102 protein-coding genes, 4 tRNA genes and 3 rRNA genes (2 of these 109 cut by a window edge) are annotated in these 115343 nt (G+C 54.5%); 40 read left to right on the forward strand and 69 right to left on the reverse strand.

Annotated elements, in window-relative coordinates; all coding sequences use genetic code 11:
- Nucleotides 1–461: the 3' portion of a bifunctional proline dehydrogenase/L-glutamate gamma-semialdehyde dehydrogenase PutA gene (gene putA, locus ACFIOZ_RS13320; RefSeq protein ID WP_386078502.1), read on the forward strand. It extends 3196 nt beyond the left edge of the window; only the last 461 of its 3657 coding nucleotides appear in the window; its start codon lies off the left edge, out of view; the stop codon is at nt 459–461.
- Between the two features lie 904 nt (nt 462–1365).
- Here the strand turns inward: putA and ACFIOZ_RS13325 are convergent.
- Entirely contained in the window at nt 1366–2910 is a 1545-nt protein-coding gene (locus ACFIOZ_RS13325; RefSeq protein WP_386078505.1) for a GmrSD restriction endonuclease domain-containing protein, read from the reverse strand.
- 593 nt (nt 2911–3503) lie between these two features.
- On the opposite strand from ACFIOZ_RS13325, the gene ACFIOZ_RS13330 reads away from it, so the two are divergent.
- Nucleotides 3504–4130 carry an OmpW/AlkL family protein gene (locus tag ACFIOZ_RS13330; RefSeq protein ID WP_386078507.1) on the forward strand — a complete coding sequence of 209 codons (627 nt, stop codon included), beginning with the start codon at nt 3504–3506 and terminating at the stop codon, nt 4128–4130.
- A gap of 80 nt (nt 4131–4210) precedes the next feature.
- On the opposite strand, the gene ACFIOZ_RS13335 is transcribed toward ACFIOZ_RS13330, so the two are convergent.
- Complete coding sequence (locus tag ACFIOZ_RS13335) at nt 4211–4546, reverse strand: YqcC family protein (protein ID WP_022522982.1); 336 nt, start codon at nt 4544–4546, stop codon at nt 4211–4213.
- Between the two features lie 327 nt (nt 4547–4873).
- Here ACFIOZ_RS13335 and ACFIOZ_RS13340 point away from each other — a divergent pair, with 327 nt between their 5' ends.
- From ACFIOZ_RS13340 to ACFIOZ_RS13355, 4 genes are all read left to right on the forward strand, one after another.
- Complete coding sequence (locus ACFIOZ_RS13340) at nt 4874–5911, forward strand: DUF3549 family protein (protein ID WP_386078510.1); 1038 nt, start codon at nt 4874–4876, stop codon at nt 5909–5911.
- Nucleotides 5912–5944: 33 nt separating this feature from the next.
- The gene (locus ACFIOZ_RS13345) at nt 5945–6385 is read left to right on the forward strand and encodes an ATP-dependent zinc protease (protein WP_088700492.1); all 441 of its coding nucleotides are present in this window, start codon (nt 5945–5947) and stop codon (nt 6383–6385) included.
- 42 nt (nt 6386–6427) lie between these two features.
- On the forward strand, nt 6428–7336 hold the full coding sequence (rimK, locus tag ACFIOZ_RS13350; RefSeq protein ID WP_386078513.1) for a 30S ribosomal protein S6--L-glutamate ligase: 909 nt from the start codon (nt 6428–6430) through the stop codon (nt 7334–7336).
- Between the two features lie 87 nt (nt 7337–7423).
- Nucleotides 7424–7870, forward strand: coding sequence for a hypothetical protein (locus tag ACFIOZ_RS13355; RefSeq protein ID WP_064233230.1), 447 nt, complete (start codon nt 7424–7426; stop codon nt 7868–7870).
- Here the strand turns inward: ACFIOZ_RS13355 and ACFIOZ_RS13360 are convergent.
- The 7 genes from ACFIOZ_RS13360 to ACFIOZ_RS13390 form a co-directional block, all read right to left on the reverse strand.
- A complete protein-coding gene (locus tag ACFIOZ_RS13360) occupies nt 7867–8589 on the reverse strand; it encodes a SanA/YdcF family protein (protein WP_386078516.1) in 723 nt (240 codons plus the stop codon). The genes ACFIOZ_RS13355 and ACFIOZ_RS13360 overlap by 4 nt on opposite strands.
- A gap of 18 nt (nt 8590–8607) precedes the next feature.
- Entirely contained in the window at nt 8608–9177 is a 570-nt protein-coding gene (gene sufT / locus ACFIOZ_RS13365) for a putative Fe-S cluster assembly protein SufT (protein ID WP_386078519.1), read from the reverse strand.
- 36 nt (nt 9178–9213) lie between these two features.
- Nucleotides 9214–10494, reverse strand: a complete 1281-nt coding sequence (locus ACFIOZ_RS13370) for a cysteine desulfurase (protein ID WP_386078522.1) — start codon at nt 10492–10494, stop codon at nt 9214–9216.
- 25 nt (nt 10495–10519) lie between these two features.
- Nucleotides 10520–11860: a Fe-S cluster assembly protein SufD gene (gene sufD, locus ACFIOZ_RS13375; RefSeq protein WP_386078525.1), complete on the reverse strand. Its 1341-nt coding sequence runs from the start codon at nt 11858–11860 to the stop codon at nt 10520–10522.
- A complete protein-coding gene (sufC, locus tag ACFIOZ_RS13380) occupies nt 11857–12606 on the reverse strand; it encodes a Fe-S cluster assembly ATPase SufC (RefSeq protein ID WP_386078528.1) in 750 nt (249 codons plus the stop codon). Before sufC ends, sufD begins: the two co-directional genes overlap by 4 nt.
- A gap of 73 nt (nt 12607–12679) precedes the next feature.
- Nucleotides 12680–14122 (reverse strand): Fe-S cluster assembly protein SufB, encoded by a 1443-nt coding sequence (sufB, locus tag ACFIOZ_RS13385; RefSeq protein ID WP_022522975.1) that lies wholly within the window; start codon nt 14120–14122, stop codon nt 12680–12682.
- 78 nt (nt 14123–14200) lie between these two features.
- Entirely contained in the window at nt 14201–14665 is a 465-nt protein-coding gene (locus tag ACFIOZ_RS13390; protein WP_133732677.1) for an SUF system Fe-S cluster assembly regulator, read from the reverse strand.
- Between the two features lie 296 nt (nt 14666–14961).
- Between ACFIOZ_RS13390 and ACFIOZ_RS13395 the strand changes: the two genes are divergently transcribed.
- Nucleotides 14962–15162, forward strand: a complete 201-nt coding sequence (locus ACFIOZ_RS13395) for a putative motility protein (protein ID WP_386078531.1) — start codon at nt 14962–14964, stop codon at nt 15160–15162.
- Between the two features lie 73 nt (nt 15163–15235).
- On the opposite strand, the gene ACFIOZ_RS13400 is transcribed toward ACFIOZ_RS13395, so the two are convergent.
- From ACFIOZ_RS13400 to ACFIOZ_RS13410, 3 genes are all read right to left on the reverse strand, one after another.
- Entirely contained in the window at nt 15236–15577 is a 342-nt protein-coding gene (locus tag ACFIOZ_RS13400; RefSeq protein ID WP_386078534.1) for a zinc ribbon domain-containing protein YjdM, read from the reverse strand.
- A gap of 77 nt (nt 15578–15654) precedes the next feature.
- The gene (locus ACFIOZ_RS13405) at nt 15655–16131 is read right to left on the reverse strand and encodes a YbhB/YbcL family Raf kinase inhibitor-like protein (protein ID WP_386078536.1); all 477 of its coding nucleotides are present in this window, start codon (nt 16129–16131) and stop codon (nt 15655–15657) included.
- Between the two features lie 76 nt (nt 16132–16207).
- Nucleotides 16208–16582, reverse strand: coding sequence for a thiol-disulfide oxidoreductase DCC family protein (locus tag ACFIOZ_RS13410; protein WP_386078538.1), 375 nt, complete (start codon nt 16580–16582; stop codon nt 16208–16210).
- A 92-nt stretch (nt 16583–16674) separates the two neighbouring features.
- Between ACFIOZ_RS13410 and ACFIOZ_RS13415 the strand changes: the two genes are divergently transcribed.
- Complete coding sequence (locus tag ACFIOZ_RS13415) at nt 16675–17151, forward strand: flavodoxin family protein (protein WP_386078540.1); 477 nt, start codon at nt 16675–16677, stop codon at nt 17149–17151.
- A 151-nt stretch (nt 17152–17302) separates the two neighbouring features.
- A complete protein-coding gene (locus ACFIOZ_RS13420; RefSeq protein ID WP_386078543.1) occupies nt 17303–18391 on the forward strand; it encodes a histone deacetylase in 1089 nt (362 codons plus the stop codon).
- A gap of 96 nt (nt 18392–18487) precedes the next feature.
- Here the strand turns inward: ACFIOZ_RS13420 and fadA are convergent, their stop codons facing one another.
- Together fadA and fadB are read right to left on the reverse strand one after the other, a co-directional pair.
- Complete coding sequence (gene fadA, locus ACFIOZ_RS13425; RefSeq protein ID WP_386078546.1) at nt 18488–19666, reverse strand: acetyl-CoA C-acyltransferase FadA; 1179 nt, start codon at nt 19664–19666, stop codon at nt 18488–18490.
- Between the two features lie 23 nt (nt 19667–19689).
- Entirely contained in the window at nt 19690–21876 is a 2187-nt protein-coding gene (gene fadB / locus ACFIOZ_RS13430) for a fatty acid oxidation complex subunit alpha FadB (RefSeq protein ID WP_386078549.1), read from the reverse strand.
- A 377-nt stretch (nt 21877–22253) separates the two neighbouring features.
- Here fadB and ACFIOZ_RS13435 point away from each other — a divergent pair, with 377 nt between their 5' ends.
- Together ACFIOZ_RS13435 and slyA are read left to right on the forward strand one after the other, a co-directional pair.
- Nucleotides 22254–23408, forward strand: coding sequence for a DUF5924 family protein (locus ACFIOZ_RS13435; RefSeq protein WP_386078552.1), 1155 nt, complete (start codon nt 22254–22256; stop codon nt 23406–23408).
- 76 nt (nt 23409–23484) lie between these two features.
- On the forward strand, nt 23485–23937 hold the full coding sequence (gene slyA, locus ACFIOZ_RS13440) for a transcriptional regulator SlyA (RefSeq protein ID WP_071693614.1): 453 nt from the start codon (nt 23485–23487) through the stop codon (nt 23935–23937).
- Here the strand turns inward: slyA and ACFIOZ_RS13445 are convergent.
- Nucleotides 23916–24482, reverse strand: a complete 567-nt coding sequence (locus ACFIOZ_RS13445) for a preprotein translocase subunit YajC (RefSeq protein WP_386078554.1) — start codon at nt 24480–24482, stop codon at nt 23916–23918. The genes slyA and ACFIOZ_RS13445 overlap by 22 nt on opposite strands.
- A gap of 183 nt (nt 24483–24665) precedes the next feature.
- Between ACFIOZ_RS13445 and ACFIOZ_RS13450 the strand changes: the two genes are divergently transcribed.
- Nucleotides 24666–25118: a universal stress protein gene (locus tag ACFIOZ_RS13450; RefSeq protein WP_386078557.1), complete on the forward strand. Its 453-nt coding sequence runs from the start codon at nt 24666–24668 to the stop codon at nt 25116–25118.
- Between the two features lie 64 nt (nt 25119–25182).
- Here ACFIOZ_RS13450 and ACFIOZ_RS13455 read toward each other — a convergent pair whose 3' ends face one another.
- Nucleotides 25183–27099 (reverse strand): ATP-binding cassette domain-containing protein, encoded by a 1917-nt coding sequence (locus tag ACFIOZ_RS13455; protein ID WP_386078560.1) that lies wholly within the window; start codon nt 27097–27099, stop codon nt 25183–25185.
- A 167-nt stretch (nt 27100–27266) separates the two neighbouring features.
- On the opposite strand from ACFIOZ_RS13455, the gene ACFIOZ_RS13460 reads away from it, so the two are divergent.
- Nucleotides 27267–28280 carry an AraC family transcriptional regulator gene (locus tag ACFIOZ_RS13460; protein ID WP_386078562.1) on the forward strand — a complete coding sequence of 338 codons (1014 nt, stop codon included), beginning with the start codon at nt 27267–27269 and terminating at the stop codon, nt 28278–28280.
- Between the two features lie 17 nt (nt 28281–28297).
- On the opposite strand, the gene ACFIOZ_RS13465 is transcribed toward ACFIOZ_RS13460, so the two are convergent.
- Genes ACFIOZ_RS13465 through ACFIOZ_RS13485 form a run of 5 tightly spaced genes read right to left on the reverse strand, consistent with a single transcriptional unit; the run spans nt 28298 to nt 35228 of the window.
- On the reverse strand, nt 28298–29950 hold the full coding sequence (locus ACFIOZ_RS13465) for a fatty acid--CoA ligase (RefSeq protein ID WP_386078565.1): 1653 nt from the start codon (nt 29948–29950) through the stop codon (nt 28298–28300).
- Between the two features lie 55 nt (nt 29951–30005).
- Complete coding sequence (gene bktB / locus ACFIOZ_RS13470; protein ID WP_386078568.1) at nt 30006–31193, reverse strand: beta-ketothiolase BktB; 1188 nt, start codon at nt 31191–31193, stop codon at nt 30006–30008.
- Nucleotides 31194–31221: 28 nt separating this feature from the next.
- A complete protein-coding gene (locus ACFIOZ_RS13475; protein WP_386078570.1) occupies nt 31222–32364 on the reverse strand; it encodes an acyl-CoA dehydrogenase family protein in 1143 nt (380 codons plus the stop codon).
- Between the two features lie 2 nt (nt 32365–32366).
- Nucleotides 32367–33935, reverse strand: a complete 1569-nt coding sequence (locus ACFIOZ_RS13480; RefSeq protein WP_386078572.1) for a fatty acyl-CoA synthetase — start codon at nt 33933–33935, stop codon at nt 32367–32369.
- A gap of 39 nt (nt 33936–33974) precedes the next feature.
- A complete protein-coding gene (locus ACFIOZ_RS13485) occupies nt 33975–35228 on the reverse strand; it encodes an ABC transporter substrate-binding protein (RefSeq protein ID WP_386078574.1) in 1254 nt (417 codons plus the stop codon).
- Nucleotides 35229–35465: 237 nt separating this feature from the next.
- On the opposite strand from ACFIOZ_RS13485, the gene ACFIOZ_RS13490 reads away from it, so the two are divergent.
- Nucleotides 35466–36317 (forward strand): TatD family hydrolase, encoded by an 852-nt coding sequence (locus tag ACFIOZ_RS13490; RefSeq protein ID WP_386078577.1) that lies wholly within the window; start codon nt 35466–35468, stop codon nt 36315–36317.
- Nucleotides 36318–36330: 13 nt separating this feature from the next.
- A complete protein-coding gene (locus ACFIOZ_RS13495) occupies nt 36331–36810 on the forward strand; it encodes a hypothetical protein (RefSeq protein ID WP_308323675.1) in 480 nt (159 codons plus the stop codon).
- Here ACFIOZ_RS13495 and ACFIOZ_RS13500 read toward each other — a convergent pair.
- The gene (locus tag ACFIOZ_RS13500; protein WP_386078579.1) at nt 36807–37391 is read right to left on the reverse strand and encodes an elongation factor P hydroxylase; all 585 of its coding nucleotides are present in this window, start codon (nt 37389–37391) and stop codon (nt 36807–36809) included. The genes ACFIOZ_RS13495 and ACFIOZ_RS13500 overlap by 4 nt on opposite strands.
- 137 nt (nt 37392–37528) lie before the next feature.
- Between ACFIOZ_RS13500 and ACFIOZ_RS13505 the strand changes: the two genes are divergently transcribed.
- The 3 genes from ACFIOZ_RS13505 (at nt 37529) to ACFIOZ_RS13515 (ending at nt 40763) form a co-directional block, all read left to right on the forward strand.
- Nucleotides 37529–38947 carry an MATE family efflux transporter gene (locus ACFIOZ_RS13505; RefSeq protein WP_386078582.1) on the forward strand — a complete coding sequence of 473 codons (1419 nt, stop codon included), beginning with the start codon at nt 37529–37531 and terminating at the stop codon, nt 38945–38947.
- Between the two features lie 2 nt (nt 38948–38949).
- Nucleotides 38950–39939 (forward strand): DUF3080 family protein, encoded by a 990-nt coding sequence (locus ACFIOZ_RS13510; protein ID WP_386078585.1) that lies wholly within the window; start codon nt 38950–38952, stop codon nt 39937–39939.
- Nucleotides 39940–40067: 128 nt separating this feature from the next.
- Nucleotides 40068–40763: a hypothetical protein gene (locus ACFIOZ_RS13515; protein ID WP_386078588.1), complete on the forward strand. Its 696-nt coding sequence runs from the start codon at nt 40068–40070 to the stop codon at nt 40761–40763.
- Nucleotides 40764–40851: 88 nt separating this feature from the next.
- Here the strand turns inward: ACFIOZ_RS13515 and tusA are convergent, their stop codons facing one another.
- Nucleotides 40852–41106, reverse strand: coding sequence for a sulfurtransferase TusA (tusA, locus tag ACFIOZ_RS13520; protein ID WP_386078590.1), 255 nt, complete (start codon nt 41104–41106; stop codon nt 40852–40854).
- A gap of 29 nt (nt 41107–41135) precedes the next feature.
- On the opposite strand from tusA, the gene ACFIOZ_RS13525 reads away from it, so the two are divergent.
- Entirely contained in the window at nt 41136–41423 is a 288-nt protein-coding gene (locus tag ACFIOZ_RS13525; RefSeq protein ID WP_226250935.1) for an antibiotic biosynthesis monooxygenase family protein, read from the forward strand.
- A gap of 19 nt (nt 41424–41442) precedes the next feature.
- On the opposite strand, the gene rlmM is transcribed toward ACFIOZ_RS13525, so the two are convergent.
- The 8 genes from rlmM to ACFIOZ_RS13565 all read right to left on the reverse strand — a co-directional run bounded on the left by rlmM (nt 41443) and on the right by ACFIOZ_RS13565 (nt 53493).
- Entirely contained in the window at nt 41443–42510 is a 1068-nt protein-coding gene (rlmM, locus tag ACFIOZ_RS13530) for a 23S rRNA (cytidine(2498)-2'-O)-methyltransferase RlmM (RefSeq protein ID WP_386078595.1), read from the reverse strand.
- Nucleotides 42511–42655: 145 nt separating this feature from the next.
- Nucleotides 42656–42771, reverse strand: a 5S ribosomal RNA gene (gene rrf, locus ACFIOZ_RS13535).
- A 148-nt stretch (nt 42772–42919) separates the two neighbouring features.
- Nucleotides 42920–45811: ribosomal RNA gene (locus ACFIOZ_RS13540) — 23S ribosomal RNA — on the reverse strand.
- A gap of 259 nt (nt 45812–46070) precedes the next feature.
- Nucleotides 46071–47603, reverse strand: a 16S ribosomal RNA gene (locus ACFIOZ_RS13545).
- Together the 16S, 23S and 5S rRNA genes form the textbook arrangement of a ribosomal RNA operon.
- Nucleotides 47604–48178: 575 nt before the next feature.
- A complete protein-coding gene (locus ACFIOZ_RS13550; protein ID WP_386078598.1) occupies nt 48179–49984 on the reverse strand; it encodes an acyl-CoA dehydrogenase C-terminal domain-containing protein in 1806 nt (601 codons plus the stop codon).
- A 242-nt stretch (nt 49985–50226) separates the two neighbouring features.
- Nucleotides 50227–50994 (reverse strand): SDR family NAD(P)-dependent oxidoreductase, encoded by a 768-nt coding sequence (locus tag ACFIOZ_RS13555; RefSeq protein WP_386078600.1) that lies wholly within the window; start codon nt 50992–50994, stop codon nt 50227–50229.
- A gap of 39 nt (nt 50995–51033) precedes the next feature.
- Nucleotides 51034–52704, reverse strand: coding sequence for an AMP-binding protein (locus ACFIOZ_RS13560; RefSeq protein WP_386078602.1), 1671 nt, complete (start codon nt 52702–52704; stop codon nt 51034–51036).
- Nucleotides 52705–52923: 219 nt separating this feature from the next.
- Nucleotides 52924–53493 (reverse strand): TetR/AcrR family transcriptional regulator, encoded by a 570-nt coding sequence (locus tag ACFIOZ_RS13565; protein WP_386078605.1) that lies wholly within the window; start codon nt 53491–53493, stop codon nt 52924–52926.
- Between the two features lie 126 nt (nt 53494–53619).
- Between ACFIOZ_RS13565 and ACFIOZ_RS13570 the strand changes: the two genes are divergently transcribed.
- Nucleotides 53620–54807 (forward strand): acetyl-CoA C-acyltransferase, encoded by a 1188-nt coding sequence (locus tag ACFIOZ_RS13570; RefSeq protein ID WP_386078608.1) that lies wholly within the window; start codon nt 53620–53622, stop codon nt 54805–54807.
- A gap of 47 nt (nt 54808–54854) precedes the next feature.
- Here ACFIOZ_RS13570 and ACFIOZ_RS13575 read toward each other — a convergent pair whose 3' ends face one another.
- The 3 genes from ACFIOZ_RS13575 to ACFIOZ_RS13585 all read right to left on the reverse strand — a co-directional run bounded on the left by ACFIOZ_RS13575 (nt 54855) and on the right by ACFIOZ_RS13585 (nt 58209).
- Entirely contained in the window at nt 54855–55928 is a 1074-nt protein-coding gene (locus ACFIOZ_RS13575) for an SLC13 family permease (RefSeq protein ID WP_386078610.1), read from the reverse strand.
- A gap of 142 nt (nt 55929–56070) precedes the next feature.
- Entirely contained in the window at nt 56071–57771 is a 1701-nt protein-coding gene (locus ACFIOZ_RS13580; protein ID WP_386078613.1) for a methyl-accepting chemotaxis protein, read from the reverse strand.
- Nucleotides 57772–57795: 24 nt separating this feature from the next.
- Nucleotides 57796–58209 (reverse strand): arsenate reductase ArsC, encoded by a 414-nt coding sequence (locus ACFIOZ_RS13585; RefSeq protein ID WP_386078616.1) that lies wholly within the window; start codon nt 58207–58209, stop codon nt 57796–57798.
- A 151-nt stretch (nt 58210–58360) separates the two neighbouring features.
- On the opposite strand from ACFIOZ_RS13585, the gene arsH reads away from it, so the two are divergent.
- The 5 genes from arsH to ACFIOZ_RS13610 are packed head-to-tail and all read left to right on the forward strand — an operon-like array spanning nt 58361 to nt 61633.
- Nucleotides 58361–59098: an arsenical resistance protein ArsH gene (gene arsH, locus ACFIOZ_RS13590; protein WP_386078618.1), complete on the forward strand. Its 738-nt coding sequence runs from the start codon at nt 58361–58363 to the stop codon at nt 59096–59098.
- Nucleotides 59099–59111: 13 nt separating this feature from the next.
- On the forward strand, nt 59112–60188 hold the full coding sequence (gene arsB / locus ACFIOZ_RS13595) for an ACR3 family arsenite efflux transporter (protein ID WP_386078620.1): 1077 nt from the start codon (nt 59112–59114) through the stop codon (nt 60186–60188).
- A gap of 15 nt (nt 60189–60203) precedes the next feature.
- Nucleotides 60204–60872: an NADPH-dependent FMN reductase gene (locus tag ACFIOZ_RS13600; protein ID WP_386078623.1), complete on the forward strand. Its 669-nt coding sequence runs from the start codon at nt 60204–60206 to the stop codon at nt 60870–60872.
- Nucleotides 60873–60889: 17 nt separating this feature from the next.
- Nucleotides 60890–61297, forward strand: a complete 408-nt coding sequence (gene arsC / locus ACFIOZ_RS13605) for an arsenate reductase (glutaredoxin) (protein WP_386078625.1) — start codon at nt 60890–60892, stop codon at nt 61295–61297.
- A 27-nt stretch (nt 61298–61324) separates the two neighbouring features.
- The gene (locus ACFIOZ_RS13610) at nt 61325–61633 is read left to right on the forward strand and encodes a CC/Se motif family (seleno)protein (protein ID WP_386078627.1); all 309 of its coding nucleotides are present in this window, start codon (nt 61325–61327) and stop codon (nt 61631–61633) included.
- Here ACFIOZ_RS13610 and ACFIOZ_RS13615 read toward each other — a convergent pair.
- The 17 genes from ACFIOZ_RS13615 to ACFIOZ_RS13695 form a co-directional block, all read right to left on the reverse strand.
- Nucleotides 61598–62761 (reverse strand): MFS transporter, encoded by a 1164-nt coding sequence (locus tag ACFIOZ_RS13615; RefSeq protein ID WP_386078630.1) that lies wholly within the window; start codon nt 62759–62761, stop codon nt 61598–61600. The genes ACFIOZ_RS13610 and ACFIOZ_RS13615 overlap by 36 nt on opposite strands.
- Nucleotides 62758–63969 (reverse strand): organoarsenical effux MFS transporter ArsJ, encoded by a 1212-nt coding sequence (gene arsJ / locus ACFIOZ_RS13620; protein WP_386084081.1) that lies wholly within the window; start codon nt 63967–63969, stop codon nt 62758–62760. The genes ACFIOZ_RS13615 and arsJ overlap by 4 nt, the downstream gene beginning before the upstream one ends.
- A 4-nt stretch (nt 63970–63973) precedes the next feature.
- A complete protein-coding gene (locus ACFIOZ_RS13625; RefSeq protein WP_386078633.1) occupies nt 63974–65005 on the reverse strand; it encodes an ArsJ-associated glyceraldehyde-3-phosphate dehydrogenase in 1032 nt (343 codons plus the stop codon).
- Nucleotides 65006–65149: 144 nt separating this feature from the next.
- A complete protein-coding gene (gene pstB, locus ACFIOZ_RS13630; RefSeq protein WP_386078636.1) occupies nt 65150–65989 on the reverse strand; it encodes a phosphate ABC transporter ATP-binding protein PstB in 840 nt (279 codons plus the stop codon).
- Between the two features lie 26 nt (nt 65990–66015).
- Complete coding sequence (gene pstA / locus ACFIOZ_RS13635; RefSeq protein WP_386078639.1) at nt 66016–67182, reverse strand: phosphate ABC transporter permease PstA; 1167 nt, start codon at nt 67180–67182, stop codon at nt 66016–66018.
- Between the two features lie 18 nt (nt 67183–67200).
- Nucleotides 67201–68451, reverse strand: a complete 1251-nt coding sequence (gene pstC, locus ACFIOZ_RS13640) for a phosphate ABC transporter permease subunit PstC (protein WP_386078642.1) — start codon at nt 68449–68451, stop codon at nt 67201–67203.
- A gap of 99 nt (nt 68452–68550) precedes the next feature.
- Nucleotides 68551–69564 (reverse strand): substrate-binding domain-containing protein, encoded by a 1014-nt coding sequence (locus ACFIOZ_RS13645; RefSeq protein WP_386078644.1) that lies wholly within the window; start codon nt 69562–69564, stop codon nt 68551–68553.
- A 130-nt stretch (nt 69565–69694) separates the two neighbouring features.
- The gene (locus ACFIOZ_RS13650) at nt 69695–70426 is read right to left on the reverse strand and encodes a sulfite exporter TauE/SafE family protein (protein ID WP_386078647.1); all 732 of its coding nucleotides are present in this window, start codon (nt 70424–70426) and stop codon (nt 69695–69697) included.
- A gap of 31 nt (nt 70427–70457) precedes the next feature.
- Nucleotides 70458–71645: a Bcr/CflA family multidrug efflux MFS transporter gene (locus ACFIOZ_RS13655; RefSeq protein ID WP_386078649.1), complete on the reverse strand. Its 1188-nt coding sequence runs from the start codon at nt 71643–71645 to the stop codon at nt 70458–70460.
- A gap of 153 nt (nt 71646–71798) precedes the next feature.
- Nucleotides 71799–72317, reverse strand: coding sequence for an STAS domain-containing protein (locus tag ACFIOZ_RS13660; RefSeq protein ID WP_211596103.1), 519 nt, complete (start codon nt 72315–72317; stop codon nt 71799–71801).
- Nucleotides 72307–73500, reverse strand: a complete 1194-nt coding sequence (locus ACFIOZ_RS13665) for a PP2C family protein-serine/threonine phosphatase (RefSeq protein WP_386078652.1) — start codon at nt 73498–73500, stop codon at nt 72307–72309. Before ACFIOZ_RS13665 ends, ACFIOZ_RS13660 begins: the two co-directional genes overlap by 11 nt.
- Nucleotides 73501–73598: 98 nt before the next feature.
- The gene (locus ACFIOZ_RS13670; RefSeq protein WP_386078655.1) at nt 73599–74393 is read right to left on the reverse strand and encodes a VacJ family lipoprotein; all 795 of its coding nucleotides are present in this window, start codon (nt 74391–74393) and stop codon (nt 73599–73601) included.
- An 82-nt stretch (nt 74394–74475) separates the two neighbouring features.
- Nucleotides 74476–75597: a beta-ketoacyl-ACP synthase III gene (locus tag ACFIOZ_RS13675; protein ID WP_386078658.1), complete on the reverse strand. Its 1122-nt coding sequence runs from the start codon at nt 75595–75597 to the stop codon at nt 74476–74478.
- A gap of 127 nt (nt 75598–75724) precedes the next feature.
- Complete coding sequence (gene hrpA / locus ACFIOZ_RS13680) at nt 75725–79771, reverse strand: ATP-dependent RNA helicase HrpA (protein WP_386078660.1); 4047 nt, start codon at nt 79769–79771, stop codon at nt 75725–75727.
- A gap of 125 nt (nt 79772–79896) precedes the next feature.
- Complete coding sequence (locus tag ACFIOZ_RS13685; RefSeq protein WP_386078663.1) at nt 79897–81582, reverse strand: AMP-binding protein; 1686 nt, start codon at nt 81580–81582, stop codon at nt 79897–79899.
- 219 nt (nt 81583–81801) lie between these two features.
- On the reverse strand, nt 81802–82581 hold the full coding sequence (locus ACFIOZ_RS13690; RefSeq protein ID WP_386078666.1) for a class II glutamine amidotransferase: 780 nt from the start codon (nt 82579–82581) through the stop codon (nt 81802–81804).
- A gap of 63 nt (nt 82582–82644) precedes the next feature.
- The gene (locus ACFIOZ_RS13695; RefSeq protein ID WP_386078669.1) at nt 82645–83070 is read right to left on the reverse strand and encodes a hypothetical protein; all 426 of its coding nucleotides are present in this window, start codon (nt 83068–83070) and stop codon (nt 82645–82647) included.
- Between the two features lie 62 nt (nt 83071–83132).
- Between ACFIOZ_RS13695 and ACFIOZ_RS13700 the strand changes: the two genes are divergently transcribed.
- The gene (locus ACFIOZ_RS13700; protein WP_386078671.1) at nt 83133–85232 is read left to right on the forward strand and encodes a S9 family peptidase; all 2100 of its coding nucleotides are present in this window, start codon (nt 83133–83135) and stop codon (nt 85230–85232) included.
- Between the two features lie 217 nt (nt 85233–85449).
- Nucleotides 85450–88941 (forward strand): EAL domain-containing protein, encoded by a 3492-nt coding sequence (locus ACFIOZ_RS13705; RefSeq protein WP_386078674.1) that lies wholly within the window; start codon nt 85450–85452, stop codon nt 88939–88941.
- Here the strand turns inward: ACFIOZ_RS13705 and ACFIOZ_RS13710 are convergent.
- The 8 genes from ACFIOZ_RS13710 to grxD all read right to left on the reverse strand — a co-directional run bounded on the left by ACFIOZ_RS13710 (nt 88919) and on the right by grxD (nt 95067).
- The gene (locus ACFIOZ_RS13710; protein ID WP_211596093.1) at nt 88919–89362 is read right to left on the reverse strand and encodes a YcgN family cysteine cluster protein; all 444 of its coding nucleotides are present in this window, start codon (nt 89360–89362) and stop codon (nt 88919–88921) included. The genes ACFIOZ_RS13705 and ACFIOZ_RS13710 overlap by 23 nt on opposite strands.
- A 39-nt stretch (nt 89363–89401) precedes the next feature.
- The gene (locus tag ACFIOZ_RS13715) at nt 89402–89977 is read right to left on the reverse strand and encodes an ACP phosphodiesterase (protein WP_226250804.1); all 576 of its coding nucleotides are present in this window, start codon (nt 89975–89977) and stop codon (nt 89402–89404) included.
- Between the two features lie 6 nt (nt 89978–89983).
- Entirely contained in the window at nt 89984–90292 is a 309-nt protein-coding gene (locus ACFIOZ_RS13720; protein ID WP_386078678.1) for a YcgL domain-containing protein, read from the reverse strand.
- A complete protein-coding gene (rnd, locus tag ACFIOZ_RS13725) occupies nt 90289–91425 on the reverse strand; it encodes a ribonuclease D (RefSeq protein WP_386078681.1) in 1137 nt (378 codons plus the stop codon). The genes ACFIOZ_RS13720 and rnd overlap by 4 nt, the downstream gene beginning before the upstream one ends.
- A 47-nt stretch (nt 91426–91472) precedes the next feature.
- The gene (recR, locus tag ACFIOZ_RS13730; protein WP_211596089.1) at nt 91473–92078 is read right to left on the reverse strand and encodes a recombination mediator RecR; all 606 of its coding nucleotides are present in this window, start codon (nt 92076–92078) and stop codon (nt 91473–91475) included.
- Between the two features lie 3 nt (nt 92079–92081).
- Nucleotides 92082–92408, reverse strand: coding sequence for a YbaB/EbfC family nucleoid-associated protein (locus ACFIOZ_RS13735; protein ID WP_071693664.1), 327 nt, complete (start codon nt 92406–92408; stop codon nt 92082–92084).
- A gap of 87 nt (nt 92409–92495) precedes the next feature.
- Complete coding sequence (gene dnaX / locus ACFIOZ_RS13740; protein WP_386078684.1) at nt 92496–94556, reverse strand: DNA polymerase III subunit gamma/tau; 2061 nt, start codon at nt 94554–94556, stop codon at nt 92496–92498.
- Nucleotides 94557–94716: 160 nt separating this feature from the next.
- Nucleotides 94717–95067: a Grx4 family monothiol glutaredoxin gene (gene grxD, locus ACFIOZ_RS13745; RefSeq protein ID WP_133732744.1), complete on the reverse strand. Its 351-nt coding sequence runs from the start codon at nt 95065–95067 to the stop codon at nt 94717–94719.
- A 272-nt stretch (nt 95068–95339) separates the two neighbouring features.
- Between grxD and argF the strand changes: the two genes are divergently transcribed.
- Nucleotides 95340–96260: an ornithine carbamoyltransferase gene (gene argF, locus ACFIOZ_RS13750; RefSeq protein WP_386078688.1), complete on the forward strand. Its 921-nt coding sequence runs from the start codon at nt 95340–95342 to the stop codon at nt 96258–96260.
- A 77-nt stretch (nt 96261–96337) separates the two neighbouring features.
- On the opposite strand, the gene ACFIOZ_RS13755 is transcribed toward argF, so the two are convergent.
- A tRNA-Ala gene (locus ACFIOZ_RS13755) sits at nt 96338–96413 on the reverse strand.
- Between the two features lie 173 nt (nt 96414–96586).
- Here ACFIOZ_RS13755 and uvrY point away from each other — a divergent pair.
- The 7 genes from uvrY (at nt 96587) to nadB (ending at nt 102033) form a co-directional block, all read left to right on the forward strand.
- Nucleotides 96587–97237, forward strand: a complete 651-nt coding sequence (gene uvrY, locus ACFIOZ_RS13760; protein ID WP_308336558.1) for a UvrY/SirA/GacA family response regulator transcription factor — start codon at nt 96587–96589, stop codon at nt 97235–97237.
- Nucleotides 97238–97278: 41 nt separating this feature from the next.
- Nucleotides 97279–99093, forward strand: coding sequence for an excinuclease ABC subunit UvrC (uvrC, locus tag ACFIOZ_RS13765; protein ID WP_386078690.1), 1815 nt, complete (start codon nt 97279–97281; stop codon nt 99091–99093).
- Between the two features lie 96 nt (nt 99094–99189).
- Entirely contained in the window at nt 99190–99738 is a 549-nt protein-coding gene (pgsA, locus tag ACFIOZ_RS13770) for a CDP-diacylglycerol--glycerol-3-phosphate 3-phosphatidyltransferase (RefSeq protein ID WP_386078693.1), read from the forward strand.
- A gap of 84 nt (nt 99739–99822) precedes the next feature.
- Nucleotides 99823–99897, forward strand: a tRNA-Gly gene (locus ACFIOZ_RS13775).
- Nucleotides 99898–99909: 12 nt separating this feature from the next.
- Nucleotides 99910–99983 (forward strand) — tRNA-Cys (locus ACFIOZ_RS13780).
- A gap of 65 nt (nt 99984–100048) precedes the next feature.
- Nucleotides 100049–100135 (forward strand) — tRNA-Leu (locus ACFIOZ_RS13785).
- Between the two features lie 296 nt (nt 100136–100431).
- On the forward strand, nt 100432–102033 hold the full coding sequence (nadB, locus tag ACFIOZ_RS13790) for an L-aspartate oxidase (RefSeq protein ID WP_386078696.1): 1602 nt from the start codon (nt 100432–100434) through the stop codon (nt 102031–102033).
- Here the strand turns inward: nadB and ACFIOZ_RS13795 are convergent.
- On the reverse strand, nt 102030–102461 hold the full coding sequence (locus ACFIOZ_RS13795; RefSeq protein ID WP_386078699.1) for a hypothetical protein: 432 nt from the start codon (nt 102459–102461) through the stop codon (nt 102030–102032). The two genes, nadB and ACFIOZ_RS13795, sit on opposite strands and share 4 nt — an antisense overlap.
- Nucleotides 102421–102714: a succinate dehydrogenase assembly factor 2 gene (locus ACFIOZ_RS13800; RefSeq protein ID WP_386078702.1), complete on the reverse strand. Its 294-nt coding sequence runs from the start codon at nt 102712–102714 to the stop codon at nt 102421–102423. Before ACFIOZ_RS13800 ends, ACFIOZ_RS13795 begins: the two co-directional genes overlap by 41 nt.
- Nucleotides 102715–102920: 206 nt before the next feature.
- Here ACFIOZ_RS13800 and ACFIOZ_RS13805 point away from each other — a divergent pair, with 206 nt between their 5' ends.
- The 3 genes from ACFIOZ_RS13805 (at nt 102921) to lapB (ending at nt 104801) form a co-directional block, all read left to right on the forward strand.
- The gene (locus ACFIOZ_RS13805) at nt 102921–103217 is read left to right on the forward strand and encodes an integration host factor subunit beta (protein WP_211596081.1); all 297 of its coding nucleotides are present in this window, start codon (nt 102921–102923) and stop codon (nt 103215–103217) included.
- A 72-nt stretch (nt 103218–103289) separates the two neighbouring features.
- The gene (locus tag ACFIOZ_RS13810) at nt 103290–103595 is read left to right on the forward strand and encodes a LapA family protein (protein ID WP_211596080.1); all 306 of its coding nucleotides are present in this window, start codon (nt 103290–103292) and stop codon (nt 103593–103595) included.
- Nucleotides 103596–104801, forward strand: coding sequence for a lipopolysaccharide assembly protein LapB (gene lapB / locus ACFIOZ_RS13815; protein WP_386078706.1), 1206 nt, complete (start codon nt 103596–103598; stop codon nt 104799–104801).
- A 46-nt stretch (nt 104802–104847) separates the two neighbouring features.
- Here the strand turns inward: lapB and pyrF are convergent, their stop codons facing one another.
- Nucleotides 104848–105549, reverse strand: coding sequence for an orotidine-5'-phosphate decarboxylase (pyrF, locus tag ACFIOZ_RS13820; RefSeq protein WP_386078709.1), 702 nt, complete (start codon nt 105547–105549; stop codon nt 104848–104850).
- Between the two features lie 260 nt (nt 105550–105809).
- Between pyrF and ACFIOZ_RS13825 the strand changes: the two genes are divergently transcribed.
- Nucleotides 105810–106091, forward strand: a complete 282-nt coding sequence (locus ACFIOZ_RS13825) for a ComEA family DNA-binding protein (RefSeq protein ID WP_386078712.1) — start codon at nt 105810–105812, stop codon at nt 106089–106091.
- Nucleotides 106092–106166: 75 nt separating this feature from the next.
- On the opposite strand, the gene prpD is transcribed toward ACFIOZ_RS13825, so the two are convergent.
- The 6 genes from prpD to ACFIOZ_RS13855 all read right to left on the reverse strand — a co-directional run bounded on the left by prpD (nt 106167) and on the right by ACFIOZ_RS13855 (nt 114588).
- On the reverse strand, nt 106167–107651 hold the full coding sequence (gene prpD / locus ACFIOZ_RS13830) for a 2-methylcitrate dehydratase (protein WP_386078715.1): 1485 nt from the start codon (nt 107649–107651) through the stop codon (nt 106167–106169).
- A 52-nt stretch (nt 107652–107703) separates the two neighbouring features.
- On the reverse strand, nt 107704–108873 hold the full coding sequence (gene prpF / locus ACFIOZ_RS13835) for a 2-methylaconitate cis-trans isomerase PrpF (RefSeq protein ID WP_386078718.1): 1170 nt from the start codon (nt 108871–108873) through the stop codon (nt 107704–107706).
- A gap of 14 nt (nt 108874–108887) precedes the next feature.
- Complete coding sequence (acnD, locus tag ACFIOZ_RS13840; protein ID WP_386078722.1) at nt 108888–111497, reverse strand: Fe/S-dependent 2-methylisocitrate dehydratase AcnD; 2610 nt, start codon at nt 111495–111497, stop codon at nt 108888–108890.
- 65 nt (nt 111498–111562) lie between these two features.
- The gene (prpC, locus tag ACFIOZ_RS13845) at nt 111563–112690 is read right to left on the reverse strand and encodes a bifunctional 2-methylcitrate synthase/citrate synthase (RefSeq protein ID WP_386078725.1); all 1128 of its coding nucleotides are present in this window, start codon (nt 112688–112690) and stop codon (nt 111563–111565) included.
- 191 nt (nt 112691–112881) lie between these two features.
- Nucleotides 112882–113772, reverse strand: coding sequence for a methylisocitrate lyase (prpB, locus tag ACFIOZ_RS13850; protein WP_386078728.1), 891 nt, complete (start codon nt 113770–113772; stop codon nt 112882–112884).
- A 57-nt stretch (nt 113773–113829) separates the two neighbouring features.
- Entirely contained in the window at nt 113830–114588 is a 759-nt protein-coding gene (locus ACFIOZ_RS13855; RefSeq protein ID WP_226250786.1) for a GntR family transcriptional regulator, read from the reverse strand.
- Between the two features lie 260 nt (nt 114589–114848).
- Here ACFIOZ_RS13855 and pabB point away from each other — a divergent pair, with 260 nt between their 5' ends.
- Nucleotides 114849–115343, forward strand: the start of a protein-coding gene (gene pabB, locus ACFIOZ_RS13860) for an aminodeoxychorismate synthase component I (RefSeq protein WP_386078732.1). It continues 861 nt past the right edge of the window; only the first 495 of its 1356 coding nucleotides appear in the window; it begins with the start codon at nt 114849–114851; its stop codon lies off the right edge, out of view.

Below are 115343 nucleotides of genomic sequence, written 5' to 3' on the forward strand. Positions count from 1 at the left end.
CGCTGGATATGACGGCGCAGACGCTGCCGGGGCCGACAGGTGAAAGCAACCGTCTGGCAATGTACCCCAAGGGCGTGGTGCTGTGCCTTGGGCCAACCCTGGATATCGCCATTGCTCAAGCAGCGCAGGCCCTAGGCGCTGGCTGTGCCGCTGTCATAGTCGCGCCGGGTGCCGAGCAGGCGGTGAAACCGCTGACCGATGCAGGCGCACCGGTAGCCGGGCTTGATGGCAACGTTTCAGCCGAGACGTTGAGCGAGGTCAAAGGGATTGCAGCGGTGGCCGCCGCTGGCAACAGCGACTGGACGCGTGAACTGCGCATTGCGCTGGCCAAACGCGACGGCGCCATCATACCGCTCGAAACCCAGACCATCTCGCCGGATCGCTACGTGGTGGAGCGCCATCTATGTATCGACACCACCGCCGCGGGCGGCAACGCCAGCCTATTGGCAACGGCTGAATAGGTCGGCGTTGAATGGTGGGAGCTTAGGAGGTGAGCGGATCATTGAGGCCGCTCGCCCTCCTCCCAGACCGTCTCAGTAATCAATAGTTAGCCACTACTCGTTAGTGGCTTTTTTTCATCTGGCAGCCGGTTTTCAGGCTGCCTTTGACTTTCTTAATCGCGTCACTCGTCCTCCATCCACCCTTCAGGCATGCACGATTACACTGGCGATGAACCAGAAAATAACTGCGGATGGCAAAGTAACCTGCTGTTTGAATAGGACGAATGCAGGTTAAGGTTAACTGATGAATTTATAGTGCCCCAAAACAACCTGTAAGGAATCACCCGGTCTAGCCGTGGCGAACTACCACAACAAGTTAGCCTCACAGTAAGACATCCACATCAACCATGTCAGATGAAGATCACTGATATTAGCCGCTCACGCTGCCAATAAAAAAACCTGCGGCCTACTACAGTGAGCAGGCTCATATGTGCTAGCTGCTATCATCACAAAGCTCAGCATGGAGGTCATAAGGTATCGTTTCTCCCTCGTCAGTCCAAACCCCGGTCACTAAGATTTCATTGGAATTTACGTGCAGCATAAGCTCTATTCTGGCCCTGTTCTCATTTGATTCGCCTGCGTATCGATACCGGGCATCACCCTCGAATGAATTTTCATTTCGACTTAACTGACAGCTACCCGAATACCTAGCCCCTTCATCAGAACCCGAAAAATCGAAAACCAACTCACTCTCCCTTAATATAAAACGAGTTACATTAACCTTGAACTGAGGCTTTCCCTCGTAGTCGAGGTACATCGCTCCTTTCTTCATCTCCGAACCCCTATAGGCTGCTAACGTCAAGCACAACGACGGCTCACGCCCCCCGTTGAAGCGTACTACTAGCACTTAAATTGGCAGCAGACGCTAATTCTTATAGGTGGTATTACAATATGGATGTGTGATTTGTGCATTATCTTGTATTCCTGCACCGCCTTCCCTTTTTCGTTCAACATGATCCACTGTAATTGAATTCCTGTGGATTAGCCCGCCACAAATTTTACATTTTATTGGATTTGCCAATGCATCCTTTATAAAAGTGGCCGACTTTACATTAGTCGAGAATTTCTCCTGAGTTGATTCGACAAAGTGCTCTTCAAATTGAATAAATGAATATCTTTCATTTGCCTTTGCCATTTCTTTAATCTCCTCCTCAGACTTACCATCTATAAGCGATTCGAAAAGAGTTTGATAAAAGTCAGCGAGCCTCTTTGCGCCCCCCTTAGAACCACTACCAAGTTTGTTGGCCATTTGATTAGGTATAGACTTGTATCTTAAAAGGAAGGACTCAAATTGCTCTCTGACATCAGTGAAATGAGAAAACCTACCCTTTCTATCAACCCATTTTAAGAAGGATACAACTGCCAAAAAAGCTGTAGGCTGATAACGACCTGCTGCACTGTAGAAATAAACTACAGGGTGAAGACCAAGAGAAGAGGGATGTATGCCGGTAATCCTATTCAGGAGACGCCTTACCTCTTTGAGAAAGAGGGCTGTCTTTTCCCCATCAGGGTCATCTTCTAATTTGGACTCTGCAGACACATCATTCACAAGATTTACAAAATCTAATAGAAGTGGCAATGATGCGGCTGAATAACCTTTACCAGCCACGGGCAGATCCAAAGTTTTGATAGGCGTTTGAAGCTTGGGCATAAACAAAAGGTCATTAACTTCGTTAGATATTTTCTCAATATCAGCTTGTATATTAAATGAAAATTTAGACCAATATTTATGTCCAGTTCCAGCTCTAATTATAGCACGCGAAGCAATGGCATTTGGCTTCTTTCGAGACTTAAGAACACGAAGCTCAGTTTTATCTATGGGCGCCGCATGTTGATTGATCTTAAAAAAGGATTCCTCAGCTTTCTCTGCGTCCCCTTTTACCCACTGAAGCTGTAAAGCTATAAATCCAAGTTTTTTAGCTCTTTCCGCATGATCTTCTTCTGAACGATCAGGATACTGTGCCGCATGCTGGATGTCTTTATAAGAGCCAACACGCCTTGCAATCAACTTCCGAGTATTTTCGGCAATATCTTTCTGATCGTCGGAAATTTTCTGCTCGAAAAAAACTCTAGAAATATCACCATCGCCGTAGTCATCGTGAACCCATGCAATCAACGCACTAAGTCGGTGACCTCCGTCGATCACGAAAATGTTGGAACCTGCTTGCCACAGAATTATTGCAGGGATCAAGTCTCCACCAATATAACTCTCTATAAAGCTAGCAATTCGTTCAGGAGCCCAATCTGCTGTTTCCCTCTGGAAATCTGGCTTTCGGAGAACTGGGTAAAAAAAAGACCCTTTTTCTAGATCCCGAATTTGCAGGGTCTGCCCAAACTGCGATGTTGAATTACCTTCATTTACCGCAAAGTCTTCTCGTGGGATTAGGGCATCCAAATTTACTTTAGCCATGCATTATCCTTTTTGAGGAGTTAAAGTAGGTATTTTCCAGCCTCGTGCTAACAGTTTATTCCTCCAGATGGGATTTTCTTTAAATACAACAATATCAAATACTTAAAATACATCATTAGCAAATTACAAGCCTCAACTCACATATCAGTGCTGACTTGAAAATGCTCACTCATATCATCATCTGTGACTATTTTTTAGTATTGTCAATAAAAATTAAAACATGTATATCAAGTTGTTTTTTAATGATTTTTTTATAAAAAACTCATTAACATTCAAACATGCCTATTACCGAGCATACCAGAAAAACACGCATCGCAAACTAAAAATACTTCATATCGCTGCGCATACATCCATACAAATGGGCCAGTCAAATGGGCCAGTCAAATGGCCAGCAGCCCGCTCCTGAATTCGACCTCCCTGGCCCCCCCCTATCCCACGATAACGTTTGTCTAACAACCCTTGCCCTGGGTCAATAATCCACTCCCTGGGTCTCGTTACACTGGCTTCATCGTTAAGCGGCTATCGAATGGCCGCCCAGCTTTGCAACTAGTTAGTCGTTTAAAACTGACTGTTTTAACACCAGGAGTGAACCCATGCGTAAAGCCGCCCTGCCTACCCTACTTGTAACCTCTGTTGCCGCTGCGGCAATGATGACCAGCAGCCAGGTATTTGCCTACGGCGCTGGTGACTTCTTCACCCGCGTGGGTGTTGCCAAAGTCGCCCCTAAAAGTGACAACGGCTCGCTAGCCAACGGTGCGCTGTCCGTGGATGTACAGGATAAAACCGATTTCGCGTTTACTTTGGGCTATCGTTTTCACGATAAAGTCGGCGTTGAACTCCTGGCCGCACTACCGTTTGAACACGACATTCATTTGAACGGCGATAATATCGCCTCGACCAAGCACCTGCCGCCGACCTTAACGCTACAGTACTACCCGCTGGGCGGCACCCAGTCGCGCGTACAGCCCTATGTCGGCGCCGGTATTAATTACACCTACTTCTCCGATGAAGAGCTGGCGATTGGTGATTTAGACCTGGATGACTCCTGGGGTGCAGCGGGCCAGGTAGGCGTTGATCTACTGATTGATGATCACTGGGCGCTGAACGCCGCAGCTTGGTACATCGACATCGATACCGATGCCAGCGTTAACGGTGCGGCGGCAGGTACTGTTGAGATCGACCCTCTCGTGGTCATGGCAGGCCTCAGCTACCGCTTCTAAGCCGCCTGCAAAACCGCTAGCGGATATTATCCACAAAGCCTGCCTCACGGTGGGCTTTGTGCGTTTAGTGATATGCCGCTTTAAGTGCTTTCAGTGACGATCTGGTCGACCTTCTCTACCGCACGCACAATCAGCAGTTGATGGTGAGCGGGTGTTTTTTCCTGCTGCAAGTAGGCCGCCACGGCGGGAGCCACCTCGCACTTTGCGGGCATAGCGGCACGCGCATCCATCAGGGCGTTCAAGCGGGCAATAAACACAAAGCGTATCCATTGCGGCAGCGACATGGTGTCGATGCAAAACGGCTGCTGGCTGGCAAATGCCTCTGCATCGGGTGTTGGCATACGCCATAGATCGGCGGCTTTCATCGACGCTTCAAGCTCTAAGAGCGCTGTCTGCAACGGTTGATAAGTACTCATAAAGTCGCTTGTCACTACCTTGTAAAATGAATAAGTATATCGTCTGCCTATTATCCCCACTCAGCGGGCGCCTTGCCACCTATCAACACTCGCGGGAAGTTATCCATAGACTCACAGAAAACCTGCACGAGCCTGTGGATAAACTATGGAAAGGTGTCGCAACGCTTGCTCTCATGGGGCTTTAGCAAAGTTGATTAATTTTTAACCGCATTGTCATTAATGCTAATGCCTTAAGGCTCTGCCATTTACACCATGTTTATCAGTCACTGCGGCTGACAGTGCCACATCAGCAAGGTAGAGTGCACGCTTGCAAAGCGGAAGGATGTCATGCAACCAATTAAAACCCTTGATGAGTTTTTTACCCGCAGCGGTGGTGAGGTTACCCTTTTCCATATGGGACGCCATGTCGCCCCCTGCCCACGGGAGTCACTCGCTGCCTTCGAGAGTGGCGAATTGGCCTGGCCTGAGCCCTGGCAGAGCCAGGCACGCCTAGCCATCGTGTTTCGGCTTGGCGATATGCCTGAGCCTGCCATTTGGTTCTTAGCCTTGCCGTTGGATGAGCAGGGTATGATAGCCCCCGCCCAGCGCGATGCGTTTTTAAACCGGCTGCTGGAGACGTTAGGCCGTGCCGTTGCGCAAGTAGGCCGTAAAGAAACAGCGGACGTGGATCACCTAATGAAGGATAATCCCCTCGCCTTCACACCTAGCGTCACCTTCCAAGCGATGCTCAATGCCCGCGCCACACACGAGCGTGGGCTGGCGGCCAGCCAACATTTTGAGCCGGTTGAGGCCTACTTGAGCGGCCAGCAAACGATTGATTGGCAGGCGCTGGGGTTACAAGGGATTGCCGATTACGTCGTGCGTATGGACACACCTGACGCCGAATCGCTAGCACTGCGGCTGCCTGAACTGCCCACCACCGTTATTCACTCATTGTGCTACTGTTTAGAGCACCAGCCGTTGCCGGAGCCGTTAGTTGTTGCACTGCGACGATGTGGAGAAGACGCCGCACAAGTGGGCGACATTGAAACCCTGTGTGCCTGTCTGCGTGCAGTGGGTAATACGGACGCATCAGCGGTGGGCGATTGGTATACGGCCTTACTCAATGACACTGCGGCCTGCGGGCCTGATGTTCTGGCGGCGATAGCCGGTCGTGGCTGGGGCTATTTGGAAGATGCAGAGCGTCTGCCGCTTTTTCTGCAACGTTTAGCAGAAGATGAGCGTAGCGATTTTGCCGCCGTGGTACGTGATATTGCGTTAATTCCTAGGCTACGCTTACCGGTCATGATGGCGCTGCGAGATGCCCCTACTGGCACCCCTATTCAACGCCGCCTGGCACTGATGATGTCCCAAAGGAACGCTTGATTCGATGTCATTTTTAATTGCAAGGAGTGAGCCGTGAAGGAATTACCCTATCAGGCCAAGGCGGTCATTGGCCGCCGTGAGATGGTGACGCTACCTGAGCTTGGGCTTCACCTATGCTGTAAAGCTGACACTGGCGCACGAACATCTGCTCTGCATGCAGAAGAGATAGAGACACACGAAGATGAACATGGTCAACTATGGGTCAGTTTTATTACCCACAGTGGCGGCCCGGAAACACCGGCCCACCGCTACAGCTTACACTTGCATGATCGGCGCCGAGTGACCAGCTCCAACGGTCATAGCGAGTGGCGTTATGTCATACGTACCCCTATGCAGATGGGCGATTTGAATTTTCCTGTTGAACTGACCCTTACTGACCGCAGCAATATGCGCCACCCCATGCTACTAGGACGCCGCGCCATGCGCCGTCTCATGGTGGCACCCGGTGCGGCATTTTTGCACGGTGAGCCTTAATCCCTTATTTAGTCGCCTTAACCTAGGCTCGGAGTCTCTTAAATGCATATCGCTCTGCTGTCACGCAATCGCAACTTGTACTCTACCCGCCGCTTGGTAGAAGCCGCAGAGCAGCGCGGCCATACCGCCCGCGTGGTGGATACCCTGCGCTGCTATATGAGCATCACCTCGCACCACCCTTCGATTCACTATAAAGGCGAAGAGATTGAGCCTTTCGATGCGGTGATCCCGCGCATTGGTTCGTCGGTGACTTTTTATGGCTGTGCGGTACTACGTCAATTTGAAATGATGGGCACCTACGTTATCAACGATAACGTCTCGATTACCCGCTCACGGGATAAGCTGCGCTCACTGCAGTTGCTGTCACGCAAAGGGCTGGGGCTGCCGATTACCGGCTTTGCCCACTCCCCTGATGATATTCCCGACCTGATCACCATGGTCAAAGGTGCACCGCTGGTCATCAAGCTCCTCGAAGGCACCCAGGGGATTGGCGTGGTATTGGCGGAAACCAACCAGGCCGCTGAATCCGTCATTCAAGCGTTCATGGGCATGAAAGCTAACATCATGGTGCAGGAGTACATCAAAGAGGCACGCGGTGCCGATATTCGCTGCTTCGTGATCGGCGATAAAGTGGTGGCTTCAATGAAGCGTCAGGCGGCTGACGGTGAGTTTCGCTCGAACCTACATCGCGGTGGTACCGCCAGCGTGATCCGCATCACCCCTGAAGAGCGCTCAACGGCGATCCGTGCAGCCAAGGCCATGGGCCTGCGTGTCGCTGGCGTCGACTTGCTGCGCTCTAATCACGGCCCGGTGATTATGGAGGTCAATTCTTCGCCTGGTTTGTTCGGCATTGAGAACGCCACCGGCAAGGATATTGCGGGAATGATCATTGAACACATAGAAAGAAACGCCATGCCAGCCCGTAAAGCGCCGCCCAAGCCTAAAGGCTAAGGCAAAATATTAAAATAATCCGCTTCGGGGGTGGCAAATAGTCGCTGTCACCCCCACAATCTGCGTCACCGAAGGAGGTAGACGCTCATGTTTCTCGATAATCGCCAAGTGGCGATGGACAGCGTATTGGAAGCGCTGGCCGATAGCATTGATTATTTCCAAGACAATATTGAACGCCTGCGCCCCTCGCTGCGTGACGCTTTAAAGCCGCATTACGCTGCGCGGCTCAAGCAGATGCGCCAGCTGCAGGAGCTTGCCCGTGCGCATTTGAAAATGCTGCCCCGGGATGCAGACGTTGAGCGCGATGACTTTTTATGGCTGTGGAGCCGCCTAAAAAGCTTTGTAGGCAACGATAGCCAAGTACTCATCAATGAGCTACTGGAGCAAGAGCGTGTCTTAATGCAGGCGCTCTCCTCGCTGTATACCCACCCGCTACCCGATCCGATCGAACCGGTGGTAGAAGAGTGCATGCAGGGGTGCCGTAAGCTTATCCGCGAGCTATATGCGCTACAAAAGCGCAAAACGCACCGTTAAGGGGCTGCAAAACGCTCGTTAAGCGAGGGCAGAATAAGATCGATGGGCGCCCGCCTAGGCAACTCAATGGGCTCGGGCGTACCGAGAAAATAGGGCGCCCTCCCCCATACATAGAGATCGCCCAGGGTGGCCACCCGCGCTGCCCACTCGCGCAGCTTTAAACGCCACCCCACTGTTACCGTAGGGTCATCCGCCACGCAGCCAGTAACATCGATACCTAGCGCACGGCCAATATACACCGCGCGGGGAAGATGCCAGCTCTGGGTAATCAACAGGGCTTTCTCCAACTGAAAGACATCCCGGGCACGCGCCAGTGTGTCATAGGTACTAAAGCCCGCAAAATCCATGGTCAACTGCTCAGACGCGACCCCACGTCGATACAGCTCGCGCCACATTGCCCGTGGCTCGTTATACGCCTGGGTACGATTATCCCCTGAAAGCAACAGATGCTCGACCTGGGACTGTTCAATTAAGGTAGCAGCGGTTCGCATACGCGCATGGAAGTGCGGATTTCGTCCTCCTCTACGCGTCCAGTGAGAGGTACCAAAGACAATTCCCACCTCTGCCGGGCGACACTGCTGTGGCTGACGCTCAATATAAGCGGCAGTCGTCGCGAGTACCCAAAAGTTACCACCTATAAACAGCAATGTCGCCAGCAGCAATAGTGCTCCTAGCGACATTAATAAACGCTTTAGCCATATTAACAAAACGTTATGCATCCAGCTCCCCAGCCGGGATTAGAACATGCCGAGTTCAAGTTTGGCCTCGTCACTCATCATGTCACGGCTCCAGGGTGGGCTGAAGACTATTTCGGTGTGCACTTTGCTGATCTGTGGCGCACCAAGAATCTTATTGCGCGCATCCGCCGCGATCACATCACCCATCCCACAGCCGGGCGCCGTTAACGTCATGCGGATGGTAACAAGCCGCTCGCCGCTGATAAGGCGCTCAATGCGGCAGCCGTAAACCAAGCCCAGGTCAACGATATTGACCGGGATCTCTGGGTCAAAGCAGGTGCGCAGTTGATCCCACACGAACTGCTCTATTTCTTCCTCGGTAGCCGTTTCGGGCAGCGTAGGACGTGGTAGCGACTCAAGTCCCAAGGCATCCAGGTTGCGCCCCTCTATCAAGTAGAGGCGCCCTTCAAAACCGACGCTTACCGTACTGCCTTTCGCCTGCATAACGCTAACAACGCTATCCTCGGCCAATGTTTCCGTGCTACCAAACGGAATGGCAATGGCCTCCACATCGCGCTGGAGCGGTAACTGTTGGCCACGTTCGAGGCTGGCAACTTGCTCAAGATCCATAACTGTCCTTAAATGACGATTCTTAAAGAACCGACCTTAACGCACCATACCAATGACTCGCTGGAGTGCTTCCACAAAGCGATCCACTTCATCGAGGGTATTATACGCCGCAAATGAAGCACGGCACGTCGCGTCAACCCCGAAATGATGCAACAGGGGCTGGGCACAGTGGTGACCGGTACGAATAGCGACGCCAAGCTGATCAATCAGCAGACCGATATCCTGGGAGTGAGCGCCCTCCACGATAAAAGAGAGCACCGCCGCTTTATTAGGCGCCGTGCCTAAAATACGCAGTCCATCGATTTGGCCAACGGCCTGGGTCGCGTGCTCAAGCAACTCTCCTTCCCAGCTACCAATGGCGGCGATACCGATGCTCTCCATCCACTCGATGGCCCGCCCTAGGGCGATCACTTCCGCAATAGCGGGCGTGCCCGCTTCAAACTTATGCGGAATAGCGGCAAAGGTGGTGCCCGCATCAAAAGAGACGGTGCTGATCATCTCACCACCGCCCTGCCAGGGTGGCATAGCTTCAAGCAGTGCCTGCTTGCCGTAAAGCACACCTACGCCGGTCGGCCCATACACTTTATGGCCTGAGAAAGCATAGAAGTCGGCATTGATGGCCTGCACATCAACCACTTGGTGCGGTGCTGCCTGCGCGCCATCAATTAAAATCAACGCACCTTGCTGATGGGCCAGGGCTGCCATCTCTTGCACCGGGTTAACGGTGCCCAACGCATTGGAGACATGGTTAACCGCCACTAGCTTGGTGCGCTCACTCAGCAGTTCGCGGTAAGCGGCCATATCCAGCGCGCCGTTAGCCTCAACGGGAATCACCTTGATGGTAAAGCCCATCTCGGCGGCCAGCAGTTGCCAAGGCACAATATTGGAGTGGTGTTCAAGCATCGAAATCAGCACTTCATCGCCGGGAGCAAGATTGCTGCGCCCCCAGCTATGAACGACCAGATTTATCGCTTCCGTGGTGCCGCGGGTAAAGATGATCTGACGCGCATCTTCCGCATTAAGGAACGCCTTAACCCGCTGGCGCGTGCCTTCAAACGCCGCCGTCGCCTCATCGGCAAGGGTATGCAGCCCACGGTGAATATTGGCGTTATAGCGCGAGTAGTAATCGCTAAACACGTCAATCACCTGCTGAGGTGTCTGGCTGGTCGCCGCATTGTCTAAATAGATCAGCGGCTTGCCGTGCACCTCACGGCTCAGCACCGGGAAGTCCTGACGCAGGCGCATAACATCAAAGGTCGCTTGCGCAGGGCTCTCTTGCGACAAGCTGGGCGTTGGCTCAATAACGGGATGTGACATCAGACGCTCCTGATTGGTAGTGGCGCTAGTCGTTAAGTGAAACCGCCGCTTCGACAAGCCCGGCAAGATTGAAGCGCTCCGGCAGCTTGCCAGCAACCGCTAATTCAACACGCTCGGCAATCTCATCCAGAGTCACTTTTTCCAACACTTCGCCAGCAAAAGCGAGCGTTAGCAGACCCCGGGCAGTGGCTTCATCGATACCGCGGGTACGCAGCGCGTAGATCGCCTCTTCGTCTAACTGGCCCGTAGTGGTGCCGTGTGAGCACTTGACGTCATCCGCATAGATCTCAAGCTCCGGCTTGGCATCGATGTGGGCGCGATCCGATAGCAGCAGGTTTTGGTTGCTCTGAAAACCTTCAATCTTCTGACTATCGCGCTTGACGTACACCTTGCCGTTAAACACCCCGTGGGCGCGGTCATCCAGAATGCCCTTGTAGTTCTCATTGGAGAACGTCAGCGGCGCATTGTGGTTGACCTTGGTGTGGTTGTCGACGTGCTGACGCCCCTGACCAAAGAAGAGGCCCAGGAAGTTGGTTTCCGCCCCCTGGCCATTCAAATCACTAATCAAGTCGTTGCGTACCAGCGCGCCGCCCAGGCTCAGGTTGTAGGAGGTGTAGCGCGTGTCGCGGGCTTGCTCCACGTGAATGCTCGCCACGTGCATATCGCCCAACGGCGCTTCCTGTAGCTTGTAGTGGGCCAGGATTGCGCCACGGTCAAGCATCAGTTCACCCACCACGTTGGTGAAGTTAGTCGCTTCGCTTTCGCCAGTATAGTGCTCGATCAGCGTCGCTTCGCTACGCCCTCCGGCTTCTACCAATACACGCGGGTGGCACATTACTGGCTGGCCCGCCCGGGACAGAAACTGCAGCAGGATCGGTTTCTCAACCACGGTACCCGGTGCGATACGCACCACGGCGCCCTCTTCCATAAAGGCCGTGTTAAGCGCGGCGAAGGGCGAGAAATCAACCCCGGTCAAGCGCCCCAGCGGGCCACCTACGGCTTCGTGGTTCTCTGCTAGCGCCTTGGAGAGCGGTAACACCTGAACGCTTGACGGCAGGGAATCCAGATCTGAGAGCGTCGATGAGAAAACACCATCCACAAACGTCAGCCGGTAAGCATCAATCGGCAGCGTTAGCGCAGCGGCGTTGGCCTGAGAGAACTCGGCGTTGTCAGCGAGGGCAAAGTTACCCTGGGCGATCGAGCGCACGTCGGTGTACTTCCACTCTTCATCACGACGAGTAGGAAAACCCAGTGCTTCAAAACGCGCAGCACCGGCTTGGCGACGCGCGGCGATCCAGGTGGGCTCCGCCGTGTAGTTTGAGCTGCGCGCCTTCAGCGTATCTAAAAAGGTTTGCGTATCGCTCATGCCACAGACTCCTCGATACCTTCGTACCCGTTGGCTTCCAGCTGTTTGGCCAGCTCAGCGTCGCCGGTTTTGACAATACGGCCATCGACCAGGACGTGAACCTGATCTGGCACGATGTAATCCAGCAAGCGCTGGTAGTGAGTCACCAGCAGAATGGCGCGCTCTTCTGAACGCAGACTGTTGACACCATCGGCGACCACTTTCATGGCGTCGATATCCAGCCCCGAATCGATCTCATCCAGCATGGCAAGTTTCGGCTGAAGCACCAGCATTTGCAGGATCTCGTTACGCTTTTTCTCACCACCGGAGAAGCCTTCGTTAACGGCGCGCTGCAAGAAGCTGGCATCCATTTTCATGTAGCCCAACTTCTCTTTAACCAGCTTCATAAACTCCGGCGCGGGCATTTCGCCTTCGCCGCGAGCTACCCGCTGGGCATTAAGTGCCGACTTCAGCAAGTAGATATTCTTAACCCCTGGAATCTCCACCGGGTACTGGAAACCCAGCAGCAAACCGGCCTGGGCACGCTCTTCGATCTCCATCTCCAGCACGTCTTTGCCTTCAAAGGTAATCGTGCCCTGGGTGACTTCGTAGCCATCTTTACCGGCAATCACCGCGGATAGAGTCGATTTACCCGCGCCGTTCGGCCCCATAATGGCGTGCACTTCACCCGCCTTGATAGTCAGGGTAAGGCCTTTGAGGATTTCATTACCTTCGACGGAGACGTGTAAATCATTAACTTGCAACATATTGATTACCTTCTGATTCTGGCGAGTCGCTATGGCGACACTACGATATTTAAGTGGGATAAATGACCAGCGGTTAGCCGACTGCGCCTTCCAGGGTCACGTTGAGCAGCGCTTCGGCTTCAACGGCGAACTCCATAGGCAGCTCTTGGAAGACATCCTTGCAGAAACCATTAACGATCATGCTGACCGCATCCTCTTCCGAGATACCGCGGCTCTGGCAGTAGAACAGCTGGTCTTCACCGATTTTCGAGGTGGTCGCCTCGTGCTCAATGGTCGCCGTACTGTTACCAATTTCCTGATAAGGGAAGGTGTGTGCACCGCACTTATCACCGATCAGCAATGAGTCGCACTGGGTAAAGTTACGCGCTCCTTTGGCCCGCGGGCCGATTTTCACCAAGCCACGGTAGGACTGATCGCTGCGGCCGGCGGAGATACCTTTAGCAACGATGTAGGATCGCGTGCCTTCACCAATGTGGATCATCTTGGTGCCGGTATCGGCCTGTTGGCGGCCATTAGTCACGGCTACGGAGTAGAACTCGCCAATGCTGTCCTTGCCGCGCAGTACGCAGGAGGGGTACTTCCAGGTAATCGCCGAGCCGGTCTCAACCTGGGTCCAGCTAATCCGTGAACGGTCGCCGCGGCAGTCGCCACGCTTGGTCACGAAGTTGTAGATACCACCGACGCCATTCTCGTCACCGGGGTACCAGTTCTGCACGGTGGAGTATTTGATATAGGCGTCATCTAGCGCCACAAGCTCGACCACCGCGGCGTGGAGCTGATTCTCGTCACGCATCGGCGCGGTACAGCCTTCCAGGTAAGAGACCTGGGCGCGGCTTTCACAAATAATCAGCGTGCGCTCAAACTGGCCGGTGTTGGCCGCGTTAATGCGGAAATAGGTGGACAGCTCCATGGGGCAAGTCACGCCTTCCGGCACAAACACAAAGGAGCCATCGGTAAACACCGCAGAGTTCAGTGCGGCAAAGTAGTTGTCCGCCACGGGTACCACGGTGCCCAAGTACTGCTTGATCAGCTCCGGGTAGTCGCGAATAGCTTCTGAAATCGAGCAGAAAATAACGCCCGCTTCGCCAAGCTGCTTTTTGAAGGTGGTGGCGACCGAAACGGAGTCAAACACCGCATCTACTGCAACACCTGCTAACGCCGCGCGTTCGTGCAGCGGAATGCCCAGCTTCTCGTAGGTTTCCAGCAGCTTGGGATCCACTTCATCCAGGCTCTGGGGGCGATCTTCCGGGCGTTTCGGTGCACTAAAATAGGAGATCGATTGGTAATCAATCGGCGGGTAGTCGAGATGTGCCCAGGAAGGAGCTTCCATCTTCAGCCACTGGCGGTAGGCATCCAGACGCCACTCAAGCATCCACTCCGGCTCGCCCTTCTTTTTGGAGATAAAGGCGATGGTGTTTTCATCCAGGCCAGGTGGCAGGGTGTCGCTCTCAATATCGGTTACAAAGCCATCTTTGTATTCGCGACGAACCAACTGTTCCATTTCTTCGCTTGCCATGGTGATACCCTCCGGGCAGTTGGGTGGCGAGGTCATCGCCTTTAATAATAAGTTAGGCCTGCTGTACTCGCGCCGCCGTTAGGCCGACGCCGCCGACAGGCTGATCGTTTGAATAGGTAGCTGTACTGGCAGCTTAATCGGCGCTGTATCGGCCAGATGCGCAAGTGTCACGCTCTCCAACAGCGTTCGCATCGCCAACGAGACCCTCTGCCAGTTGTCGGCCACACCGCAGGTCGCCACAAGCTCACAGTCGCCCTCTGCTTGGCTGCACTCAGTCATGGCCACAGGGCCTTCAATCGCCGCAATGATATCGGCGGCGGTAATCTGTGATGCAGGCCGAGCCAAGCGGTACCCCCCTTGGGCGCCGCGCTGGGAAACCAACAGCCCTGCCCGCACCAGCATTTTGAGCGTTTTACTCACCGTCGGATGGGGCAACTGCACGGCCTCTGCTAACTCTGCCGCGGCATGAGATGCCTGGGGATGGCGGGCAATTTGCGCCATGACCACCGCGGCATAGTCTGTTAGCCGAGAAAGCTTAAGCATGTCGACTCCCTGAATGTCATTAGTACGCAGCAAATCAAATGGTCGCCACGTCAATTGAGTACCATTTTAGTCCTGTATAAATTTGATGTGAAGCCCTAGAGCAAAATGGATAGCAATTTACGCATAATATCGGCACGTTCGCCGCTAATCGCATCAAAAACAACAATCATTATCATTTAAAAAAGCTATAGCTGCGGCCTGCCCGGCTTTGCATTGATTAGCCGCCTCTGCTAGCGTCAAAGAGGTATTAGATGCCCCTACTGTAGGAGGCATCGCGATCATTGGAGGAGGTAACTATGGATGCAGCAGTAAGCAACATGGTAAATGCAACGCTGGATATGAGGCAGGCACAAACGATCCAACAGGCTCAATTCAGCGTTTTCAAAGAAGCCCTCGACGGGCAGGCAGCGCAGATAACGGCACTAATGGACAGCGTTGCGCAGCCACAGTTGGCAACAAACGGCAGCGTAGGTACGCAAATTAACACCACTGCGTAGCTCTCGTGGATAGTTAAAAAGTAAATAGCCACCTGGCAGCAGGAGGCTATTTTTTTATCTATTACTAATGGCTTTAGGCTTTTTTGACAAATTCTGATTTCAGCTTCATTGGGCCGATACCGTCAATTTTACAATCGATATCGTGATCGCCGTCCACCAAGCGGATGCTTTTCACTTTGGTGCCCACTTTGACCACCAGGGAACTGCCCTTAACCTTCAAGTCCTTGATCACCGTGACGCTATCACCGTCGGCTAGCATATTGCCGTTGGCGTCGCGCACGCCTGACGTGTCATCGGCACCCTCTTCTTCTGCTACCTTTGACCACTCATGGCCACACTCTGGGCAGACATATTGAAGTCCATCATCATAACTAAACTCAGAGGCACAGGCAGGACAGTTAGGCAGGTCACTCATCAGTCGGCTCCATCACCACGGTTAGAAAGCGATGGAGCCTACACGGGTTACGCAAAATGTCCAGCCAGTTTGCTAGATCAACCGCGCTGGTAGGTGCCGACCAGACGGTTCATACCCAGCAGATTGGGCTCTACCTCTTTGAGCAGTTCTGCCAGCGTGAGCCCTTCAGGGAGCGAGGTTTGATGATCCAGCGCCAGCACCCAGAAGTAGTAAAGATGCTTACCGTGCCCTTCTGGCGGCATCGGGCCACAATAACCTGTATCGCCTTTATCATTTGCGCCGACGGTGCCCAACGCCGTCTTTTCCGTTAATTCCTGGATATCACCGGGTAGGTTATAGAGTACCCAGTGGACAAAGCCGTAGCTACCGTCTTTAACCAGCGGGGCGTCAGGATCGTGACAGATCACCGCAAACCCCTTGGTTCCTTCAGGCGCACCCTGCCAAGCAAGCGCTGGCGAAACATCTTCGCCCTCCCCTGTGTGCTTAGCAGGGATCGCTTGATGGTCAGCAAACGCTGAGCTGGTAACCTTCATTGATGAAAGTGCAAATGCCATGCTTCTCTCCTTGGTTTATCCGATAAGTAACTCGCATATAGTCTAGGCTTTGTACGAACACGTTTTTGTACAAAAACTAGGTGGGCCACCGGCCTTGTTTCTTCAAGCGGCGCTTAACCCAACTATCATAAAGCGCCCGTAACCCTGACTTGATGCCTGGCAAACCAATGACCCAGGCGACCGGCACCAATAAGGGAATACGCGCCATTAAGAGGCGGTAAGCATCGATACCCTCAATCAGTTGGCCCTGCGCGGTTTCGACATGTAGGGATCGCAGCGCCGCGTCAGGTTCAACGCCCTTTTCCCTCAACGCCTGATGATGTTCGCTCACATCTAGCCAGCCAATATCATCTGCGTGGCGGCCCGACCAGCGCTCATAGCGGCGCCGCTCTTGTCGGCACAGCGGACACTGCGCATCGTAAAAGACATTGATAGAGGTCTTATTGGGCATATAGGCTCTCTAATGAACATCACTAAAGCAGTGTGGCATTTTCAATGCTTGGCGCAACCTTCAGACATTCATTGCTTTTTTAGGCTACTGATATGACATCTGAGTTCAAAAAACAGCTATTAATTGTTGCCCATGCCCCTTCGGCAAATACGCGCCTACTGCGCGATGCGGCCTTCCAGGGTGCTAGCCATCCCGACCTTGAACAGATGCATTGCGTGGTAAAAGCGCCCCTGGAAGCTGGCCCAGACGACGTGCTGGCCTGCGATGCGATTCTGCTCGGCACCACGGAAAACCTGGGCTATATGAGCGGCGCGCTCAAGGATTTTTTTGATCGGAGCTACTATTCTGTCATTGAAAAGAAGCAGGGATTACCCTGCGCTCTCTATATTCGCGCGGGGCACGATGGCACGGGCACCCAACGCGCAGTAGAGAGCATCACCACTGGCTTACGCTGGCGATGGGTACAGGCACCGCTCATTTTACGTGGCGATTGGCAACCCTCATTTGCAGATCAGGTAGAAGAACTCAGCATGGCCTTAGCGTTTGGTGTTGAGAGTGGCATTGTTTGAAAGTGACATGGTTTGAAAGTGACATTGTATAACCTCGCTTAGCCTGCCTTACTGTAAATAAGCATTGCGTGCTCATTGTGCGATCAAAAGGCTGCGGTAACTTGCTGGAATTTACTGCAGTGACTTATCGCACGTACATTAGGTAGCCATTATGCATAAAGTCATTGCTTTCTATGATGATCGGGTACTCTCCCACGAGCCCAATATTGACGCCGACTTTTTACCTCAACGAATCGATAAGCGCATTCGCCACCTGCTGGCAGGACTTCCGGTGCCGTGGAAATATCCCGAACACCCCGGCCGCTTAAAAGCTATTCAACATCTACTGGAGCGAGCGCCCATTGCGGGCCTGCACATTGAAGGGGGAAAAGCGGCTACCCATGAGCAGTTGGCACGGGTACATACGACCTCCTACCTAAGTGATATTTTTAGCCTGCGCGGGAAAAATGCCTGGTTGGATGTGGATACCACAGCGGTCTCACCGGGTAGCGTCGATGCCGCCGAAGTCGCCGCGGGAACGGCCATTGCCGCAGTAGAAGCGGTCATGGAGAAACGCACTAAAAGCGCCTTTGCACTGGTACGCCCACCTGGCCACCACGCGGAACCCGTTCGCGCCCGCGGCTTCTGTTTATTCAATAATGTGGCGGTCGCCGCAGCCCATGCGCGCAGCGCTCTGGGTTGTGAACGAGTGCTGATTGTTGACTGGGACGCCCATCACGGTAACGGAACCCAGGATATTTTTTGGGCAGAACCGGACGTGATGTTTTTTGATATACACCGCGCTGCCCCCTTCTACCCCGGCTCGGGCCACCTGGAAGAGGTCGGCGCCGGTTTAGCTGAAGGCGCCACTATTAATGTCCCGCTGCCGGCTGGCGCTGGCGACGAGGCGTACCTCAAGGCGTTTCGTGACATTCTCGCCCCGGCCACAGCGTGGTTTAAGCCCGACATTATTTTAGTCTCAGCAGGATTTGACCCCCACTGGCACGATTTGGCCTTAAACGTTTCCTATGACGGCTTTGGCGCACTGACCGGTTTCATGCAACAACTGGCCGAACAACACTGCGATGGCCGTTTGGTGTTTGTATTAGAGGGCGGCTACAACCTGGAGTCACTGGCGAACGGCACAAGAGCTGTGCTTTCGGTACTAGCAGGCAATACTGTACCAGTACCTGATACCTGCGGCATTGCCGAAGTCCAAGCCGCCGCGGATTTCCACCGCACGGCTTTTCAATCTGAATAGCGTTTTTCTGAATAGAAGGTTTGCTAATAAAAACGGCACCTCGCGTGTGAGGTGCCGTTTTGTAGTATCGAATTGAAGCAATGAAGAGCGCGGTGGTTATTTCAAGCGTTCAAACACCGTCGCAACGCCCTGCCCCATGCCAATACACATGGTCGCCAAGCCCAGAGTGGTATCGCGCTGCTGCATCACGTTAAGCAGCGTGGTGCAGATACGTGAGCCCGAGCAGCCCAGCGGGTGACCTAGGGCAATCGCGCCACCGTTCAGGTTAACTTTATCGTCCATCGCATCCAGGAAGCCAAGATCTTTCAATACCGGGATACCCTGAGCAGCAAAGGCTTCATTGAGCTCAACGGTTTGGATATCTGCCGCTGAGAGCCCCGCAATTTTCAGCGCTTTTTTAGACGCGGGTACCGGGCCATAGCCCATGATCGACGCATCACAACCCGCGACGCCGGTAGAGAGTACCTTCGCAATAGGCTCTAGGCCAAGCGCTTGAGCGCGCTCGTAGCTCATCACGGCCATTGCCGAGGCACCCACGGAAAGCGCCGAGGAAGTACCCGCCGTAACCGTACCGTTGCGTGGATCAAACACCGGCTTCAGATTCGCCATGGACTCCAGGGTAGAGTCTGGACGAATAACCTCATCGCGCTGAACCATCACCCTGAAGCCGCGCTGATCGTGGCCTTCAACACCAATAATTTCGTTGTCGAAGTAGCCCTTCTCCATGGCCGCCTGGGCGCGCTGGTGAGAGCGCACACCGAATTTGTCCTGCTCTTCCCGGGAAACACCGTGCATTTTACCCAGCAACTCGGCGGTCAGGCCCATCATCATCGCCGCTTTGGCGGCGTATTTGCTGGCCGCGGGGTTAACGTCAACGCCGTGAGCCATGGGTACGTGCTCCATGTGCTCAACGCCACCGATGATAAAGAAGTCGCCCATTCCCGCTTTGATGTTGGCAGCAGCGATATGCAGCGCCGTCATCGAAGAGCCACACAAACGATTAACGGTTTGCGCAGGTACCGAGCGGGGGATACCGGTCATGATCGCCGCGTTACGGGCAATGTTCATCGACTGCTCAAGCGTCTGGTTCACGCAGCCCCAGATCACATCATCCACTTCAGAAGGGTCTAGATTAGGATTGCGGGTAAAGAGCGCCTGCATTGCCGCCGCAGAGAGATTCTCTGCACGAACATTGCGGAAAGCACCATTTTTAGCTTTCGCCATGGCGGTACGGACACCGTCTACCACCACAATATCTCTCGGATTCAAACTCATCTTATATCTCCTATGCGTGGTGGTTAGGCCTGAGTGGCAGAGTTGTCACTGGAGTAGAACTGCTCGTTGTTCTGAGCCATCTGACGCAGCTTGTCGGTGGGTGCGTATAGCGGGCCCAACTCCTCGGCTAGCACTTCTGCCAGCTTGACGAACTCTGCAACGCCCATGGCGTCGATGTAGCGCAGCGCACCACCGCGGAACGGCGGGAAGCCAATGCCGTAAATTAACGCCATATCAGCTTCAGCGGGCGTTGCCACAATGCCATCTTCCAAGCAGCGTACGGTTTCCAAGCAGAGCGGCACCATCATGCGAGCAATGATGTCCTCGTCGGAAAACTCTTTGTGCTCTTTAACCACTTCTTTAACTAAAGCGTAAGCCGCTTCGTCGGTGACTTTTTTCGGCTTACCTTTTTTGTCTTCTTCGTATGCGTAGAAGCCCTTGTCGTTCTTCTGGCCTAAACGGTCGTTGTCGTACATGACCTGAATGGCGGTTTTACCATCGCGGGCCATCCGATCTGGGAAGCCTTCCGCCATCACTTCATTGGCATGAACGGCAGTGTCTAAGCCGACCACATCCAGCAAATAGGCGGGGCCCATGGGCCAGCCGAACTTCTCCATCACTTTATCAACGTGCTGGAAGTCAGCACCTTGCTCGACTAAGAAGCTGAAGCCGCCAAAGTAAGGGAACAGCACGCGGTTGACCAAGAAGCCGGGGCAATCATTGACCACAATCGGTGTTTTACCCATTGCCCGAGCGTAGGCCACAGTAGCGCCAACCGCGGCGTCTGAGGTTTTCTCGCCACGGATGACTTCCACTAACGGCATACGATGCACAGGGTTAAAGAAGTGCATACCGCAGAAGTTTTCAGGCCGCTTTAGGTTTTGCGCCAAGCGGTTGATAGAAATCGTCGAAGTGTTGGAGGTGAGGATAGTGTTTTCGCTCACCATGCCTTCCACTTCGGTAAGCACGGCGTCTTTAACTTTGGGGTTTTCAACGACCGCTTCGACAACGAGATCGACGTTGCCAAAATCACCGTAAGAGAGCGTGGGACGAATATTGCTCAGCTTCTCCGCCATCTGCTCGGTGGTCAGCTTTTTACGCTCTACCTGCTTGGCAAATAGCTTACGGGCTTCTTTCAGGCCCAGCTCAATGGCGTCATCCTTGATATCTTTCATCAGAATCGGCGTGCCTTTAGAGGCACTCTGATAAGCGATACCGCCGCCCATAATGCCCGCACCCAGCACGGCCGTTTGCTTAACGGGCTGCGCCTGCTTCTCATACTTGCTGGCTTTTTTCTTGACCACTTGGTCGTTGAGGAACAGGCCGACCAGATTGAACGCTACGCTGCTTAGCGCCAGTTTGGCGAAAGCTTTGGCTTCAATGGCTTGGGCACGTCCGCGCTCTTCGCCAGCGCCTTTCTGAATCACTTTAATCGCTTCGACCGGCGCCGGATAATGGGGGCCCGCTTTACCGGCGACATAACCTTTAGCGGTTTCAAAGGCCATCATCTGCTCAATGGGGTTGAGCTTCAGCGGGCTGGTCTTTTCAGCGCGACGGGCTTGATAATCCAGCTCACCGGCGTTGGCACGATCCAGAATATCCAGCGCCGCCTCTTCCAACTGCTCGGCGGCTACCACCGCGTCGACGGCGCCCACTTTTAGCGCTGCATCAGCACGGTTTTCGGTGCCACCGGCAATCCACTCGATGGCATTATCGGCGCCGATAATACGCGGTAGACGCACGCAGCCACCCCAACCAGGCAGGATGCCGAGCTTGGTTTCGGGCAGGCCGATCTTGGCTTTCTCGCCCATTACGCGAAAATCGGTGGTCAGCAATACTTCGCAGCCGCCACCCAGTGCCAGCCCATTGATCGCCGTTACGGTAGGGAACGGCAGGTCTTCAATAGCATTAAAAATATCGTGTACCTTGAGGTTCATCTCCTCAAGGTAGGCTTCGCCTTTATCAAATAGGGTGTGAAACTCGGTGATATCGGCGCCCACGATAAACACATCTTTCCCGCTCGCAATAAGTAAGCCTTTTAAGCTATTTTCAGCTTGAATGGCTTTTACTGCCTCGCCCAGCTCTGCCACCACAGCACTGGAAAGCTTGTTGACGGACTCATCTTTCAGATCGAAAGTGAGCATTGCGATATCATTGCCACTCGGGGTGTCACGACGTGTCACCGTGATGGCGTTGCCTTGATAGATCATCCGCGCTCTCTCCACATTTTCGGGCTGGCTCTGAAAAGAGAACCCGCCACATTTCTCATACGGTTTCCACACGACTTTCATACGGTCGTTTGATTGCCTTAGCTTGGTTGAGTTGCCAGACAACGTCAAGCCCAGACTTTTGGCTAGGGTTTGTACGAAAACTGCCTGCGCTCGACTATACGGCGTTAAAAATCGCCTCAAAATGCTCATTTACTACACGTAAACTCCGCTTTTTCGTTGATTTTTGCCTTGTCTAGTCTTCGCTCGCCGACTTTTCGTACAAACCCTAATTTACCCATCTAGTGAGACCAGCACTCCCCTGTGTGCGTTCATACTGCTAGGATCACGCTTCTTTTCATTTTGTAGGTTACCTTTTTATGGGCTCACTGCTCACACCATCGCGCATTGAGGCCGTTCAGCGGCGTATTGAAAGCATTGTCGAACGGCTAAAACCGTGGAGCTGGATGTGGCCACCCATGGCCTTTGCTGCCGGTTTAGGCAGCTTCTTTCTGGTGGATCGTCAGCAGTGGTTAGGCGCAGCGTTAGCACTGGGGTTACTGTTCGCCTGGACACTTCTGCTCTCTGAAGGTTTGATCAGCCGCTGGTTGTCACGCCGTGGGCACCCCACTCCCCCGCGGGGTGTAACCCACTTTATTGCGCAAATGATTCACCAGGAGACACTTTTCTTCACCCTGCCGTTTATTTTAGTCACTACCGTGTGGAATAGCGGACAAACGCTATTTGCGCTAATGGTAGGCGGTATGGCGCTGCTGTCGATTATCGATCCACTCTACTTCAAAGTTGCCGAACGCTGGCGGAGTCTCTACTTCATCTTCCACGCCCAGTGCGTCTTTCTTGTCCTACTGGTGACGCTGCCTATTATGGTACACCTCACTACGGGACAGAGTTTGCTGCTGGCCCTGGGGATCACCATTCTGGTGGCTCTGCCAAGTTTTTGGCACTTGCTTAAGCAGCGTTCCCTCAAACGCTGGTGCGCTTTTTTTGTGTTGACCCTACTGCTCGCCTATGGCGCATGGCTTGGACGCATTTGGGTGCCGCCCGCCAGCCTATGGATGACCAGTAGTGCGCTGTCTCCCGGCTTTGATGTCGAGCAGCGTCTGCCTCAAGGGTCTATGGCATTAACGCCTCAGGCCATCAGCGAGAATGGCCTCTATGTTTATACCGCTATTCGGGCACCGCGGGGATTAAGTGAAACTATTACCCACGCTTGGCATCATAATGGTGTGCCCATGGATGTTGTAGAACTTAATATCGCCGGTGGACGCGAGCAGGGTTACCGCGCATGGAGCCACAAACAGAACTTCCCCGAAGACCCTACCGGCGATTGGCGCATCGATATCATGACAGGCACTGGCCAACGCTTAGGGCTAATACGCTTTGAAGTGTCAGATAATACTCAGCAAGCCACGCTAGCAGACGGAGAAATACGCGCCAGTGGCCTAAGTGGATTAAACTTACGGCGATTCGTGCCGGGTCGCCCTAACGATGAAGAGGCGCGACCGGAAGATTGAAGGGTTAAGCGCCTTGCATTCATCGGCGCTGCTTATGACAATTCGCTTACTCACATTTATTGGCAGCTAGTAACCTATGGCTTCAACGATTGGATTTCGCATTGCACGTTTGCCCCATTTATGGCGCTCTATCTTGGATCGCCGCTTGGCGCCGTTGGGCTTAACCCAAACACGCTGGGTGACGCTGTATCATCTCTGGCGGCTGGGCGAGGGCCATCCTCAATGCGATCTCGCCCGGGCGATTGGCGTTGAGGCGCCCTCTCTGGTGCGCACCCTAGGTCAGCTCGAGGAGCAAGGTCTGGTTGAGCGACGAGCCTGTGACAATGATCGTCGCAGCAAGCGGATTTACCTTACCCCTGCCGCAATGCCGCTGTTAGAGCAGATCGACAGCGTTGCGCAACAAGCGCGCAAAGAGATGTTCGCGGGCTTAAGCGAGGAGAATCTTGAGCAACTCAACGACTGGCTGGCAGTGATTGAATCAAACGGCTTGGCAATACAAGCACGGGATCAAGACAGTCCGGCATCTTGATCGCGAACGGTAGACGACGCAGAACCAGTGCCCTGCAAAGGCTGGCTGAAAGGATGGTCAGCATGGCCTCGTAGGGCATCTCGCAGCTGTTGAAATTCGGGTAGGTAGGTTGCGAATCGCTCCGCGGTTTGCGACTCCCACCACCAAAGCGTTAGTGCGTAAGGCGTTGATTGCACCACCAGCGCGTCTTGCGGTAAACGTTCCAGCAGCGCTTTTAAGGATATTTCGGCATTATTGGGAAGCGGACGCAAGGGGGCTATTCGCCAACGCCAGCCAGCGTAATAGGGTGCTAAAGCCTCGCTGGCATTACTCTCTCTTACCAGCAGGAAATCTGGGCCAGGCCCTTCCTGAGGAAAGTGCCAACGGTAGGCAGGCATCGTACCTCTAAAATGGTGCAGTGGCGGCTTTTCCAACTTGATGCTGACACCCTGCTTTGAGATTTGTGAACGTAGGGCCTGCTGGCGCTTTTGACGCGGGCTCGGCTTTAACCACATCACGGGCGCAATCACTAACATCAGGATAAAGACTATAATTAACCAATCCATCTCTACATTTTCCTCCACATGAGCCACACTGTATTACACTACTCTAAAAACCATGACTCAGATCGTTGTTTTGATCCAAGTCATTGTTAAAACGGTTGCTATTGTTAAAACAGGACACGCCATCTAAAGTAACGGTCATTGAACAAAGAGCCTCTTTGTTACCTACTGCCAAGGAGATACGCCATGAGCTATCACCACATTTTAGTTGCCGTTGACTTAACCAAAGACTCCCACAAGATTCTGGAGCGTGCCGTTGCGATTGCAGAGCGCAACGATAAAGCGAAAATTTCCATTATGCACACCCTGGAACCCCTTGGGTTTGCCTACGGTGGCGATATCCCCATGGACTTGACCAGCATTCAAGACCAGTTGGATGAGCACGCCAAAAAACGTTTAGCCGAAATTGCGACCCCCCATATTGCCGAGGCTGACCAGCACGTTGTGGTGGGTATGCCCGACACTGAGATCCACCGTTTTGCTGAAGAGCACGATGTCGACTTGATCGTGGTGGGCTCCCATGGCCGACACGGTTTTGCTTTGCTGCTCGGCTCCACCTCTACCGGTGTACTGCACGGCGCCCAGTGCGATGTACTGGCGGTTCGCGTAGGCAAAAAAGGTGAAAAGAGCGACGAATAAATAATCGCCGCTTGTATGACCGACAAAAAAGGCGCCCAGACGGCGCCTTTTATAGTTGCTAAAGCTACTCTCCTGCCGCCATCGCCTCGAGCTCCATCCAGCGCTCCATGGCCACTTCTAATGCCTTCTGCACCTTTTCAAGGGTTTGCAGCTTAGCCGTCACGGCGTCGGCGTCCTGCTGATAAAACGCAGGGTCACCGATTTCACTCTCTAACGCCTCAACTTCCCCCTCAAGTCGCTCAATTTCAGCAGGCAGTGCATCTAACTCACGCTGTAGATTATAGGAGAGTTTGACGCTCTTCTTGGCCGTCGCGGCGGGTGCTTCGGCGACCTTTTTAGGCGCTTCCGAAGTGGGCTCGGTACGCTGACGCGCCGCTCCTTCCCAGGGCGCTGGTGGCAGCTTGCCGCCTTGGCGAATCCAGTCGGTATAGCCACCCACGTACTCACGCACCACACCATCGCCTTCAAAGGCCAGCATGCTGGTCACCACGTTATCCATAAAGGTACGGTCGTGTGAAACCAGTAGCAGCGTGCCATCGAAATCGAGCAGCAGTTCTTCGAGCAGCTCCAGGGTTTCCATATCGAGATCGTTGGTCGGCTCATCAAGCACCAGTACGTTAGCGGGCTGGGTGAACAGCTTGGCTAACAGCAGGCGGTTGGACTCGCCGCCAGAGAGCGCCTTCACCGGCTGGCGAACTCGCTCGGGCGTGAATAGAAAGTCCTGCAAGTAGCTCATTACGTGGCGATCTTTGCCGCCTACGCTAACGCGATCACTGCCCTGGGCAACGTTGTCATAGACGGTTTTTTCCAGCTCAAGCCCGGCGCGCAGCTGGTCAAAATAGGCTACTTTTAGGTTAGTACCCATCTGAACCTTGCCTTCACTGGGTTCCAACTCGCCCAGCAAGATTTTCAGCAGGGTGGTTTTGCCCGCACCGTTGCGCCCCAGGAAACCAATACGGTCGCCGCGCAGTACTTCAAGATTAATGTCGCGCAGTATCACCTCATCGCCAAACCGCTGGGTGACGCCTTGCAGTTCAACTACGCGCTTGCCGGTACGCTCGCCGCGATCCACCGTCAGGTTGGCATTACCCTGGCGCTCACGGCGCTGGCTGCGTTCGTTACGCATTGCCTCAAGCGCCCTTACCCGACCTTCGTTGCGGGTACGCCGGGCCTTAACCCCCTGACGAATCCAGGCTTCTTCCTGGGCAAGCTTTTTATCGAACTCGGCGTTCTCCCGCGCCTCTACTTCCAGCTCGTGCTGCTTGCGGGCCTGATACTCTTCGTACTTACCGGGGTAACGCCCTAGCTGGCCACGATCCAACTCCAGAATATTGGTCGCCAGTTTGGAGAGAAACGCCCTATCGTGGGTAATCAGCAGTACCGCGCCATTAAAGGCCAGCAGTTGCTCTTCCAACCAGGCAATGGTGTCTAAATCCAAATGGTTGGTAGGCTCGTCGAGCAGCAGCAGATCCGGCTCGGCCACTAGCGCACGTGCCAGCGCTACCCGGCGGCGCCAACCACCGGAGAGCGAGCTCATTTCAGCCGCAGGTGGCAGACCTAAGCGGGTCAGCACGGTATCGATACGCTGGTGGAAAGACCAGCCATCAATGGCTTCCAGGCGCGTTTGCAGGGTCGCCATGCGATCCATATCGGGGTCGGGATCGTTGATCAGATGATCGTACTCGGAGAGCAGCTCCCCGGCTTCCGGCAGGCCTTGGGCGACCATATCGAAAATGGTCAAGCCAGATGACTCGGGTAACTCCTGAGCCAGCACGCCTATTTTCAGGCCAGGTGCGCGCCAGATAGAGCCATCATCGGGAAGGATATCCCCCGCCACTAGCTTTAGCAGAGTGGACTTACCGGTGCCGTTGCGCCCGACCAGCGCCAGCCGCTCGCCTTTTTCAACCGTTAGGTCGGCGCGATTAAGTAGTACATGGGTGCCGTAGGCGAGTTGCAGCTGTTCGAGTCGTAACAGGGTCACGCGGTGTCCTCCTAAATCGTGAGGCGCACAGTGTAACGCATGAGCACGCCGGGAGGGGGAACGTTATAGCGCTGAACCGTATAGAGCGAAAGCCGTCAGCGTGGTACCGTTTTCCAGCCAGTACAATAACCCTATCAAAAGACACTCTTTTTAAAGGCGGGCTGACAGTGACCGTGACCGTCTCCATGCATTTTGTAAACGAGCTGTTTAAAGGCATACCCAACACTGCAACCCCGTCCGCCCGTTACTTAGAGCGGGCGGGGATTTCACCCTTTTTACTCTCGGCTCCCCATGGTCGTGTCACCGTTGAGCAGTTCGCCGAACTCTACCGCGGGTTAGTAAACGAGCTGGATGACGAAACCCCAGGCTTTTTCTCCCGCCCGCTGAGGGGCGGCACGCTGAAGCTGCTGTGTTTAAGCATGCTGGATGCCCCCAATCTACAGGTGGCGCTACACCGCTATACGCAGTTTTTTCGTATTCTGCTCGATGATTTTGGCTATGCGTTTACCCTTGAAGGAGACCTTGCCCGCATGGCCCTGGTGGAGCATGCGCCATTGCTGGGCAGCCGTATTTTAATTCATGAGCTGATGCTCAAGCTGTTTCATGGCATCGCGTCGTGGATGATTGCGCGTAAAATACCGCCCATTTTGATGGAGTGCGCTTACGCCCAGCCGCCCCACAGTGCTGATTATCTTTACTTTTATCCTGGCACGGTGCGCTTTGATCAGCCACAAACCGCCATTTATATTGATCGCGAATTACTTGATCACCCTATCCGACAGACAAAGAAGCACCTGGGCGCGTTTCTCAAACGCGCCCCGGCGGACTGGTTCTATGTGTCGTTTGCCGATCGCCTGCTCACTCACCGGGTGCGGGAGCACCTTTCACGCCATTTGTTGACGGCAGGTACGGTACATAGCGCCGCCGATGCGCTGCATATGTCTGCACGCACATTGGCGCGGCATTTAAAAATGGAGGGCACCCACTTTCAAGCGGTCAAGGATGAGTACCGCCGCGATGTCGCTATTCAGGCACTCACCTGCAGTGAGAAGCCCCTTGTCAATATTGCAGAGGCATTGAGCTTCGAGGATCTAGCCTGTTTTAGCCGGGCTTTTAAAACCTGGACGGGCAACTCCCCCGCCGCGTATCGCAAAGCGCGCACGGCGGGCAGCATTTGTTGATTGGCTCAGTGATAGTGCTAGATTTCAGTGCGAATGCGTTTTTTATCCAGCTTGCCCACGCTGGTTTTGGGTATCTCATCGACGAAACGGATCATGCTGGGAATCGCCCAGCGGTTGAGTTTGCCCTGGGCCACAAACTGCTCTAGAAACGCCTGCACGGTTTCCGTTGTCGGTGGGTTATTTAGATCAACGGGAACGGCTAGCGCGGCCGGTCGCTCCCCCCACTTATCGTCCGCCACCCCAATCACCGCCACTTCGGCAATGCCCGGGCACTGGCTGATATAGCTCTCCAGCTCTAACGATGAGAGCCACTCGCCGCCGGTTTTAATCACGTCTTTAATGCGGTCGCTAATGGTCAAGAAGCCCCGCTCATCGAGTGAGCCGACATCCCCGGTATGCAGCCAGCCGTTACGCCACAGCTCCTCACTGCGCTTCTCCTCTTTATAGTATGCCTGGGTCAGCCAGGGCGCTTGAACGCGCACTTCACCAACGCTTTTACCATCATTGGGCAGGGGCTCGCCGTCCGTATCAACCACCTGCAATTTAACCAGCGGAATTGGCAGGCCCGCTTTGCAGCGCCAGGGTAGCTGGGTCTCAAAGTCCGCATCGCCAATATCCCGCGGTAGAATATCAGCGGTGAGCAGCGGGCAGGTTTCCGACATACCGTAAGCACTGCGGGTATCGATCCCCAATGCCCAGGCCTTGCTTGCCAGCGCTTGGGTTAACGCACTACCGCCCACCAACACTTTCCACCCGGAGAGATCGACCTGCTTTGAGGCAATCGCTTCGGCGCTCACCACCATATTGAGCAACGTTGGCACGCAGTGTGAGAAATCAACTTTCTCGCTAATCAATAGCTTGACCAGCATTTCCGGCTCGTAGCGGCCTGGGTAAACCTGAGTAGCCCCCATCAGCGTGGCGGTATACGGCACACCCCAGGCGTGAACGTGAAACATGGGGGTAATTGGCATATAGACCTTGTCGCGGTTGAGCAGCTCAAAACCGGGCGCCTGGAAAGCGCTAGACTCATTCAAAGTATGCAGCACCAACTGGCGGTGGGTGAAGAAAACCCCTTTGGGGTTACCCGTGGTACCGGTGGTGTAGAACAGCGTGGCAACGGCGTTTTCATCAAAGGTGGGGAAATCGTAATGGGTGGGCTGCTGGCTTAACAGTGCCTCAAACTCGCCTACCAGTGGCAGCGTGGTATCGACTGTTTGCGGGGCCTCCTGACACAGCAGATAGCCACGCACCAGGGGAAGCTTATCGGCCAGCGGCTCAAGCAGCGGCACAAACTCTTCATGCACGAACACAAATACATCTTCGGCGTGCTCCATGGTGTAGAGAATTTGCTCCGGGGCCAGGCGCACGTTCACCGTATGGAGTACCGCGCCGATCATCGGAATAGCAAAGAAGCACTCCAGGTAGCGGTGGCTATCCCAATCCAACACCGCCACCACATCGCCTGCTTGTACGCCTTGAGATGTCAGCGTGTGGGCCAGTTGGTGTACTCGTTCACGAAAGCGTTCGTAGCTGTGGCGGCTCCGATCCCGGTAGACAATTTGGTTATCACCCGCCATGCGCACGCCTGCTTCCAGCAGATCGCCAATCATCAGGGCAGGATTTGTGGCCGAGACCGCGGCGGGTAAAATTTTCGGGGTAACTGAAGGCATAAACACTCCTATAACTTTGTTCTTATAACACTGTTCTTGTAGCAATCGATTCGGATCAGCCGCGCTCGATAAGCAGAGCAATACCCTGCCCGCCACCAATGCATAGCGTTATCAAGCCGTAGCGACCGTTAATACGCTCCAACTCGTGAAGGGCTTTAAGAATCAGAATAGCCCCCGTCGCCCCCACCGGATGACCCAATGCAACTGCACCACCGTTGGGGTTTAACTTCTCTAGCGGAAAACCGAGCGTTTCCGCCACCGCCATCGCTTGGGCAGCAAAGGCTTCATTGGATTCAATCACATCAATATCGTTGATACTAAGCCCCGCCTGCTGCAGACAGCGTTTTACAGCAGGAATCGGCCCCAGCCCCATCACCGCTGGCTCAACGCCTGCAGTAGTGGCAACGCGTAGATGCGCCCTGGGCACTAAGCCGCGCTGTGCGGCTTCATCGCTGTGTGCCAGCACCAACGTGGCCGCACCGTCGTTAATTCCCGAGGCATTGCCTGCGGTAACCACGCCATCTTTCTGGAAGGCAGGCTTAAGCCGCGCTAAATCGCTAAACTCAACACCTTCGCGTACATGCTCATCGCGAAAGAAGGGTACTGTTTGCTTACCCCGGCTGACCTCCACCGCGACGATTTGATCATCAAAGCGGCCTTCCGCGATGGCATACGCTGCTTTTTGATGGCTCTCAAGGGCAAACTGATCCAGTTGCTCTCGACTTAAGCCGTACTGCTTAGCAATGTTCTCGGCGGTGCAGCCCATATGTCCGCTGCCGAATGGGTCACTCAATATACCAAGGGTTAAATCCTCAACGCTCATATCCCCCATACGCACGCCATTGCGCGCTTGAGGAGGCAGCAGATAAGCCCCTCGCGACATCGACTCCGCGCCCCCTGCCAGCGCTAAACGACTATCCCCCATGGCAATCTGCTGGGCGGCGGACACAACCGCTTGCACGCCTGAACCACACAGCCGATTGACGTTGAAGGCCCCTGCCTCTTTCGGCGCGCCCGCTTCAAGTGCAATATGCCGCGCTAGATAGGCGTCCTGAGGGCCAGTGGTAATGATATGGCCATACACGGAGTGATCGATATCGCCGCCCTCAACGCCTGCCCGGCGCAACGCCTCTTTGGCGGTGATCGCCCCCAGTTCAAACGGCGCCATTGTTGACAGCGAACCGCCAAAACCGCCGATCGCGGTACGCGCACCGCCTAAAATTACTACATCATCCAACCGCATGGTGCTCTCCTGTATCCAGGGCGCTTCGCTAAGCCACTTTGCCCAACAGCGAACGCGCGACGACTTCTTTCATGATCTCCGAGCTACCGGCGTAGATGGTCTGCACCCGAGCATCTAGATAGAAGCGTGAAATGGGGTAGTCGTGGGTGTAGCCATAGCCGCCAAACAACTGCAGGCAACGATCCACCGCTTGGCACTGCATCTCGCTTAGCTGCAGTTTTAGAATCGCCGCATCCGTGCTGCTCATGGTGCCTTGACGGTACTTTTCGACGCAGTGCTCAAAGTAGGCCCGAGCGACGTCCAACTGGGCTTTGATCTCAGCTAAGGTGAAGCGGGTATTTTGAAAATCCGCGACCCGCTGACCAAATGCTTGGCGCTGCTGCACGTACTCCAAGGTCAACGCCAGCGCGCCCTCTACGGCCCCAAGGGCTTGTGCCCCCACCCCCAGACGCTCGCGGGGCAGCTCCTGCATTAAGTAGCGAAACCCAGCGCCCTCTTCACCCAGCAGCGCCTCATGGGGTAGTTTCATCTGATCAAAGGCAAGCTCGACGGTGTCGCTGGCGTGCTGACCGATCTTTTTAATCGGCTTACCCCGCGAGAAGCCAGGTAAGTGGGTATCGACCAAAAACAGCGAGACCCCTTTGGCACCGGCGGCTGGCTCCGTTTTGGCACACACAATGACCAAGTCGGCAAACTGCCCGTTAGTGATAAAGATTTTGCTACCGCTTAACGCCCATCCCTCGTCAGTGCGTTTTGCGCGGGTTCTTATGGATGCCAGATCACTCCCCGCATGGGGTTCGGTCATGGCGATGGCGCCAAGAGATTCGCCACGCGCCATGGCAGGCAGCCACTGCTCTCGCTGAGCAGCTGTTCCCAGATTTTGTAGGTAGGGCATCACGATATTGGCGTGAATATTATAAGCGCTGGCCAGGCCACCAAACCCTTGGCGGGAGAGCTCCTCCAGCGCCAGCTGGGTGATGGCAATATCAGCGCCCGATCCGCCATGCTGTTCGTCCAGGTCAATACCGAGGAGGCCAGCAGCGCCCAGGGCATGCCACAGTGAGCGGGGTATTGCACCTGCTGCCTCCCACTCATCATAGTAAGGGGCGACCTCCTGGCTTAGGCAGCGTTTGATCATGGCGTGAAACAGTTCGGTCGTTTGCGCGTCCATGCTTACCCCTTAAGGTCTTGACGCAGATGGCGTTTGAGGATTTTGCCTGCGGTACTTTTGGGCAGCGCATCGGCAAAGAGGATATGTTTAGGCACTTTATAAGGCGCCATCAGCGTTTTTGCATGATGGATCAGCTCCTCCTCGCTTGCCTCTTGGCCCGCTTTCAATACCACTACCGCCGTGATGGCTTCGATCCACTTCTCGTCGGGCTGACCGATCACCGCCACTTCGGATACCGCCGGGTGCTTAAACAGCCCCTCCTCCACCTCACGGCTAGCGACCAGTATGCCCCCAGTATTAATCACGTCTTTAATGCGATCGACGACATACAAGTAACCCGCTTCGTCGAAGTAGCCCACGTCCCCCGAGTGAAACCAGCCGCCTTGAAACGCCTCTTTGGTCATCGCCGCTTTATCCCAGTAGCCTTGCATGAGCTGCGGTGAGCGGTGGACGATTTCTCCATGTTCGCCAGGAGGGACATCATTCATCTCAAGATCAACAATGCGGGTTTCCACCGTCAAAATGGGCCGTCCGGCTGAAGCGGGTCGTTCGGCGTGCTCTTCAGGTCGAAGTACGGTCGCCAAGGGGGCGATTTCGCTCTGACCGTAGCAGTTATATAACCCCACCCCCGGTATGCGCTGCTGCAGCTCTTCCAGTACCGGCACGGGCATAATCGAGGCCCCGTAATAGGCTTTGTTGAGGGTGCTTAGGTCAAAGCGCTCAAATTCAGCGTGGCGCAGCAGACTGATCCATACCGTGGGCGGGGCAAAAAATGATGCGATCTGATGCTCAGCTATAGCGCTTAAACACAGTTCTGGAAGCGGCGCCTCTAACAAATAAACGGGCGCGCCCAACAACAGCGCGGGCATTAAGAAAACGTGCATTTGCGCGGAGTGGTAAAGCGGTAGCGCGGCCAGCATGGCCTCACTACCTTTGATATCAAGCTCAACCATACAGGCCATATATTCGGCCATCAGAGCCTGATGGGTCATCATCGCGGCTTTTGGCGCAGCGGTGGTGCCAGAGGTATAGAGCAGCTGTGCCAGGCTTGATCCATCGACCGTTACGCTGTGCTCTTCAGTACTCTCTTCTTCACGACTGGGCTCTGAGATTGCATAAGCGAGCACATCAAAGTTTTCTGAATCGCGTCCCTGATTCGTGTGCAGTGTGCCCATCAACGCTAGATCCAAACCTTCGGTCGCGGCAGTTACTTTGTCAGCTAAGCTTAAATCGCTTAGCAAACCCGTCGCACCTGACTGGTCAAGAATGTAGCGCAGCTCATCACTGCTTAAAGCGAAATTGATCGGCACATGCACCAACCCCGCTTTCGTCGCGGCCAGCCAGGCGATGACGTAGGCGTCAGAGTTTTTGCCATATACCGCCAGCCGATCTCCTTGAGTAAGCCCTGCTGCCAGCAAACCGTTGGCAACGCGGTTAGCTGCTTGATTGAGTGCTGAGTAGCGCCATTGACGTTCACCAAATACCAGTGCCAGCTGATGTGAATATTTTCGAGCGCTGCGATTTAGAGCAGCCCCGATACTGTTTTGCTGAATAACAGACGTCTCAGACATGCCAAATCCTCTGAGTTGTTGTAGTGAATTGGCAGCAACCTAACTGTTGACCAACGGACAATCACTTTCTGATAACGGGCGGAAGGCCTCTTCTGCGGGAATGGTACGGATGATGTGAAAGAGGTCATCTTCGTCTTGGGACTCTTCGGGGGTTTTAACTTCCACTAAATACATATCGTGAACCATTCGACCATCCTCACGAATGTAGCCACCGGTAGCGAAGATATCGTTAATGGGGGTATCGACCATTTGCTGACGAACGGTTTGCGTATCATCAGTTCCAGTGGCTTCAACCGCCTCAAGGTAGTGGCGCGTGCTGGAGTAAAGACCCGCATGAACCATGGTGGGCATGCTGCCGGTACGCTCACGGAAGCGCTCCGCCCAAGCGCGGGTTTCGTCGTTCAAGTCGTAGTACCACGCTTTGGTGAACTGCAGGCCTTGGGCGTTTTCCAGCCCGATACTGCGTATATCAGTGCTAAACAGCACCATTCCCGCCAGAATCTGCCCCGCTTGGGTGATACCAAATTCGCCTGCTGTCTGCACCGCGTTAATCGTATCGCCGCCAGCGTTATTCAGCGCAATAACATCAGCACCGGACGCCTGGGCCTGAAGCATAAACGAAGAGAAGTCACTGCTGGGGAAAGGGTGGCGGGCACTACCCACGATGGTGCCGCCATTTTCAGTCACTACGCGTGTGACGTCGGCCTCCAATGCATGGCCAAAGGAGTAGTCAGCGCTTAACAAATACCAATTTTTGTGGCCCTCATCGGTAATTGCCTTTGCCGTTCCGTTGGACATCGCCCAGGTGTCATAAACCCAGTGAATATGATTGGGCGAACAGTGCTCATTGGTAATGCTTGAAGAGACAGCGCCATTGACCAGTCCAAGTTTATCCGCCTCTTCCAGCAGGCTCACCGCCGCCAGAGTGACAGAAGATGCCACCAGCCCGGTGACCATATCGACGTTGCGCTCATCGATCCACTCACGCACGACGCTTGAGCCTACATCGGGGCTATTACGGTCATCGGCGCTAAACACCACAATATTGGCCCCATTGACGCTGCCGCCCATATCTTCAATCGCCATATTGATAGCGTCTTCACCCAATGGACCAATGGGGTCGCGATAAACGCCGGACATATCGGCTAAATAGCCAATGCGGATTTCGTTATCAGAGATACCCTCAGCGGCAATGGCAATAGGTACATAGCTGGCCATCAGAACGGCAGCAGCGAGAGTTGAAGTAGCAAAGCGGTGAGATGAGCGATGAGATGAACGATAAGATAGTTGCATTGTTATGTGGCTCTCTTTTGTTGTTATTAAGGGTTGTCATTTAATCAATCGCCGTGACGTAGCACGCAATAGCTTGAGTTCATCTTAGGCGGTAATAAGCCATGGCTGTTTACCTATCAAGCCAGATTTTTTGCAATTCGTGCCATATCTACACTCTTGTCCGTTTTAACACACCATTAGTCGATGCTTGCGCATACCGTTACAATGGTGCTTTTGCAGATTGCACGGGAGACACCTTTGGCCACCGCTTATGCCGATGACTTTTTACCCGAAGCCCTACAGTTTCGCCCTAACACACCCTTGGTGGATATTGGCGCAAACCTGACCCATGAAAGCTTTGGTCGCGATCTTGAGGCGGTGATCCAGCGTGCCCAGGCGGCGCAGGTAACGACCATGATCGTTACCGGCACCGACCTTGCCCACGCTGAACAAGCGGTTGCACTAGCTAAGCAGTACCCTGGCCTGTACGCCACGGCAGGCGTTCACCCCCATGACGCTAGCCAATGGGACCAAACCCTTGAGCGCGCCATGGCGGCGCTGCATGCCATGCCGGAAGTCGTTGCTGTAGGCGAGTGCGGGCTGGATTTTAACCGCAACTTCTCGACGCCCCAGGAACAGGAGCAGGCCTTTGAAGCGCAGCTGGCGCTTGCAGCGGAAAGCGGTTTGCCGCTGTTTTTACACGAGCGAGATGCGGGCCAGCGGATGCGTGAAATAGTGCATGCCTGGCGAGACGATATCAGTCACGCAGTGGTGCACTGTTTTACCGCTGATCGCGATACGCTGTTTGGCTATCTCGACCTAGACTTGCATATAGGCCTAACCGGGTGGATTTGCGATGAGCGACGCGGACATCATCTACGCTCATTAGTAGGTGATATTCCATTGACGCGTTTGATGGTAGAAACCGACTGCCCGTACTTGCTGCCTCGCAACTTACCGGCGAAGCTAAAGGGTCGTCGACACGAACCGGCGTTACTGCCGTGGATTGTCCGCGAAATTGCCCAGTGGCACGGTATCAGCGAAGTTGAGCTAGGGGCGGCAACCACACAGACCGCCCAGCGTTTTTTCCGTCTACCCACGGAATCTTAACAGGAGTATTAGCGTGGTCGATTATCCAGGATTTATAGCCATTGAAACGGGCGAAGACGATGGCCTCCCGCTCGCCATTGCCTGGTCGCTGCCCGATGGCCGAGTAAAGCAAACATTGATTCAGCCAGACGATAGCTGGATCAAAGAAGATACCAATGCCATGGGCGCCTACAGTATGGAAGAGCTGGAGAGCTTGGGGGTTAGCCCGCTAGAGGTAATCCGCGAGCTGGAGAACGATCACTTCTCCGCTACCCTTTATACCAGCGACAACGGCGACGACGAAGCAGCGCTGGCTCGGCTGTTTGACACCTACGGCCTAGATCCTTTTGTTGAGCTAGCTCCGGCGTCGGTGCTCTACCCTTCCCTCACCCCAGGCGAATGGCACCGCCAGCGGCGCGAAACCTTCAGCGAGCTGGGCTTAGAGCCAATGCGCCCAGAGCATGAGCTGGAAGTGATGCTATCGATGCATCAGCGCCTCACCGAAGAGGATTAAGCCGACAACGCTTCATCCATCGACTCCAAGGTGGCATGCGCCTGGGCCACGGCCTCTGTTAGTGTCAGTTGGTTAGAATAGAAACTTTTAAGCGCTACCTGGAAAGCCTTAGCGCGGGCCATCAAGCCCTCTTCCAAATAGCGCTGGGCGCGTGCCTCTACTTGCGCCGCAAAAGCCTCTATATCCACCTCGATATCGCCACCTAAATTATCCACGCTAACGTGGAACACGCGTCCACAGGCACGGGTGAAGATAGACTCCAACGCCTGTGGGGCTACCTCTGCCTGCTCGAATGCCCTCTGCTGTTCGGCATTACGACCATCGGGGCAGTACCAGTAGCCGTAATCTTCCAACTGACGGCGTTTTTCACCAGCAATACACCAATGGCTGATTTCGTGCAGCGCACTGGCATAATAACCTCGCGCAAAAATAACCTGATGATAAGGAGTTTCGCTGTTAGCGGGCCGATAGAGGGGCTCATCCCCGCCCCGGATCAATCGGGTTTGATACCGCTCAGCAAAAACCCCGTCAAAAAGCGCGGTAATATCTTCGAGCGTCCATCGATCCTGCGTGTTACTCACATTGACCTCGTTTGTTACTGGTTTGGGGACATTATACCCACGTGATTAGTGCAAGCTAACGTCTAGCCCCCAAAAGCAGTCGCTCCTGCTAATATAGCGGCCTTTCACAGTAACTTTACCCTTTTAGGAGCCAACAAGTGGGCGGCTTTACTCAAAACGTTAGATCAGTGTACTGGCCAGAAACCCGAGCCTTACTCTTTTTGGCACTGCCTATTTGTGGTGCTCAACTGGCTCAGGCAGGGATGAGCGTTGTCGATGTGATGATGACCGGCCGACATAACGCCACGTCACTTGCCGCCGTATCGGTGGGTTCAAGTCTATGGATGCCGCTCATGCTCTTTATGACCGGCACCTTAATGGGGCTGACCCCCATAGTGGCTCATTTGCTAGGAGGGCAACGTAATACGGCTATTCGTCCGGCCGTTCACCAAGCGCTTTGGGTCGCGCTACTACTAGGGGTCGTGGCTGCAGTGCTGCTCTGGTCGGCCGTCATGCCGATATTTGAATTAATGCAGGTACCCGCGGAGGTGGCCACGGAGTCTGCCGCTTACCTTTCAGCGGTCGCTTTTGGCATGCCGGGGATCGCCCTCTTCCAGGCGCTTAGAGCGTTTTCCGATGGCATGAATCATACCCGCCCTGCCCTATGGATCAGCCTGGTTGGTTTAAGCGTGAATATTCCTGCCAACTACATTTTGATCTACGGTGGCGATGGTTTAAGCCATCTATTAGGCCCCTCGGTTCCCGCTGGCTTGCAACAACTGCCCGCCTTAGGTGCCTTTGGGTGTGGCGTTGCGACAGCCCTCTCTATGTGGACGATGGCACTCGCGATGGCCTATTACACGCGCCGAGGTCGTACTTACAAAAGTGTGGCCATCTGGCAACAGCTAACCCCACCCCAATGGCTTGGTATTCGTGAACTCGTAGTGGTAGGCGTTCCGATCGGCGTGGCCATTTTTGTCGAAGTCACCCTGTTCACCTTTATTGCTCTGTTTATCGCCAGTTTTGGCGAAGTTACCGTTGGGGCGCACCAAATAGCGCTCAGCTTCACCTCCATTCTGTTTATGCTGCCAATGTCGCTGAGTATGGCGTTGACCGTGCGAGTGGGTAATACGCTGGGACAGCGGCGTTTTACGTTAGCCCGACAAGTCGCCTGGAATGGTATTGTTATTAGTGTCATCGTTGCAGCTATTAACAGTATCCTGCTGTGGGTAAGCGCCGAATCGGTGATCGCACTCTACACTTCCAACAGTGAAATACAGGCGCTAGCGCTCTCGATCATTGCCTTGGCCGTTATTTTTCAACTCTCCGACTCGTTACAGGTCAATTTAGCAGGCGCCTTGCGTGGCTATAAAGATACTCGCATTGTGATGGTGATCACGGTGCTCTCGTACTGGATCGTAGGGCTCGGCGGCGGCCACTGGCTGGGCTCCCGTGGGGTGGGTGATATAGTTTCTCCACTCGGGGTGCATGGCTACTGGATTGGCTTGATTGCGGGCCTAAGCACTGCGGCCCTACTACTTGGCTGGCGTCTACAGCGTATTAGCACTCGGGGGTGAAAATGGGTCGGTGGAGTAACCACTCTCTAGCAATCATCTTAAGTGCACTCCTTACTGGCTGTGGCGACAATCCCACTGAGCAGCGCTGGCAAAGCTATCATCAACAGCTTGCCAGTGATCTTGCCGTGACGGACATCAATCGAACTGACCCCGGTAATATTGGTGACTTCCCCGAGCGCCCTGAACGGATTATAGCGATCCCTGAGACTCGGGATAGCCTACTGAATGTATATGCTTTGCGTGAATGCCAAATAACCTCCCTGGTTGCTGCACGCAACAACCAGCTAGGCCGCGTAGCGCCGCCCAGCCAACAGTGGTTATATGAGCGCACCCTCTGGCAACGGCTGAGTAACTGTTTAAATAGTGAGGTTCCCGATCAATTAAACGATGAAGATCGTACCCGCCTAGAGCAATTAACAGCGACTAAAACAGGCCAACTGCCGGCGGTAAGCTGGAACGCTATTTTTGATTCTAGCGAGTGGGTGAAGAGCTTCTCACGGGCAAGCCAACCTTTATCTAACGTCGATGAGACCGCTATTAAGCAGCAGCTTGACGCCATCGATTATTTACAGCGAATGACCGACCACCAGTTTGACCGCAACTGGACGCAGGACTCTTCAACCCTTGAAAACCATTTAAAAACCCTGCAAGAGCGCCCCCTAACCGCCGAAGTGTTGCGCGCCCTGCTACTCGCCACTCAACGATTAACAGAAGCAAGCGCGTTGTTAGCTCGGCACAGCGATACCACTCGCTGCTTGACTCATTGGGAGTCACAGCCGCTTGAGCGTTTAGCAAACTCAGCCAGGCAGTGGCTTACAGCGATCAATCGCTTAATCGATGCGCAGCAGGTAGACAAGCCAAAGGCGGTTCAACGCTATCAAGCACGTTGGCTTTCGCTAACAAATAGCCAAGCGCCCTGGCGCCAGTTCCAGCAAGCACTTCTGGAGCACCAAGCGCTACGAGCACAGTTTTCACCTTGTTCAAACAATTAAAAAGCGTAGAACCCTTAACCTTATGAGCAACTTGTGCTATTGGTGAGTAATGAAGCAAGATGAATAACGACGCACACCCAACATCTGCTTCACCAACGTGATGACCACGCAGCACAAGGAGGGACACAATGGGCGCATCCCTGTCACCCCGCTCTGCCCAGGTCATCGACCTGGAAACTGTGCGCCAGCGTCAGCAGGCGCAAAAGTGCCTAGTCCGTTTAGCCCCTGAGCTAGATGGTTTAGAGATGGTGTACCAACTCGCTGCGAGTCCAGATGCCTACTATGGCTTGCCTATTTTGGCCTGGGGATTAAAAGAGGACGGTAGCGTCATCGGCTTGGTCCCGTGGATGGAAACCCTGGCAGCCTGTCAAGAGCTGAATAGCCAAGAGAATGGCTACTTCATAGGTTATCGTGATCCTGAAACGGAAGAAATTTTTGACACACCGCCGGATCACAAATACCACGAGCTCGTCGCGGCGGCTGAATACTTTGATTATGAGGCTTCTGGCGAAGTCACCCTCATTCAGCAAATCCCCGACACTTTGGGCACCCATGCACTGTGCATGAATCACCCCAACTCGCCCTGGCATATGAAACCCGTTTACGGCTGGCGCCTTTACAGCGACGGCAGTCTGGACGCATTGCTTGCCGACGAGAACAAAGCCGCAATGACGCCGATTTTGTTAGGGGATACGTGTTTGTACAGCGCCCACGCCCGCCATCAAACCGTTTACTTTTTCCAGCGCCATATAGCCAACCGTATACTGGAAGAAGATCCAGCAACGCTTGATGCGCTAGCCATGATGGTTGTGGCAAGTGATTAACCGAGCGCCTTAATGCCGCTTTTTGAGCGAGGCCAACATCAATGGGATGATGCGAGCCTCGCATGGGCGGGTCGGCTATTACAAAGGGCTACGCTAAACGTATAAAGTAGAGGTAGTTACTCTCAGAGGAGGTGTCCTGCTCAAGCAGTTCGTGCCCTAAAAATTGACAAAACTTGGGGACGTCTCGCGTGGTGGCTGGGTCAGTGGCGATCACTTTGAGCACTTGGCCTGAGGCCATGTCGCGCACTTTGTTATGCATCAGCATAATAGGCTCTGGGCAGTAGAGTCCGGTGGTGTCCAGTACCGCGTCAAAGCTGGGTAACGTACCCGTATTATCAGCCATTAATATCCTCGATGTAGGAAACAGTAAGTATGATTAAAGTTATCATCGAACGGCGAATTATGCCCGGTCTTGAAGAAGAGTTTGAGCAAGCAGCGCGGGAGGCGATGCGCGTTTCCCTTGGAGTAAGGGGCTTCATCGGCGGTGAAACACTGGTAGAACTGGGCCACACCGATCGCCGACTGATGATTACCAAATGGCGTGATATCCGCGCCTGGAAAGAGTGGCACTCAAGCGAAGCGCGGACGATGGCCATGCAGCGTATTTTACCGCTGTTAACCGAAGATGAAACTATCCGAATTTACGAAGCTGGCTATTAAACCAAAAGTTTCAACAACGTTAATCCCTAAGCCTCACATGCACCGTCACCTCTTCACGATCATGGTAGAGGTGACGGCATGATATGTCGGCATGCACGCCTGCTTTTTCCAGCGACTCTTTCAGCGACGTTAGACAGCGTGCTACCTCATCCCAGCGCTTTTTCATGGGCAATTTGAGGTTAAAGATCGCTTCTTTACACCATTTGCGAATCAGCCAGCGCTCCACCATGGCCAATACCCGTACCGGTTTATCAACAATATCGCACACCAGCCAGTCCAGACGCTGCGGCGGCTCCCAGGTAAAGCCATCCTCTTTAAGATGATCAATCTGCCCGGTCTTCATCAACTGTGATTCCATGGGGCCATTGTCGATGGCGTACACATACATGCCCCGCTGAACCAACTGCCAAGTCCAGCCGCCAGGAGCAGCCCCCAAGTCAGCCGCCTGCATATGCGGTGCAAGGCGCGTCTCCCACTCTTCCCTAGGGATAAACTCGTGCCACGCCTCTTCCAGCTTCAGCGTTGAGCGGCTGGGGGCACGGGAGGGGAAGCGTAATCGACGAATACCATTTATTAGATCGCTACGATTGCCTGGAAAGCTCATCGCCAGCTGCACCTGATCACCGTCAGTCCAGAAAATATGTAAACGTCTTGCGCCCGCACTGCGCCTTAACGCACCGCGTTTTTTTAACATGCTTTCCAGCGGCTTGGTAAGCGCCTTAATCAAACCGGCCAGTGCTTTGCCATCGTTGGTGTCCGGCGTTTCATGCCAAATCTCTTCAAAGCTCCAACGGCTGGCTTTGATCTGCTCCAGGATAGCGGTCAGACGGTCGTCACGTGACAGAGTAAGCGCAGGCAGAGCAGCCAGGCTTTGACGCGCAAATATTAGCTTTTTAAATGCTGCCTGGCGGTGTAAAGCATTCACTGCCTCACCATCAACACGCGTCAAGCTTACCCACCCCTCGCCGTAGGAAGCTTCACAGGCTACGTCGTTTAATGCTGCGTGATGCTGCATTTCTGCTAAGGCATCACTTTCAAACCCAGGACGGCAGTAGACGAGCCACGACGTAGGTACTATTTCACTCACCCTTTTTACCTCTATTCCGACCATCACAAACGGTGACGGCTAGCTAATTAATTGGGTCGCATCATAGCATTTATTAACCACTATTTATTTTCTTCCACGCAAACAAAAAACCCAGCCTGATGGCTGGGTTCTTCGTTTAATAAGTGCCTGACGATGACCTACTCTCGCATGGGGAGACCCCACACTACCATCGGCGCTAAGCGGTTTCACTTCTGAGTTCGGCAAGGGATCAGGTGGTTCACGCGTGCTATGGTCGTCAGGCGTAACTGTTAATGTACATCATGCTGTTTGTGATCGTCTCATTGCCTGCCGCCTGCTCATGTGAGTCAGGCCACACGCTGCGTATCCGGCGTTCTGTTGATCTCTCAACCTCTACGTTATCATCACGACCAGACCCCTTGGGTGTTATAGGGTCAAGCCTCACGGGCCATTAGTACACGTTAGCTCAACGCCTTGCAGCGCTTCCACACCGTGCCTATCAACCAGCTGGTCTCGCTGGGCCCTTCAGGAGGCTCTAGGCCTCAGGGATGTCTCATCTTGAAGGGGGCTTCCCGCTTAGATGCTTTCAGCGGTTATCCCGTCCGACCATAGCTACCCGGCAATGCCACTGGCGTGACAACCGGAACACCAGAGGGTCGTCCACTCCGGTCCTCTCGTACTAGGAGCAGCCCTTCTCAAACATCCAACGCCCACGGCAGATAGGGACCGAACTGTCTCACGACGTTCTAAACCCAGCTCGCGTACCACTTTAAATGGCGAACAGCCATACCCTTGGGACCGACTTCAGCCCCAGGATGTGATGAGCCGACATCGAGGTGCCAAACACCGCCGTCGATGTGAACTCTTGGGCGGTATCAGCCTGTTATCCCCGGAGTACCTTTTATCCGTTGAGCGATGGCCCTTCCATACAGAACCACCGGATCACTAGAACCTGCTTTCGCACCTGCTCGACGTGTCTGTCTCGCAGTCAAGCACCCTTATGCTCTTGCACTCAATGCACGATGTCCGACCGTGCTGAGGGTACCTTCGTGCTCCTCCGTTACTCTTTAGGAGGAGACCGCCCCAGTCAAACTACCCACCACACACTGTCCTCGATCCGGATAACGGACCTGAGTGAGAACGCCAATGATGCCAGGCTGGTATTTCAAGGTTGGCTCCGCCCGAACTGGCGTCCGAGTTTCAAAGCCTCCCAGCTATCCTACACAGGCAACATCAGCGTCCAGTGTGAAGCTATAGTAAAGGTTCACGGGGTCTTTCCGTCTAGCCGCGGGTACACCGCATCTTCACGGCGATTTCAATTTCACTGAGTCTCGGGTGGAGACAGCGTGGCCATCATTACGCCATTCGTGCAGGTCGGAACTTACCCGACAAGGAATTTCGCTACCTTAGGACCGTTATAGTTACGGCCGCCGTTTACCGGGGCTTCAATCAAGAGCTTCGCCTTACGGCTAACACCATCATTTAACCTTCCGGCACCGGGCAGGCGTCACACCCTATACGTCCGCTTGCGCGTTAGCAGAGTGCTGTGTTTTTAATAAACAGTTGCAGCCACCTGGTATCTTCGACCGGTTCGGGCTAGGAGAGCAAGTCTCTTCACCCTACGCCGGCGTGCCTTCTCCCGAAGTTACGGCACCATTTTGCCTAGTTCCTTCACCCGAGTTCTCTCAAGCGCCTTGGGATTCTCACCCTGACCACCTGTGTCGGTTTGGGGTACGGTCGCACATGATCTGAAGCTTAGAGGCTTTTCCTGGAAGCGTGGCATCAGTGACTTCCTGACCGTGGTCAGTTCATCTCGTGTCTCGGCCTGAAAGGATCCCGGATTTACCTAAGATCCCAGCCTACTCACTTTCACCAGGACTACCAACGCCTGGCTCACCTAGCCTTCTTCGTCCCCCCATCGCAACCATGTCCGGTACGGGAATATTGACCCGTTTCCCATCGACTACGCCTTTCGGCCTCGCCTTAGGGGCCGACTCACTCTGCTCCGATTAGCGTCGAACAGAAACCCTTGGTCTTCCGGCGAGGGAGTTTTTCACTCCCTTTATCGTTACTCATGTCAGCATTCGCACTCGTGATACCTCCAGCAGACTTCTCAATCCACCTTCATCGGCTTACACGACGCTCCTCTACCGCTCACACCTAAGCGTGAACCCGTAGCTTCGGTACCTGGTTTAGCCCCGTTACATCTTCCGCGCAGGCCGACTCGACTAGTGAGCTATTACGCTTTCTTTAAAGGATGGCTGCTTCTAAGCCAACCTCCTAGCTGTCTGAGCCTTCCCACATCGTTTCCCACTTAACCAGGATTTCGGGACCTTAGCTGACGGTCTGGGTTGTTTCCCTTTTCACGACGGACGTTAGCACCCGCCGTGTGTCTCCCACGCGTTACTCACCGGTATTCGGAGTTTGCCTCGGGTTGGTAAGTCGGGATGACCCCCTAGCCGAAACAGTGCTCTACCCCCGGCGGTACTACGTGAGGCGCTACCTAAATAGCTTTCGAGGAGAACCAGCTATCTCCGAGCTTGATTAGCCTTTCACTCCGATCCACAAGTCATCCAAATCTTTTTCAACAGATCCTGGTTCGGGCCTCCAGTTGATGTTACTCAACCTTCACCCTGCTCATGGATAGATCGCTCGGTTTCGGGTCTATATCCAGCGACTGTGTCGCCCAGTTAAGACTCGGTTTCCCTACGGCTCCCCTATACGGTTAACCTCGCCACTGAATATAAGTCGCTGACCCATTATACAAAAGGTACGCAGTCACCCAACTAGTGGGCTCCTACTGCTTGTACGCACACGGTTTCAGGATCTATTTCACTCCCCTCTCCGGGGTTCTTTTCGCCTTTCCCTCACGGTACTGGTTCACTATCGGTCAGCCAGGAGTATTTAGCCTTGGAGGATGGTCCCCCCGTCTTCAGTCAAGGTTTCTCGTGCCCCGACCTACTCGATTTCACATGATCAGATTTTCGACTACGGGGCTATCACCCGCTACGGCCAGACTTCCCAATCTGTTCGCCTAATCAGTCTCATGCTTAAGGGCTGGTCCCCGTTCGCTCGCCGCTACTAGGGGAATCTCGGTTGATTTCTTTTCCTCAGGGTACTTAGATGTTTCAGTTCCCCTGGTTCGCCTCGTACCCCTATGTATTCAGGGCACGATACTCATCTTATGATGAGTGGGTTTCCCCATTCAGAGATGTCCGGGTCACAGGTTGTTGCCACCTCACCGAACCTTATCGCAGGCTACCACGTCTTTCATCGCCTCTGGCTGCCTAGGCATCCACCGTGTGCGCTTCATTGCTTGACCCTATAACCCGAAGGAGTCTGGATTTTCGCAATGATAACGTTTCATTTTGCCGGATACGCTTGAGACGTATCACAATTTAAGAAGCACTTCTTGCGAAGTGTTCTTGTCAGCATGATATACATTGTTAAAGAGCGACTGCTATAAGCAGTGATAAGCGTTTTTTTTCGTATTAAAAAGAAAAAGTCACTTATCACTGCTCATCAACAGCATTCTGATCAGGTAATTCATTGTGGACGCTTACTAACTGTGACGCATCGTTTAAGGAGGTGATCCAGCCGCAGGTTCCCCTACGGCTACCTTGTTACGACTTCACCCCAGTCATGAACCACACCGTGGTGATCGCCCTCTTGCGTTAGGCTAACCACTTCTGGTGCAGTCCACTCCCATGGTGTGACGGGCGGTGTGTACAAGGCCCGGGAACGTATTCACCGTGACATTCTGATTCACGATTACTAGCGATTCCGACTTCACGGAGTCGAGTTGCAGACTCCGATCCGGACTGAGACCGGCTTTAAGGGATTCGCTGACTCTCGCGAGCTCGCAGCCCTTTGTACCGGCCATTGTAGCACGTGTGTAGCCCTACCCGTAAGGGCCATGATGACTTGACGTCGTCCCCACCTTCCTCCGGTTTGTCACCGGCAGTCTCCTTAGAGTTCCCACCATTACGTGCTGGCAAATAAGGACAAGGGTTGCGCTCGTTACGGGACTTAACCCAACATTTCACAACACGAGCTGACGACAGCCATGCAGCACCTGTCTTACAGTTCCCGAAGGCACACCAGAATCTCTTCCGGCTTCTGTAGATGTCAAGGGTAGGTAAGGTTCTTCGCGTTGCATCGAATTAAACCACATGCTCCACCGCTTGTGCGGGCCCCCGTCAATTCATTTGAGTTTTAACCTTGCGGCCGTACTCCCCAGGCGGTCGACTTATCGCGTTAACTTCGCCACAAAGTGCTCTAGGCACCCAACGGCTGGTCGACATCGTTTACGGCGTGGACTACCAGGGTATCTAATCCTGTTTGCTACCCACGCTTTCGCACCTCAGTGTCAGTGTCAGTCCAGAAGGCCGCCTTCGCCACTGGTATTCCTCCCGATCTCTACGCATTTCACCGCTACACCGGGAATTCTACCTTCCTCTCCTGCACTCTAGCCTGACAGTTCCGGATGCCGTTCCCAGGTTGAGCCCGGGGCTTTCACAACCGGCTTATCAAGCCACCTACGCGCGCTTTACGCCCAGTAATTCCGATTAACGCTTGCACCCTCCGTATTACCGCGGCTGCTGGCACGGAGTTAGCCGGTGCTTCTTCTGCGAGTGATGTCTTTCCTACCGGGTATTAACCGATAGGCGTTCTTCCTCGCTGAAAGTGCTTTACAACCCGAGGGCCTTCTTCACACACGCGGCATGGCTGGATCAGGGTTGCCCCCATTGTCCAATATTCCCCACTGCTGCCTCCCGTAGGAGTTCGGGCCGTGTCTCAGTCCCGATGTGGCTGATCATCCTCTCAGACCAGCTACGGATCGTTGCCTTGGTGAGCCTTTACCTCACCAACTAGCTAATCCGACATAGGCTCATCCAATAGCGGGAGCCGGAGCCCCCTTTCTCCCGTAGGACGTATGCGGTATTAGCCTGGGTTTCCCCAGGTTATCCCCCACTACCGGGCAGATTCCTATGCATTACTCACCCGTCCGCCGCTCGTCAGCGGGTAGCAAGCTACCCCTGTTACCGCTCGACTTGCATGTGTTAGGCCTGCCGCCAGCGTTCAATCTGAGCCATGATCAAACTCTTCAGTTTAAAATCATTGTGATCCTTACTTGCTTACTTACGGACTAGCCGACAGCAGCAAAAGCGAATCAAACTTGGCTCAAGGTTCAAACGAATTCACTGTGATACTCCGAAAAGTATCGTTGTGTTCGCCTGCCTTGATATTTGGTGATTTGTCACCAACATCAGCAAGCGCCCACATGAATTACCTGATCAAATTGTTAAAGAGCTGTTTCGCTGGAAGATTGCTGTGAAAGCAACCGGGCTGCCGTTGAACTGGCTTGCCTCAGCGAGGAAGGCGTATTCTACGCATTTCCTGGCGGTTGTCAAGGGCGTTGTTTTCGATGCAAACCTGACCACATCCAAAACCGCTAACTCGTTGACTAACCAAGGCTTTTACACCTTATACACCGCTGGTAACGCTTGGCGTCCCCGGCAGCGGATGCGTACTTTAAGGCCTGACTATAAAGATAGCAAGCAAAAGAAGTCCTGCATATAAAAAAAGCGGCAGAAGGTTGCCCTTCTGCCGTAAACCACCGATCAGAACGCCTGATCAGAGAGTGCTCGTTGGCGTAAGGTACCTCACGCCATCAGTAGCCGATGCTTCAAATTTCAAACCCCAACCCAAAATCCTCACTGGAAATCGCCATGAGACTGGATGCACCCGCTTGAATCATCTGCGCATGCGCCTTGGTACGTGGCAATAGGCGCTGATAGTAGAAACGCGCGGTGTTCAACTTAGCAGCATAAAAGGCTTTATCGTCCCCCTCTAAAGAGACAGATGCCTGTTTGGCCGCGCGGGCAAATAGGTAGGCCAGCGTGACGTAACCGGAATACATCAGGTAATCAACGCTCGCCGCCCCCACTTCTTCGCGGTCTTGCATCGCCTTCATACCCACGCCCATGGTCAGTTCGCCCCACTCTGCATTCAACTTCGCCAGCGGTTCAACAAACTCTTTAAGGGCTGGATTGTCAGCTTCTGCTTTGCAGAACTTATGAATCTCTTTGGTGAATACTTTTAGCGATTCACCCTGGCTCATCAACACTTTGCGACCCAGCAAATCCAACGCTTGAATACCGGTCGTACCTTCATATAAGCGGGTAATGCGCGCATCGCGCACCAGTTGCTCCATACCCCACTCTTTAATGAAGCCATGACCGCCATAAATCTGGACGCCCTCATTGGTGCTTTCAAAACCGACTTCGGTTAAGAAGGCTTTAACAATAGGCGTTAACAAGCCAAGCAGCGTTTCGGCGTGATCACGCTCTTCACCCGGTTCGCCATGTTCAACCACATCAAGCATTTGCGCGGTGTAGAGCACCAACATACGCCCACCTTCAGCAAAGGCTTTCTGCGTCAGCAGCATACGGCGAACATCGGGGTGAACAATAATCGGATCGGCGGGCTTTTCAGGCGCCTGCTTGCCCGACAAGCCACGCATCTGCAAACGATCGCGAGCGTAGCTCAAGGAGTTCTGGAAGCTGGCCTCAATCAATCCAAGCCCTTGAATACCTACCCCAAGACGCGCAGCGTTCATCATGGTGAACATGCAGGCCAACCCTTTATTTGGCGGCCCTACCAAGTAGCCGGTTGCGCCATCGAAGTTCATCACACAGGTGGCATTACCATGAATACCCATCTTATGTTCGAGCGAACCACAGGAGACGCCGTTACGCTCACCTACATTACCTTGAGCGTCGGGCAAGAACTTAGGCACTACAAATAGCGAAATACCTTTGGAACCTTCCGGCGCGCCAGGCAGCTTGGCCAGCACCAAATGGACGATATTTTCAGCCAGATTATGCTCACCGGCAGATATGAAGATTTTAGTGCCGGTAATAGCGTAGGCGTCGCCTTCAGTGGGCACTGCCCGGGTCTTGATCAAACCCAGGTCGGTACCGCAGTGGGGTTCGGTCAGGCACATAGTGCCCGTCCAAACGCCTTCTACTAATTTTGTTAAGTAGGTCGCTTTCTGCTCATCAGTACCATGGTGACGCAGTGCATCGGCAGCACCGTGGGAAAGCCCTGGATACATACCCCATGCCAAGTTAGTGGCGCAGATCATTTCTGAAAGCAGCATCGCCAATGAAGGCGGTAGGCCCTGGCCACCATGGGCAGGGTCGGCGGCCAGGCTCGGCCAGCCGCCTTCTACGTACTGCTGGTAGGCCTCTTTAAAACCATTAGGCGCCTTGACCTCCCCCCCTTCCAGCAGACAGCCCTCTTCATCACCACTCTGGTTAATCGGCAGCAGCACGTCACGGGCAAAGCGTGCCCCCTCTTCTAGAATGGCACTGACCACATCTGGCGATGCATCGTCACCACTGGGTAGACGGGCGTAGTGAGCGGGGTAATCGAGCATTTCGTCCATGACGAAACGCATATCGCGAATAGGGGCCTGATAGCTGGGCATCACACTTCTCCTGAAATAGGGGCCTGGAAGCCAATAAGATTATTTTGACTGAAGGCTTTCAAACACATGTTTGAAAACTAGCGCGAGCGCCACATAGAGTCAAGCGAGCGTTTGAATTTAGCCTTAAAACACGCTAGAACTTTGGTCGCCTACGGCGTAACTCCTTAATACCAAAAATAAAAAAACTCGCCAGCCAAAAGCCGACGAGTTGCGCCGTTCCCCTTTCGCCCACTTGCCATTTATTACTGCATGCGAATACCGCCATCCAAGCGAATGACCTCACCGTTAAGCATTGGGTTAGTGATAATTTGCTCGGCCAATCGAGCGAACTCATCCGGCTTACCCAACCGCTTAGGAAAGGGTACCGCCGCTGCCAGCGCCTGGGCCGCCTCATCGGGAATCTCGCTCATCATCGGCGTTTCAAATACACCTGGAGCGATGGCCATGACACGAATAGCATGCCGCGACAACTCCCGCGCCGCAGGCAAGCTCATACCCATAACGCCCGCTTTAGAGGCACTGTAAGCGCACTGCCCTACCTGCCCATCAAAAGCGGCGATAGAAGCGGTATTAATAATCACCCCCCGCTCACCACTCTCGCTAGGTGTATTTTTAGCCATTGCGGCAGCCGCGAGGCGCATAACGTTAAAGGTGCCGATCAGGTTGATATTGATCGTTTTTGCGTAGCTATCTAAGTCAGCGGGGTTGCCCTCACGATCCACTAGCTTGGCTACGCTAACGACTCCGGCACAGTGAACCACGCCCGAAAGCCCACGCCCCCCGCCCAGCGCTACCGCTGCTTCAACTGCCTGCTGCATTTGTTCGGCTGAAGTGATGTCTGCCAGGCACGCTTGAGCCTGCTCCCCCAACTGCTCAGCATGGGCTTTAACACTATCGTTTAGGTCGCATAAAACGACGCGAGCACCTGCGGCGACTAACCGCTCAGCGGTTGCTGCCCCTAGCCCCGAGGCGGCACCGGTAATTAAAAACGTACTCTCCTTAACCTGCATAACCGTATTCCCTGTGGTTGTTGTAGATGGCTGTTATGTTTAGTCGGCTGCCTTGGCTTCTTCTACCGCCTGGGCACGCAGTTTGAAGCGCTGGATCTTACCGCTGGGGGTTTTAGGCAGTTCATCGACAAATTCAATAATGCGTGGAAAAGCGTGGGTTGATAGCCGCTCACGCACACGCTGCTTGATTTCATCAGCGAGCTCATCACTTGCCTCATAGCCTTCGCGCAGTACGATATACGACTTAATCACTTCGCCGCGAATCTCATCAGGCTGCCCGACCGCCGCTGACTCAGCGACCGCAGGGTGCGTCATCACGCTGTTTTCGACATCGGTTGGGCCCACGCGATAACCCGCCGTGGTAATAATGTCATCATCACGTCCAGCAAATTGAAAGGTGCCATCTTCATTGCGTATAACCACGTCGCCGGTCAGGTAATAGCCTTCCACAAATGGGTTCTTCTCTTGCCAGGTGTACCCCTGAAAGAAGTGCGCTGGGGAATTCTTGATATCGACTGCCAGGACACCCGGCTCCCCGGCGGGCAGCTCTTTATACTCCGCATCCAATATCGCTAGACGATACCCGGGCATCGGCACGCCCATCGCCCCCACATGCTTAAGATGATCAAGGGCATGGTGGTTATTACAGGTCATCCCGGTTTCGGTCTGGCCGTAGTGATCCATGACCGGGCAGCCCAGCGACTTTTCTACCCAGGTCACCACTTCGGTGTTTAGAGGCTCACCTGCCGAGCTAGCTGCACGCAGCTCAAGCTTTTCATGGGCGTCGTCAAATAGCCCAGATGCCTTCATCAGTCGGTAAGCGGTCGGCGCTGCGGCAAAGTTAGTAATACGGTGGCGCTTCATAAACGCCAGTGCTCCTTCTGCGCTAAACCCTGCCTCGCAAAAATGCGTTGTCACGCCAAGCAGCAAAGGCCCGGCAATCGCATAGTAGAGACCGTAGGCCCAGCCGGGGTCGGCCATATTCCAAAAGCGATCATCGTCTTGTAGGTCAATGGCCAGCTCCATATAGGTTGCAAAAGCCGTCATTCCCGCTAGTGGCACGGCAACGCCTTTCGGCTTGCCCACGGTGCCCGAGGTGAACATTTGCAGAAACGGCGCTTCAGGGGAAAGCCTTGGCGGCTTGCCGCTCATTGACGTGTGCGTCAACGCCGCCTGCCAGTCGTGATCATTAGCATGTTCGCTGGTCGCCCCACCCACTGCTAGCACCGGCGGGCACTGACTAAGACCGTCAAATTTATAGCGGTTTGCGTGATCCGTAACCACCAACTTGGTGTCTGCACGGCCCAGCCGATAGTCCACCGCATCAGGGCCAAAGGCGGTAAACAGCGGCTGATAAACAGCACCAATACGCCAGGTGGCGAGTACTGCAATCAATAACTGCGGTGACCGCGGCAACATACAGGCAATGCGGTCACCTTGACTCAACCCTTGGGACTGAAACCATCCCGCTAACGTGGCGCTCTGCTCATCCAGCTCGGCGTAGGTCAGGGTGTGCACTTTACCTTCGGTGTCTTCTTGAACCAGCGCCAGCACATCGCCACGCCCGGCGCGCACATGACGCCCGCAGCAGGCCTCAAAGGCGTTGAGTTGTCCATCCTGATGGTCGTCCAGACGGGCAGTAACACTATCGACGGAGAAGGTATCGAGGTAGTGTTGATAATCAGGCAGTGATTGTGATGTCGCTGTCATAATGGCTCTCTGATAGTAGTCAATAATTGTTGTTGGTAACTGCTGCTGGTGATGAGCTTTGGGTATTAAAAGCGGGAAAGTAGACCGTCGCTATAATTATCAGTTGACGTTAACGTAACCCTAGAGATAATAGCAACGCTAAAAGTAAACGACGCAGAGAGCAAGCACAGATATAAGTTGTAGCGTTAGACGTTGGTCGAGGCTGCCAGCATCGAGGCGTCAGACAGCATTGGGCATTATCATGGCAACCAGCTCGTCAGCGAGCTCATCAGGCGATCGGGGGCCGCTGGGATCGTACCAACGCACCGTCCAGTTAAGCGCCCCCAGCACAAAGCGCGAGACAAGAAAGCGGTCACCATGAATCAACCCTGCTTCCAAGGCATCGTCAATAACGGCAACCCACAGCGCCTCATAAGCATCCCGCAAATGGCTCAAGTGGGCACTGGCCGCAGGGTCGAGCCGACGCCACTCAAATAGCGCCACAACATGGGCATTGCGGTCGGTAAACAGGGTTTCGAGATGGGCTCGCGCCATGGCGTGCAAACGCACTTCAGGATCGGCGGCACACTGATCGAGTGCTTTACGCGCAATCATCAACGCATTTTGTGTGCCCTCTTCGATGACCGCAGCAAGGATCTCCTGCTTATCTTTAAAATGGTGAAACAAGCTACCGGATTTGATGCCCATTTCCTGCGCCAGCATACGCACCGTCGTGCGGTCAAAGCCCTCTTGGACGAATAGCTGAGCAGCGAGGCGCGTCAGTTCCTTGCGGCGAGGGGATGCATTCATTACATTCATGTCATTTACACTAGCGCTTGCTTGGTTACTTTGGAGAGAACCACAGCACCGCCTACGGGTCAACGTATCAACTACCACTTGGCATGATAATCACAATAATCCTGAAGGAGATTGACCATGAGCAACCCCACCGATGTTGTATTTCTCGCCGCCAAACGCACACCAATGGGCGGCATGATGGGCAGCCTTGCCAGTATGACGGCGCCCGAACTTGGCGCTGTTGCCATCAAAGCAGCAATTGAGGAAGCAGGCGTTGACCCCGCCGCCATCAGCGAAGGCATTATGGGCTGTGTACTGCCTGCAGGCGTCAAGCAAGGCCCTGCCCGTCAGGCCATGCGCCAGGCGGGCATTCCTGATGCCAATGGCGCCACTACAATCAACAAACTGTGCGGCTCGGGCATGAAAGCCACGATGCTTGCCCACGACTTAATCAAAGCGGGCAGTGGCGATATTTTGCTGGCGGGTGGCATGGAGTCCATGTCCAACGCCCCTCATGTGCTTACCAAGGCACGCGGCGGCTACCGTTTAGGCCACGGTGAGCTGAAAGACCATATGTTCTTGGATGGACTGGAAGATGCCGAAACGGGCAAACTAATGGGCGTGTTCGCTCAAGATGTCGCCTCGGATCGCGGCTACACACGCGAGCGCCTGGATGATTTTGCGATTGCCTCCCTTGAGCGCGCCATGGCGGCCACCAACGCGGGCCACTTGGCCGCCGAGATGGCTCCCGTGATGGTCAGCTCTCGCCAGGGTGAAACGCTTGTCGAACACGATGAGCAGCCTTTCCAAGCGAAGCTCGATAAAATTCGCCAGCTACGCCCTGCTTTTGCTAAAGACGGAACGATTACCGCCGCCAACGCCAGCTCAATTTCCGACGGCGCTTCGGCACTTATCCTGGCGAGTCAGCAAGCAGCGGATCAGCACGGTATTAAGCCGTTGGCTCGTATGCTGGGTCACACGACTCACTCGCAACACCCTAGCGAGTTCACCATTGCTCCGGTGGGTGCGATTGAAAAGCTGATGAAAAAGCTCGATTGGGGCGTCAATGACGTTGATCTGTTTGAAATCAACGAAGCCTTTGCGGTGGTCACACTAATGGCCATGGATGATTTAGGCCTGCCCCACGAGAAGGTGAATGTGTTTGGCGGCGCCTGTGCCCAAGGCCACCCCATTGGTTCTACCGGCTCGCGCATTATCGCCACGCTCATTCATGCCCTGCGTACTAAAGGGGGCAAACGTGGTATTGCCAGCTTATGCATTGGCGGTGGTGAAGCGACAGCAGTGGCCGTAGAGTTAATCGACTAATCGCGATCTGTAAACATAGGCTCTCTTTGGCATTCGCCCTGGCAGTATCACCGAGCCAGGGCACTGAACCACACTGCGGCAAACAGCCAGCCAAGCACCAGCATGGGGATCGACCAACGATGAAACTCCATCAACATGCCGGGTTGGCGAGCCAATCGTAACGCGATTAAATTAGCCATTGAGCCAATCACTAAACCAAAACCACCCACGCTGACACCCCAAGCGAGGGGCTCCCAATCACTCTGCTGGGCTAGCAGCAGCGTCGCGGGCACGTTGGATAACAGCTGTGAAAGCAACACACCAACACTGGTATCGCCACCTGGCCACTGCTGCATTGTGTCAATCGCCTCCTGAACGAGACCCAGCTCACCGATCATACTTAAATTGACAAACATGAGGACAAACACAACCAGCAACAGCCAATCAATGCTGAGCACCGCTCGTCGGGCAACGACCAACACGACCAGCAGAACGCCTGCCATTGCCTGGGCCGCCCAGCCCATTTCAACGGCAAACAAAAACAGTGGGTAGCCTATTAGCGCTGCCCATAATGGCTTCTGCAAACGCTCATTGGGTATGTTCACCACTGCTTCCAAACGTATAAACGCTTTAGGAAACGCCAAGGGGACGAGTAGCAGCAGCAGAACCATCAAGCCCACGCCTAGCGGCAGCATGGCTAACAGAAACTCACCAAAATTAGCTCCTGAACGCTGCCATAAATAGAGATTTTGTGGATTACCTATCGGGCTCAGCGACGACCCCGCATTGACCGCCAGCGCCTCGAACACAATCAAACGCCCTATCGGCAATGTCGCCATTCCGGCCAGACTAAGCGTCAGCGGCACCACGATAAAAAGCGCCACATCGTTGGTGACTACCGCTGAGAGTAGCGCCGAGAACATGACCAACCCCACCGCTAGGCGACGCTCGCCAGGCAGGTGGGCTAATAACCGATGCCCCCAGAAGGCTAGATAGCCGCTTAGCTCTAACGCCCTGCTAAGCACCATCAGCCCCGTCAACACGGCAAGTGTTGTCCAGTGAACCCGGTCAGCCATATCCCAAAGCGACTGAGGCTTCAGCCAACATAAAACGACCCACACACCACTCATGAGGAGCAGCATAGGGTCGTTTAGTAAACGCTGAAAAAATAAACTGACAGGAGCCAGTGCACTCTTTGTTACCAACACGCTACAAGATGCTCAGAGAAAATCGCATGATAGCGTTGTAGACCAATGAGTAAAGTTAAATTTCTTAATCCAGAAACTAAGCGGGAGCCAATAAACTCGCTGGGTGACGGGATTGTTCATGGTCATCAGGCACAGGGGCGTCTTGATGGCTAAGCTGCTCCCATTCGGGATAGTCGTCTTCCTCCCCATTGGCATGATATCGGCCTGCTTCACTTGCCTCCTCGACAACACTAAACTGGCCGGCATATTCACGCATTTGCAAAGCTTCCTGGGACAACACCTCTGCGCTCTGGGCTACCTGATTGACTAAGCGCATGGTGTCTTGGGTAGCGGTATCAATCTGAGCAACCGCTTGGTTGACCTCTTCAATGCCTCGCCGCTGCTCCTCGGACGCATGAGTGATTTGCGTCATCAGCGTATCCACATTACTCGCTGCCTGCATAATGGCTCGAGTATGTTCACCCGCTTGTTGCGATAATACGCTACCCTGCTGGACACTGGCACTCGATGCTTCAATGCGTGTCCGTATATCGCTGGCGGCATTGGCACTGCGCGTTGCCAGTGCACGCACCTCATTGGCCACCACCGCAAACCCACGGCCATGCTCACCGGCACGTGCAGCTTCAACCGATGCATTAAGCGCTAGAATATTGGTTTGGAAAGCAATGCTTTCAATCATGCGGATAATGCTTTGAATCTCTTCGGAGTGATTATTGATCACCTCCATGGTGGCGATAAACTGGCTAATTACCTCATCACCCTGCCGCGCTTTGAGGGACACATCCGCCGTTGACTGATTAACATGTGCTGCGCTTTCAGCATTTTGGTTCACCGTGGCCGTTAGCTGCTCCAAGCTTGCCGCCATTTGCTGTAAGGCCGAGACCTGAGTGTCGGTTTGGCTCGCCAAAAGCTGGTTCTGCTCGGTCATCTCCTGACTATTGCTATATACCTGCTGGCTACTGGCATTGAGTCGATTAACCGTGGCCGTCAGCGAGTGCTGCATCTTATCCAGCTCACTAAATAGCTGACCAATTTCATTGGTTGAGTGCGCGGTGACAGGCGTTGATAAATCACCATTAGCAATGCGCTGGAAGTGCCCAGTGATCACTTTCAACGGGCGAAGCACGTTTTTACGCACGCCCCATACCACTACCGCCACTACCAGCATCGCAGCGCCCAGTGCCGCTATCACGCCCCAAAAAAGCAGCGATGAAACCTGCTCAAAGCGTATAAGTAAATTGTTACCCCGCTGAGCGGAAGCACCTAAAAAAGCCTCGGCGCTCTCTACAAAGTGCTGGCTACTATCATCCACTCGCGACTCGCCCGAGAAAAAACCGGATATGTCGCGCTCTTCAAGCATCATCATTTGAAGATTGAGATTATTGTTAACGAATGATTGAAAATTCGACGCTAACTGATCAACCAGCGCCTGCTGATCGGCCTCAAAATCACTCTCTGTAAATTGAGAGAAATTCTCAGAGGCCAAGTCAAGCAACCGCTGGGCTTCTTCTATCAAGGGGTCAGGCCGATCAAATGAAGGGGTTCGGATTAACTCCGCAGCACGGTTCATCTGTATCCGCGCGCGCAATAGCTGGGAGTAGGCGCTATCCAGATTGCTTATTTGCGCCATGTCCCTTTTATGAAGGGAAGTAAATGCCTCACGTCCAAAATGATTGGCGAACAGCCCCAGCGCGCCAATAACGACGACCAAGCCACTAAAGGCTACCAGTACCAGCGTCCAACTCACTTTAACGCTTAAGTTATTGAACCATTTCATCTCGACTCGCCCCTTGCAGTAAGTTTAATCAGAGGTGTGGAGGGGCAGCCAGAGCTGAAGGCGCCGACGAATCTCTAATAACGCCTGCTCATAAGCGTCTGCCCTGCCAATCAGACGAGGGTCACGAATATCCCAGAACAGCACGTCGGCCGCCTTCCCCTGCCAATCGCGGCAGGCTTGCTGGGCCTTATCACACAGCACAATGACAAAATCGAAAGTTTCGCTTTCAAATTCGTCCAACGCCTTACTGCGTAGACCATCGGTAGGCAGGCCCTGCTTGCGCAACACTTCAAGTGTCAATGCATGGGGTTCATCGGGTTCAGAACCCGCGCTATACGCTTCAAAGCGATCAGCTGCCATATGGCGAAGCAGCGCTTCACCCATCAGAGACCGTGCAGAGTTAGCATTGCAAAGGAACAACACGCGGCGCTTCGTCATAAATAAACAGCCTCTTATGTAGTTAGTGGCTGCCACTCTACGCCCGCTTCATGACGGCAATATTGCAAACAGACAGTAGCGCTAGAAATATACGAAAAAACATATATGATAAGGTCAGCAACCTAACATGACTTGAAACGGGTAAGCCGAGATGACCTCACCGACTGACTTTTCAAACCTAAATGATTTACCCAACATAGATGCGGAACTCTTTTCCCCTCCCAGCAGCGAGCGGTTGGGCATCCCGCAAGGCGCTGCACACGCGCCAAAAATATCGCTGCTGTACGGCTCCCTGCGTGAACGCTCTTTCAGCCGTTTAGCGGTGGAGGAAGCCGCGCGCTTGCTCAATGCCATGGGTGCAGAAACGCGCATCTTTGACCCTAGAGGGCTGCCATTACCGGATAGTGAAGAGGCCAGTCACCCCAAAGTCGACGAACTACGCACACTAGCCCAATGGGCCGAAGGCATGGTGTGGTGCTCCCCGGAACGCCATGGGGCCATGACCGGCATTATGAAAGCGCAAATAGACTGGATCCCGCTCTCCCTAGGCGGCGTACGCCCCACCCAAGGAAAGACATTGGCCGTGATGCAGGTATGCGGCGGTTCACAATCCTTCAATACTGTCAACCAACTGCGCATTCTTGGACGCTGGATGCGTATGCTGACGATTCCCAATCAATCCTCTGTGCCCAAAGCCTTTATGGAATTTGATGATAACGACCGCATGAAAGCCTCCCCTTTCTACGACCGTATCGTCGATGTTATGGAAGAGCTGGTGAAATTCACGCTGCTGGTGCGTGACCGCAGCGAACTGATGACGGATCGTTACTCGGAGCGTAAAGAGAGCGCTGAAGAAGTTTCAAAACGGGTTAATCAACGAGCTATCTAATCAGGAGCTTCACATGTCAGCACTGCAAGATAACGCATCGCCCTCCACTGCCGAAGGCATGGGAGTCTTTGAACGCTACCTCTCACTATGGGTAGCCCTTGCCATTGTGGTGGGCATTTTAGTCGGGCAATTTATCCCAGCGGTACCGGAAACGCTGTCACGCTTTGAAGTGGCGCAGGTGTCGATACCCGTGGCGATACTCATCTGGGCGATGATATTCCCCATGATGGCGCAAATTGACTTTACCTCCTTATTAGGTGTCCGGCGCCAGCCAAAAGGGTTGGTCATCACGACCTCCGTTAACTGGTTGATCAAACCCTTCACTATGTTCGCCATCTCCTGGCTATTTCTGATGGTGATCTTTCGGCCCTTTATTCCCGCCGAGTTAGCCAGTCAGTATCTAGCAGGAGCGATTCTGTTGGGCGCCGCGCCGTGTACCGCCATGGTGTTTGTGTGGAGCTACCTGACCCGTGGCGATGCCGCCTACACCCTGGTGCAAGTCGCTCTCAACGACCTGATCATGCTGTTTGCCTTTGCTCCCATTGTGGTTTTCCTACTGGGTATTTCCAATATTCAGGTCCCCTGGGATACCGTCGCCCTATCAGTGATTCTGTATATAGTGATTCCCCTTGCGGCGGGCTATATCACCCGGCAAACCCTGATCAAAAAGCACGGCGCCGAGTGGTACGACAACGTGTTTATGAAGCGCGTTGGCCCGATCACCCCGATTGGCTTGATCATTACTCTGGTACTGCTGTTCGCCTTCCAGGGCGAGGTGATTCTCAATAATCCGCTGCATATAGTGCTGATCGCGATCCCGCTGATTATTCAGACGTTTCTGATCTTCTTTATTGCCTATGGCTGGGCAAAAGCCTGGAAGTTGCCGCACAATATTGCCGCCCCGGGGGCGATGATTGGTGCGAGCAATTTCTTTGAGTTAGCCGTCGCGGCAGCGATTGCGCTGTTTGGCTTACAGTCAGGTGCGGCACTGGCCACTGTTGTGGGCGTTTTGGTCGAAGTACCGTTAATGCTGGCGCTGGTAAGAATTGCCAATAAAACCCGCCACCATTTTCCGGCAGACGCTCATTAATCGGGAGTAAGGGCTATGGCTCACTATTTGGTATTTCTAGGCTCAACCCGCACCAGTACACCGCCCTCCCCGGCGCGTCTCGGCGAGCGGGTAGCAAAGGCCTGCGAGCGCTTGCTTTCATCGTTACCGCATACCACGGCTGAAATCATTGACCCACTGGCACTAAACTTAAGCGATCCGTTTAAGCCGCATTTTGCTTACGCAAAAGCCGATGCGCCGGAGGACTTAGCAGCGCTTGCTGACAAAATCGCCGCTGCCGATGGCTACGTGATGGTCAGCCCTGAATATAACCACTCCTTGAGCCCGGCACTTAGCCATTTGCTTAATCACTTTGGGGCTTCACTGTTTGCGTTTAAGCCCAGCGCCATCGTGACCTATTCGATGGGTCAGTGGGGCGGCGTGCGCGCCGGTGTTGCCATGCGCGCGTTTCTCTCCGAGCTTGGCTGCCTGCCCGTATCCGCCATGATTCATATACCTAAAGCCCAGGAGGCACTAAACGAAGAGGGGCAATTTGAGCAAGAGCAGGAACGTTGGGAAAGCTATTTTGGCCGCACGTTAGGCCAACTCATGTGGTGGGCGGAAGCCGCGGCTAGCTATAAACAGCAGGTAGATCCAACGCGGGTATCGCCCGCTTTTAAAACCGCGCCCTCGCAACGCAACGCGCCCGGCAGTGAAAGCAACTAATTAATCGTGAGGACACCATGCCCGTCATTATTTACCACAACCCCAACTGCGGTACGTCGCGCAACACCCTGGCGATGATCGAAGCCTCTGGCGAAGCGCCGGAGGTGATCCATTATCTGGAAACACCGCCCAGCCGGGAAGAGTTGGAAAAGCTGTTGACGATGATGCAGATCTCACCCAGGGAGCTACTACGTCGCAAAGGTACTCCCTATGACGAACTTAAATTGGATGATCCTTTATTGAGCGACGATCAACTTATCGACGCCATGATGGCCCACCCGTTTCTGATTAATCGCCCTATTGTGGTGACCAATAAAGGCACACGCCTGTGCCGCCCTTCCGAGCAGGTATTAGCGCTATTGGAAAAACCGATCAAACACTTCACCAAAGAAGACGGTGAAACCATTTACTATCCAGCGCAGTAATGTCGTCACCATGATAAGGGGTGCGCAATGGATAAAGTAATTGATATAAGCAGCAACGCATTAGACTTCATCAAACAACAAGGTGGCATCGTCACTGTTCGGCTTTCCCCCAAGTATGGTTGCTGTGGAGGGCGCACCAATATTGCCGTCGCCGAGGCGAGCACACCCGCGAACCCTGCGCTTTACCAACGCCATTGTGATGAAGATATAACCCTATTTATTGCACAAGAGCTTGCCTACCAAGGGCTGCGTGTTGACGTTGAGGGGTTTTGGAAGCTGCGCCACCTTTATGTGGAGAGCCTACCCCTGCAACCGAGGCACACGAATACACACTAGTGCCAAACACGCCACCAGCATCAACCCAGTGGTCAGCCATAGCGCCCCAGCACCATTATGCTCTATCAATAAGCCAAACAGCAGCGGCGCAAAGGCTTGCGCGGCCCTTGCCGGGGCGATAATCAAGCCCTGGCGCTGACCAAACCCTTTCGGGCCAAACAGCGCCAGCGGCAGCGTGCCGGAGGCAATGGTCATCATGCCATTGCCCGCCCCATGCAGTAGCGCAAAGCCCGCAGCGGGCATACCCATGGTGGCTAGCAGTGCCGCACCTAGAGGGTGGAGCGTGGTGGCCACACGTGCGGCAACAAGCGGATGCAAGTGACGCAGCAGCGCAAATTCCCCCACCCTAGCGGCCACTTGCGCTGGGCCAACAAGCGCCGCCGCTGCAACGGCAACTGAAAGCGACACGCCGGTTTCCTGGAGAAGCCTGGGCAGGTGAGCCGCCATCGCCGTTGAGACAAACCAGCCCGCAGCAAATACATAGGCTAATAGCACCATCGCCAGACGTGGCCGCTCTGGTGATGGCGCTGATTTTTCGTCATTAAAATGGTGGGGGCTATCACCGGCTTTGGGCAGGTGAGCATTTAGCGGTAGACCTATCACTATATGCAGAACAGCCCAGACGCCGCAGGCGGCTCGCCAGCCGAACTCATTTTCCAACAAGGCCGTTAGTGGCCAACCGATAGTGCTGGCAAACCCTGCCAGTAGCGTCACACCGGTAATGGAAGCGCGGGCGCTGCGACCTAAAAGCCGCCCGAGGGTAGCAAAGGCGGCGTCGTATAGCCCCATCGCCATGCCCACACCGGTAATCAGCCAGGCAAACATTAGGCTTAACAAACCTTGGGACAGCGCCATGATGATCAGGCCAAGTGCCAAGACAGCGTTGGACGACATCAGCACACCTCGCCCGCCTTGCTGGTCAATTAAGCACCCCACGCTGGGCCCTAGCATAGCGGTTAACAACAAAGCCGCTGAGAATGCCGCGAATATCCAGCTTGGTGATATCCCCAGCTCGCAAGCCATGGGCACCGCCAGGATAGCGGGTAAGTAGTAACTAGAGGCCCAGGCAAGCGTTTGCGCGCTGCCTAAGGTGAGCGTTAACCCCAGCCTGGGCGTTGAGCGGATCATGCGACTTGTCTAGGCAACGCCAGGGCCATTAACGCACTGGAAGCCACCAAGGCCGCGGACACCCACAGGCAGGCGCTAAGCCCGTAGGCCATATACAACCAGCCCGACAGCAGCGTGCCCACTAAACGCCCCATGGCATTGGCCATGTAATAAAAGCCAACATCCATAGAAACGCCGTCGGCGCGGGCATAATGGACGATCAAATAGCTGTGCCAGCTGGAGTTAATCGCAAACAGCACCCCAAAGGCGAGCAGCCCGACGACCAGCCAGCCCACTTGCGCCAAGGGCAGCATCGCCAACAGAACCGCCAGCACTGCCAGCGCCGCAGCCCAGCCTGCGGTAAGCGCCCGAGCATCGCCTTTGATCAGCCGGGTTAATTTAGGCGCCTGAGTTTGCACCCCACCGTAGCCAATAACCCACACCGCTAGCAGCCCACCCACCGTCCAGTGCGTCCAGCCGTGCTGGTCATATAAAAACACTGGCAGCGCTACGACAAACCACACATCCCGCGCCGCAAACAGGCAAAAACGCGCTGCGGAGAGCACGTTAATCGCACGTGATTTCGAGAAGATTTCGGAGAACTTGGGTTTAACTTTCTGGCGGCCTAAATCCGCCTTGAGCCGCAGTAGCGAAAGCAGCAACACGCCGCCCAGCATCACTGCCATCACCAACACTGCGGCCTGGAAGCCAATCAACGTTAACAGTAGCCCGCCGACAAAAAAGCCCAGCCCCTTCAGCGCATTTTTAGAGCCGGTCAGCATCGCTACCCAGCGATAGAGCGAGCTATTGGCGTTGGCGCTCTCCTTGGGCACCAGAACCTTAACGGCGCTTTTTGCGCTCATTTTGTTGAGATCTTTGGCAATCCCTGAAAGCGCTTGAGCGGCCATGACCCAGGCAACGGTCAGCAGGTTCGCGGGCACCATCAACATGGCGAGCGCTATAATTTGTAGGCCAAGCCCTACATTCATGGTGCGATTAAGCCCCAGTCGCGCGCCCAGCCAGCCACCTACAAGATTCGTCACCACGCCAAAGGCTTCGTAAAACAGAAACAGCATGGCGATTTCTAGTGGCGAGTAACCCAACTGGTGGAAGTGCATCACCACCAGCATGCGCAACGCGCCGTCGGTGACCGTAAACGCCCAGTAGTTGCCGGTAATCAGCATGTATTGACGCACCTCGGAAGGTAGCGCCTTCACCCTTGCGAGCATAGATTCAGCCACGACCCACCTGCTCACGCCCAACCTTCAGGGCCAGCTCGGCGGTGCGGTTGGCGTACCCCCACTCGTTGTCGTACCAGGCATAGAGTTTTAGCTGGGTGCCGTTGATCACCATGGTAGAGAGCGCATCTATGATTGAGCTGCGCGGGTCGGTGCGGTAATCAATCGACACTAGCGGGCGCTCTTCATAGCCCAAAATACCGGCAAGCTCGCCATCAGCGGCGGCTTTTAGCGCCTGATTGACCTCTTCGACGCTCACCTCACGTTCAAGCTCAAACACCATATCGGTAAGCGATGCATTGGCCAGTGGCACCCGTATCGCATGGCCGTTTAGCTTGCCTTCCAGCTCGGGGAAAATCGCGGTGATGGCTTTTGCCGAACCGGTTGTAGTGGGAATCAGGCTCATACCGCAGGCGCGGGCGCGACGAAGGTCTTTATGCGGTGCATCGAGTATCGTTTGAGTATTGGTAATGTCGTGTACCGTGGTCATGGAACCGTGGCGGATACCAAAGGTTTCCTGGATCACTTTAACCACTGGCGCCAAGCAGTTGGTGGTGCAACTGGCAGCAGTGACGATCTTATGCTGAGCAGGGTCATAAAGATGGTCGTTCACCCCCACTACCACGTTAAGCACACCCGGATCTTTTACTGGCGCACTGACCACTATCCGCCCTACCCCTTGATCAAGATAAGGCTGCAACTTTGCGGTGGTTTTCATTTTGCCCGAGCACTCGATCACTACATCGCAGCCTGACCAGTCGCTATCGGCTATAGCTTTATTGGCGCTGAAGGCGATGGATTGGTCATCGATAAAGATAGCGTTATCCGTTGCCTCAATGCCTTTCCCCGGTGACCAGTGCCCGTGCACCGAATCAAACTCCAGCAGATGGGCAAAGGTGGCTGCATCGCCGCCGGGATCATTGATACGCGCCAGCTCCACGTCACCAGAGGCCACCTTTACCCACAGGCTGCGCAGTGCCAAGCGCCCAATACGTCCAAAACCGTTGATACCGATACGTAGTGCCACAGGAGCCTCCTGAGCTAACTGATTTAAGCCATTTAATACGGGAAAGCATAACGGCCACATACGCTAAAACATATATTAAAGGGTAAAAAAATTGACTAAACAATAGGCCCACCCTTAATGGTGGGCCTGTTGGTTACACGTTAATTAACCATAACGACCAGAGATATAGTCTTCGGTCTTCTTCTGAGCCGGGGTTGAGAACATCACTTTGGTGTCGTTGTACTCAATGATTTCCCCCAGGTGGAAGAACGCGGTGTAGTCCGCCACCCGTGCCGCCTGTTGCATATTATGGGTGACGGTAATGATGGTGAACTTCTCTTTCAGCTTGTCCATCAAGTCTTCAATGGTGGCTGTTGAGATCGGATCAAGCGCTGAGGTGGGCTCATCCATCAAGATGACATCAGGCTGAACCGCAATAGCGCGGGCAATACATAGGCGCTGCTGCTGACCACCCGATAGCGAGGTGCCTGGCTCATTCAGCTTGTCTTTCACTTCGTTCCAGAGCCCGGCATCACGCAGTGCCTTTTCAACCAGTTCTTCCTGCTCGGCTTTACGGCTAACCAAATCGTGCATACGCGGTGCATAAGCGATGTTTTCAAAGATCGATTTAGGAAACGGGTTGGGCTTTTGGAACACCATACCCACCCGACGGCGCAAGGCCACTTCGTCCATTTTGGGCGCGTTAACATCCCGCCCATCCATCTCGACCAGTCCTTCAACACGTACGCTGGGTATCAGGTCATTCATACGGTTCAAACAGCGTAGAAAGGTCGATTTACCACACCCCGAAGGTCCGATGAGCGCCGTCACATTTTTCTGGAACAGGTCGATGTTTAGGTTATTCAACGCCTGGTTTTTGCCATACCAAAGATTCAAATCACGAATCCGGAAACTCAGGTCATGGCACGCCGTTTCATTTCGGGTATAAGGTTGCCCAACCGCAGGAGGCTGCTGGCCATTCATTACAGGTGCTTGGCTATTCATAGTAATGTCCTCTATAACGCACTGGCCTACCAGCGACGCTCAAATTTCTTACGCATCACAACGGCAAAGGCGTTGAGTGAGATGAGTATGGTGAGTAGCACCAGAATACCGCCGGCGGTTTTTTCTACAAACGCCTGTTCAGGCTCACCGGCCCAGGTGAATATTTGCGCTGGCATCACCGTTGCCGCGTTAGTAAATGAAACGCCGACATCCGGGATAAAGGCCACCATCCCCACGATGATCAAGGGTGCTGTTTCACCCATTGCTTGCGCCAGGCCGATAATAGAGCCGGTCATAATACCCGGCATTGCCAAGGGTAGGACATGATCGCGAACCACTTGCCAGCGCGAACAACCCACCCCAAAACCCGCATGACGGATAGATTCAGGCACACTGCGCAATGCGGTACGCGTTGAGATAATAATGACGGGGAGCGTCATCAGCGCCAACGTCATGCCGCCCACTAATGGGGACGAACGTGGCACCCCGAAAAAGGTAATAAAGATGGCCAGGCCCAGCAGACCAAACAGAATCGATGGAATAGCCGCCAGATTATTAATATTAATTTCAATGATCTGGGTTAAGCGATTATCAGGAGCGAACTCCTCCAGATAAACCGCTGTCATGACGCCGATGGGGAAGGAGATCGCCAGGGTGACGATCATGGTCATAACGGTGCCGACCACTGCCGATAAAATGCCCGCGTTCTCAGCGATTTTTGAATCGCCCGAACCAAAGAAAGTGGTATTAAAGCGTAAATCAACCTGCCCCGCTTCAACCCTGGCGTCAAGGGCTTCCCGCTCCTCTTCGCTCAAGCGATGCCTATGCCCCTTTAGATATTGATCGACCTGACTGGTTGCCAGTACCCACTGCACTTTACTGGTACCAATCATTTCAGGGTTATTACGTAGCTCTAATGGAATGGTACGCACCACTGTACGGCTAATTAATGGCAACAACTCCTCGTCAAAGGCTTGCCGTCCGTCGGTGGCAGCTTCCTCGGTATAGTTGATTTCGGTCTGAATATAGGCCTGCTGGAAAGCAGGCAGCCCTTTACTCAGCATATCGGCAAAAAACAGCACCAGAAAAAGGCCAGCGAGACCTAATGATCCCATGGTTATCCATTTCAGGCGGGTAGACTTTCGGTGGCGCCGCCTAAGCTGCTGGCTTATTTCGTCAAAAGAGTGGTTCATCGAAACAGTTCCTCAGCGTTACAGGTTATTGACGCGATATTTTTCACGGAAACGGCGTATCATCAGGACCGACACCAAGTTAAGTGCCAAGGTCACAACGAACAGCACTAACCCAAGCGCAAAGGCAGACAGCGTTTCAGCACTTGCAAACTCCTGATCACCGGTTAGTGCCGCGACGATACGAACAGTCACCGTGGTCATATCTTCCAGCGGATTAGCCGTCAAGTTGGGGCGCATACCCGCTGCCATAACCACAATCATGGTTTCACCCATGGCACGAGACATACCCAAAAGAGAGGCTGAAATAATCCCCGGCATGGCCGCGGGTATTACCACATCACGAATCGTTTCCCCTTTGGTCATGCCCAGTGCCAACGATCCTTGGCGCATACTATCGGGCACTGCGTTAATCACATCGTCAGAAAGTGAAGAGATAAAGGGAATAATCATAATGCCCATCACAATGCCGGGCGCCAGCGCATTGTTGTAAGAAGCATCGAGCCCCAGAAAGCCAGCAATATTGACAATGATCGGCGCCACGGTGATAGCGGCAAAAAAGCCATACACCACTGTCGGAATACCTGCCAATACTTCGAGTACTGGCTTTGCAACGGTTCGTACATTGCGCGGCGCAAATTCAGACATGTAAATTGCTGAGAGCAAGCCGATAGGCACCGCCACAAACATCGCAATGGCAGTAATCATAAAGGTGCCAGCAAATAGCGGTACCGAGCCAAACTGTGCACCACCGCCATCACCGCGCCCTGCCGCGGCTAGAAAGCTTGCCCCAGGGTTCCAGGTGGTGCCGGTTATAAACTCCCAGAAGCTGTGCATTTGGAAAAAGCGCAGCGCCTCGGAAATAATCGAAATTAAAATGCCAAAGGTCGTCAAAATAGAAATTAACGCGGCACTGGCCAAAATCAAACGAATGACCCGTTCGATAGCCTGGCGGGCGTGAAAATCGGGCTTAACTTGTTTAAGACTTAACAGTAAGCCTACGGCAGCCACCAGCAAACTCGCCGCCAGTAGATAGAGCGTTGGAATGTCAGCGCCCATTAAAAGCAGCGCAAAAGCTCCCACGGCACTTACCAATAATGCAGGCCCAGCGGTAGAGAGCACTGTAAACCAGGCATATTGGTCAGGCTGGGCGAACATCGCCGTACCAGCGCTACGTAACCGAGTGGCTTTTGAACGGCCAGCAAAAAAAGCCAGCAGCCCCAGCAGCAATAGTGCACCGCAAAAAATCAGAAGAAGCTGGTTGGTCTGCATCGCATCTCTCTCACGTGGTCACCGGTTAAGAAACCTATCAACAATAACGGGTCGGCAGCTTGCGCTGCCGACCATTTTTACAACTACTGACCTACCAACTTACTTAAGAACATCTGCTGTCATTGCAGTGCGGTCTGCGACAGCCTGGCGCCACTCTTCACGCTCTTGTTCCGGTAGAACGATCAAGCCGATATCACGTAGGTAGCCGCCATCGCCAATCATCATCTCGCTCATAAACATATCAACGTAGTCATACATCGGCGGTACTTCTTCAGCGTGCTGGTTCTTCACGTAGAACCATAGTGAGCGCGCTACTGGATAATCACCCGCACTAATGGCTTCCGGCGTTGGCTCAACACCACCGATAGTAGCGGCATTCAGAGTATCGGTATTCTCTTCCAGGAACGAGTAGCCGAAGATACCAAAGGCTTTAGTGTCTTCAGACAGGCGCTGAACGATCAGGTTGTCGTTTTCACCGGCATCGATGTACACACCGTCAGAGCGGATTTCGGTGTAGCCTTCATCACCGTAAGCACCCAACTCTTCAGAAGCGCTCTCCATGACCAGCTCTTCAAAGGCGTCACGCGTACCCGAAGTGGTCGGCGGTCCATAGATAGAGATTTCACGATCCGGCAGCGATGAATCGATCTCGCTCCAGTTGGTGTAGGGATTTTCAACCAGCTCACCATCCACCGGCACCATGGCGGCTACCGCCATAAAGATCTGCTCAAGGGACAGGTCAAAAACGTCATTTTCGCTTGACTGCCCCAACACGATACCGTCAGAACCGATTTTAGCTTCGGTGATGTCGGTCACACCGTTCTCTTCACAACGCTCGAACTCAGCTACCTTCATACGGCGTGATGCGTTAGTAATGTCAGGCGTGCCTTCACCAACACCGTTACAGAACAGACGCAAACCGCCACCCGAACCAGTCGATTCGATAACAGGCGTCGGGTTGCCGGTCGTCGCACCGAACTCTTCAGTTACGTAGCTGGCAAACGGGTAAACGGTACTGGAGCCTACGATACGGATTTGATCACGGGCTTGAGCAACACCGGCAACGCTCATTACAGCAGCCGCGATAACGGTGGTTTTGAGAATACGGTTCATGCGAAATACTCCTGTTCATGTAGGTATCTGGCCTTCGCAAGGCATACCTTGCACTGGTTCCATGACAACTTCATGACAGCGAGCAAACCGTAGAAAAGTTTTCGTTACATAAAGCTAACCAGGGCTTACATCACCACAAGAGTCCTAGCGCCGCAAGGGTGCATAACGCTAGTGAAGCCCCCTGCAGTAGTCGCCTATCCAGACGATGGGCTATAGCGTCTGCCAAGGCGTTACCGATTAATACCGCGGGCAGGAAGGTCAGCGCGACCTGGAAATGCCAGAGCTGAATCTGGTCAGCCAAGGCAAGGGTGATAAAGGTTAACAGGGAGGTCAGAATGAAAAAGGCGGCTAAGTTGCCGCGTACACGATCCGCCGGAAGGCCGTGCATTAAAAGTACGATGGGCGGCCCCCCAATAGCCGCAACGGTGCCGAAAACACCAGAGAGTACGCCTGCGCCAAACAGCGTTATGCGATTGACCGGCAGTTGAAAGCGGCACAAGGTGACGAGCACCGCAAATAAAACGATCACCGCAATCAGCTTTTCTAACACAAACATGGGGGCGGCGAGCAGCAGCCAAATACCCAGCGCATTACCGGGAAGGCGCCCCACTAACGCCATACCAATGGCATCCAGGCGCACTTCGTGCCAGTAGTGACGCACCATCATTAGCGAAACAGTAAATCCAAACAGCACTAGAACGACTGGAACGAGGCGAGGCTCAAGCATCAACAGTAGCGGCGCCCCGATAACGGCCAAACCAAAACCGGTAGCCCGCTGGACAAAAGCCCCCAGCAACAGCACGGCGGAGCAAGCTAACCAGGTGCTCATTGGCATATTGACCCAAGCCAGCAGACTATCCATTCAGGCTATCCATTCGAACTATCCATTCAGACTATCCATCCACAGCAGGTGCTTTAGTCAGTTTGCGCACCCCGATATTGCCTAGCAAAGCAGCGCCCAGCATGGTGAGCACCATGGGCCAGAGATGCTCAACCTCGAATAGTCCTACCATGACGCCTGCGAGGGCGCCGCAGGTAAACTGGATGCCGCCCAGCAGCGCCGTAGCCGTGGCGCTGATATGACCAAAATGATCCAGTAACGACGAGATCGCGTTGGGCGTGATCAGCCCGATCATACCGGTAAACAGCATAACCAGCGGCACCACAATTGCTAGCGTCGCAATATCCAAGGCGGTAGCTGCAACTAATCCTAGCGCCGCTATCAGCTGTATAAGCAAACCCAAACGCAAATTCTGCTGGGGAGTGCGCTTGCGGAGCAGGTAAATATTGACCCGGTTAGAGAGTGCAATCACCACCACGTTGACCCCGAACACCAACGGATAGGTGCTTGGCGAAAGACCAAAGTAGTCAAGATAGAGAAATGGCGAAGCGGTCACGAACGCAAACAGGCCCGCAAAGGAGGCCGCTACCGCACAGATATAGCCCATGCCTTCACGGTGTTTAAGCACACTAGCGTAGTTGCGAATGACTTGCCGCGGAGAAGCCGCAGGGAGCGACATATCGCGGGTTTCCGGTAACCGTGTGCCTAACAGCCAGAGTAAAAAACCTGCATAAACGGCCAAGAACACAAAAATCAGCCACCAGCCAGCAATATGCAGTAGTAAACTACCCACGGCGGGTGCCACCAGCGGCGCCAGCATCATAATCATCGCCATGGTGGACATCACCTTGGCGGCTTCTCGCCCGCTAAAACAGTCGCGCACAATGGCCGCTGAGTTGACCACACAAGCACCGCCCCCCAGCGCCTGAACAAACCGCCAAGCCAGCAGAGTGGGCAAACTATCCACCAAGGTAATAGCCAGGCTGGCCAGCATAAATACCACCAGGCCGCCCAGCAGAACAGGCTTTCTGCCCACGCGATCCGAGAGCGGTCCAAAGCAGAGCTGGCCCAACGCAAAGCCAAACAAAAATACGCTGATGGAGAGTTCAGTACGGTGAATACTGGCGCCAATACTTTCGGCGATGATACCCATGGCAGGCAGATAGGCGTCGATAGCAAAGGGCGCCAGCGCCGTATTGGCGGCAACCAATAGCGCTACCCGGCGAGGATTAAGATCCATGGGTCTCCTTAAGGCGGTAATGAACGCACTGAAATAGATAGGCCGCTAATCATAGCCGATTTTAGGGCAATTGTCGGGGGTGAGCGCTATCTATCTATGGCCCTTTGGAAATAGCCCTTGGAGATGGCCAGGGCTTATCAAGGTAAGGAGAGTTTAGTGATGCGTGGTGGCATCTTGCGACTCAAGCATCTCAACCAGTGGCTGAAACTGCTCACGGTTATGCTCGTTCATGTGCATCAAAATGCGGTGGGCTTCAAGGATGCGGCCACGTAGGCCTTCTTCGTCTGCCGGCTCCTGGGGAAGCTCTTCAAGCTCGTTATTGAGTGTGGTTGCCTGTTGCAGCGGCGCCTCCATCAGTGTGAAAAAGCGCGCAAAGCCCATTACGTCCAGCATCTGTCGCACGTCAGGGTTATCAACAATAATCGTCGGCGGCTGCTCCAAGCGCCCTTTCACTGCCATCGCAACCTTGGCCAGAAAGCCAAGCGCCGTCGAATCCACGTTGGTGGCTTCACGCAGGTCAATCAGTACGGCACGCAACCCCGGCGTCTCGGCGAGACGTTGAGCTTGCGTGTCCAGCGTGGCGCAGAGCGTCAAGCGCACATCGCCACATAATTTTAGAACAAAAACACCAGAATCGAACGCCGCTTTAATGCGGCCTTCTTCAATCAGCATGACCAAATCCGCTCACCATCATGATTGTTAGATCATCGGGTAAAGCATCGCGCTCTTGGTTGGCATCAAACTCCGCATCTCCTTCTGCAAGAAGTGCATTTGTTTTTGCTAACCGTTCGCGCAACTGCTCAAGCGTTACACTCTCGCTTACTAATTGCTCAAGCTCCTTGAGCCGCGTGTCGAGCGTTTTACCCGGCAAGCATTCCAATACTCCGTCTGAACAGAGCCATAGCCGAAACTTATTCGGCAACGCACAACTCAGCGAAGGATACTCCACATCGGGGAAAAGACCTACCGGCATTCCCTCTCCCTCTAAACGACGTAGCTCTCCCTCTACCGCTAGCAGCGGCATGGGAAGCTGCGCGCCGAGCGAATAGTGCAGAGTATGCGCCTCATGGTCAATAATACCGACAAATAAGGTGGCATGTTTACCAATGTCGGTGCCCTGCAGCTCTCGGTTCATTGCTTTTAGCCAATCGGGAGGCAGGTTTTCCGGATGCTGGCCATCCCACTCACCCAGCCAGCGGTTGCATAAATATTTAAGCAGAACGGTCACAAACGCCGACGAGGCGCCATGCCCCGACACATCGGCAAAATAGAAAGCGCTGTAACGCTCGTTATAGCGTTGATAATCCAGGAAATCACCGGACAAATAGAGCGAAGGGGCAAATATATAGTCGTAATAAACGCCGTTAATCACTTTAGGGCGCAGCGGTAATAAACGCCGCTGGATATGCCCACCACTCTGCTGATCCATCCGCAATAGCGCCAGATGGGTCTCCAGGCTCTCATTTAACTCAGCCAGCCGGACATGATCGCGCTCACGCTCCAGTGCCAAATCGTTAAGCTCAATGGCCTTACGGATCATGCGCCGCAACAACTCGGCGTGACGCAGTGGATGAACGATATAGTCCACCAGCCCAACATCGACCGCCTTGATCAAATCAGCGTCTTGCCGCGAGTCGCTGACCACCAGAGTAGGCAAGCGATGCGTCAACTGCGACCAGCGCTGCCGGGGTACCGCTCGGGCATGGGCAACGATCAACGCCGTGCCAGCGGGTAGATTATTGATATCCTCAGCGGCAAACACCCACATGCCGTCGCAGGTAATCGCTTCCGCCAGCGCATCGCGTTCACGACCGGGTTCGTCAATCACCGCGATCAACTGCTTAGAATGATCCATCATAAGCCTCAATCGGTGACTTCATTGCCACCAAAGTCGCTATCATCCTGGTCACTGTTGTCAAAGCCGCTATCTTCGAAACTATTGACTTCAAAACCTTAGTCTTCAAAACCAGCGTCTTCAAAATCGCTGTCATCAAACTCGAAGGTTTCGCTGGCAAAGGGGTCATCGCCCAACTCTCCATCGCTGACCTCAAATTGGCGGCTCTGTAAGTACGCGTCACGAATAAAACGGTAGCGATCACCACGAATTAACGCTTCCTGGTCAAGCAAACCCGCCCGAATATCGATCACATTTAGCGCGGTAAGGCTTAGTCGAACGGCGTCGTCGTCTACGTAATACAACGGATACGATGTCATATCAGCAGGTAAACCGGTGGTGTCCCGCAGCGTGCTGGGGCCCAACAGAGGCAGCACCAGATAGCGGGAATCTTGCCAGCCCCACACGGCCAGCGTTTGGCCGAAATCCTCTTTATCCGCCGTAATCTCCATTAGGGTGGCATAATCTAACAACCCACCTATGCCTACCGTGGAGTTAATCAAAAAACGTGATGTGGCGAGGCCTGCATTCGCCGGTTTGCCCTGCAGCAGGCTATTAAGCGCGGTACGCACCTCACCTAAGTTGGAGAAAAAATTACCCACCCCAGTCTCCACTGGGTCTGGGGTAACGGTGCGATAACCTTTTGCCACCGGCTTGAGCGCATAGCGATCCAGCACGTCGTTAAACGCAAACACCTTGCGGTTAAAACCTTCCCAAGGATCTTCAGGAGCAGCATTTTCCGCCTTTTTCGTGCTGGCGCACCCCCCTGTTGCGAGTAACGTCACCAGCAGTAGTGGCAACCCTTTGCTACGCAACGGGCGCGCAGGTTTCACGTTATTAAACCACTGCCACATGACATTTTCCTTTTTCAATTGCCTTGCACTTTTACGTATATCTACAACGGCGCATAACTGTCTACAAACGACGAAGAACTGTCTACAAACGTCGAAGAACCACGCTGCCCGCGCTATAGCCCGCCCCGAAGGAGCAGATCACACCAATATCACCCTCTACAAGCTCATCATGGTGAAGGTGAAAGGCGATGACAGAACCCGCTGAACTGGTATTGGCATAACGATCCAAAATGATCGGCGCCTGTGTTTCACTCGGGTCATAGCCCAATACTTTGCGGGCAATCAAATCGTTCATATGCCGGTTAGCCTGGTGTAACCACATGCGTTTAAGATCACTCCCAGCTAACTCCAGGGAGGCCAGATGATCGGTGATCAATTTAGCCACCATTGGGCAAACTTCTCTAAACACCCGCCGCCCTTCCTGCACAAACAGTTTATCCAACGCCAGTGGATCACTGTCCGTTACGCGGTTAAGAAAGCCTGCGTTATTGCGGATCGCGTTGGAAAACTGGGTGATCAGGCGCGTGCCAAGAACTTCAAACTGCTCACTGGCCACTGCAACGGCGCTATTTTCCAGTACGACTGCTGTGCAAGCATCGCCGAAAATGAAGTGGCTGTCACGGTCTCGGAAGTTGAGATGAGCCGAGCAGATTTCCGGATTGACCACCAGAGCGCGCTTAACACTGCCAGAGGCTATGGCATTGGCAGCCGTTTCAATGGCAAAGGTCGCTGAACTACAGGCGACATTCATATCAAACCCGTAGCCACTTGTTCTCAGGGCCTGCTGCACTTCCACCGCCACGGCAGGGTAGGCACGCTCCAGATTTGAGCAGGCAACAATTACCAGCTCAATGTCAGCCGCATCCACCTGAGCCGCGGCCAGCGCCTGCTGCGCAGCAGCGGTTGCCATCTCGCACTGGATAGAGGGTTCGTCATTGCCCCGCTGCGGCAGTTTAGGCCTCATACGCTGTGGGTCAAGGATTCCAGACGCATCGAGCACGTAGCGGCTCTTAATTCCTGAGGCTTTTTCGATAAATTCACTGCTGGAATGCGCCAGCGGCTCGCGCTCACCACGCTGAATCGCATCGGCGTACTGAGCATTTTCAGTGTCTACCCAAGCATTAAATGCCGCCACCAGGGCTGCATTATCAATGGCGTGTTCCGGTGTATAGAGCCCTGTTCCGGTTATCACCACATGTGTCATGCCAATCTCCTCTAAGCGGCTTGCCGACGTAACTGGCCATCAATGTAGCGTGCAACTTACGGCGACTCCATCATGTTACTGTGTGCGTAAAATAGCGGTTTTTCCAGCAACTTTTTTCAACCCCAAGCTAAACGCTAGTGATCTCCTGCCAGCGTTTTTCCAGTCGTTTTACTGACACCACCATGCTCGTCCCCAACTGCTGCGCAAATAGCGACACCCTCAACTCTTGCAACCACCAGCCAAAAGCGACCAGTTCCGGGTCTTCCACCCGCCCGCGCCGCTCGCTTTCCCGACGGGCATCGAAGCGGGCCTCTAATGACTGCACATCCTGCATCATCATTTGATCGCGACCACGTTCACGGGCGGCTTTTTCAAGCCGAATCAGCGCCGCTTCGGTATAGCGTGGGTATTCGTCCAGCCAGGGGCCTGCATCGCGAATAAAGCCGGGATAGACCAAGCGCTGCATCTGTGCGCTAACATCGCTGTACACCAGCGCAAGGGAAAAATTGAGCTTCCCTTTGAGCACTTTACTGACCGCCAAATGGCCTTGTAATGCGGCCTCTACCCGACTCAGGAGGGCTTTTGCTTCGTCTACTAGCAGGCCCTGAGTAGCGTCTAGGCGCTGGTTAAACTCCCCTTCCGAGCGCGGCAAGGGGTGCTGTGCCACTACCTGGGTAAACACCGCCAGCAGCAGGTCATCAATCAAGGCCTGCTTACTGCCTACTTTGGCAAACAGCAGCGCGCATTTCTCGACACCCGGCAGTTGCTTAATCGCTTTAACCTGTTCGGGCCGTTTGGCAATGCCCAGCCGGGCAATGCCCTCCTGGTGGGCGGCATCCGCTTTTGCCGGATGATCAAACAGCGCTACCTTGAACGCGTTGGTTCCAGGAGCCCTGGCGACAGCCCCCCCGGTCTCAGCGACTAGAGCGGGATACGCCTCTACGCGAATACCCGCCTGGGTAGTGACCCGGGAGGCAGGCAACGGCTCTTTGGGCAGACCGGCCACGGCGGGCTCATGGCTAACCTGTTCGGCCAGCGCTTGGGCCCCTGCGCTGGCCGCTGCTTCAAAGCGCTGCTCTAAGGCGCGTAGATCGCGCCCTTGGCCCAGAGTTTCCCCTGCATGATCGACCACGCGAATATTCATGATCAGATGCGGTTCAAGCAGATCCAAGCGCCAGTCGTCGGGGTGCACACGTGTCGATGTGCGGCGGCGAATGAACTCGCCTAATGCTTCGGTTAACGGGCGCTGATCAGGCACCAGCGTCTCGAGCGCCGCATCCACCCAATCTGGAATCGGCACCACCTGACGGCGGATGCTTTTGGGTAGCGATTTTAGCAATGCGATGCACTTTTCACGTAGCAGCCCCGGCACCAGCCACTCCAGGGCATGCATTGGCACCTGGGGCAGCATGGCTGCGGGAACGGTCAGGGTAACCCCATCATCTTCAGCCTCAGTGTCAAAGTGGTAGCTGACCGGATAGGCCACGCCAGCCAGAATTAAATGATCCGGATACTGAGCCTGAGTGACGTCATCGGCATCCCGTGCTTTGAGCGAATCAATATCAAAGTGGAGTAATTGCGGGTTTTGCTGCTCGGCCTGTTTGCGCCAATGCTCAAAGCCCTTGCCGTTGACGATCTCCGCCGGAATGCGCTGATCGTAAAAATCAAACAGGGTATCTTCATCGACCAGAATATCCCGCCGTCGAGCGCGATCTTCCAGCGCCTCCACTTCATCGATCAGTGCGCGGTTATGGGCAAAGAAGGCACCTTTAGTTTGAAACTCCCCTTCCACCAACGCGCGGCGAATAAACAGCTCCCGAGACTCCTGGGGGGCGATAGGCCCGTAGTGCACTCGGCGGCGCGCCACAATCGGTAGGCCAAACAGCGTGACCTGCTCGAGGGCCACGACCTGGGCACGCTTCATCTCCCAGTGCGGTTCGCTGTAGCTGCGTTTCACCAGATGTTGCGCCAGCGGTTCGATCCACTGAGGGTCGATTTTGGCCACGGTGCGAGCAAACAGTTTGGAAGTTTCCACCATCTCGAACGCCATGATCCACTTGGGCGACTTCTTGGCCAACCCGGAACCGGGATGAATCATAAACTTGCGATTGCGAGCGCCGAGATACTCACGGTTCTCCACTAGCGTGCCCAGGTTGGAGAGCAGTCCTGAAAGCAGCGCCTGGTGCACCTTGCCCGAGGTTTTACGCCGCGCCTGGCGCGCCTGCTCTTCGCTTTCGTCTTCATTGCGAGGGAGCGGCGCGGGTACTTCGATATCCATATCGCGCAGTAGCTGGCGCAATTGACGGAAGGTGTCGTGCCACTCGCGCATGCGCAGGTAATTGATGTAGTGCTCGCGGCACCAGCGACGTAGCTGATTACCCGATAACGCTTCGCGGGCATTCTCAATGCCATGCCAGAGGTTCAGCAAGGCGACAAAGTCAGAATCCGGGTCGTGCCAGCGCTGATGGGCCTGATCGGCGGCCTGACGCTTATCAGCAGGTCGGTCACGGGGGTCTTGTATGGCGAGAGCAGAAACCACGATCAGCACATCGCGCAGGCTGCCGACTTCGGCCCCGGCCAGCACCATGCGCGCCAGACGTGGGTCAATCGGCAGCCGCGCCAGCTTACGACCCAGCGGGGAAAGGCGCTGCTTGTCGTCCACCGCGCCCAGCTCGAACAGTAGCCGAAAGCCGTCTTTAACAAAGCGGCTATCCGGCGGATCGACGAACGGGAAGGCCTCGATATCGCCCAGCTTCAATCCCAGCATCGATAGGATGACCGACGCTAAATTGGTGCGCTGAATTTCCGGGTCGGTAAAACCGGGCCGGGAGAGAAAATCCTCTTCGCTGTAGAGGCGAATACACACGCCTTCGGCGATCCGCCCACAGCGCCCCTTCCGCTGGTTGGCACTGGCCTGGCTAACCGCTTCCACCGGCAGGCGCTGGATCTTGGAGCGGTAGCTATAGCGGCTGATGCGCACGAGACCGGGGTCGATCACGTAGCGAATACCGGGTACGGTCAGCGAAGTTTCCGCCACGTTGGTGGCCAGAACAATGCGCCGACCGCGATGAGGCGCAAACACGCGGTTCTGCTCTTCGTTGGAGAGCCGTGCGTAGAGCGGTAGGATTTCAGTGCCTTTTAGCTCGGCGCGGCGCAGGGTATCGGCGGTTTCGCGAATCTCGCGCTCACCGGGTAGAAATACCAGCACATCCCGGGGGCCGTGTAGCCAGCCTTTTTCGCGCTCAATGGCTTCAATCTCTTCCACTGCGTGGAGAATGCCCTCTTGTAGGGTACGATCCTCTTCATCGTCTTCGTCGCGTACCAGCGGCCGGTAGTGCACCTCTACGGGGTAGGTACGCCCGGTGACTTCAACCACCGGCGCGGGAGACTTGGCCGTGCCGAAGTGCTTGGCAAAGCGATCAACATCAATGGTTGCCGAAGTAATGATGACCTTTAGATCAGGCCGCTTAGGGAGCAGGCGCTTGAGGTAGCCGAGCAGAAAGTCGATATTCAGGCTGCGCTCATGGGCTTCATCAATGATGATCGTATCGTAACGGAGCAGCAGTGGGTCATTTTGCGTCTCGGCCAGCAAAATCCCGTCGGTCATTAGTTTGACCAGGGTCGTCGGGCTGCTTTGGTCGGTGAAGCGCACCTGGTAGCCTACCTGCTCGCCCAGGGAGACTTGCAGCTCTTCAGCTAAACGCCCTGCCACGCTACGGGCAGCCAGGCGACGAGGCTGGGTGTGGCCAATCAAGCCACGGCGACCGCGCCCCAGCTCTAGACACATTTTGGGCAGTTGGGTAGTTTTACCTGAGCCGGTCTCCCCCGCCACTACAACCACCTGATGGTCGCGAATGGCGTTTACAATATCTTCCCGCCGCTCCACCACCGGTAGTTCCGACGGGTAGTTGAAAGCGACCTTTTGGTTTTCGCGTAGGGTAAGCAGCTGCTGGGCGCGACTAAGCTCGCGCTGCACTTCCTCCAGACCACGGCTAATCGGCTTGTTATCACGTAGGCGACGGTTTAAACCGGCCAGCCGCCGCTCCAGCCGCTCTGCATCGCGTAGCATCACATCGCCCGCGGCCTGTTTCAGCGAGGCAAGACGTTGGCTATCGGTGGGGGCGGGGGATGTGTCGGTGGTCACGATTGAGTCGGCTTCCATTCGCTTGGGCATTTAACAGGAGACATTCATAACAGATATAAACAATCGACCCGCTCAATTGAGCGGGTCGTATAGTGTAACGCTTTCAGCTCCGCGACGCCTAACCACTATGCGGGTGGTCAGTGGGAGAGCGTTTATTAATGGCTATCTGATGACGTTTTTGAAGGCTCCTCGTCACGCAGTTGACGGCGGAGCACTTTGCCGACGTTGGTTTTGGGCAGTTCCTCGCGGAACTCGATGATCTTGGGCACCTTGTAGCCAGTGAGCTCTTTTTTGCACCAGTCACGCAGCGTTTTCTCATCCAGCTGGTCATTTTTACTGACCACGAACAGCTTGATGGCTTCACCGGCATTTTCATCCGGCACACCGACTGCCGCCGATTCAAGCACATCCGGGTGGGCAGCCACTACATCTTCAACTTCGTTGGGGTAAACATTGAAGCCGGAGACCAGAATCATGTCTTTTTTGCGATCAACGATGCGAATGTAGCCATCCTCCTGCAACACTGCGATATCGCCGGTGTGGAACCAACCATCCTCATCAATGGCGTCGCGGGTTTCGTCCTCGCGCTGCCAGTAGCCTTTCATTACTTGCGGGCCCTGCACGCAGAGTTCTCCCGGCTCACCCAGTGCGACGTCATTGCCCTCGCCATCGACAACTTTTACCGCGGTGCCCGCGACAGGTTTACCAATGGTGCCTAGTTGGATCGCATCGGTGGGGTTAAAACTAACGATGGGCGATGTCTCGGTCAGACCATACCCCTCGGCGATCGGGCAACCGGTGGTGGTTTCCCAGCGCTGCGCCGCTGCTTTGGTCAGCGCCATACCGCCGGAAATCGTCAGCTTTAATTTGGAAAAATCGAGCTGCTTGAAGTCGTCACGGTTACATAACGCATTAAACAGCGTGTTGAGACCAATAAAGGCGGTAAAGGGCAACCCCTTCAGCTCTTTGACAAAACCATCCAGATCACGAGGGTTGGTGATCAGCAACGAATGGTTGCCGGTTTCCATCAAAAACAGGCAGTTAACTGTAAAAGTGTAGATGTGATAAACCGGAAGCGGTGCGATAACCAGCTCTTCGCCATCGGTGAGGTGAGGCCCAATCGCTTCACGCGCTTGCAGCATATTGGCGATGAGGTTGCGATGAGTCAGCATGGCCCCCTTTGGCATCCCTGTGGTGCCGCCCGTGTATTGAAGCGCGGCTAAGTCATTAGGGCTTCTTTTGACCTCGGTATGGCTTAACGAAGCGCCTTTTTTTAGCGCATCGCGAAAACCAATCGCACTTGGCAAAGAATAAGCAGGCACCATTTTCTTAACGTGCTTGACCACTGCGTTGATTAGCCAGCGCTTGGGAAGATCATGCAAATCGGCTAGCTGGGTGACAATAACGTGTTTGATCTCTGTTTTATCGAGCACTTTCTCCAGCTTGTCCGCCATATTGGCCAAAATCACAATGGCTTTAGCGTTGGAGTCCTTAAACTGATGGGCCATTTCCCGCTCGGTGTATAGCGGGTTGGTGTTAACCACCACCAAGCCTGCCCGTAGCGCGCCAAAAACCGCTACTGGGAACTGCAGCACATTGGGCAACTGAATGGCGATACGATCGCCGGGGACGAGGTCGGTTTCATGCTGCAGCCAAGCAGCAAACTGCGCAGAGAAGCGGTCAAGGTCAGCGAAAGTGAGCGTTTTTCCCATACAAGAAAAAGCGGGCTTGTCCTTAAAACGTGCTACTGCGTGATGAAAAACATCCGTGACTGAATCGTACTGATCCAACCCTTCAAGCGCTGGGCCACGTAAAACGGCGGCGTTGGCGTGTTCGCTCATGGGCAATCTCCGCTATTGACGTCGGCGTAAGTCACCGACCTTGTTGTTGTCGCTAGGCTTGGTCTGAAAAAATTGGTTAAGAAGCACAACGATATACGACCTACAACAGGCTGTAAAACGATCGATTGAAACTTACGTTTCAACTTTAGCCCATAGTCCAGATCGTTTATCGTTTCATTTTTCTGTAGCTTCTCTCATCCAATTTAGTAGATCGTTTCCTTATGGACAGTAACGCGCCTGAATTTCTCCATTGCGCCAGACTAATAGCTCACCCGGCACCATGCGCTGCCAAGCTTCATTGTGCGTAAGCGGTTCAGTGGCAATCACGGAAACGATGTCGTCAGGGGTGGTATGTTCGGCAAAATTCACCGTCATCTCAGCGTCGGAGAGTTCTGCCTCGCCAAAAGGTGCGCAACGGGTAATATGCGCAAGCTTCGTGGCACAAAACGTATACAAGTAGCCTCCATCGGAGAGCAGCATATTAAATACCCCCAACGCTCTTAACTGTTCGCACAGTTGGTGCAAGTGCTCCCAAAGCATTGTGGGATCAGCGGGCGGAGTAGGAAAAGTGCGGCGTAGCTCCCCCATTAGCCAGCAAAAGGCGTGCTCGCTATCAGTACTGCCAACCGGGGTGTAGTGGCCCAGCGTTAGGCTCTCCCAGCCACTTAATTGGCCATTATGAGCATAGCACCAGGGTCGCCCCCACATTTCCCGGGTGAAAGGGTGAGTATTAGCGAGCTTTACGCCTCCCACATTGGCTTGGCGAATGTGGCTAATCACCACATTGGACTTAATCGGGTAGTCGCAAATCAGCCGGGCGATGGGCGAATCCACAGAGGGATGTGGATCGCGAAAATCGCGGTAGCCGCCCTCTTCGTAGAAGGCGATTCCCCAGCCGTCGCGGTGGGGGCCAGTGCCTCCCCCGCGGTGCAAAAAGCCCGAAAAGCTAAAGCAGATATCAGTGGGCACATTGGCGCTCATACCCAGCAGTTCACACATACGCTTTACACATATGATTCATACATACAACTCTAGACACCCAGGCAGTGTTCAAACGTTCCATTAACCAATTACCGGCTCACGGCGGCGTGGTGATTCGCTCTCATCGCCACTCTCGTCTTCCTGATCGACGTACTCATCGCTCTCAGGACGGCGCCACCACCACAGGGCAATGCCTATCAGTGCGCCTAACGTCATGCCCAGCACTAGCCACATCAGCCCGCCACGAAGCGCCGCGCCGTTGTGCTCAAACAAGCCAACTGCTGCCACCATCGCCGACGGCGCCCAACCGGTATAGAATTCACCCTCTTCTATTAGCGGCAACCGGAAAGTGGCGGGTGCCCAGATCGCCCCAGCGACCATCCATGTTAGTACCAGTCGTGGCAAGCGAGGCAGAAAAGTAAACGCAAAATAGACCGCGACAATGACTAACAGCGACAGCCCGTAATAACTCAACCACAGTAGTGGCGTTGAATTTGCAAACAGCATAATACCCCTCATATGGGTGAGCTCACCCGACGTTGATTTCCCGTTATGGTACCTATCAATTTATGAAAGCACAGCAAGGCATACATTCAGGCTTACCCGCTGCACGCTATTATCGCGCTAATGACCCAAAATGGCACTGGTTGGAGAACCGCGACGACCCAGAGGTAAGCGCCTTTTTAGAGGCCGCCAACCAGCAACAAGCCGATTGGTTTGCGCCCCTTGCCCCGCTGGAAGAAGCGCTATACCAGAGCCACTTGTCACGCCGCGAATTAGCCGTGACCAGCCTTAAGACAACGCTTGACCACTTCACGTTCTGGAACGAGACCGGCGCTGACGATGACTACCCCTGCTGGTGGCGCCATCCCAATCATCAGCCCGAACAGCACGAATGCTTTTTTGACGTTAGAGCTCGCGCCGCCGAGCACGACTTTTACGACATGGGCGATATGGCGCTCTCCCCCGACGAGCAGTGGTTGGCCTGGACAGAAGATACCCAGGGCGACGAGCGTTTTACCCTGTGGTTGAAAGCACTGCCTAACGGGACACCCGTGCAACTATTAAGCGATATTGGTGCGGGGCTTTGCTGGGCAGAAGATCAAACTGACAACACAGCGACGCTGCTGTTCACCCGGTTTGACGACACTCAGCGCCCCGACAGCGTTTGGCGGCTTTCGCTTTCACTGATGGAGCCTGTCGCTTCAAATGAACCAGTATTAGTGCTACGTGAAGAGGATCCTGAGTTTTGGCTCGGTATTGGCAAAACGCGCTCGCGGTCGTGGCTGCTACTCGAAAGTGGCTCAAAAGACACCAGTGAAATTCACCTGCTGCCTGCCCACGCGCCAGATGCAATACCGACGCGTATCCAGCCGCGCCAACCGGGGGTTGAGTACAGCATTGATCACCGACCAGGCAGTTTTTATCGTCTGCATAACCAGGCTGGCGCTCACTTCCAACTCGATTTTCTGTCGGAAAATCAGCTTGGTCAGGCCCAATTAAATTGGCAAACGTTAATCGCCCACCGTGAAGAAGCCACCCTGGAAGGCGTTGATGCGTTCTCTTGGGGGCTGATGCTGGCCGAGCGTGATCACGCCCAGGCGCAGGTACGTTTGCGGCGTTTGCTTTTTGATGCCCAGCACAGCTGTACCTTGGATGAATACCTGGCACTGCCTGAACAGCCCTGTTCGCAAATGCTTGAGGATGCACCACACTTCGATACCCAGGTAGTGCGCCTGCGCGAAGAGTCGTTTACCCAGCCGCCCAGCTGGTTTTCACTTAATCTAACCACTGGCAAACGAATGCTGCTGAAGCGGATACCTGTTTACGGCAATTTACAGCCGGAGCAGTTAATCAGTCGCCGCCTTTGGGCTACCAGTAGCGATGGCGAGCAAGTGCCCGTATCGGTAGTGATGCGCGCCGATCTGGCAGAGCAGCCCCTGCCCACACTGCTATATGGCTACGGTGCCTACGGTGACGCACTCGACCCCTGGTTCTCGATCGCCCGGCTGGAACTGCTTGAACGCGGTGCAGCCTTTGCCGTTGCCCATGTGCGCGGCGGTGGCGAACGCGGCGAACCCTGGTATTTAAACGGTAAAATGGAGCATAAGGAAAACAGTTTTAATGACTTCCTGGCCGCGCGTGAAGCACTTGTCGAACAGGGTGTCAGCGACGCGCAACGAATAGCAGTCTATGGCGCCAGCGCGGGTGGGCTGCTGGTCGGCACCTGTATTAATCGTGCGCCGGAAAAGTTTTGCGCTGCTCTGCTGGATGTACCTTTCTTAGATGTGTTACGCACGATGCAAAACCCTGAGCTACCGCTGACCACTGCGGAGTACAGTGAGTGGGGCAATCCTGAAGAGCCAGAGGTCGCTGCACGAATAGCCGCTTACTCGCCCATGGATAATATCCAGCCCCAGGCCTACCCTGCCCTGTGGATTGAGGGCAGTTGGTTTGATACCCGGGTCAGCTACTGGGAACCCGCCAAGTTTTATGCCCAGGTGGCACAACAGCAGCAGGGGTCAGCGCCCATTTTGATGCGTACCGATATGAGCAGTGGCCACGGCGGCGCCTCCGGCCGCTTCAAAGCCTGGCGTGATACCGCACGACAAGATGCGTTTATTCTTTGGGCGCTGGGCCTGAGCGCGAAAACGCTGCCAACCGCTTAACGTCCAAGCCCAGATTAAAGTGCCCATCCGCCTGCTGTGCTATGCCAATCACAGCAGGTTTTGGAAAAAGCTGCGCCAGTTAATATAAAAACAGCATTAAATACAGAAGACTTCCCTCTAGCGTTGATGATGAGCCCTGGTGACTTAGTGGTTTCTAAAGGTACCTTATTGTGTCTGGGTGTAAGCCCCTCTTGATCGGATATGCGAATAAGAACTAATGGAAGTCAATAATCGCGAATTGGCCCTTCAAACTGGTCTGCTTTTGTTGCTGGTGTCCACCATTGTGATTGGTGCAGGCGGCTTTTTGTTGGGCTTTTTTCCTGACGTTAATCAGCCGCAATTGCTCGCTCTGCTACCGGACAGTGCGCTGGTGATTCTGTTATGTGGGTTAGGGCTCAGCGCCGTAATGGCTGGCTTTGAAGGTTTTCGTAAAGTCACCTCCATCGCACTGGCTGCGGTTGCCAGCTATACGCTGATACACAACGGTCTAGACCCTTCATCTCACGCTGCCTCCTTGCTGAGTGGGCATCCACGCTTGCCTAGCCAAGCCGCCCCCATACTACTTATGGCAGCATTTTGCCTCTGGGCAGGCCCTCAAGGACGTTGGCAGCGCCATATTTGGCAACTCGGTGGACTTTTTTTATTAGCGGTTGGCTGCATTACATTAGCCGCCCATCATGGATGGCCCGTGCCCACCTGGCTACCCCGGGCCAGCGCGTTGATTCCTGGCCTGATCGGCTCTCTATTTGGCATCGCCATGGTGATGGTGAGCCTGCATGTTCCTCATTTAAAGACATCCTTAAGCAGTGCTGCTGTATTGGCGGGTATCCTGGGCGTTAGCCTGAGTATGAGCGGCTGGTTTGTCGTCAGTTGGAACCAGCATGAAGATATGCGGCAAAGCGCTCAGCACAACCTGGAAGGTATCGCGGTCAATATTGACCAGATGCTGGCGTCGCGAGCGATAGTGATAGAACGCTTAACAGAACGATGGCGTCAGGTATTTGCAGACCCCAGATCGCGAAGCAGGGAGGTCGAGCGCTACTGGACAGATTATCCAAGCCTATTAGCCATTGGCTACTTCAATCCTACGGCCAATGACATATGGCGCCGTGCTCGCCATAGCAGTGCTCTACTTTGGCTCGATGGCCAGTTGGGTAGCTTAGCGACATTGACTTGGCTTAATCAGCAGCGAGGTGACATACAGTGGTCGTTTCCTGACTATGAACGCCCTACGCTTGCGCTGCTCTCCGTTAAGCAGCCAGGGCGCCCCTATCAACTCGTAGCCGCCATCGATATAGCGTTACTGATTGAGCGGGAAACCAGTGTCGTCAATGGCACTTTTGCGTTGCACATAACCCATACCAACGGCTACCTCATTAATGAGGGGAATGGCCTGCAGCCCGCCGCTGCCATCGCGCCGCCAACGAAAGTTCTCGCCGAGCACACGGCGGTGTTACCAGGAGGGGCGATCATTAAGCTGGCACTTTCTGAACTCCCCAACCCACCGGTCAAACTAGCGCATTTTATAGCGGCTGGCGTGGGGTTTTCCGGTCTGCTGCTCACTTATCAGTTGGTTTTCAGCCTTGCATTGATATCTGCCCGAGCGCAGCGCTCGCGCGAACTTACGAAAGCTAAAGAGACCTTGCAGGATAGCGAACAGCGGTTTCGCTCGCTGTTTACCCAAAACCCCGATGCCGTATTTTCCCTCGATTTGAACGGTTATCATTTAAGCGTCAATCGATCAGTCCTTACCCTCCTTGAAACTGACGAAGCACAGATTATTGGTCGTCATTGGAAAGAGATCGTCGCCCCTGAACATCATGTCATCGTGGAGGCCGCCTTCCAGCAAGCGTTAACGGGGATTGCTCAGCGTTTTGAGTTGGAGGTTATCAGCCAGCAGGGTAGCGCACGCCAACTGGACATCTCGTTTTTGCCCACCGTCGTCCAGGATAGAGTGGTGGGCGTCTACGGTATCGCCAAGGAGATGACGGCGCTGCGCCAAAAAGAGTCTCAGCTACGCATTTATCAACGCAGCCTGGAAGCCAGTAGCAACGGCATTTTAATTTGTGAGGCTCAGCAAACGGATTATCCCATTATTTATGTAAACTCTGCCTTTACCGATATGACAGGCTACGCGCTTGAAGAAGTAAAAGGGCGCAGCTGCCGTTTTTTACAGGGCCCCGATACCGACCCACAGCAGATTACTGAAATACAGCGCGCGCTTGAGCAGCAACACGATATCACCTTGACCCTTCGCAATTATCGCAAAAACGGCCAAGCCTTCTGGAACAATCTATTTCTCTCACCGGTACGTGGCCCTGACGGACAAGTAACGCACTTTGTCGGCAGTATCAATGATATCTCTGAGCGCCGGGATCATGAGAACGCACTTGCTTTCCATGCCACCCACGATGTATTGACCGGCCTTGGCAACCGCGCCCTGTTTGAAGATCATTTGCGCCATGACGTCGAACTTGCCCGGCGCCATGAGCAGCAACTAGCGGTACTGTTTATTGATTTGGATGAGTTCAAGCCCATCAACGATACGCTGGGGCATGGTATTGGCGATCAAGTGCTTATCAACGTCGCCCGCCGGCTTGAACAGGCGATTCGACCTTCCGACACCTTGTGCCGTTTCGGAGGAGATGAGTTTGTGTTGCTACTACCGGATCTGGATAGCCCTCAGCAGGCAGAAGAAATTGCCGAGCGTCTGCTTGAAGCCCTTTCTCTGCCTTACCGCATAGAGCGCCATGAACTCTACCTGTCGGCAAGCATTGGCATTGCGCTTAATGACCAGCAGCTAATACAACCAGAGGAGTTGCTCCAGCAAGCCGATATGGCGATGTACAAAGCCAAGCAGCAAGGTCGCAACACCCTGCAAACCTTCACTCAGGATATTAATCAAAAGCTCACTCAACGGGTAACACTGAGAAATGATTTACAGGAAGCGATTCTAAATGAGCAGTTTGAACTGCATTACCAGCCGTTGCTGACTATCGAAGGAGCAATTCAGGGCTTTGAAGCGCTGGTACGTTGGAACCACCCGATCAAAGGCCCGATCTCGCCGGCGCTATTTATTCCCATTGCTGAAGAGACAGGGCAGATTATCGCCCTGGGCCAGTGGGTCATAGAGCGCGCCGCACGGGATTTTCTCACTCTCCAGCCGCAGCTTCCCAGCCACTGCCGTATTTCGGTCAACCTTTCGCCAATGCAGTTTCATCGGCCCAGTTTTTTGAGCTCGCTCAGCGCTACCCTTGAAGCCACGGGGCTCAGCGCGACCTCGCTAGAGCTTGAGTTAACCGAAGGCATATTGATGAATGATACCGACGCCGCGATTGATACGCTGCATGCGCTGCGCGGGATGGGGATTAGCGTGGCCATAGATGACTTCGGTACCGGTTTTTCAAGCCTGAGTTACTTGCGTCACTTACCCGTCGATAAGGTAAAAATTGATCGCAGTTTTATCAACAATATTGCCCATAATAGTAAGGATGCCGCTATCGTTCAGGGCATTGTGGCACTTGCTCACCACCTGGAGCTGAAGGTGGTGGCAGAGGGGGTAGAGACGTCACAACAGCACCAGCAGCTGGTGGCGTTGAAGTGCGATGTTGTTCAGGGCTACCTGTTCGCTCGCCCTATGCCCTTCAAACCGCTATGCGATTGGCTAACGGAGCAGAGGGGCTCCGTCACATCGGCAGTACGGCGATAATATGCGACTCTAATTGCTGCTCGGGCACCTCGTCCTGGGAAACGGCAAAACTGCGCACACTGACCCCTTTACGGTGAACCCGCTCGGCGTCGTTGCTCAGCAGCGGATGCCAGCCCGCCAGTTTGCGCCCTTCCGCCACCCGCCGGTAGCCACAGCTCTGTGGCAGCCAGGTAAATTCTTTCACCAGCGCTGGCGTCAGTTGGGTGCAGTCGGGCACACTGTCGAAACGATTAGCATAGTCGCTGCACTGGCAGCTGTGGATATCCAGTAGACGACAGGCAACATTGAGCACCGCCAACTCCTGGGTGTCTTCATCGTGCAACTTCAGTAAGCAGCACTGTCCACAGCCATCGCATAGCGCTTCCCACTCCTGGGGCGTCAGCTCTTCAAGGGTAAAGCGCTCCCAAAAACGTTCGCGCATCGCGTCTCTCCTGCCTCATTGTCACGGTTAAACACTTTATTATGGGGATCTATCTTGATGGCTTAATTCAGCCACCAGCTCTGGCCATAGTGTCTGAAAATCGTTCTCTAATGCCTGATAATCATCCTGCAACCACGGTACTAAAGCAGCCAACTGATTGGGGCCCGATAAACGCCGGCCGATGCCGGCGACGGCCCGGCAGGTAAACGCAAAGTCAGCGTAGCCTCTTAACCAGTCGTGCTCGACCAGTATCGGCATCATACCCGCCAGCCGGTTCGGCGCGGTGCGGGCAGCAAGCAGTCGATAGCAGCGCTCAACTAGCGCTTCCTGATCCGCCTGCCCCGCCGTATCACGGGCCAGAAAATGATCCCACACCATATCCAGCGCAATGCCCGCATAGCGCCGCTGCCCCGCAGGCGCTCGCCGTCGGGCATTAACAACACTGGGATGGCTATCCACCCACGCGTCCACCCGGCGGTGATGGCGGATACCCAGCGCAGTGGCCGCCGGCCAAGCGGTTAAATCCCGCCCCTTAACGCCATCGGCAATTAAGTTGCCGTAGAGAAAATCATCGCTACCGCCACTCACCAACCAGGCGTGGGCCAGAAAATTCATAACCGACTATGATGACGCTTTATCAGCGTGTGAGGCAACGTGGGCACGGTGCACGTCGAGCAAATAGGCTTCTTTAGGCGGCGGCATTTGTAGATAGAACCCTTTCTCTTTAATCCCAGCCACCACGTCTGCGGCGTTGACCCGTGACAATTTTTTGTCAGTGGTCAGCAGCATGGTAAACACCGGCATCGGCTTGCCAAAGGTTTCCAGCAGTTGCTCGGGGACGTCAGCCAACCCTTGACGCTTGTCGACGTATAAATACATCTCATCTTTACGCGAGCTTTTAAACACTTCACAAATCAGTTTGTCGCTCATGATGGTCGCTCCTCAAGGGCCTGGGCCAAAGCGTCATTTAAACACTCGCCCCGCCAACCGGTGGGCCAGCTTAGCGGCTCCCCCGCCAAGTCCTGCATCACCAGTGTTTCAATATCCCGGCGGCGCAGTAGCATTTCCGGTGCCACCCCCAAGTCATTGGCTTTAGCGGTTACCGCCTTTTTAAGTGCTTTAAAGCGTGACTTGAACGTCGGGTGCATGGGGTCTGGCCAACGATTGGGCAGCGCCTCTTCATCACAGTGCTGGGCCTGTTTCACCATCGCCAGCAGTGCGTCGCCCTCTTTTTTGATCAGCATTGGCTTTATGCCTTCCACCTCCGCGAGCTCGAAGCGGTTGCTGGGCATCTTTTCGGCGATCGCAAACAACAGCTTATCGCTAATCAACCAATTGCGCGGCAAGTCCCGGCGGCGTGTTTCACCTTCACGCCAGGTGGTCATCAGCCGATACGCTTCCATTTGGCGGGGCGTTAAGCGCCATAGCTGGCGTTGACGGGTATACCACTGCTGGTCGTTATCGACACTGCGGCCAGCCAGTTCGATTAAGTTGGCACACTCAGCATCCACCCACTCGCGCCGCCCCAGCATGGCGAGCTTTTCCGCCTGTAGCGTCCAGACTTTTAACAGATAGATCACATCCAGTGCAGCGTAGTGGCACTGGGCAGGTGACAGCGGGCGCAGTAACCAGTTTGAGCGGGTCTCCTCTTTAGGCAAGGTTTCACCGACCCAAAATTCGACCAGCTTTTGATACCCCATTCCAGCGTTTTCGCCCAAAAAGCCCTGCACCACCTGAGTGTCAATTAACGGCTCCGGCAGTACGCCCGCCCAGAGCTGGAAAACTTCCAGGTCTTCACTGCAGGCGTGCAGTAGCTTGATGGCGCTATTTTGCAGCAGTGCTCGGAATTTATCGGTGCAAGGGACGGCCACCGGATCAATCAGATAAGCCTCTTCGCCCGCGGTGAATTGGATCAGCGCCGGGACTGGAAAAAAGGTGTTCTCTCGGAAAAACTCGGTATCCAGAGCGACCACAGCGGCATCGGCTACTTGTTCGCATGCCGCATCAAGCGCATCTGGTGTATCAAGCCATTGATAAGAGGGGGTAAGAGAGGACAAAAGCATTCTTCCAAGTTGGCGCAAACGCTACCGCGCTTGCGTTTTAAATAGGCTTATTCACTGGCAAACGGCAAACGACCGTTAAACGCACGGCTCAAAGTACCGCCATCAACGTACTCCAGTTCACCGCCCATGGGGACGCCATAAGCAAGCCGCGAGAGTTTGACGTTATGCGCTGAAAGCAGCGAGGCAATGTAGTGGGCCGTGGCTTCCCCTTCGATCGTCGGGTTAGTGGCCAATACCACCTCTTCAATGAGCCCTTCTGCTACGCGCGCTTCCAGCAAGTCTAAACCAATTGACTCTGGCCCAACGCCATCCAACGGCGAAAGGTGCCCGTGAAGCACGAAGTAGCGCCCTTTAAAGCCACCGGCCTCTTCAATCGCCAGTTGATCGGCAGGCGACTCCACCACACACAGCAGCGAATCATCGCGACGCGGACTCTCACACAGCGCGCAAATATCGGCCTCGGTGAGTGTGCGGCAGCGCTGGCAGTAGCCGACTTCTTCAATGGCTTGCTGGATAACCTCAGCAAGGCGTTGGCCACCGGGCCGCTCGCGCTCAAGCAGATGCATCGCCATGCGCTGGGCCGTTTTGGGCCCAACGCCGGGAAGCACGCGAAACGCCTCCATTAACTGCTCAACGAGTGGAGAAAAACGCATTGCTTAGAACGGCATCTTAAAGCCGGGCGGAAGGTTTAAACCCGCCGTTGCTTCTTCCATTTTCTGTTTAGAGCTGACTTCAAGCTTGCGCACTGCGTCATTGACCGCCGCGGCAAGCAAATCCTCCAACAGTTCTTTGTCCTCTTCCATGACGCTGGGATCAATGGAGACATTGGATACGTCGTGGCGACCATTCATGGTGACCTTGACCATACCGGCGCCCGCTTCACCCTGCACTTCGGCTTTGGCGACTTCTTCCTGGGCCTGCTGCATCTTTTCCTGCATCTCTTGGGCTTGTTTCATTAAGTTGCCCATTCCACCTTTAAGCATGGTCTGATCTCCAACGTGGTTATAAGATAATCTCTAGCTATTTTGAGACTGTTTGAAAGCGTGTATGACAGACTGTCGGTAAAGCGCTTAGCGCATCGCATCGGCAGGCTTAACGCTGGATTCTATCAACTTGGCCCCAAATGCCTGCTGCAGCTTCTGTACATGGGGGTCGTGATTGAGTAGATCAACCGCTTGAGCGTGACGCTCTTTATTAAGTCGCTCTTCGCGCTGGCGGGGCGTTTCCAGGCTATTAGACAACTCGGCCACGTAAAACGCTATCCGCCGTGGCATGCCCTGCTCTTTTAACGCCCGCTCAATGCGGGTTTGATGCACTTCCGCCTGCATGGCCTCTTGACTGGGATCCAGGCGCAGCGTCAGCAACGTGCCGTCGTCACTCTCGACCAAACAGTTGCCCGCCAGGTTACGGGTTAACCCCCCCAAACCCAGGGAGTCGAAGCCCTCCAACCACTTAGCATTATCCAGTATGCCTGGCCGGGTTGCTGGAACAGTTTCTGAAACGGTTTCTGAAACAGTTTCTGGAACAGCATCTGGCTGGGTTTCCGGGATGGCGTCTGATAGCGCCTCAGGTGGAACTGTTGGCGACTCAGCCATAGTGGGCTCTAAAGCCTCGGACTCAGAGGCTGTTTCAGGCGTTAAGGTTGGCTCTGGCTCAGCAGTATGTTCCGGCTCAGCAGTATGTTTCGGCTCAGCCAGTGCCGCTGGCTCAGGGGGTTGCTGCTGGGGAGCTTCCACCTCGGTCACGCCTGTATCCGCTTCCACTGTCCAAGGAGGTGGCTCTTGCAGCGGTGGCGCCTCTGCGGCAGCAGGCATAACCGTTTCAGGCTGAGATTGAGGCTCGGCTGGTGGCTTTGATTGAACGTCTGGCTCAGCGTCTGGCCGAGCTTCAGCTTCCGGCGAGGTGTGAAGTGGCGCTGATGATTCAGCTTCCGCCTCTGCTGCATGAGCACTCGCATCAGCCGCCGCTGTTGCCTCTAATGGGGCTTCGCGGCGCAGCGGTAACGGAGTGCGCGGCGGTTTTGGCACGCCCTGGGGGCGAAACGCCAGCATGCGCAGTAGCGTCATCTCTAACGCGCTGCGCAGATCGGGGGCATGCACCATGTCCCCACGGCCCTGAATACCAATCTGGTAATAGAGCTGAATATCTTCAGCGGTGAAACGACTCGCTAGCTGCAGAATAACGTCACGATCACCGTGGCTGTTATCCACGGCGTCCGGCACCATCTGCGCCACCGCCAAACGGTGGAGCATGCTGGATAGCTCATCCAGCACTGCGGCAAAATCGGGGCCCTGTTCAGCTAACTGGGCTACCTCGGCCAGCAGCCGCTGCACATCGACATCGGCCAGGGCTTCTGCCAATCCAAGTATATGACGATGATCCAGGGTGCCCAGCATGGCGGCTACATCCGCATGGCGAACGGCCCCCTGGCCAAAGGCAATCGCCTGGTCGGTTAGGCTCATGGCATCGCGCATTGAGCCTTCCGCTGCTTTCCCCAATAGCCATAATGCACTTTCGTCAAACTCAACATGCTCCTCACCCAGCACATAGGTCAAGTGCTCCACCACGCGCTCTGGCGGCATATGTTTAAGGGTAAATTGGAGACAGCGAGAAAGAACCGTCGGCGGCAGCTTTTGTGGATCCGTGGTCGCCAGCAGAAATTTAACGTGGGGAGGTGGCTCTTCCAGGGTTTTCAGCAGCGCATTGAAACTGCTGGTGGAGAGCATATGCACCTCATCAATCAGGTACACCTTATAACGCCCTTGGGTAGGCGCGTACTGAACATTGTCCAGCAGTTCCCGGGTATCTTCTACTTTGGTTCTTGAAGCCGCATCAACCTCAATGAGATCAACAAAGCGCCCTTCATCAATTGCCTGACAGCTATCGCACTGGCCGCAGGGTGTAGAGGTAATGCCTTCATCGCCACGGCCATTGGCCGTGCAATTCAAACACTTGGCAAGGATACGCGCCAAGGTGGTTTTACCCACCCCGCGGGTACCCGTAAATAGGTAAGCATGGTGCAGACGGCCCTGATCAAGGGCGTTGACCAAAGCGCGTTGAACATGGGCCTGACCCACGAGTTCGTGGAATGTGCGAGGCCGCCACTTTCGGGCCAGAACCTGATAGCTCATGAAGCTGTACTTCCTTCGGCGGGCTGACTTACCCCGCACTGTCGCCAGCGCGGGGCAAAGGCCACGATGCATAACAAAGATGATGCGAGAACAAACGCCATTCTAGCGGTTGCACCGCAGCCCGCCAACCGCCTGGATAAAGCGGGGTGGTCGATAGCGCCTAGGCGTTATCGCCACCTTCCGCCGCACCCGCTCGCTCGGCAGCGGCTTTTACCAGCTTTTCCAGTTCGCCGTTTTGGTGCATCTCAACCACGATATCGCAACCACCTACCAGCTCGCCTTCAACCCACAACTGCGGGAAGGTCGGCCAATTGGCAATCTTGGGCAGCTCGGCGCGAATATCCGGGTTATCCAGGACGTTAACGAAGGCAAAACGCTCACCACAGCTCATCAGCGCTTGAACAGTTTGGGCAGAAAACCCGCACTGAGGCAGCTGGGGCGACCCTTTCATGTAAATCAGGATCGGATTTTCGCTAATTTGACGCTGAATGTTTTCGGCAGTCGTGCTCATACTATTCTCCTCGCTTATCAATGACCGATGCCCTCTCACTCATCATCTACCTGGCTTGGCACTGAACCTGATTCTAGAACCTGGCTCTTGTAATGGGTACTTGAGAACTTGCACTTAAGAACTCGCATTTAAGAAATAGTACGCAAGACAAGAGTAGTACCTGAGTAGAGCGCTCGGCTTTAACGTGTAAAGGCCATTCTACGCATGCCGTCCGCGTTGCGCATCCCCTGCGGCATCGCTAGGATAGTGTTTTTGCGCGGAGAGAAGCCCTTATGGCGACACGCCATTTCCTGACCCTGCTGGATTTGACCCCGGATGAGCTTGATTATTTGATCCAACGCGCCATTACGATCAAAACCAATCTAAAAGCCCAAGGCCCTGTTTATACGCCACTACCCAACCGCACCCTGGCGATGATCTTTGAAAAATCGTCTACCCGTACACGGGTTTCATTCGAAACGGGCATGGCACAGTTTGGCGGTCACGCACTTTTTCTCTCCCCCCGTGATACGCAGCTAGGTCGAGGCGAGCCGATCGAAGACACCGCTCGGGTGTTGTCCGAAATGGTCGATGCGGTCATGATCCGCACCTTCTCACACGCTGGGCTGGAAGCTTACGCCAGCGCCAGCAGCGTACCGGTAATCAACGCATTGAGCGATGACTACCACCCCTGTCAGCTACTGGCCGACGTAATGACCTGGACCGAGCTTCGCGGTAGCGTCAAGGGGCGCACAGCGGTGTGGATCGGTGATGGTAACAATATGTGCCACTCCTGGATCAATGCCGCCCGTCAGTTCGATTTTCATCTGCGCATCTGCTGCCCGAAAGGCTACGAACCCCGTGCAGACATTATGGCGGCCGCTGGAGATAAAGTGACGCTGCTGCACGACCCCCAGGAAGCAGTCAAGCAGGTTGACCTGATCACCACCGACGTTTGGGCATCAATGGGCCAGGAGGAAGAGCAGGCAAAACGTGAAGCCGATTTCGCAGGCTTCCAAGTGACCGAAGCGATGCTGGATAAGGCCAACCAAGACGTACTCTTCTTGCACTGCCTACCCGCCCATCGCGGCGAAGAGATTAGCCACACGCTGCTCGAAGACCCCCGGGCCGTAGTGTGGCAGGAAGCGGGCAATCGCCTGCATGCACAAAAAGCACTGATTGAGTTTTTACTATTGGGAAAAATCGCAGAGTAATAGTCAGCTTTTAAGGTCGAAAAAAAGCCTCGTTGTTAAACGAGGCTTTTTTCTGCAATTTTGGTAAAGCAAAATAGTGGTGGAGCCTAGCGGGATCGAACCGCTGACCTCAACACTGCCAGTGTTGCGCTCTCCCAGCTGAGCTAAGGCCCCACACGCTGTCTTGCCGACAGCGAGGCGGATACTACGATGAACATTTATCTCGGTCAAGTTTTTGCCTCAACCGCGGCCAACTAATTCTCCTTTGTCGCAAGCTGTGGCACTCTATGCATAGAGTACAAGGCCAACGCCTGAGCCCATGATGTTTCCATGCAGGAGCCTGTCCATTGATCACTGTACTTATAGCCGATGATCACCACCTAGTAAGAACGAGCATTGCTCACCTGCTAAACGAAGAGTGTGACATTAAAATTGTGGGCGAAGTTGACGATGGCGAAAGTGCCGTAACACAGTGTCGCCACTTAAAGCCTGACATTGTGCTAATGGACATTCGCATGCCGGGCATCGGCGGGCTTGAAGCCACTCGACGCATTAACCGCAGCATGAAAGACGCCAAGGTTCTGATTTTGACCGCGCATATGGAGGACAGCGTACTGCGCCGCATGCTTGAAGCTGGCGCATCAGGCTTTTTGAGCAAAGGCGCCGATGCCACAGAAATGACCGACGCTATCCGTCAGGTCTTCCATGGCCGGCGCTATGTCAGTCAAGAAATTGCTCAGCGCCTGGCCATGTCACACTTTACCGATGAGGATAATCCGTTTAGCCACCTCTCTCACCGAGAGCTACAGATTGCCCTTATGATCGTGAACTGCCAGCGTGTACAAGATATCTCTGACCGCCTGCATTTAAGCCCTAAAACGGTAAACACCTATCGCTATCGACTCTTTGATAAACTACCAGTAGCCACCGACGTTGAGCTTACCCACTTGGCGCTCCGTCATGGGCTGGTCGAGGGGTTTGACGCTACCCAGATATAACCCCACCATCCCCTGCTGTTATCGGGTACCGACACGCTGATATGACCTTTGATTCAAAACAGTTCTTGAGCTCGGTAAGCTCCTCGCCAGGGGTTTACCGGATGCTTGATGAGCAAAGTAATACCCTCTATGTAGGCAAAGCCAAGCGCTTAAAAGCGCGCCTTGCCAGCTATTTTCGTGGCCAGTTGAATACCAAGACCCAGGCCATGGTGGGGCGCATCGCCGATATTCAAGTCACCGTCACCCGCACGGAGACTGAGGCCCTGCTGCTCGAACAGACGCTGATCAAACAACTGCGTCCGCCCTATAATATTCTGCTCCGTGACGATAAGTCTTATCCGTTTGTCTTTGTCACTGATCGCCACCCTTACCCGGCACTGGAGTATAAACGTGCCCGGCAACGCAGCGACGATGGTCGCTATCTCGGCCCCTACCCCAGCAGCGGCGCCGTGCGTGAAAGCTTAGCGCTGATGCAGAAGATATTTCGTATTCGCAACTGCGAAGATAGTGTCTTTGCCCACCGCTCGCGGCCCTGTTTGCAGTATCAGATACAGCGCTGCAGCGCCCCTTGTGTCGACTACATTTCCGCCGAAGACTACCGCCGCGACCTCGAGCACGCCGTGATGTGCCTGGAGGGCAAAAGTGAAAGTGTGACTCAGGAATTGATGGAGGCGATGGAGGCGGCCAGCCGGGCACTCAATTTTGAGGAGGCTGCCCGCCTGCGTGATCAAGTGCAGCAACTGCGCCAACTCCAGCAACGCCAGTTTGTCGATACCGGTGGCGGGGATGCAGATATTTTCGCCCTCGCCCAGCGCCCTGGAGCGCTTGGCGTTTCTGTGCTGAGTGTCCGTGATGGTCGCCTGTTGGGGGCCCGTCACCACACCCCGAAGAACGATCTAGACCTACCGCTTGAAACGCTGCTCACCGAAGTGGTTAGCCAATACTATTTTGGTCAACCACATAATGTCCCCAGCGAAGTGATTACCAGCCACCCGCTGGATGACAGCGAACTTATCGCCGAAGCGCTGACCCAGCAGGCGGGCAAGCGCATTCGTGTTACCAGCCAAGTGCGCGGCCACCGCGCTCAGTGGCAGCAACTCGCCATTACCAATGCCGAGCAGCAGTTGGCTTCCCAACTGGCCAATCAAACCCAGCTCACTCAGCGTTTTACTGCCCTGCAGAAAGCGCTGGGCTTAGCAGAAACACCCCAGCGTTTGGAGTGTTTCGATATTAGCCATAGCCACGGCGAGGCAACCGTGGCTTCCTGCGTGGTGTTTGATCATCAAGGCCCGCGTAAAAGCGACTACCGCCATTTCCGTATTGAAGGGGTGGCCGCCGGTGATGACTACGCTGCCATGCAACAGGCCCTGACACGGCGTCTTAAGCGGGTAAAAAGCGGAGAAGCAGTTGCTCCGGACATTTTGATTGTCGACGGCGGCAAGGGCCAGCTCAACATGGCTCGGGAAGTGTTTAAAGAACTTGATATCAGTAACATCATGCTATTGGGCGTCGCCAAGGGCACTACGCGCAAAGCGGGGCTTGAAAGCCTGTTTGTGGAAACCGCTGACAACCCGCTCGACCTGGATCCGGCTTCCCCTGCATTACATTTGATCCAGCATATTCGCGATGAGTCGCACCGGTTTGCGATTGCTGGACATCGGGCTCAGCGCGATAAAGCGCGACGCACTTCGACCCTGCAGGATATTCCTGGCATTGGCCCTAAACGCAGACGGGAGCTACTGCGTTTTTTTGGCGGCCTGCAGGGGGTACAAAAGGCCAGCCGCGACGAACTTGCCCGTGTACCCGGCATTAATGCGTCGCTAGCCGAGAGTATTTACCGAGCACTCAACGGATAAACGCCCGTTTGGCATGGATGCCATCGGCCAAGGGGGATAGAATGAGCCCCAGACACTTCGAATCCTCTGATTTCCCGGCAAGGATCGCACCCTGCGATGAATATACCCAACATACTGACACTGGCGAGAATCGCCTTTATTCCGCTGCTAGTGGTGCTGTTTTATCTACCCTTCAGTTGGAGCATGCCCGTGGCGGCTGGCCTATTTGGCCTGGCCTCCATTACCGACTGGCTGGATGGCTATTTAGCGCGCCGCTGGAATCAGTCAACGCCCTTTGGCGCTTTTTTAGACCCCGTAGCCGACAAACTCATGGTGGTGGTGGCGCTAGCGCTACTGATCGAGCGCTATGACACCCTGGTGCTAACACTTCCCGCGTTGGTCATCATTGGCCGTGAAATTGTTATTTCAGCACTTCGTGAGTGGATGGCTGAAATGGGCAAACGCGGCATGGTGGCAGTTTCCTGGGTGGGCAAACTTAAAACGACCCTGCAGATGGCGTCGCTACTGATCCTGCTAGCGCTCCCTCCGACACACGAATTTGCCCTGCTTGGCGTTGTAGTACTGTATACCGCCGCGATTCTAACGTTGTGGTCGATGATTCAGTACCTGAAAGCGGCTTGGCCACATCTTAGCCGCTCCATGTAATCTGCTGATAACTCAATAAGAAAGGGTATATAATTCATTCATTGACAACTCGGCGGCGATCCGTATAATTCGCCCTCGAGTCGAGCGGGAATAGCTCAGTGGTAGAGCATCGCCTTGCCAAGGCGAGGGTCGGGAGTTCGAATCTCCTTTCCCGCTCCAATAGACTCTTGAGGCTGGATGGCAGAGTGGTTATGCAGCGGACTGCAACTCCGTGTACGCCGGTTCGATTCCGACTCCAGCCTCCATCTTTGTGTAGCAGTGATGTTTTAAGTAGTACAAAACAGCATTGCGGTGTGACGTGTAATGTATAGCCCGGATGGCGAAATCGGTAGACGCAAGAGACTTAAAATCTCTCGGGGGCAACCCCGTGCCGGTTCAAGTCCGGCTCCGGGCACCATCATCAATACTCACTCCCCTCCCGCCTTCTCCCCTCTTTAGTTATTGTCCTTCATTTTTCTACGCTGGGCTCTCTCTACACCCTCTTTTCCAGCACTACAAGTGCGCTCGATTGCTACGCATTGCTAACCCCAAAACATTGCCAAAGCAGTGCCGAAATATCGCTAAACGCTAGTCGCCACGCTATTATGCCTGCCTTCTAATGATTTGCGCGCCCGGCGAAGCTAGCGACGCTTAGGGGGTTGTACTATTTTGGCCAGTATTGAGTTTGGTCACCATCGAGAGGGAGCGGACACTATGAGCACGCCAGCATCCGATGTACTTATCATTGGCGGCGGTGTCGCTGGGTTAACCCTTGCCTTGGAAGTGGCTGATCACAAGTCAGTGACATTGGTGCGCCCCGCTCAAGACGACCAAGGAGCCAGTCGCTGGGCTCAAGGCGGCATTGCCGCCGTGCTCTCACCGGATGACGACCTGGAAGCGCATATCAACGACACACTGGTGGCAGGCGATGGTTTATGTGATATTGAGGCGGTTCGCTTTACCGTTACCCATGGGCCCGCTGCTATTCAGTGGCTGATTGATAAAGGCGTTCCCTTTACCCCCGAGACCGACCCTGCCGCGCGCTATCCGTACCATCTAACTCGCGAAGGCGGCCATAACGCTCGGCGAATTATCCATGCGGATGATGCCACCGGTCGCGCCGTGGTGGATACGCTTGTAGACAAAGTGGCGCAGCATCCCAATATCGCCCAACGCAATGATTTAACCGTCGTTGGCCTGCTACAGGATACTCAAGGTGCCTGCTGCGGCGCCTATGGCAGCGATGCTAACCACCAGTGGCACTCGCTCACTGCGTGCCACACCGTATTGGCCACTGGCGGCGCAAGCGGCCTTTACCGTCACACGACGACGCCCACCCCGAGCAGCGGCGAAGGCATGATGATGGCCGCAGAGCTGGGGGCGCGATTAATGAATCTCGAGTTTCAGCAGTTTCATCCCACCTGCCTCTTTGACCCTGAAGGCCCGGCGTTTTTGATCAGTGAAGCGGTTCGCGGAGAGGGCGGACATTTGCTCAATGAAGCGTGGCAACGCTTTATGCTCGCGCAAGATAAGCGCGCCGAGCTGGCACCCCGCGACATCGTTGCCCGCGCCATTGACGCTGAGATACAGCGCGGCACCCTAGGGCATGTATGGCTGGATATTCGTCATTTAGGTGAAAAGGCGATCCACCACCACTTCCCCACTATTCTGGCCCACTGTGCATCTCGGGGCATTGATATCACCCGGCACGCTATTCCTGTCGTGCCCGCTGCCCACTATAGCTGCGGCGGTGTCGCCACCGACCTGCAAGGCGCCACCGACGTTGCCAATCTCTATGCCATCGGAGAAACAGCCTGCACGGGGCTGCACGGGGCCAATCGGATGGCAAGCAACTCACTGTTAGAGTGTTTGGTATTTGCCCGCAGCTGTGCGCAGACGCTGTTAGCCGATGAGAAGCAGCACGACCACCTATTCAGCAATTGCGAATTTCATCCCCCGCCCCAGGCTACCGCCTTACCCAACGCAGTACTCAACGCTATTCGCCAACAAATGCGCACCACCATGAGCCAGCATGTCTCGATTGTGCGCAACGCAGCCGGGCTGAGCACTGCTCTGGCGCAACTGAAGGCGCTGCTAAACCGCTTGGAAACGATTGAGGAAGCCCAAACGGCGCCGGAAGGAATACGACTACGCCAAACCTTAGCGCTAGCCATTCTGACAGTGATCGCCGCTCAGCAGCGACATGAGTCACGCGGACTGCACTACGCCACAGACTGGCCCAACCAAAAGTCCGCAGCCATCGCCTCTTCACTTTCCATAAACGATTTACCAGACGCGGCAAACCTAAAGCGCTAACGACCAGGACGATGAAACAAACGCCTTACCTCGCGCAGGCTCTGTTGAGGCGCACTATCAGGCCAGAGCCAAACCCGCTGCTTACCTACATAAAGCCCTATTAACCAGGGCCCTAAATAGTCACAGTGGACTTGATTCTCATCACCCCACTCTTCACTTTGCTGCGCCAGGGCTCCCTCCGCTGACGGCGCCTCGCGCAGCCAGCGGCCTTGAACTTCAGGGATTGCCGATATCAGCGAGAGCGTGCCTTTAGACTGGCGCAGATAGCCATGCCATCCAAGGGCGGCGCCCAGCACGAACATCGCCATTGCCAATGATCCGCCCCCTACCCAATAGCTCGTCACCACTATCCCTGCCCATAAACCAGATTGAGACAGTAGCCAATACTTAGAGGGTACGATAGGCAGAATTATCGGTGGTTTCAGCATGTTCAACGATCATTTGTACAATACGCCGTTGGCTGGGCTCCTCAGGCCACTCGCGATGCATCAGCCACACAAACAGATCCTGATCCTCACCCTCAATAAGTTGCTGGTAGGCCAGTTGATCCGCTTCGCTAAGCTGGTCAAAACGCTGTTCAAGAAACGGAATAAGCAGCAGATCAAGCTCCCACATGCCGCGTCGGGAGTGCCAGTAAAGCCGTTTGCGCAAAATGGCTGCTGGGGAATTATCGTCGTTCAACGTCAGCCGCTCCGATCTAAGAAATGAGCAGCCAGTATACCTAAGCTGCGGGGTCGCGCCAGCGCCCACCTTCGCCTATGCTGTTAATGAGTCTAGAACCTTGTTTTATCTGAATTGTTTTATACTGAATTGCGCAGTATGCTGAATTTGATGTTAGCGAGGTCGAGAGCGCGTCACGGCCTTCAATGTTCGCAGGGAGCCAACCGATGACTAAATCTGAATTAATCGAACAAATTGCGATGCGTCAGCCGGAGTTATCCGCCAAAGATGTTGAAACGGCGGTGCGTATTATCCTGGACGACATGACGGATTCTCTTTCTAGCGGTGGTCGCGTTGAGATCCGTGGTTTCGGCAGTTTTTCACTGCACTACCGGGAGCCGCGGGTAGGGCGCAATCCAAAAACAGGCGAAGCAGTTGATCTGGAAGGCAAGTATGTGCCGCACTTTAAGCCTGGCAAGGAGCTGCGCGAGCAGGTAGACGCTAGTCGGGCGCTCGGCTACTAAACGTGGGATGACGTCGGCGCTAGAGTCGTACACAATAGCGCTACCGTGAATGTCACAGACTAGGGAACTCAAATGCGTTGGATCAAAGGGCTGATTTTAGCCGTTATTTTGCTGATAGTAGTGCTGGTAGGCATCCTGTTTGCCGTTAATAATCAGCAAACCATTGCCTTAAACCTTATTTGGCTAGAGCTACCGGCAGTATCGCTCTCGGTATGGCTGCTAGCGACCTTGGTGTTTGGCGTCGTACTGGGCATGCTCGCCATGCTTGGCGTCTACGTTCGATTAAAGGCAACCCTGGCCCGCAGCCAGCGACAGAATAAGCAGCAGCGTAAAGAGCTCGACAGCTTGCGCACCCAGGAGTTTAAGGAACTGGCATAAATGCTGGATGTTGCGCTGCTAAGCGTACTGTTGGTCGCCATTGCCATCGGTTACGGATTAGGTTGTCGCCAAGCCGGACGCCGTCGACATCGCTCCGAACCGCCCACGGCCTCCTCGCAGGCGCTCTCCCGGGACTACTTCGTCGGGCTTAACTACCTGCTTAACGAGCAGCCCGACGAAGCGATCAACACCTTTATTAATGTGCTGACGGTCAATAGTGACACGGTGCACACCCATATTGCCCTCGGCAAACTGTTTCGCGCCCGCGGCGAGGCCGATAAAGCGGTTAGCATCCACCAAAACCTGTTAGCGCGCCCCGCCCTTTCACAGCACACCAACGAGCAGATCCAGCTTGAGCTTGCCCGGGACTTTATGGCATTAGGTGTGCATGATCGCGCCCAGCGGCTGCTCAATACGTTGCTGGAACAGAGTGGCGACCAAGAGCACCGCTACGCTGCCAAACAGCTGCTTATCGATTTACTGGAACGCGAAAAAGCGTGGCAGCAAGCCCTCGACGTTATCCAACCACTGCTGAAACAGTATCCGAAAATGCGCCGCCCCGCGGCCCACTGGTTATGTGAACTGGCACTGGAGGAAATTAGCGAAGCCAGTCGTCCACTGGCTAAAAAGCACCTCAAACAAGCGCTGCAACTGGATGAAAATTGCGTTCGCGCCACCTTAATGTTGGCCGAATTAGAGATGGACAATGGACACTATGCGCGTGCAATAGGTCGATTGGAGAATGTCCCACGTCAAGACATAGTGCATATCCCCACGATGCTGCCAGCCCTCAGGCACGCCTATTTGCGCAATAACGATGAAGCAGGTTTTGAGGCTCACCTTTACCGGCTGCTTGAGCAAGCACCTTATACCAGCATCATTATTGCGTTGGGACAGCTCGTTCATCAGCGTGACGGTGTCGACAAAGCGATCGAGTTGATCGGCGAACGCCTGCGCGCCGTGCCGAGCTTAGGCGGGCTGGATTACTTGATCGACCTGTATATTGAAAGCCAGCGGCTTAGCGGAAAACCTTCCCTGGATACCCGTCTGCTGCTGCTGAAACATCATACCGATGCGCTGTTACTTAACCGTACCCGTCATCGCTGCCAGCGCTGTGGCTTTGCCAGCGACGCCTTACAGTGGCAGTGCCCCAGTTGCCGCTTCTGGGGCACCATTAAACCGGTGATTGGCGTAGAGGGTGAATAGGGCTCGCTCGCGAAGCTGAGGAAGCCCTCGCAAGGCTTTGAGATATTCAGTGCGCTCCTAGCTCCGCCTCAATCGCCGCCAGTGCCCGCATAGGGTCATCAGCCTGAGTGACGGGACGACCAATGACCAGATGGCTACTTCCTGCCCGAATGGCTTCGCTTGGGCTCATCGTACGCTGCTGATCATTGGCGGCTGCAAAGCTTGGCCGAATGCCAGGGGTAACTTTCAGGAAAGACGCACCGCATAGCGTTTTAATCCGCGCAGACTCCTGGGCTGAGCAAACCACTCCTTGCAAACCACTCTGCTTCGCCAGTACCGCCAGGCGCTCCACGTGTTCGGCCAATGGGGCCTTTATACCTAGCTCTGCCAAATCATCCGCCTGCATACTGGTCAATACAGTAACGGCGATTAAATGGGTGGTTAAAGCGTGCTGTTCCAGGCGCTGCACAGCCGCCTCCATCATCCGTCGCCCGCCGCTGGCATGTACGTTGACCATCCACACACCCTGCTCCGCCGCCGCCTGCACGGCGCTGGCAACGGTATTGGGAATATCGTGAAATTTTAGATCCAGAAACACCTCAAACCCTCTACCGTGCAGCGCTTCTAACACCGCAGGGCCGCTGCGGGTAAACAGCTCTTTACCGACTTTGACTCGACAGCGGGCAGGGTCGAGCTGATCTGCCATGCAGAGCGCAGCGTCAAGCGAAGGGTAATCAAGGGCAATAATGATCGGGGAATCGGTGGCCACAACGTTGCTCCAAAGACGTTTTTAGCCATTATATCAGTCTCGCCCTACTCCTCGCCTCCCCTCACTGCATGTAGGCAATAGCGAGCCGCATGTAAGATTTTGGCTATAAATGGATAGCTAAAAACTTACAAACACCGTCATAGATCTCTTACAGAAACCCCTTTGGAATAAAGCTACGTTAGTAATGCATCGGCGTTTATCTTGCCCAGCGCCGCCTGCGCAACCCAAGTCATCCAATGTTATTAAAAGGATCATTGAAGATGAACATGAAACTTAAAGGAGTCTTGGCCGCACTACTGCTCAGCATTAGCCTAGGTCTTTCGAGTGGCGTGCTGGCCCAGGAGGTGGCCCCAATTAATGTCAATACTGCCGACGCTGAATTGCTGGCCGAACTACCAGGTATTGGCCCCAGCCGGGCCGACGCCATTATTGAAGAGCGCGAAACCAACGGCCCTTTTGAAACCGCTGCAGACCTAGAGCGTGTCAGTGGTATTGGGCCTGCCACCGTTGATCGCATGCGCGATCAAGTGACATTTGAATAGCCTCGTTAGCGAGCATATCTTTCTTTAACCGCCACAATGCCCGGTGCTCACACCGGGCATTGTGGATAGCGCGTTTTAAATCATCCACATATCCATAAATTTTTGCACCGGCAACGCTTCAAGGGTTGAGTGCTGGCTGCATATTTCGGCAATTGTTTGGCAACGACTTGCTGGAAAGCGAGTTGCTAAATTGCGTTCAAATTTTTCAACCAATAGCGGCATCCCCTCTTCCCTGCGACGGCGATGACCGACCGGATACTCTACTGCCACTTGATCGGTCTTACTTCCATCGCTAAAAAATACTTGCACGGCATTGGCGATAGAGCGCTTCTCAGGATCGTGGTAATCCGCCGAGTACTGGGCGTTTTCCTCCACCACCATCTTGCTCCGCAGCTCATCTATCAACGGATGCGCCGCATGAAAGCTATCTTCATAGTGATCCGCCGTCAGCGCACCAAAGATAAGCGGCACCGCGGCCATATACTGCAAACAGTGGTCACGATCCGCCGGATTGGCGAGCGCGCCGGTTTTGGAAATAATCCGGATGGCCGAATCATGGGTGGTAAGTACCACCTTATCTATTTCGTCCAGCCGATCTTTCACCTGCGGATGCAGCGTCACGGCGGCTTCACAGGCAGTCTGGGCATGGAACTCGGCGGGGAAGGAGATTTTAAACAGAATGTTCTCCATCACATAGCTACCGAATTCGCGCTGAAAGCGTAGGCGACGGTCAGCCTCTGGCTTCAAGCTTAGATCTTTGTTTGCATGGCTAAACAGCACATCGTAAAACCCCCACTGGGGCGCCGATAGCGCACTGGGAATGCCCATTTCACCGCGCAGAGCGATATCAGCCAAGCGCACGCCCCGTGAGGTGGCATCCCCTGCGGCCCAGCTTTTCCGCGAACCGGCGTTGGGCGCATGGCGATAGGTGCGCAGACTCTGACCATCCACCCAAGCGTGGGAGAGCGCCGAGAGCAACTGCTCGCGGTTGGCGCCCAGCAGTTTGGCGGCCACCGCGGTAGAGGCAACTTTTACCAACACTACGTGATCAAGGCCGACACGATTGAAGCTATTCTCCAGCGCCAGCACGCCCTGAATCTCATGGGCCATGACCATGGCGTTGAGCACATCGCGCATCACCAGGGGTGCTTCGCCTTGAGCGACCCGTTGCTGAGAGAGATGGTCAGCCACGGCGAGTATCCCACCAAGATTATCGGAGGGGTGGCCCCACTCGGCGGCGAGCCAGGTGTCATTATAATCCAACCAGCGGATGATACAGCCGATATCCCACGCCGCCTTAACCGGGTCAAGGCGTAGCGCAGTGCCCGGCACTCGTGCCCCAAACGGTACTACCGTGCCTTCCACCAACGGCCCAAGGTGCTTCGTACACTCAGGGAAACGCAGCGCCAACAGCCCGCAGCCAAGGGTATCCATTAAACAGTAGCGGGCGGTTTCCAATGCCTCTTGAGATTCCACCTGATAATTGAGTACGTAGTCGGCAATAGTCTGTAGTTCGGGGTCGTAATCAGGCCGCTGATTGGTTTCGGATGTGGCGGACATAGCACTCTCCTGTTGTATACCGATCCATTCAGTATGGCCCAGTAAGGGTTTATTAAAAGCTGTCGCCGGGTATGCGAACTACCCCCTCCATCAACACCCTCGCACTGCGGCTCATGACTGCCTGCTCAATATGCCAACGTCCATCTATCAGGTTTGCTTCCGCACCCACACGAAGGCTGCCAGAAGGATGGCCAAAAGTAACCTCGTTTCGTTTACCGCCACCGGCGGCTAGGTTCACTATTGTGCCTTCGATAGCGGCGGCAGCAGCAATGGCAACGGCGGCGGTGCCCATCATGGCGTGGTGCAGTTTGCCCATGGAAAGCGCTCGCACCAGTAGATCGATATCTGCCGACAGTACGTTTTTACCGCTCGATGACACGTAATCCGCCGGAGGCCCAACAAAGGCGATTTTGGGGGTGTGCTGGCGGTTGCCAGCTTCACTCACATCACTGATCAGCCCCATGCGTACAGCACCATGGGCACGGATGGTTTCAAACATCGCCAAGGCTTTGCTGTCGCCATTGATGGCGTCCTGCAGTTCGGCGCCGGTGTAACCAATTTCGTCAGCGTTAATAAACACGGTGGGAATACCGGCATTAATCAGGGTGGCTTTCAATATCCCCACGCCTGGCACGTCAAGCTGATCAACGAGATTACCGGTAGGGAAAATTGCCCCCTCACCATCGGCCGGATCCATAAAGGCCACCGGAATTTCTGCAGCGGGAAAGGTCACGCCATCCAGCTCAAAATCGCCGGTTTCCTGCACTTCGCCATTGACGATTGGCACTCTTGAGACGATGGTTTTGTGTATATTCGCCTGCCAAATGCGTACCTCGACCACCCCGTTTTCAGGAACACGTGCAGAGTCAACAAGGCCATTGCTAATCGCGAAAGGGCCGACCGCCGCAGAGAGGTTGCCGCAGTTACCGCTCCAATCCACAAAAGGCTTATCGATGGAGACCTGACCAAAGAGGTAATCCACATCGTGTTCCGGTGATGCGCTTTTCGACAGAATCACCGTTTTGCTGGTGCTGGAAGTCGCTGCCCCCATGCCATCTATCTGTTTTTCGTAAGGGTCGGGGCTGCCTATCACCCGCAGCAGCAGCTGATCCCGCGCAACGCCTGGCTGCTGGGCGGCTTCGGGTAGGTCGCTAAGGTTAAAAAACACACCCTTACTGGTACCGCCACGCATATAGGTGGCGGGAATTTTAATCTGAGGCATGAACTCATCTCCGTTTACGCAGCAGTGGACTCAAGAAAGTCCTGGGCAAAGCGCTGCAGCACGCCACCCGCGGTGTAAATCGACACTTCCTCGGCGGTATCCAAACGGCATTTTACCGCTACGCGCTCACTGTCACCGTTCTGGCGATGGATCACCAGGGTGAGCATCGCCCCTGGTGCAACAGCGCCTTCCACATCGAAGGTTTCGGTGCCATCCAAGTCCAGAGTTATGCGTGTAGTGCCGGGCTCAAACTCCAGCGGCATCACCCCCATACCGATCAGGTTGGTGCGGTGAATACGTTCGAAACCTTCCGCGGCAATTGCCTCTACGCCTGCCAGCGCAACACCTTTGGCCGCCCAGTCCCGGGAAGAGCCCTGGCCGTAATCGGCACCGGCAATAATGATCAACGGCTGCTTACGTGCCATATAGGTTTCGATCGCCTCCCACATGCGGGTCACTTCGCCCTCTGGCTCGACCCGCGCCAGTGAGCCCTGTTGCACCTTGCCGTCAGCTTCGCGCACCATCTCGTTAAACAGCTTGGGGTTGGCAAAGGTCGCCCGCTGGGCGGTGAGGTGGTCGCCACGGTGGGTGGCGTAGGAGTTGAAGTCCTCCTCCGGCACACCCATTTTGGCCAGGTACTCCCCCGCCGCGCTGTTCAACTGAATCGCGTTAGAAGGCGAGAGGTGATCGGTGGTGATATTGTCCGGCAGTATCGCCAGTGGTCGCATACCCTTCAGGGTACGCTCTTTGGCCATATTGCCCTCCCAGTAGGGCGGACGGCGGATATAGGTACTCTGAGGCCGCCAGTCGTACAACGGACTCACCTGGGCGCGGGCACTCTTATCCAGGTCAAACATGGGAATATAAGTCTGCCGGAACTGCTCCGGCTTCACCGACGCTTTAACAATCGCATCGATCTCCTCATCCGCTGGCCAGATGTCTTTCAAGGTAACGGGGTTGCCCGCCTGATCAACACCCAGGGCATCTTTCTCAATATCAAAGCGAATGGTGCCCGCAATGGCGTAGGCGACCACCAGCGGCGGTGACGCTAAAAAGGCCTGCTGGGCATGGGGATGGATACGACCATCAAAATTGCGATTACCGGAGAGCACCGCCGTGGCGTAGAGATCACGCTCAATGATCTCCTGCTGGATTTTTGGATCCAGCGCCCCGGACATGCCGTTGCAAGTGGTACAGGCGTAGGCCACCACCCCGAAGCCGAGATTTTCCAGCTCGCTCATCAAACCCGCTTCTTCCAGATACATTTTGACGGTTTTCGAGCCCGGCGCCAGCGACGACTTCACCCAGGGCTTGCGCACCAGGCCCAGCCGGTTGGCATTACGGGCGATTAGCCCAGCGGCAACCATATTGCGTGGGTTTGAGGTATTGGTACAGCTGGTGATGGCAGCGATGATCACCGCACCATCGGGCATTTTGCCGGCTTTTTCCTCCGCCTGTGCTGCTTCAAGCCCCACGGCAATGCCGCGCTGGGCAAGTTCCGAGGTGGGCAGGTGGGCATGGGGGTTGGAAGGCCCTGCCAAGGTGCGAGTTACCGATGAGAGGTCAAAGGTCAGCACCCGCTCGTACTCAACCTCGGTGAGGCTATCCGCCCACAGGCCCGTCTGCTTGGCATAGGTCTCTACTAGTGCTACCTGATCGTCCTCGCGGCCGGTAAGTTTCAAGTAATCAATGGTTTGGCCGTCGATGTAGAACATCGCCGCCGTGGCGCCGTACTCAGGGGTCATATTGGAGATCGTGGCGCGGTCGCCAACGGTCAACGCATTGGCGCCTTCACCGTAAAATTCCAGATAAGCACCGACTACCCGCTCTTTACGCAGGAATTCAGTGATCGCCAGCACCATATCAGTGCCGGTAATACCTGGCTGCAGTTTGCCAGTTAGCTCTACGCCGACGATATCCGGCAGGCGCATCATGGAAGCACGCCCCAGCATCACGCTTTCGGCTTCAAGCCCACCCACGCCTACGGAGATAACGCCTAGAGCATCCACCATGGGCGTATGGCTATCGGTTCCCACACAGGTATCCGGGTAGGCGATGCCATCGCGGTTCTGCACAACCGGCGACATCTTTTCCAGATTAATCTGGTGCATGATGCCGTTACCGGGGGGAATCACATCGACGTTCTCAAAGGCCGTCTTCGTCCAGTTGATAAAGTGGAAGCGGTCATCGTTGCGGCGATCTTCAATCGCGCGGTTTTTTTCAAAGGCGCCCTCTTCTGAGCCTGCGTGCTCCACCGCCAGTGAGTGATCGACAATCAGCTGGGTCGGCACTACAGGGTTAACTTTTGCGGGATCGCCGCCCTTTTCTGCAATCGCGTCGCGCAGTCCGGCAAGATCTACCAGCGCGGTTTGGCCCAGGATGTCGTGGCAAACCACTCGCGCCGGGTACCAAGGGAAATCCAGATCGCTTCTGCGCTCAATCAGTTGTTTTAAGGCATCGGTGAGCAGCTCAGGATCGCAGCGGCGCACCAATTGTTCCGCCAGCACACGAGAGGTATAAGGCAACTGTGCGTAGGCACCGGGCTGGATATCTTCCACTGCCGCGCGAGCATCAAAAAACTCAAGCTCAGTGCCAGGCAGCGGTTTACGGTATTGGGTATTCATAGCAGACAGACTCACAAGAAGGGGCTGAAAAAGCCCGGTGATCAAGCCACCGGGCAGCACGCGGGTCAGTCTCGCGCTTCTATCGGCACCCACTCGCTCTTCTCAGGGCCAGTGTAATCGGCGCTGGGGCGAATAATGCGGTTGTTGGCGCGCTGCTCAAACACATGGGCTGCCCAGCCAGTCAGCCGCGACATCACAAAAATCGGCGTGAATAGCTTGGTGGGAATATCCATAAAGTGATACGCGCTGGCATGGAAGAAGTCGGCGTTACAGAACAGCTTCTTCTCGCGCCACATGACTTCCTCAACCCGCTCGGAAACCGGGTAGAGCACTTTGTCGCCTACGTCAACAGAGAGCTTCTTGGACCAGTGCTTGATAATCGCGTTGCGCGGGTCGGACTCGCGATAGATCGCATGGCCGAAGCCCATGATCTTATCCTTGCGTTCCAGCATCCCCATGATCTTGCTTTCTGCTTCTTCCGGCGACTGCCAGTTTTCGATCATCGCCATGGCTGCCTCGTTAGCACCACCGTGCAGCGGGCCGCGCAGTGAACCAATGGCGCCGGTGACGCAAGAGTGCATATCGGAAAGCGTTGAGGCGCAGACCCTGGCGGTAAAGGTAGAGGCGTTAAACTCATGCTCGGCGTAGAGAATCAGCGATACGTTCATTACCCGCGCATGCAGCTCTGAGGCAGGCTCGCCGCGCAGCATATTAAGGAAATGGCCGCCTACCGAGTCGTCATCGGTCTCGGTATCGATGCGTACGCCATCGTGGGAGAAGCGGTACCAGTAGCAGATGATCGAGGGCAGTACCGCCAGCAGGCGGTCGGCAACGTCCTGCTGCTGGTCGAAGTTCTCCTCGGTTTCCAGATTACCCAGCATCGAGGTGCCAGTGCGCATCACATCCATGGGATGGGCGTCTTTAGGAATCTGCTCAAGCACCGTCTTCAGCGCATCGGGCAGCCCACGCAGGCTTTTCAGCTTGGCGATGTAGTGATCCAGCTCGGCTTGATTGGGCAGCTTGCCTTTTAACAGCAAGTAAGCCACTTCTTCAAACTTGGCTTTTTCAGCCAGTTCTTTGATATCGAAGCCACGGTAGGTCAAGCCTGAACCGGTTTTACCTACCGTACATAGCGCGGTGGAACCAGCGCTCTGGCCACGCAGTCCTGCACCTGTCACAGGTTTATCAGCCATGGTGTGTCTCCTGTTACTGCTTTTATTTTAACTATCGTTTTCTGAATAATGTCGTTTATTAAACTTTCGGCAAAGCTGGTTTGGTGAGAGGGCAGGTTGGAGCGAGGGTCTTTCGCCCAGGGATGGCGAAAGTAGCGCCCAGGGATGGGTTCACAGCGCCCTCGCGGAAACCTGCCCTCTCACCAGTTGACCTATTGGTCATCACCTTTCTCGGCAAACAGGGCATCCAGCTTTTGCTCAAAATCGTGGTAGTTCAGAAAGTCGTAGAGCTCGTCGCGGGTTTGCATCAGCGGCACGACCTCTTTTTGGTGACCGTTGTCGAGGATGCTTTGATAGACCTGCAACGCCGCGGCGTTCATGGCGCGAAACGCAGAGAGCGGGTAGAGCACCATGCGGCAGCCAACGTCACCAAGCTCCTGCTGGGTGAATAGGGGCGTTGCGCCAAATTCGGTGATATTGGCTAGAATCGGCGCATTGACCCGTTGGCAAAAAGCCTTGTAATCATCCAGGGTGTGCACCGCTTCAGCGAAGATGGCATCCGCCCCCGCTTCCACACAGGCATTGGCGCGTTCAATGGCGGCGTCAAGGCCCTCTTTTTGGAACGCATCGGTGCGGGCAATGAGATAGAAGGCGGGGTCGATCTTGGCATCGGCGGCGGCTTTGATACGGTCGACCATCTCCTGCTGGGAAACAATCGCTTTATTCGGGCGGTGACCACAACGCTTTTGCGCCACCTGGTCTTCCATATGAATCGCCGCCACACCAGCGCGCTGCATCTCTTTGACGGTACGGGCGATATTAAAGGCGCCACCCCAGCCGGTATCGATATCCACCAGCAAAGGTAACTCGGTAGCGCCGCAGATACGGTGAGCATCCTCTACCACGTCATTCATGGTCGTCATGCCCAGATCCGGCAAGCCGAAGGAGGCGTTGGCCACACCGCCACCGGAGAGATAAATCGCTTGATGGCCCACTTTGTCGGCCATCAGCGCGGTGTAAGCATTGATGGTGCCTAAGATCGGCAGCGGGCGGTTAGCGTCGAGGGCGGCCCGAAAGCGGGCACCTGGCGTCATCTGGGACATGGTGCGTTTCTCCTATTGCTAATTTTTAGTTATGTCATAGCTTTATTTAGTGATGTTTTAGCCTTGCGGTTTAGCTGCTGACTGCTCCAGGGCTGCGGCATAACGATCTGCCACATTGGCGCGGGAAGCGCTAACATGGCGGCGCATCAGCAGCTCGGCCAATTCTGCATCGCCCGCTTCAATGGCATCCACAATGCGATGGTGCTCCACAAAAGCGCGCTGGGGCCGGGTGCCACTGGCGCTAAACTGGGTGCGATAAAGGCGCACAAGGTAGTAGAGATCATCGCAGAGCAGGTTCATTAGCATCTTGTTATGGCTGCCCTGAACGATACAGTAGTGAAAATCGAGGTCACCTTCGCGCTGGTAGTAGGCTTCGCCACGCTTGAGATCGGCCTGGCCCTCGTGCAGCGCCAGCACATCCCGCAAGCCCTGAACCTCTGCCGGTGTCATATGCTCAGCCGCCAGACGCGCCGCCATGCTTTCAAGGGCTTCGCGCAGATCAAACAGCTCTAGAAGTTCTTTCATCGAGAGCTTAACTACCCGGGCGCCCACATGGGGAACGCGCTCGATGAGTCGATGTGCCTCCAGGCGCCGCATCGCCTCCCGCAGCGGCCCACGGGAAATGCCGTAGGTTTTTGATAACCCTGGCTCGGTGATCTTACTGCCCGGAGCAAGCTCACCCCGTACGATGGCATCCTGCAACTGATGAAACACCCGCTCGGCGAGGGTACGCACTTCAGGCGTCGTGGATTCGGACGAACTTTCTTCGGACGAACTTGCAGTGGTGCTTAATGAAGGAGTAGCGAGAGAAGCCATAATTGATTGTCGACAATTGAAAAGTAAACCAACTCTAGCGCGTGTCAATTAAACCGTCAACCAGCCTTATTCACCGATTTTATACGCCTTTCGTTGTATTAGCAGGCGCAACAAAAACCATCTTGTCAACAATCAAGCCATTTTGTTACTCAACGCTGCGAATAATCCTCTGCGTGAGAAAGGCGTCGAAGCGCTGCGCTGGTGTCATTGTCTACGCCCCTCTAAAATGACTCGCCCTTTACTGGCTAGGCGTTTGCTTAATGATCAAGGCGTTGACGATATCAGCCCTGCCCTATTCACCCGACCCACTGGGTTTATTCGCTCGCCTGCGAACCAGGCCCGGTGCAATACTGCTCGACAGTGGCCGCCCGGTCGCTACCGGCCGCTTTGATATAATCAGCAGTGACCCGCTCGCTACGCTTGAGGTTGCTCATAATGGTGAGGCGAGTATCGCATCGGATCGGCTTAGCCCTCCGGCTCACTTGGCCAACGATGCCTTGGCCCTTCAGCAGTGGCTGCTGGATCAACTGGATATTCCGGATGAAGCCAGTGAACTTCCGTTTCTGGGCGGGCTAATAGGCTACTGGGGGTACGACTTAGGCCGAAAAACCTTATCCATCCCGAGCCGTCAAGCAAGCCCGGTCACACTGCCACAAGCCCGTTTAGGACTTTACGACTGGTGTATTACCCTGGATCACATGGCCCAGCAGGCGTGGTTAATCGCCACACCGCAACGCCGTGAGCAGGTAGAGGGT

It is taken from the genome of Vreelandella sp. F11 (genome assembly GCF_042466685.1).
Classification (GTDB): domain Bacteria; phylum Pseudomonadota; class Gammaproteobacteria; order Pseudomonadales; family Halomonadaceae; genus Vreelandella.

Coding starts and splice junctions, on each gene's coding strand:
- grxD (WP_133732744.1), bottom strand. CDS start 95,067: ATGAGCACGACTGCCGAAAACATTCAGCGTCAAATTAGCGAAAATCCG.
- ACFIOZ_RS13660 (WP_211596103.1), bottom strand. CDS start 72,317: ATGCTGATTGAAGAAGGCCGCATTAAAGCGGCGTTCGATTCTGGTGTT.
- ACFIOZ_RS13325 (WP_386078505.1), bottom strand. CDS start 2,910: ATGGCTAAAGTAAATTTGGATGCCCTAATCCCACGAGAAGACTTTGCG.
- ACFIOZ_RS13515 (WP_386078588.1), top strand. CDS start 40,068: ATGGGCGCATCCCTGTCACCCCGCTCTGCCCAGGTCATCGACCTGGAA.
- ACFIOZ_RS13650 (WP_386078647.1), bottom strand. CDS start 70,426: ATGGATAGTCTGCTGGCTTGGGTCAATATGCCAATGAGCACCTGGTTA.
- prpD (WP_386078715.1), bottom strand. CDS start 107,651: ATGTCCGCCACATCCGAAACCAATCAGCGGCCTGATTACGACCCCGAA.
- ACFIOZ_RS13525 (WP_226250935.1), top strand. CDS start 41,136: ATGATTAAAGTTATCATCGAACGGCGAATTATGCCCGGTCTTGAAGAA.
- sufB (WP_022522975.1), bottom strand. CDS start 14,122: ATGGCAAGCGAAGAAATGGAACAGTTGGTTCGTCGCGAATACAAAGAT.
- ACFIOZ_RS13420 (WP_386078543.1), top strand. CDS start 17,303: ATGCATAAAGTCATTGCTTTCTATGATGATCGGGTACTCTCCCACGAG.
- rnd (WP_386078681.1), bottom strand. CDS start 91,425: ATGCTTTTGTCCTCTCTTACCCCCTCTTATCAATGGCTTGATACACCA.
- ACFIOZ_RS13615 (WP_386078630.1), bottom strand. CDS start 62,761: ATGATCCGCTCAACGCCCAGGCTGGGGTTAACGCTCACCTTAGGCAGC.
- ACFIOZ_RS13645 (WP_386078644.1), bottom strand. CDS start 69,564: ATGAACCGTATTCTCAAAACCACCGTTATCGCGGCTGCTGTAATGAGC.
- arsC (WP_386078625.1), top strand. CDS start 60,890: ATGCCCGTCATTATTTACCACAACCCCAACTGCGGTACGTCGCGCAAC.
- ACFIOZ_RS13360 (WP_386078516.1), bottom strand. CDS start 8,589: ATGCATAACGTTTTGTTAATATGGCTAAAGCGTTTATTAATGTCGCTA.
- pstC (WP_386078642.1), bottom strand. CDS start 68,451: ATGCAGACCAACCAGCTTCTTCTGATTTTTTGCGGTGCACTATTGCTG.
- ACFIOZ_RS13795 (WP_386078699.1), bottom strand. CDS start 102,461: ATGCTGAAACCACCGATAATTCTGCCTATCGTACCCTCTAAGTATTGG.
- ACFIOZ_RS13485 (WP_386078574.1), bottom strand. CDS start 35,228: ATGCAACTATCTTATCGTTCATCTCATCGCTCATCTCACCGCTTTGCT.
- ACFIOZ_RS13450 (WP_386078557.1), top strand. CDS start 24,666: ATGAGCTATCACCACATTTTAGTTGCCGTTGACTTAACCAAAGACTCC.
- ACFIOZ_RS13825 (WP_386078712.1), top strand. CDS start 105,810: ATGAACATGAAACTTAAAGGAGTCTTGGCCGCACTACTGCTCAGCATT.
- ACFIOZ_RS13560 (WP_386078602.1), bottom strand. CDS start 52,704: ATGACAGCGACATCACAATCACTGCCTGATTATCAACACTACCTCGAT.
- slyA (WP_071693614.1), top strand. CDS start 23,485: ATGGCTTCAACGATTGGATTTCGCATTGCACGTTTGCCCCATTTATGG.
- ACFIOZ_RS13330 (WP_386078507.1), top strand. CDS start 3,504: ATGCGTAAAGCCGCCCTGCCTACCCTACTTGTAACCTCTGTTGCCGCT.
- ACFIOZ_RS13415 (WP_386078540.1), top strand. CDS start 16,675: ATGACATCTGAGTTCAAAAAACAGCTATTAATTGTTGCCCATGCCCCT.
- ACFIOZ_RS13675 (WP_386078658.1), bottom strand. CDS start 75,597: ATGACACATGTGGTGATAACCGGAACAGGGCTCTATACACCGGAACAC.
- ACFIOZ_RS13710 (WP_211596093.1), bottom strand. CDS start 89,362: ATGCGCGAACGTTTTTGGGAGCGCTTTACCCTTGAAGAGCTGACGCCC.
- ACFIOZ_RS13670 (WP_386078655.1), bottom strand. CDS start 74,393: ATGTGGCAGTGGTTTAATAACGTGAAACCTGCGCGCCCGTTGCGTAGC.
- arsB (WP_386078620.1), top strand. CDS start 59,112: ATGTCAGCACTGCAAGATAACGCATCGCCCTCCACTGCCGAAGGCATG.
- ACFIOZ_RS13390 (WP_133732677.1), bottom strand. CDS start 14,665: ATGCTTAAGCTTTCTCGGCTAACAGACTATGCCGCGGTGGTCATGGCG.
- ACFIOZ_RS13370 (WP_386078522.1), bottom strand. CDS start 10,494: ATGTCACATCCCGTTATTGAGCCAACGCCCAGCTTGTCGCAAGAGAGC.
- rimK (WP_386078513.1), top strand. CDS start 6,428: ATGCATATCGCTCTGCTGTCACGCAATCGCAACTTGTACTCTACCCGC.
- ACFIOZ_RS13510 (WP_386078585.1), top strand. CDS start 38,950: ATGGGTCGGTGGAGTAACCACTCTCTAGCAATCATCTTAAGTGCACTC.
- ACFIOZ_RS13435 (WP_386078552.1), top strand. CDS start 22,254: ATGGGCTCACTGCTCACACCATCGCGCATTGAGGCCGTTCAGCGGCGT.
- sufT (WP_386078519.1), bottom strand. CDS start 9,177: ATGGATCTTGAGCAAGTTGCCAGCCTCGAACGTGGCCAACAGTTACCG.
- ACFIOZ_RS13610 (WP_386078627.1), top strand. CDS start 61,325: ATGGATAAAGTAATTGATATAAGCAGCAACGCATTAGACTTCATCAAA.
- dnaX (WP_386078684.1), bottom strand. CDS start 94,556: ATGAGCTATCAGGTTCTGGCCCGAAAGTGGCGGCCTCGCACATTCCAC.
- ACFIOZ_RS13550 (WP_386078598.1), bottom strand. CDS start 49,984: ATGCCCAGCTATCAGGCCCCTATTCGCGATATGCGTTTCGTCATGGAC.
- ACFIOZ_RS13355 (WP_064233230.1), top strand. CDS start 7,424: ATGTTTCTCGATAATCGCCAAGTGGCGATGGACAGCGTATTGGAAGCG.
- ACFIOZ_RS13445 (WP_386078554.1), bottom strand. CDS start 24,482: ATGGATTGGTTAATTATAGTCTTTATCCTGATGTTAGTGATTGCGCCC.
- ACFIOZ_RS13705 (WP_386078674.1), top strand. CDS start 85,450: ATGGAAGTCAATAATCGCGAATTGGCCCTTCAAACTGGTCTGCTTTTG.
- ACFIOZ_RS13475 (WP_386078570.1), bottom strand. CDS start 32,364: ATGGACGCGCAAACGACCGAACTGTTTCACGCCATGATCAAACGCTGC.
- ACFIOZ_RS13565 (WP_386078605.1), bottom strand. CDS start 53,493: ATGAATGCATCCCCTCGCCGCAAGGAACTGACGCGCCTCGCTGCTCAG.
- arsH (WP_386078618.1), top strand. CDS start 58,361: ATGACCTCACCGACTGACTTTTCAAACCTAAATGATTTACCCAACATA.
- pstB (WP_386078636.1), bottom strand. CDS start 65,989: ATGAATAGCCAAGCACCTGTAATGAATGGCCAGCAGCCTCCTGCGGTT.
- ACFIOZ_RS13465 (WP_386078565.1), bottom strand. CDS start 29,950: ATGCCTTCAGTTACCCCGAAAATTTTACCCGCCGCGGTCTCGGCCACA.
- argF (WP_386078688.1), top strand. CDS start 95,340: ATGGCGACACGCCATTTCCTGACCCTGCTGGATTTGACCCCGGATGAG.
- pgsA (WP_386078693.1), top strand. CDS start 99,190: ATGAATATACCCAACATACTGACACTGGCGAGAATCGCCTTTATTCCG.
- ACFIOZ_RS13690 (WP_386078666.1), bottom strand. CDS start 82,581: ATGTGTGAACTGCTGGGTATGAGCGCCAATGTGCCCACTGATATCTGC.
- prpC (WP_386078725.1), bottom strand. CDS start 112,690: ATGGCTGATAAACCTGTGACAGGTGCAGGACTGCGTGGCCAGAGCGCT.
- pstA (WP_386078639.1), bottom strand. CDS start 67,182: ATGAACCACTCTTTTGACGAAATAAGCCAGCAGCTTAGGCGGCGCCAC.
- ACFIOZ_RS13405 (WP_386078536.1), bottom strand. CDS start 16,131: ATGGCATTTGCACTTTCATCAATGAAGGTTACCAGCTCAGCGTTTGCT.
- ACFIOZ_RS13805 (WP_211596081.1), top strand. CDS start 102,921: ATGACTAAATCTGAATTAATCGAACAAATTGCGATGCGTCAGCCGGAG.
- ACFIOZ_RS13395 (WP_386078531.1), top strand. CDS start 14,962: ATGGATGCAGCAGTAAGCAACATGGTAAATGCAACGCTGGATATGAGG.
- acnD (WP_386078722.1), bottom strand. CDS start 111,497: ATGAATACCCAATACCGTAAACCGCTGCCTGGCACTGAGCTTGAGTTT.
- ACFIOZ_RS13480 (WP_386078572.1), bottom strand. CDS start 33,935: ATGTCTGAGACGTCTGTTATTCAGCAAAACAGTATCGGGGCTGCTCTA.
- ACFIOZ_RS13410 (WP_386078538.1), bottom strand. CDS start 16,582: ATGCCCAATAAGACCTCTATCAATGTCTTTTACGATGCGCAGTGTCCG.
- ACFIOZ_RS13400 (WP_386078534.1), bottom strand. CDS start 15,577: ATGAGTGACCTGCCTAACTGTCCTGCCTGTGCCTCTGAGTTTAGTTAT.
- prpB (WP_386078728.1), bottom strand. CDS start 113,772: ATGTCCCAGATGACGCCAGGTGCCCGCTTTCGGGCCGCCCTCGACGCT.
- lapB (WP_386078706.1), top strand. CDS start 103,596: ATGCTGGATGTTGCGCTGCTAAGCGTACTGTTGGTCGCCATTGCCATC.
- ACFIOZ_RS13695 (WP_386078669.1), bottom strand. CDS start 83,070: ATGCTGTTTGCAAATTCAACGCCACTACTGTGGTTGAGTTATTACGGG.
- ACFIOZ_RS13720 (WP_386078678.1), bottom strand. CDS start 90,292: ATGAGCGACAAACTGATTTGTGAAGTGTTTAAAAGCTCGCGTAAAGAT.
- bktB (WP_386078568.1), bottom strand. CDS start 31,193: ATGCGGTTGGATGATGTAGTAATTTTAGGCGGTGCGCGTACCGCGATC.
- ACFIOZ_RS13600 (WP_386078623.1), top strand. CDS start 60,204: ATGGCTCACTATTTGGTATTTCTAGGCTCAACCCGCACCAGTACACCG.
- ACFIOZ_RS13570 (WP_386078608.1), top strand. CDS start 53,620: ATGAGCAACCCCACCGATGTTGTATTTCTCGCCGCCAAACGCACACCA.
- ACFIOZ_RS13700 (WP_386078671.1), top strand. CDS start 83,133: ATGAAAGCACAGCAAGGCATACATTCAGGCTTACCCGCTGCACGCTAT.
- ACFIOZ_RS13810 (WP_211596080.1), top strand. CDS start 103,290: ATGCGTTGGATCAAAGGGCTGATTTTAGCCGTTATTTTGCTGATAGTA.
- hrpA (WP_386078660.1), bottom strand. CDS start 79,771: ATGCCCAAGCGAATGGAAGCCGACTCAATCGTGACCACCGACACATCC.
- fadA (WP_386078546.1), bottom strand. CDS start 19,666: ATGAGTTTGAATCCGAGAGATATTGTGGTGGTAGACGGTGTCCGTACC.
- ACFIOZ_RS13685 (WP_386078663.1), bottom strand. CDS start 81,582: ATGAGCGAACACGCCAACGCCGCCGTTTTACGTGGCCCAGCGCTTGAA.
- sufD (WP_386078525.1), bottom strand. CDS start 11,860: ATGAGCGATACGCAAACCTTTTTAGATACGCTGAAGGCGCGCAGCTCA.
- ACFIOZ_RS13340 (WP_386078510.1), top strand. CDS start 4,874: ATGCAACCAATTAAAACCCTTGATGAGTTTTTTACCCGCAGCGGTGGT.
- ACFIOZ_RS13665 (WP_386078652.1), bottom strand. CDS start 73,500: ATGGATCATTCTAAGCAGTTGATCGCGGTGATTGACGAACCCGGTCGT.
- arsJ (WP_386084081.1), bottom strand. CDS start 63,969: ATGCTCGCAAGGGTGAAGGCGCTACCTTCCGAGGTGCGTCAATACATG.
- ACFIOZ_RS13715 (WP_226250804.1), bottom strand. CDS start 89,977: ATGAATTTTCTGGCCCACGCCTGGTTGGTGAGTGGCGGTAGCGATGAT.
- recR (WP_211596089.1), bottom strand. CDS start 92,078: ATGCGTTTTTCTCCACTCGTTGAGCAGTTAATGGAGGCGTTTCGCGTG.
- sufC (WP_386078528.1), bottom strand. CDS start 12,606: ATGTTGCAAGTTAATGATTTACACGTCTCCGTCGAAGGTAATGAAATC.
- tusA (WP_386078590.1), bottom strand. CDS start 41,106: ATGGCTGATAATACGGGTACGTTACCCAGCTTTGACGCGGTACTGGAC.
- uvrC (WP_386078690.1), top strand. CDS start 97,279: ATGACCTTTGATTCAAAACAGTTCTTGAGCTCGGTAAGCTCCTCGCCA.
- ACFIOZ_RS13575 (WP_386078610.1), bottom strand. CDS start 55,928: ATGCTGCTCCTCATGAGTGGTGTGTGGGTCGTTTTATGTTGGCTGAAG.
- prpF (WP_386078718.1), bottom strand. CDS start 108,873: ATGCCTCAGATTAAAATTCCCGCCACCTATATGCGTGGCGGTACCAGT.
- ACFIOZ_RS13335 (WP_022522982.1), bottom strand. CDS start 4,546: ATGAGTACTTATCAACCGTTGCAGACAGCGCTCTTAGAGCTTGAAGCG.
- ACFIOZ_RS13555 (WP_386078600.1), bottom strand. CDS start 50,994: ATGCAGGTTAAGGAGAGTACGTTTTTAATTACCGGTGCCGCCTCGGGG.
- ACFIOZ_RS13655 (WP_386078649.1), bottom strand. CDS start 71,645: ATGGATCTTAATCCTCGCCGGGTAGCGCTATTGGTTGCCGCCAATACG.
- nadB (WP_386078696.1), top strand. CDS start 100,432: ATGAGCACGCCAGCATCCGATGTACTTATCATTGGCGGCGGTGTCGCT.
- ACFIOZ_RS13855 (WP_226250786.1), bottom strand. CDS start 114,588: ATGGCTTCTCTCGCTACTCCTTCATTAAGCACCACTGCAAGTTCGTCC.
- ACFIOZ_RS13580 (WP_386078613.1), bottom strand. CDS start 57,771: ATGAAATGGTTCAATAACTTAAGCGTTAAAGTGAGTTGGACGCTGGTA.
- ACFIOZ_RS13585 (WP_386078616.1), bottom strand. CDS start 58,209: ATGACGAAGCGCCGCGTGTTGTTCCTTTGCAATGCTAACTCTGCACGG.
- fadB (WP_386078549.1), bottom strand. CDS start 21,876: ATGATCTATCAAGGCAACGCCATCACGGTGACACGTCGTGACACCCCG.
- ACFIOZ_RS13735 (WP_071693664.1), bottom strand. CDS start 92,408: ATGCTTAAAGGTGGAATGGGCAACTTAATGAAACAAGCCCAAGAGATG.